The 112719-nt window shown below is 65.7% G+C and carries 109 protein-coding genes and 4 tRNA genes (1 of these 113 running past the window's edge); 45 read left to right on the top strand and 68 right to left on the bottom strand.

All coding sequences use genetic code 11. The features are described from left to right. The 3 genes from J8I35_RS19040 to J8I35_RS19030 all read left to right on the top strand — a co-directional run. Positions 1 to 959, top strand: partial view of a glycosyltransferase family 4 protein gene (locus J8I35_RS19040; protein WP_209926559.1) — the 3' portion only. Its footprint begins 58 nt before the window's first position; only the last 959 of its 1017 coding nucleotides appear in the window; its start codon lies off the left edge, out of view; it ends in the stop codon at positions 957 to 959. Positions 960 to 971: 12 nt separating this feature from the next. Beyond that, positions 972 to 2852 carry a nucleoside-diphosphate sugar epimerase/dehydratase gene (locus J8I35_RS19035; RefSeq protein WP_209926557.1) on the top strand — a complete coding sequence of 627 codons (1881 nt, stop codon included), beginning with the start codon at positions 972 to 974 and terminating at the stop codon, positions 2850 to 2852. Positions 2853 to 3245: 393 nt separating this feature from the next. After that, complete coding sequence (locus tag J8I35_RS19030) at positions 3246 to 5567, top strand: protease pro-enzyme activation domain-containing protein (RefSeq protein WP_348522275.1); 2322 nt, start codon at positions 3246 to 3248, stop codon at positions 5565 to 5567. Between the two features lie 94 nt (positions 5568 to 5661). Here J8I35_RS19030 and J8I35_RS19025 read toward each other — a convergent pair whose 3' ends face one another. The 5 genes from J8I35_RS19025 to J8I35_RS19005 are packed head-to-tail and all read right to left on the bottom strand — an operon-like array spanning position 5662 to position 11098. Beyond that, positions 5662 to 6768, bottom strand: coding sequence for a glycosyltransferase (locus J8I35_RS19025; RefSeq protein ID WP_050011658.1), 1107 nt, complete (start codon positions 6766 to 6768; stop codon positions 5662 to 5664). Positions 6769 to 6795: 27 nt separating this feature from the next. Then, positions 6796 to 7818 carry a UDP-glucose 4-epimerase GalE gene (galE, locus tag J8I35_RS19020; RefSeq protein ID WP_209926553.1) on the bottom strand — a complete coding sequence of 341 codons (1023 nt, stop codon included), beginning with the start codon at positions 7816 to 7818 and terminating at the stop codon, positions 6796 to 6798. Positions 7819 to 7832: 14 nt separating this feature from the next. After that, positions 7833 to 8969, bottom strand: coding sequence for a glycosyltransferase family 4 protein (locus tag J8I35_RS19015; RefSeq protein WP_209926551.1), 1137 nt, complete (start codon positions 8967 to 8969; stop codon positions 7833 to 7835). A gap of 51 nt (positions 8970 to 9020) precedes the next feature. Next, complete coding sequence (locus tag J8I35_RS19010; protein ID WP_089488215.1) at positions 9021 to 9845, bottom strand: glycosyltransferase; 825 nt, start codon at positions 9843 to 9845, stop codon at positions 9021 to 9023. Then, positions 9842 to 11098 (bottom strand): oligosaccharide flippase family protein, encoded by a 1257-nt coding sequence (locus J8I35_RS19005; protein ID WP_209926549.1) that lies wholly within the window; start codon positions 11096 to 11098, stop codon positions 9842 to 9844. Before J8I35_RS19005 ends, J8I35_RS19010 begins: the two co-directional genes overlap by 4 nt. A gap of 246 nt (positions 11099 to 11344) precedes the next feature. Between J8I35_RS19005 and J8I35_RS19000 the strand changes: the two genes are divergently transcribed. From J8I35_RS19000 to waaA, 4 genes are all read left to right on the top strand, one after another. Then, positions 11345 to 12739: a phosphomannomutase/phosphoglucomutase gene (locus J8I35_RS19000; RefSeq protein ID WP_089488217.1), complete on the top strand. Its 1395-nt coding sequence runs from the start codon at positions 11345 to 11347 to the stop codon at positions 12737 to 12739. A gap of 124 nt (positions 12740 to 12863) precedes the next feature. After that, positions 12864 to 13907, top strand: a complete 1044-nt coding sequence (waaC, locus tag J8I35_RS18995; RefSeq protein ID WP_310639816.1) for a lipopolysaccharide heptosyltransferase I — start codon at positions 12864 to 12866, stop codon at positions 13905 to 13907. Positions 13908 to 13930: 23 nt separating this feature from the next. Beyond that, a complete protein-coding gene (locus J8I35_RS18990) occupies positions 13931 to 14815 on the top strand; it encodes a Kdo hydroxylase family protein (RefSeq protein WP_006485119.1) in 885 nt (294 codons plus the stop codon). A gap of 37 nt (positions 14816 to 14852) precedes the next feature. Then, a complete protein-coding gene (waaA, locus tag J8I35_RS18985; protein ID WP_209926547.1) occupies positions 14853 to 16214 on the top strand; it encodes a lipid IV(A) 3-deoxy-D-manno-octulosonic acid transferase in 1362 nt (453 codons plus the stop codon). Positions 16215 to 16277: 63 nt separating this feature from the next. Here waaA and ureG read toward each other — a convergent pair whose 3' ends face one another. From ureG to hemN, 16 genes are all read right to left on the bottom strand, one after another. Then, on the bottom strand, positions 16278 to 16925 hold the full coding sequence (ureG, locus tag J8I35_RS18980; RefSeq protein WP_050011650.1) for an urease accessory protein UreG: 648 nt from the start codon (positions 16923 to 16925) through the stop codon (positions 16278 to 16280). A gap of 16 nt (positions 16926 to 16941) precedes the next feature. Beyond that, positions 16942 to 17622 (bottom strand): urease accessory UreF family protein, encoded by a 681-nt coding sequence (locus J8I35_RS18975; protein ID WP_209926546.1) that lies wholly within the window; start codon positions 17620 to 17622, stop codon positions 16942 to 16944. After that, positions 17609 to 18217, bottom strand: a complete 609-nt coding sequence (gene ureE, locus J8I35_RS18970; RefSeq protein WP_124714503.1) for an urease accessory protein UreE — start codon at positions 18215 to 18217, stop codon at positions 17609 to 17611. The genes J8I35_RS18975 and ureE overlap by 14 nt, the downstream gene beginning before the upstream one ends. Positions 18218 to 18235: 18 nt before the next feature. Beyond that, entirely contained in the window at positions 18236 to 19942 is a 1707-nt protein-coding gene (ureC, locus tag J8I35_RS18965; RefSeq protein ID WP_050011647.1) for an urease subunit alpha, read from the bottom strand. Positions 19943 to 19969: 27 nt separating this feature from the next. Then, the gene (locus tag J8I35_RS18960; RefSeq protein ID WP_124638652.1) at positions 19970 to 20275 is read right to left on the bottom strand and encodes an urease subunit beta; all 306 of its coding nucleotides are present in this window, start codon (positions 20273 to 20275) and stop codon (positions 19970 to 19972) included. Positions 20276 to 20283: 8 nt separating this feature from the next. After that, positions 20284 to 20586, bottom strand: a complete 303-nt coding sequence (gene ureA, locus J8I35_RS18955) for an urease subunit gamma (RefSeq protein WP_006406310.1) — start codon at positions 20584 to 20586, stop codon at positions 20284 to 20286. Between the two features lie 235 nt (positions 20587 to 20821). Next, positions 20822 to 21697, bottom strand: coding sequence for an urease accessory protein UreD (locus J8I35_RS18950; protein ID WP_209926544.1), 876 nt, complete (start codon positions 21695 to 21697; stop codon positions 20822 to 20824). 153 nt (positions 21698 to 21850) lie between these two features. Beyond that, positions 21851 to 22543 (bottom strand): urea ABC transporter ATP-binding subunit UrtE, encoded by a 693-nt coding sequence (urtE, locus tag J8I35_RS18945; protein WP_050011644.1) that lies wholly within the window; start codon positions 22541 to 22543, stop codon positions 21851 to 21853. Between the two features lie 4 nt (positions 22544 to 22547). Then, entirely contained in the window at positions 22548 to 23405 is an 858-nt protein-coding gene (gene urtD / locus J8I35_RS18940) for an urea ABC transporter ATP-binding protein UrtD (protein WP_209926538.1), read from the bottom strand. Beyond that, positions 23402 to 24589: an urea ABC transporter permease subunit UrtC gene (gene urtC, locus J8I35_RS18935; RefSeq protein ID WP_209926536.1), complete on the bottom strand. Its 1188-nt coding sequence runs from the start codon at positions 24587 to 24589 to the stop codon at positions 23402 to 23404. Before urtC ends, urtD begins: the two co-directional genes overlap by 4 nt. 1 nt (position 24590) lies before the next feature. Then, the gene (gene urtB, locus J8I35_RS18930; protein ID WP_209926535.1) at positions 24591 to 26210 is read right to left on the bottom strand and encodes an urea ABC transporter permease subunit UrtB; all 1620 of its coding nucleotides are present in this window, start codon (positions 26208 to 26210) and stop codon (positions 24591 to 24593) included. 148 nt (positions 26211 to 26358) lie between these two features. Then, entirely contained in the window at positions 26359 to 27666 is a 1308-nt protein-coding gene (urtA, locus tag J8I35_RS18925; protein WP_050011640.1) for an urea ABC transporter substrate-binding protein, read from the bottom strand. A 357-nt stretch (positions 27667 to 28023) separates the two neighbouring features. Next, positions 28024 to 28347, bottom strand: coding sequence for a rhodanese-like domain-containing protein (locus tag J8I35_RS18920; RefSeq protein ID WP_006476692.1), 324 nt, complete (start codon positions 28345 to 28347; stop codon positions 28024 to 28026). 14 nt (positions 28348 to 28361) lie between these two features. Continuing rightward, entirely contained in the window at positions 28362 to 29018 is a 657-nt protein-coding gene (locus tag J8I35_RS18915; protein WP_050011639.1) for a protein-L-isoaspartate O-methyltransferase, read from the bottom strand. Between the two features lie 104 nt (positions 29019 to 29122). Next, positions 29123 to 29380: a hypothetical protein gene (locus J8I35_RS18910; RefSeq protein ID WP_059557189.1), complete on the bottom strand. Its 258-nt coding sequence runs from the start codon at positions 29378 to 29380 to the stop codon at positions 29123 to 29125. Between the two features lie 83 nt (positions 29381 to 29463). Beyond that, a complete protein-coding gene (hemN, locus tag J8I35_RS18905) occupies positions 29464 to 30855 on the bottom strand; it encodes an oxygen-independent coproporphyrinogen III oxidase (protein ID WP_209926533.1) in 1392 nt (463 codons plus the stop codon). Positions 30856 to 31042: 187 nt separating this feature from the next. On the opposite strand from hemN, the gene J8I35_RS18900 reads away from it, so the two are divergent. The 3 genes from J8I35_RS18900 to J8I35_RS18890 all read left to right on the top strand — a co-directional run bounded on the left by J8I35_RS18900 (position 31043) and on the right by J8I35_RS18890 (position 32848). Continuing rightward, positions 31043 to 31360, top strand: coding sequence for a YkgJ family cysteine cluster protein (locus tag J8I35_RS18900; RefSeq protein WP_209926577.1), 318 nt, complete (start codon positions 31043 to 31045; stop codon positions 31358 to 31360). Then, positions 31357 to 31938: a DUF1439 domain-containing protein gene (locus J8I35_RS18895; protein WP_050011637.1), complete on the top strand. Its 582-nt coding sequence runs from the start codon at positions 31357 to 31359 to the stop codon at positions 31936 to 31938. Before J8I35_RS18900 ends, J8I35_RS18895 begins: the two co-directional genes overlap by 4 nt. Positions 31939 to 32017: 79 nt before the next feature. Continuing rightward, positions 32018 to 32848 (top strand): undecaprenyl-diphosphate phosphatase, encoded by an 831-nt coding sequence (locus J8I35_RS18890; protein WP_050011636.1) that lies wholly within the window; start codon positions 32018 to 32020, stop codon positions 32846 to 32848. A gap of 93 nt (positions 32849 to 32941) precedes the next feature. Here the strand turns inward: J8I35_RS18890 and trmB are convergent, their stop codons facing one another. From trmB to J8I35_RS18875, 3 genes are all read right to left on the bottom strand, one after another. Further along, entirely contained in the window at positions 32942 to 33718 is a 777-nt protein-coding gene (gene trmB, locus J8I35_RS18885) for a tRNA (guanosine(46)-N7)-methyltransferase TrmB (RefSeq protein ID WP_209926531.1), read from the bottom strand. Between the two features lie 138 nt (positions 33719 to 33856). Beyond that, positions 33857 to 33931: transfer RNA gene (locus tag J8I35_RS18880), tRNA-Gly, on the bottom strand. Positions 33932 to 34127: 196 nt separating this feature from the next. Next, positions 34128 to 36248 (bottom strand): hypothetical protein, encoded by a 2121-nt coding sequence (locus J8I35_RS18875; RefSeq protein ID WP_209926529.1) that lies wholly within the window; start codon positions 36246 to 36248, stop codon positions 34128 to 34130. Between the two features lie 195 nt (positions 36249 to 36443). Between J8I35_RS18875 and J8I35_RS18870 the strand changes: the two genes are divergently transcribed. After that, complete coding sequence (locus J8I35_RS18870; RefSeq protein ID WP_209926528.1) at positions 36444 to 36674, top strand: hypothetical protein; 231 nt, start codon at positions 36444 to 36446, stop codon at positions 36672 to 36674. A 5-nt stretch (positions 36675 to 36679) separates the two neighbouring features. Here J8I35_RS18870 and J8I35_RS34970 read toward each other — a convergent pair whose 3' ends face one another. Continuing rightward, complete coding sequence (locus tag J8I35_RS34970) at positions 36680 to 37900, bottom strand: HNH endonuclease signature motif containing protein (protein ID WP_348522272.1); 1221 nt, start codon at positions 37898 to 37900, stop codon at positions 36680 to 36682. 29 nt (positions 37901 to 37929) lie between these two features. Further along, on the bottom strand, positions 37930 to 38328 hold the full coding sequence (locus tag J8I35_RS18860; RefSeq protein ID WP_071810496.1) for a helix-turn-helix transcriptional regulator: 399 nt from the start codon (positions 38326 to 38328) through the stop codon (positions 37930 to 37932). 214 nt (positions 38329 to 38542) lie between these two features. Between J8I35_RS18860 and J8I35_RS18855 the strand changes: the two genes are divergently transcribed. The 3 genes from J8I35_RS18855 to J8I35_RS18845 are packed head-to-tail and all read left to right on the top strand — an operon-like array spanning position 38543 to position 39714. Further along, the gene (locus J8I35_RS18855) at positions 38543 to 38983 is read left to right on the top strand and encodes a MarR family transcriptional regulator (RefSeq protein WP_245170325.1); all 441 of its coding nucleotides are present in this window, start codon (positions 38543 to 38545) and stop codon (positions 38981 to 38983) included. 21 nt (positions 38984 to 39004) lie between these two features. Further along, entirely contained in the window at positions 39005 to 39355 is a 351-nt protein-coding gene (locus J8I35_RS18850) for a hypothetical protein (RefSeq protein WP_209926526.1), read from the top strand. Further along, positions 39355 to 39714 (top strand): hypothetical protein, encoded by a 360-nt coding sequence (locus J8I35_RS18845; protein ID WP_209926524.1) that lies wholly within the window; start codon positions 39355 to 39357, stop codon positions 39712 to 39714. Before J8I35_RS18850 ends, J8I35_RS18845 begins: the two co-directional genes overlap by 1 nt. Positions 39715 to 39829: 115 nt before the next feature. Here the strand turns inward: J8I35_RS18845 and J8I35_RS18840 are convergent, their stop codons facing one another. After that, positions 39830 to 40978 carry a site-specific integrase gene (locus J8I35_RS18840; protein WP_209926522.1) on the bottom strand — a complete coding sequence of 383 codons (1149 nt, stop codon included), beginning with the start codon at positions 40976 to 40978 and terminating at the stop codon, positions 39830 to 39832. Positions 40979 to 41740: 762 nt separating this feature from the next. Here J8I35_RS18840 and J8I35_RS18835 point away from each other — a divergent pair. Both J8I35_RS18835 and J8I35_RS18830 read left to right on the top strand, forming a co-directional pair. Continuing rightward, on the top strand, positions 41741 to 44962 hold the full coding sequence (locus J8I35_RS18835) for a plasmid replication protein, CyRepA1 family (protein ID WP_209926520.1): 3222 nt from the start codon (positions 41741 to 41743) through the stop codon (positions 44960 to 44962). Between the two features lie 334 nt (positions 44963 to 45296). Then, on the top strand, positions 45297 to 45611 hold the full coding sequence (locus J8I35_RS18830; RefSeq protein ID WP_209926518.1) for a hypothetical protein: 315 nt from the start codon (positions 45297 to 45299) through the stop codon (positions 45609 to 45611). Positions 45612 to 45671: 60 nt separating this feature from the next. Here the strand turns inward: J8I35_RS18830 and J8I35_RS34865 are convergent, their stop codons facing one another. Both J8I35_RS34865 and J8I35_RS18820 read right to left on the bottom strand, forming a co-directional pair. After that, entirely contained in the window at positions 45672 to 45806 is a 135-nt protein-coding gene (locus J8I35_RS34865; RefSeq protein ID WP_280884551.1) for a hypothetical protein, read from the bottom strand. Between the two features lie 238 nt (positions 45807 to 46044). Continuing rightward, positions 46045 to 46884, bottom strand: a complete 840-nt coding sequence (locus J8I35_RS18820) for a DUF5343 domain-containing protein (protein WP_245170324.1) — start codon at positions 46882 to 46884, stop codon at positions 46045 to 46047. Between the two features lie 781 nt (positions 46885 to 47665). On the opposite strand from J8I35_RS18820, the gene J8I35_RS18815 reads away from it, so the two are divergent. Further along, positions 47666 to 48010 (top strand): cupin domain-containing protein, encoded by a 345-nt coding sequence (locus J8I35_RS18815; protein WP_027783759.1) that lies wholly within the window; start codon positions 47666 to 47668, stop codon positions 48008 to 48010. Positions 48011 to 48349: 339 nt separating this feature from the next. Continuing rightward, complete coding sequence (locus J8I35_RS18810) at positions 48350 to 49531, top strand: enolase C-terminal domain-like protein (RefSeq protein ID WP_209926516.1); 1182 nt, start codon at positions 48350 to 48352, stop codon at positions 49529 to 49531. A 54-nt stretch (positions 49532 to 49585) separates the two neighbouring features. Here the strand turns inward: J8I35_RS18810 and J8I35_RS18805 are convergent, their stop codons facing one another. The 3 genes from J8I35_RS18805 to J8I35_RS18795 form a co-directional block, all read right to left on the bottom strand. Next, positions 49586 to 50128 carry a chromate transporter gene (locus J8I35_RS18805; protein ID WP_124556083.1) on the bottom strand — a complete coding sequence of 181 codons (543 nt, stop codon included), beginning with the start codon at positions 50126 to 50128 and terminating at the stop codon, positions 49586 to 49588. Next, positions 50125 to 50736: a chromate transporter gene (locus J8I35_RS18800; RefSeq protein ID WP_209926515.1), complete on the bottom strand. Its 612-nt coding sequence runs from the start codon at positions 50734 to 50736 to the stop codon at positions 50125 to 50127. The genes J8I35_RS18805 and J8I35_RS18800 overlap by 4 nt, the downstream gene beginning before the upstream one ends. 127 nt (positions 50737 to 50863) lie before the next feature. Continuing rightward, positions 50864 to 51619, bottom strand: a complete 756-nt coding sequence (locus J8I35_RS18795) for a DeoR/GlpR family DNA-binding transcription regulator (protein ID WP_209926514.1) — start codon at positions 51617 to 51619, stop codon at positions 50864 to 50866. Between the two features lie 81 nt (positions 51620 to 51700). Here J8I35_RS18795 and J8I35_RS18790 point away from each other — a divergent pair, with 81 nt between their 5' ends. From J8I35_RS18790 to J8I35_RS18780, 3 genes are all read left to right on the top strand, one after another. Beyond that, on the top strand, positions 51701 to 52300 hold the full coding sequence (locus J8I35_RS18790) for an NUDIX domain-containing protein (protein WP_089488230.1): 600 nt from the start codon (positions 51701 to 51703) through the stop codon (positions 52298 to 52300). Beyond that, positions 52297 to 52677, top strand: a complete 381-nt coding sequence (locus J8I35_RS18785; RefSeq protein WP_209926513.1) for a DUF4406 domain-containing protein — start codon at positions 52297 to 52299, stop codon at positions 52675 to 52677. Before J8I35_RS18790 ends, J8I35_RS18785 begins: the two co-directional genes overlap by 4 nt. A gap of 191 nt (positions 52678 to 52868) precedes the next feature. Beyond that, positions 52869 to 53738 carry a Sir2 family NAD-dependent protein deacetylase gene (locus J8I35_RS18780; RefSeq protein ID WP_124651155.1) on the top strand — a complete coding sequence of 290 codons (870 nt, stop codon included), beginning with the start codon at positions 52869 to 52871 and terminating at the stop codon, positions 53736 to 53738. Between the two features lie 43 nt (positions 53739 to 53781). Here the strand turns inward: J8I35_RS18780 and J8I35_RS18775 are convergent, their stop codons facing one another. Further along, complete coding sequence (locus J8I35_RS18775; protein ID WP_209926512.1) at positions 53782 to 54993, bottom strand: S53 family peptidase; 1212 nt, start codon at positions 54991 to 54993, stop codon at positions 53782 to 53784. A gap of 418 nt (positions 54994 to 55411) precedes the next feature. On the opposite strand from J8I35_RS18775, the gene crcB reads away from it, so the two are divergent. Both crcB and J8I35_RS18765 read left to right on the top strand, forming a co-directional pair. Then, on the top strand, positions 55412 to 55798 hold the full coding sequence (gene crcB, locus J8I35_RS18770; RefSeq protein WP_209926511.1) for a fluoride efflux transporter CrcB: 387 nt from the start codon (positions 55412 to 55414) through the stop codon (positions 55796 to 55798). A 23-nt stretch (positions 55799 to 55821) separates the two neighbouring features. Then, positions 55822 to 56172, top strand: a complete 351-nt coding sequence (locus tag J8I35_RS18765) for a DUF190 domain-containing protein (RefSeq protein WP_050011622.1) — start codon at positions 55822 to 55824, stop codon at positions 56170 to 56172. Between the two features lie 13 nt (positions 56173 to 56185). Here J8I35_RS18765 and J8I35_RS18760 read toward each other — a convergent pair whose 3' ends face one another. Both J8I35_RS18760 and J8I35_RS18755 read right to left on the bottom strand, forming a co-directional pair. Next, positions 56186 to 56749 (bottom strand): YggT family protein, encoded by a 564-nt coding sequence (locus J8I35_RS18760; RefSeq protein WP_006488584.1) that lies wholly within the window; start codon positions 56747 to 56749, stop codon positions 56186 to 56188. 75 nt (positions 56750 to 56824) lie between these two features. Further along, positions 56825 to 57766 (bottom strand): DUF2520 domain-containing protein, encoded by a 942-nt coding sequence (locus J8I35_RS18755; RefSeq protein WP_209926509.1) that lies wholly within the window; start codon positions 57764 to 57766, stop codon positions 56825 to 56827. 514 nt (positions 57767 to 58280) lie between these two features. Between J8I35_RS18755 and J8I35_RS18750 the strand changes: the two genes are divergently transcribed. Beyond that, positions 58281 to 58586 (top strand): hypothetical protein, encoded by a 306-nt coding sequence (locus tag J8I35_RS18750; protein ID WP_124680278.1) that lies wholly within the window; start codon positions 58281 to 58283, stop codon positions 58584 to 58586. A gap of 121 nt (positions 58587 to 58707) precedes the next feature. Here J8I35_RS18750 and J8I35_RS18745 read toward each other — a convergent pair whose 3' ends face one another. Further along, on the bottom strand, positions 58708 to 59376 hold the full coding sequence (locus J8I35_RS18745; protein WP_050011619.1) for a LysE family transporter: 669 nt from the start codon (positions 59374 to 59376) through the stop codon (positions 58708 to 58710). Positions 59377 to 59434: 58 nt separating this feature from the next. Next, the gene (locus J8I35_RS18740) at positions 59435 to 60991 is read right to left on the bottom strand and encodes a UbiD family decarboxylase (protein WP_050011618.1); all 1557 of its coding nucleotides are present in this window, start codon (positions 60989 to 60991) and stop codon (positions 59435 to 59437) included. A gap of 597 nt (positions 60992 to 61588) precedes the next feature. On the opposite strand from J8I35_RS18740, the gene J8I35_RS18735 reads away from it, so the two are divergent. Then, positions 61589 to 62722 (top strand): lytic transglycosylase domain-containing protein, encoded by a 1134-nt coding sequence (locus J8I35_RS18735; protein WP_089488237.1) that lies wholly within the window; start codon positions 61589 to 61591, stop codon positions 62720 to 62722. A gap of 120 nt (positions 62723 to 62842) precedes the next feature. Here the strand turns inward: J8I35_RS18735 and J8I35_RS18730 are convergent, their stop codons facing one another. The 9 genes from J8I35_RS18730 to J8I35_RS18690 form a co-directional block, all read right to left on the bottom strand. Beyond that, positions 62843 to 64039 (bottom strand): pyridoxal phosphate-dependent aminotransferase, encoded by a 1197-nt coding sequence (locus J8I35_RS18730; RefSeq protein WP_209926507.1) that lies wholly within the window; start codon positions 64037 to 64039, stop codon positions 62843 to 62845. Between the two features lie 69 nt (positions 64040 to 64108). After that, entirely contained in the window at positions 64109 to 64546 is a 438-nt protein-coding gene (gene nusB / locus J8I35_RS18725; protein ID WP_050011615.1) for a transcription antitermination factor NusB, read from the bottom strand. Beyond that, the gene (ribH, locus tag J8I35_RS18720; protein WP_006476661.1) at positions 64543 to 65058 is read right to left on the bottom strand and encodes a 6,7-dimethyl-8-ribityllumazine synthase; all 516 of its coding nucleotides are present in this window, start codon (positions 65056 to 65058) and stop codon (positions 64543 to 64545) included. The genes nusB and ribH overlap by 4 nt, the downstream gene beginning before the upstream one ends. A 53-nt stretch (positions 65059 to 65111) precedes the next feature. After that, positions 65112 to 66254 (bottom strand): bifunctional 3,4-dihydroxy-2-butanone-4-phosphate synthase/GTP cyclohydrolase II, encoded by a 1143-nt coding sequence (gene ribBA / locus J8I35_RS18715; protein ID WP_050011614.1) that lies wholly within the window; start codon positions 66252 to 66254, stop codon positions 65112 to 65114. Between the two features lie 157 nt (positions 66255 to 66411). Further along, complete coding sequence (locus J8I35_RS18710) at positions 66412 to 66930, bottom strand: DUF1993 domain-containing protein (RefSeq protein WP_050011613.1); 519 nt, start codon at positions 66928 to 66930, stop codon at positions 66412 to 66414. A 315-nt stretch (positions 66931 to 67245) separates the two neighbouring features. Further along, complete coding sequence (locus tag J8I35_RS18705; protein ID WP_209926506.1) at positions 67246 to 67875, bottom strand: riboflavin synthase; 630 nt, start codon at positions 67873 to 67875, stop codon at positions 67246 to 67248. 14 nt (positions 67876 to 67889) lie between these two features. Continuing rightward, a complete protein-coding gene (gene ribD, locus J8I35_RS18700) occupies positions 67890 to 69011 on the bottom strand; it encodes a bifunctional diaminohydroxyphosphoribosylaminopyrimidine deaminase/5-amino-6-(5-phosphoribosylamino)uracil reductase RibD (protein WP_209926504.1) in 1122 nt (373 codons plus the stop codon). A 15-nt stretch (positions 69012 to 69026) separates the two neighbouring features. After that, positions 69027 to 70310 (bottom strand): glutamate-1-semialdehyde 2,1-aminomutase, encoded by a 1284-nt coding sequence (gene hemL / locus J8I35_RS18695; RefSeq protein ID WP_209926503.1) that lies wholly within the window; start codon positions 70308 to 70310, stop codon positions 69027 to 69029. A gap of 181 nt (positions 70311 to 70491) precedes the next feature. Then, the gene (locus J8I35_RS18690) at positions 70492 to 70944 is read right to left on the bottom strand and encodes a hypothetical protein (protein WP_012328082.1); all 453 of its coding nucleotides are present in this window, start codon (positions 70942 to 70944) and stop codon (positions 70492 to 70494) included. Positions 70945 to 71191: 247 nt separating this feature from the next. On the opposite strand from J8I35_RS18690, the gene J8I35_RS18685 reads away from it, so the two are divergent. Further along, on the top strand, positions 71192 to 72409 hold the full coding sequence (locus J8I35_RS18685; protein WP_209926496.1) for a Bcr/CflA family multidrug efflux MFS transporter: 1218 nt from the start codon (positions 71192 to 71194) through the stop codon (positions 72407 to 72409). 58 nt (positions 72410 to 72467) lie between these two features. Here J8I35_RS18685 and J8I35_RS18680 read toward each other — a convergent pair whose 3' ends face one another. The 6 genes from J8I35_RS18680 to zwf all read right to left on the bottom strand — a co-directional run bounded on the left by J8I35_RS18680 (position 72468) and on the right by zwf (position 78511). Next, on the bottom strand, positions 72468 to 72899 hold the full coding sequence (locus tag J8I35_RS18680) for a type VI secretion system amidase immunity protein Tai4 (RefSeq protein ID WP_089488240.1): 432 nt from the start codon (positions 72897 to 72899) through the stop codon (positions 72468 to 72470). 103 nt (positions 72900 to 73002) lie between these two features. Further along, entirely contained in the window at positions 73003 to 73359 is a 357-nt protein-coding gene (locus J8I35_RS18675; protein ID WP_124556067.1) for a DUF1493 family protein, read from the bottom strand. Further along, positions 73359 to 73790: an STM2901 family protein gene (locus J8I35_RS18670; RefSeq protein WP_060313020.1), complete on the bottom strand. Its 432-nt coding sequence runs from the start codon at positions 73788 to 73790 to the stop codon at positions 73359 to 73361. The genes J8I35_RS18675 and J8I35_RS18670 overlap by 1 nt, the downstream gene beginning before the upstream one ends. Before the next feature lie 576 nt (positions 73791 to 74366). Further along, on the bottom strand, positions 74367 to 76295 hold the full coding sequence (locus tag J8I35_RS18665; protein WP_050011605.1) for a bifunctional transcriptional regulator/glucokinase: 1929 nt from the start codon (positions 76293 to 76295) through the stop codon (positions 74367 to 74369). After that, positions 76273 to 76953, bottom strand: coding sequence for a 6-phosphogluconolactonase (pgl, locus tag J8I35_RS18660; protein ID WP_050011604.1), 681 nt, complete (start codon positions 76951 to 76953; stop codon positions 76273 to 76275). The genes J8I35_RS18665 and pgl overlap by 23 nt, the downstream gene beginning before the upstream one ends. An 88-nt stretch (positions 76954 to 77041) precedes the next feature. Then, the gene (zwf, locus tag J8I35_RS18655) at positions 77042 to 78511 is read right to left on the bottom strand and encodes a glucose-6-phosphate dehydrogenase (protein ID WP_124651167.1); all 1470 of its coding nucleotides are present in this window, start codon (positions 78509 to 78511) and stop codon (positions 77042 to 77044) included. A 431-nt stretch (positions 78512 to 78942) separates the two neighbouring features. Between zwf and J8I35_RS18650 the strand changes: the two genes are divergently transcribed. The 4 genes from J8I35_RS18650 (at position 78943) to ugpC (ending at position 83345) form a co-directional block, all read left to right on the top strand. Beyond that, positions 78943 to 80190, top strand: coding sequence for an ABC transporter substrate-binding protein (locus tag J8I35_RS18650; RefSeq protein ID WP_124556064.1), 1248 nt, complete (start codon positions 78943 to 78945; stop codon positions 80188 to 80190). 138 nt (positions 80191 to 80328) lie between these two features. Next, complete coding sequence (locus tag J8I35_RS18645) at positions 80329 to 81267, top strand: sugar ABC transporter permease (protein WP_011544827.1); 939 nt, start codon at positions 80329 to 80331, stop codon at positions 81265 to 81267. Next, positions 81257 to 82114 carry a carbohydrate ABC transporter permease gene (locus J8I35_RS18640; RefSeq protein WP_011544828.1) on the top strand — a complete coding sequence of 286 codons (858 nt, stop codon included), beginning with the start codon at positions 81257 to 81259 and terminating at the stop codon, positions 82112 to 82114. Before J8I35_RS18645 ends, J8I35_RS18640 begins: the two co-directional genes overlap by 11 nt. A 112-nt stretch (positions 82115 to 82226) precedes the next feature. After that, on the top strand, positions 82227 to 83345 hold the full coding sequence (ugpC, locus tag J8I35_RS18635) for a sn-glycerol-3-phosphate ABC transporter ATP-binding protein UgpC (RefSeq protein ID WP_209926495.1): 1119 nt from the start codon (positions 82227 to 82229) through the stop codon (positions 83343 to 83345). 103 nt (positions 83346 to 83448) lie between these two features. On the opposite strand, the gene J8I35_RS18630 is transcribed toward ugpC, so the two are convergent. The 3 genes from J8I35_RS18630 to trxB all read right to left on the bottom strand — a co-directional run bounded on the left by J8I35_RS18630 (position 83449) and on the right by trxB (position 85936). Beyond that, positions 83449 to 84072, bottom strand: a complete 624-nt coding sequence (locus J8I35_RS18630; protein ID WP_089488245.1) for a trimeric intracellular cation channel family protein — start codon at positions 84070 to 84072, stop codon at positions 83449 to 83451. Continuing rightward, positions 84059 to 84838 (bottom strand): Smr/MutS family protein, encoded by a 780-nt coding sequence (locus J8I35_RS18625; protein ID WP_050011601.1) that lies wholly within the window; start codon positions 84836 to 84838, stop codon positions 84059 to 84061. Before J8I35_RS18625 ends, J8I35_RS18630 begins: the two co-directional genes overlap by 14 nt. A gap of 135 nt (positions 84839 to 84973) precedes the next feature. Further along, positions 84974 to 85936, bottom strand: coding sequence for a thioredoxin-disulfide reductase (gene trxB, locus J8I35_RS18620; RefSeq protein WP_050011600.1), 963 nt, complete (start codon positions 85934 to 85936; stop codon positions 84974 to 84976). 384 nt (positions 85937 to 86320) lie between these two features. Between trxB and J8I35_RS18615 the strand changes: the two genes are divergently transcribed. The 3 genes from J8I35_RS18615 to J8I35_RS18605 all read left to right on the top strand — a co-directional run bounded on the left by J8I35_RS18615 (position 86321) and on the right by J8I35_RS18605 (position 90912). Next, positions 86321 to 88630: a DNA translocase FtsK gene (locus tag J8I35_RS18615; RefSeq protein WP_069621126.1), complete on the top strand. Its 2310-nt coding sequence runs from the start codon at positions 86321 to 86323 to the stop codon at positions 88628 to 88630. 46 nt (positions 88631 to 88676) lie between these two features. Then, a complete protein-coding gene (gene lolA / locus J8I35_RS18610) occupies positions 88677 to 89366 on the top strand; it encodes an outer membrane lipoprotein chaperone LolA (protein ID WP_069621125.1) in 690 nt (229 codons plus the stop codon). A gap of 235 nt (positions 89367 to 89601) precedes the next feature. Continuing rightward, the gene (locus J8I35_RS18605; RefSeq protein ID WP_011544833.1) at positions 89602 to 90912 is read left to right on the top strand and encodes a replication-associated recombination protein A; all 1311 of its coding nucleotides are present in this window, start codon (positions 89602 to 89604) and stop codon (positions 90910 to 90912) included. Positions 90913 to 90955: 43 nt separating this feature from the next. On the opposite strand, the gene J8I35_RS18600 is transcribed toward J8I35_RS18605, so the two are convergent. Then, on the bottom strand, positions 90956 to 91225 hold the full coding sequence (locus J8I35_RS18600; protein ID WP_050011597.1) for a DUF2164 domain-containing protein: 270 nt from the start codon (positions 91223 to 91225) through the stop codon (positions 90956 to 90958). Between the two features lie 247 nt (positions 91226 to 91472). On the opposite strand from J8I35_RS18600, the gene serS reads away from it, so the two are divergent. Both serS and J8I35_RS18590 read left to right on the top strand, forming a co-directional pair. Further along, a complete protein-coding gene (gene serS, locus J8I35_RS18595) occupies positions 91473 to 92774 on the top strand; it encodes a serine--tRNA ligase (protein ID WP_050011596.1) in 1302 nt (433 codons plus the stop codon). Positions 92775 to 92889: 115 nt separating this feature from the next. Beyond that, positions 92890 to 92980, top strand: a tRNA-Ser gene (locus J8I35_RS18590). Positions 92981 to 93362: 382 nt separating this feature from the next. Here J8I35_RS18590 and J8I35_RS18585 read toward each other — a convergent pair. Continuing rightward, positions 93363 to 94523 (bottom strand): alkane 1-monooxygenase, encoded by a 1161-nt coding sequence (locus J8I35_RS18585; protein ID WP_209926494.1) that lies wholly within the window; start codon positions 94521 to 94523, stop codon positions 93363 to 93365. A gap of 557 nt (positions 94524 to 95080) precedes the next feature. Here J8I35_RS18585 and J8I35_RS18580 point away from each other — a divergent pair. The 5 genes from J8I35_RS18580 to J8I35_RS18560 all read left to right on the top strand — a co-directional run bounded on the left by J8I35_RS18580 (position 95081) and on the right by J8I35_RS18560 (position 98365). Next, entirely contained in the window at positions 95081 to 95704 is a 624-nt protein-coding gene (locus J8I35_RS18580; RefSeq protein WP_244140649.1) for a GNAT family N-acetyltransferase, read from the top strand. 170 nt (positions 95705 to 95874) lie between these two features. After that, positions 95875 to 96660 (top strand): septum site-determining protein MinC, encoded by a 786-nt coding sequence (minC, locus tag J8I35_RS18575; protein WP_046545139.1) that lies wholly within the window; start codon positions 95875 to 95877, stop codon positions 96658 to 96660. Between the two features lie 59 nt (positions 96661 to 96719). Then, on the top strand, positions 96720 to 97535 hold the full coding sequence (gene minD, locus J8I35_RS18570; RefSeq protein ID WP_006476635.1) for a septum site-determining protein MinD: 816 nt from the start codon (positions 96720 to 96722) through the stop codon (positions 97533 to 97535). A 12-nt stretch (positions 97536 to 97547) separates the two neighbouring features. After that, positions 97548 to 97802, top strand: coding sequence for a cell division topological specificity factor MinE (minE, locus tag J8I35_RS18565; RefSeq protein ID WP_006476634.1), 255 nt, complete (start codon positions 97548 to 97550; stop codon positions 97800 to 97802). A gap of 161 nt (positions 97803 to 97963) precedes the next feature. Continuing rightward, the gene (locus J8I35_RS18560) at positions 97964 to 98365 is read left to right on the top strand and encodes a YXWGXW repeat-containing protein (protein WP_124556061.1); all 402 of its coding nucleotides are present in this window, start codon (positions 97964 to 97966) and stop codon (positions 98363 to 98365) included. Between the two features lie 114 nt (positions 98366 to 98479). Here J8I35_RS18560 and J8I35_RS18555 read toward each other — a convergent pair whose 3' ends face one another. After that, complete coding sequence (locus J8I35_RS18555; protein WP_209926493.1) at positions 98480 to 100036, bottom strand: chloride channel protein; 1557 nt, start codon at positions 100034 to 100036, stop codon at positions 98480 to 98482. A 192-nt stretch (positions 100037 to 100228) separates the two neighbouring features. Between J8I35_RS18555 and waaC (J8I35_RS18550) the strand changes: the two genes are divergently transcribed. After that, the gene (waaC, locus tag J8I35_RS18550; protein ID WP_124595004.1) at positions 100229 to 101227 is read left to right on the top strand and encodes a lipopolysaccharide heptosyltransferase I; all 999 of its coding nucleotides are present in this window, start codon (positions 100229 to 100231) and stop codon (positions 101225 to 101227) included. A gap of 19 nt (positions 101228 to 101246) precedes the next feature. Here waaC (J8I35_RS18550) and J8I35_RS18545 read toward each other — a convergent pair whose 3' ends face one another. The 9 genes from J8I35_RS18545 to rph form a co-directional block, all read right to left on the bottom strand. Continuing rightward, positions 101247 to 101426, bottom strand: a complete 180-nt coding sequence (locus tag J8I35_RS18545) for a hypothetical protein (protein WP_006486620.1) — start codon at positions 101424 to 101426, stop codon at positions 101247 to 101249. 104 nt (positions 101427 to 101530) lie between these two features. Then, on the bottom strand, positions 101531 to 102841 hold the full coding sequence (locus J8I35_RS18540) for an MFS transporter (protein WP_209926492.1): 1311 nt from the start codon (positions 102839 to 102841) through the stop codon (positions 101531 to 101533). Positions 102842 to 103147: 306 nt separating this feature from the next. Continuing rightward, on the bottom strand, positions 103148 to 103639 hold the full coding sequence (locus tag J8I35_RS18535; RefSeq protein ID WP_050011589.1) for an energy transducer TonB: 492 nt from the start codon (positions 103637 to 103639) through the stop codon (positions 103148 to 103150). Between the two features lie 305 nt (positions 103640 to 103944). Next, positions 103945 to 104238 carry a hypothetical protein gene (locus tag J8I35_RS18530; RefSeq protein WP_050011588.1) on the bottom strand — a complete coding sequence of 98 codons (294 nt, stop codon included), beginning with the start codon at positions 104236 to 104238 and terminating at the stop codon, positions 103945 to 103947. A 243-nt stretch (positions 104239 to 104481) separates the two neighbouring features. Continuing rightward, positions 104482 to 104877, bottom strand: coding sequence for a hypothetical protein (locus tag J8I35_RS18525; protein WP_050011587.1), 396 nt, complete (start codon positions 104875 to 104877; stop codon positions 104482 to 104484). Positions 104878 to 105018: 141 nt separating this feature from the next. Then, positions 105019 to 105106: transfer RNA gene (locus J8I35_RS18520), tRNA-Ser, on the bottom strand. 44 nt (positions 105107 to 105150) lie between these two features. Then, positions 105151 to 106365, bottom strand: a complete 1215-nt coding sequence (gene hemW, locus J8I35_RS18515; protein ID WP_050011586.1) for a radical SAM family heme chaperone HemW — start codon at positions 106363 to 106365, stop codon at positions 105151 to 105153. Then, positions 106362 to 106988: an RdgB/HAM1 family non-canonical purine NTP pyrophosphatase gene (gene rdgB, locus J8I35_RS18510; protein WP_050011585.1), complete on the bottom strand. Its 627-nt coding sequence runs from the start codon at positions 106986 to 106988 to the stop codon at positions 106362 to 106364. The genes hemW and rdgB overlap by 4 nt, the downstream gene beginning before the upstream one ends. Next, positions 106981 to 107721 (bottom strand): ribonuclease PH, encoded by a 741-nt coding sequence (gene rph / locus J8I35_RS18505; RefSeq protein ID WP_050011584.1) that lies wholly within the window; start codon positions 107719 to 107721, stop codon positions 106981 to 106983. The genes rdgB and rph overlap by 8 nt, the downstream gene beginning before the upstream one ends. A gap of 172 nt (positions 107722 to 107893) precedes the next feature. On the opposite strand from rph, the gene J8I35_RS18500 reads away from it, so the two are divergent. The 4 genes from J8I35_RS18500 (at position 107894) to J8I35_RS18485 (ending at position 112301) form a co-directional block, all read left to right on the top strand. After that, positions 107894 to 108817 (top strand): YicC/YloC family endoribonuclease, encoded by a 924-nt coding sequence (locus J8I35_RS18500; RefSeq protein WP_050011583.1) that lies wholly within the window; start codon positions 107894 to 107896, stop codon positions 108815 to 108817. 108 nt (positions 108818 to 108925) lie between these two features. Beyond that, positions 108926 to 109609: a guanylate kinase gene (gene gmk, locus J8I35_RS18495; RefSeq protein WP_050011582.1), complete on the top strand. Its 684-nt coding sequence runs from the start codon at positions 108926 to 108928 to the stop codon at positions 109607 to 109609. 58 nt (positions 109610 to 109667) lie between these two features. Then, positions 109668 to 109871, top strand: a complete 204-nt coding sequence (gene rpoZ, locus J8I35_RS18490) for a DNA-directed RNA polymerase subunit omega (protein ID WP_006025620.1) — start codon at positions 109668 to 109670, stop codon at positions 109869 to 109871. A 63-nt stretch (positions 109872 to 109934) separates the two neighbouring features. After that, positions 109935 to 112301 (top strand): bifunctional (p)ppGpp synthetase/guanosine-3',5'-bis(diphosphate) 3'-pyrophosphohydrolase, encoded by a 2367-nt coding sequence (locus tag J8I35_RS18485; protein ID WP_006476619.1) that lies wholly within the window; start codon positions 109935 to 109937, stop codon positions 112299 to 112301. Positions 112302 to 112500: 199 nt separating this feature from the next. On the opposite strand, the gene J8I35_RS18480 is transcribed toward J8I35_RS18485, so the two are convergent. Next, a tRNA-Arg gene (locus tag J8I35_RS18480) sits at positions 112501 to 112577 on the bottom strand. Between the last annotated feature and the right edge of the window lie 142 nt (positions 112578 to 112719).

Below are 112719 nucleotides of genomic sequence, written 5' to 3'. Positions count from 1 at the left end.
TCGCATCGACGGCCATCCTGCGCGTGCTGCTCGCGACCGGCCTCGCTTGGCGCCTCGCCACCGACATCCCGAACGATCGTTCGCTCCATACGCTCCCGACGCCGCGCGTCGGCGGCTGGGGCATCGTGCCGGTTTGCACCGTCGCGCTGCTGGTGCTGGCGCCGCACCTGTGGCTGATCGCAGTCTCCGCCGCCGCGCTTGCCGCGATGTCGCAGATCGACGATCGACGCGGGCTACCGGCCCGCGTGCGGTTCTCGGTGCACCTGGCGGCCGTCGTCGCGCTGATCGCGGTCTATCCAGCCGATGCGCCGTGGTGGCTGCTCGTCGGCGTCGGCTTCGTGATGGTCTGGCTCACGAACCTGTACAACTTCATGGACGGCGCCGACGGCCTCGCGGGCGGCATGGCGCTGTTCGGCTTCGGCGCGTACGCGATCGCGGCAGCGACCGGCGCGCATCCGTCCCCCGATCTCGCCTTGACCGCCGCGGCGGTGGCGGGCGCGGCGTTCGGCTTCCTGCTACTCAACTTCCATCCGGCGAGGCTGTTTCTCGGCGATGCCGGCTCAATCCCGCTCGGTTTCCTGGCCGGCGCGCTCGGCTATTGGGGCTGGCGTACGAGCGTGTGGCCGATCTGGTTTCCAGCCCTAGTGTTCGCGCCCTTTATTGCTGACGCATCTGTAACACTTCTGAGACGTCTGTTACGCGGCGAAAAGTTCTGGCAAGCGCACCGGGAGCACTATTATCAAAGGATGGTCCGATCAGGCGTAGGTCACGGTCGGACCGCTCTTTATTGGTACCTCATCATGCTCGCAGGCATAATCGTCGCCGTGTGGGCAAAGGACCGCCCGGAATGGCAGCAATGGCTGTCGTTCTTCGCGTGGTACGCCGTCCTGGCATGGTTCGGATGGGTGATCGACGTGCGCTGGCGCCGGTTTCAGTCCGCCGCCGAAAATAACTCTTGAGGTTTCCCGCCGATGTTGCGATCCAAAGCATCATGGCTTTCGCTGAGCGCTTTCCTGTTTGACCTGACGGCGGTCACCGCCGCGTGGTTGTTCGCCTATCTCGTCCGATTCAACGGCAGCGTTCCGTCCGATTTCATGGGCGGCGCGCTGATGGCGCTCGTCTGGGTGTTGCCGGTCTACGCGCTGATGTTCCTCGTGTTTGGGCTGTACCGCGGGCTGTGGGTGTTTGCGAGCCTTCCCGATCTGATGCGGATTTCAAAGGCAGTCATCGGCGGCGGCGTGATCGTGATGATCGGCGCCGTGATGTTCCAGCCGCAGCCGATCATTCCACGTTCGGTGCTGCTCGTGTCACCGCTGATGCTGTTCCTGGTAATGGGCGGTGCCCGGGCGCTGTACCGCGCGACGAAGGAGTACTACCTGTATGGCGGGCTCGTCGGCAAGGGCAAGCCGGTGCTGGTGCTTGGCGCCGGCACGGCCGGCGCGAGCCTTGCGCGCGAGCTGTCGCGTTCCGGCGAATGGCGTCTGGTCGGCTTGCTCGACGATGACGTCACGAAGCAGGGCCGCGAAATCTACGGCTACAAGGTACTCGGCTCGTTCAACGACCTGAAGCACTGGACCGACGCGCTGAAGGTTGAATACGCGATCATCGCGATTCCGTCGGCGTCGGTCGAGACCCAGCGTCGCGTCGCGACGCTGTGTGTGCGCGCCGGCATCAAGGCGATGGTGCTGCCGTCGCTGACCGCGCTGATGCCGGGGCAGGGCTTCCTGTCGCAGGTACGGAACATCGATCTCGAGGATCTGCTCGGCCGCGACGCGGTGACGATCGACACACCGCACGTCGAGGCGTTGCTGCGCGGCCGCGTCGTGATGGTGACGGGAGCGGGCGGCTCGATCGGCTCCGAACTGTGCCGGCAGATCCTCCGCTTCAAGCCGGCGCAGCTCGTCGCGTTCGACCTGTCCGAATACGCGATGTATCGGCTGACCGAGGAACTGCGCGAGCGCTTTCCCGATCTGTCCGTCCTGCCGATCATCGGCGATGCGAAAGACTCGCTGCTGCTCGACCAGGTGATGTCGCGTCACGCACCGCACATCGTGTTCCACGCGGCTGCGTACAAGCACGTGCCGTTGATGGAAGAGCACAACGCGTGGCAGGCGCTGCGCAACAACGTGCTCGGCACCTATCGCGTGGCCCGCGCGGCGATTCGCCACGACGTGCGTCACTTCGTGCTGATCTCGACCGACAAGGCGGTCAATCCGACCAATGTGATGGGCGCGAGCAAGCGCCTCGCCGAGATGGCGTGCCAGGCGTTGCAGCAGACGAGCGACGGCACACAGTTCGAGACGGTGCGCTTCGGCAATGTGCTCGGCAGTGCCGGCAGCGTGATTCCGAAGTTCCAGCAGCAGATCGCGAAGGGCGGGCCGGTGACGGTCACGCATCCCGAGATCACGCGCTTTTTCATGACGATTCCGGAAGCGTCGCAACTCGTGCTGCAGGCGTCGAGCATGGGGCGCGGCGGAGAGATCTTCATCCTCGACATGGGCGAGCCGGTCAAGATCGTCGATCTCGCGCGTGACCTGATTCGTCTGTACGGTTTGTCTGAAGGGCAGATCCGGATCGAATTCACGGGGCTGCGGCCTGGCGAGAAGCTCTACGAGGAATTGCTCGCGGACGATGAGACGACCACACGCACGCCGCATCCGAAGCTGCGAATCGCGCGTGCGCGGGAAGTGCCGGACCATCTGCTCGATGAGCTATTGCCTTGGCTGATGCAGCACCGCGTGCTCAGCGACGACGAAGTGCGGCGCGATCTGCGGCGCTGGGTGCCGGAATATCAGACGACGGCGACTCCGGTGCTTCAGAGCGTGCCGAGACGGGCGATTGCCAGCGAGTGATCGCGCCGTAATAGATCGCGAAATAACAGGCGATCGCGGAATCGATGCCGTTCAGTAGCCAACTGAACGGCATTTTTATTGGTAGGTTCGCCGCAAGCACATCCGGATTGGCGCGGGACGCGTTGCGGAGGCGATGCATGCGGTCGAGCAACATCCGAGGCTCGTGCGACGTCTATTGGGGCGCGACCGCAGAGGCAAATTTCGCTGCCCGAACTTCGGGTTCGATACATCGGAGTATTTGACTACCCACCGATTCCTTCCTATGTTTTCCTCAAGGTAGCCGTGCGATTGCCGTAAAGAAAAAAGGCGAGAAGCCAAATACGAGGCTCTACGGTCCATACCAATTCGATGAAAACGGAACAACTTGTCAGGGGAATAGGGGCGGCACTCTTGGTGCTTGCGCTCGCAGGCTGCGGCGGCGACGACGCGGGTCCGACTGTGACTGCCGCGCAGGCGGGCAAACTGTCGGCGCTGCGGGCCACCGGTAACGCGGTTAGCGCGGCGCCTATGAGTGCGACGGCGCCCGTCCATGTTGCGCTGGTGCTCAAGCTCAATGACGAAGCCGGGCTGAACCGCTTCGTGCAGCAAGCGCGGACACCCGGCAGCGCCAACTTCGGGGCCGTGCTGACTTCTGCCCAGATTGCTGCGCGGTACGCACCCACCACGACCCAGGTTGCCACCGTGAAGGCCTACTTGGCAAGTAAAGGCTTCACGAACATCAGCGTCGCCGGCAACAACATGATCGTCGAAGCCGATGCCCCGGCCGGCGTGATATCGGGTGTGTTCCAGACGACGCTCGTACCGGTCGCGATGGCGGACGGCACCAGCACGCATATCAACACCGCCCCGGAGACGGTGCCCGATGCGATCGGCGGTGTCGTTCAAGGAGTTCTCGGGCTCGATACCGCGACTCGCCTGCGCCCGAATTTCGTACGCGCGTCCAATGCCGCCGCCGCGCCAACGGCGAACGCATCGCCGACGACTTCCGCCGTCACGGTGGGCCACAATCCGACGGATTTTCCCCGCATCTATTCCGTCGGCAGCGCCCCGACGGCGGCGAACATCACAGTCGGCATCATTGCCGAAGGCGACGTGACGCAGTCCGTCATCGATCTGGCGACGTTCGAAAGCAATAACCATCTGCCCGCCGTACCCGTTTCCGTGATTCATGCCGGACTGTCGAGCGGGGACACGAGCGCAACCATGGAATGGTCGCTCGATAGCCAGACCATCGTCGGGATGTCAGGCGGCCTCAAGCAACTCAATTTCTACGTTGCGCGGTCGTTCGCGTGGAGCGATATGGCGCTTGCAATCAATCGCGCCGTGACCGACAACACCGCCCGGGTCATCAACATGTCGATCGGCGGTTGCGAGAACTGGGCGCCGACGGCGGTCATCGACACGCTGTTCCAGCTCGCCGTCGCGCAGGGGCAGACTTTTTCGGTCAGTTCCGGCGATTCAGGCAGCGTGGCGTACGGCTGCTCTGGCACATCGGTGCAATACCCCGCGACGTCACCGTACGTGGTGGCTGTCGGCGGCACGACGCTCTATACGAACGGGAACGGCAGCTACGCAGGCGAGACGGCCTGGGATTCCAGTGGGGGCGGCATCAGTGGCATCGAGCCGATCCCGTCGTGGCAGTCGAATGTTCCGGCGCTCAAGGGCCGCGCTTTTCGGGGTATGCCGGACATTGCATTCGACGCCGATCCGAACAGCGGCGAAGCAGTCGTCGTGGGCGGACAACTCGTGACAATGGGTGGGACGAGCCTGTCCGCGCCGCTGTTTGCTGCGACCTGGGCCCGCATGCTGTCCGGGCCCTGCGCGACGAATCTCGGTTTTGCGGCGCCCACGCTGTACAGCGTCCAGGCCACGACGCCATCGATCCTTCGCGATATCACCTTCGGGTCGAACGGCGCATATAGTGCAGGCTCGGGATGGGATTTCGTGACCGGCTGGGGCACGCCGAACGTCAGCGCGATGTATTCCGCGATATGTGGTTCGACGGCGGCGATTTACGGCGGTGTGATCAACCAAGGTACGACGCTCAGGCCGGGGCAAATCCTGTATTCGGCTTCCCGAAGCCATCAGTTGGCGATGCAGAATGACGGCAACCTCGTGCTTTACAACACCGCCAATGGTGCTGCGGTGTGGAATTCAGGCACTTACGGAAATGCCGGAGCGTATGCCGTCTTCCAGGACGATGGCAACTTCGTGGTGTACGGCGCGAGCGGCAACGCGCTGTGGAACTCGACGACCAGCAGCACGTCCTACAGCCAGTTTCTCGTCGTGCAGGACGACGGCAACCTGGTGATATACCGATCGTTTGTTCCGGTGTTCGACACATCGACCGCTTCCAGCGTATACGCGAACTCCACGACCGGCCCGGCGGTCTGGAAGGGTGGCGTTACCCTCGGCAGTGGCCAGAGTTTTACTTCAGGCAATGGCGCGAACGTGCTGGTCATGCAGGGAGACGGAAATCTCGTGCTGCTTCGCCAAGGCGTTGTGCAATGGAATTCGGGTACTTATAGTCATCCGGGCGCATTCGCGGCGATGCAAACGGATGGCAATCTGGTCGTCTACAGTTCGACGGGTGTCCCGCTCTGGTATTCCGGCACGAGCGGCAATTCAGGCGCGGCGACTTATGTTCAGGACGACGGTAACGTCGTGATCTATGTGCCATTGCCGCGCTGGAGCACGAACACAGCAGGCGCCTAGCCGTTTCACTCGTCGCTTCGCGGCCGAATATCCGTACGGCCCCCGCCACCGGCGGCGGGCCGTGCGAGCCGGGCAACAGGCTGGCAGTGGCCCCTCAATGCCCCCGCTTCTCCTTCCTCACCACCATCCACCGCGGCGCCCTGAACCTGACGATGCTGAGATAAAGCCACACATACGTCAGCGCGAACACCACGACAAACACGAACAGATGCACGGTATGCCGCCAGAACAGCGTCGCCGGTATCACCGCGACGAGGCACAGCAACCACAGATAAGGTGACGTGAGCGAATTCCGCCGCGTCAGATCATGCGCGTGCTTCGTCCCGACGGCCCACCGCATCAGCCGTTTGTACACGAGCATATGCAGATGCACGCCGTCCGGAATCCCCGGCGACATCCCGCGGATGAACTTCTTCCGGTAGATCGAGAAGCAGGTCTCGAAGATCGGATACATGAACAACAGCACCGGATACCAAGCGGACACCTCGCGATTGCGCATCACCAGCATGATCGCAAGCTCGGCAAGCATGAACCCGATGAAATACGCGCCGCCGTCGCCAAGAAAGATCAGCCCCGCCGGGAAATTCCACAGGAAGAAGCCGAGCACCGCGCCCATCATGATGATCGACGCGGACATCACGACCGGGTCGTTCACATGGAACGCGACATACGCGAGCGACGCGAACATCATGAAGCTGACCATCGACGCGAGCCCGTTGAACCCGTCGATGATGTTGATCGCGTTCGCGAGCGCCGCGACCGCGAGCACCGTGATGAACGCCGAGATGGCCACGTAGCCGAGCAGGAAATCGAGCGGCGGCACGCTGATGCGCTTGACCGCGATGCCCAGCAGCCAGAACGCCAGCGCGGCCGCGCCCATCGTGCAGAGCAGCCGTGCGCGCGGCGACACGCGCTTGGTCAGGTCTTCGACGAGGCCCGACAGGAACGCCGGCATCCCGCAGGCGACGATCCCGAGAATGCTGCCGGCGATCGTCGGATAGCGCCGCGACACGAGCAGCGCGGCCACGACGACCCCGGCGAGGATCCCGATGCCCCCGACGCGCGGCACGGGCCGCACGTGGAATTTCTGCACGCCGGCCAGGTCGCTGTCGATCGAGAATTTCTCGTGAAGGTGCGCGTAGCGCACGATGAACAGCGTGACGAGCAAGGAGACGATGAAGCCGGACGCGAAGCTGAGCATGGGATCGCTCGAAAAATGGACAGCGGATTATACAAAACCGCGCGGGTTCCCCTCCTGCCATCGCCAGTGGTCGGCACACATTTCCTCGATGCCGAGCGTCGCACGCCAGCCGATGATGTCGGCCGCGGCCTGCGGGTTCGCATAGCACTCGGCGATGTCGCCCGGGCGGCGCGCGACGAGTTCGTACGGCACCGGACGGCCCGACGCCTTCTCGAACGCGCGCACCACTTCCAGCACGCTGTAGCCTTTCCCGGTGCCGAGGTTCACGACGAAGCTCGCGTCGCGCTTGGCCAGTGCGTCGAGCGCGGCGATGTGCCCCTTCGCGAGATCGACGACGTGGATGTAGTCGCGCACACCGGTGCCATCCGGCGTCGGGTAGTCGGAGCCGAACACGCGCAGCTTTTCCAGCTTGCCGACCGCGACCTGCGCGACGTACGGCATCAGGTTGTTCGGGATGCCGGCCGGATCCTCGCCGATCAGCCCGCTCGCGTGCGCGCCGACCGGGTTGAAGTAGCGCAGCGTCGCGATCCGCCACGACGGGTCCGAGACTTCGAGATCGCGCAGGATCTGCTCGGCGATCAGCTTCGACTGGCCGTACGGGTTCGTCGCGGACAGCGGGAACGATTCGTCGATCGGCGAGCGTTCGGGCACGCCGTACACGGTCGCGGACGAGCTGAACACGAACTGCCTGACGTTGCGCTCGCGCATGACCTTGAGCACGGCGAGCAGGCCGCCGATGTTGTTCTGGTAGTACTCGAGCGGCTTCGCGACCGATTCGCCGACGGCCTTGAGCGCCGCGAAGTGAATCGTGCCGGTGATCGGGTGCGCGTCGAATACCTTCGCGAGCGCGGCTTCGTCGCACACGTCGACCTGGTGGAACGCGGGCGTCTTGCCCGTGATCCGCTCGATGCGGCGCACGGATTCGGCCTTGCTGTTCACGAGGTTGTCGACGATCACGACGTCGTAGCCGTTGTCGAGCAGCTCGACGGCCGTGTGCGAGCCGATATAGCCCGCGCCGCCGGTAACGAGGATGGTGCCTTTAGCGGTCATGCTGATGCGCTCCTTCAGAGTGTGAATCCCGTCAACGAATGGATGGTCTCCCGGTAGCGTTCGACGACCTGCTGTTCGTCGAATTCCGCCGCGACCTTGTGCCGGCCGCTTGCGCCCATCGTCGCCCGGCCTTGCGGCCCGAGCGCGATCATGCGATTCATTTGCTCCGCGAGGCTCGCGCTGTCCCGCACGCGACACAGGAAGCCCGTTTCGCCGTCGGCGACGACGTCGCGGCAACCCGGCACGTCGGTCGCGACGATCGGGCGGCCCATCGCCGATGCTTCCATCAACGTGCGCGGCACGCCCTCTCGGTACGACGGCAGCACGACGCAATCGGCCGCCGCGATGTGCGGGCGCACGTCGTGCGCTTCGCCGAGATACTCGACGATGCCTTCGCCGACCCATGCGTCGACGTCCGCGCGACCGATCGCGCTCGGATTGTCGACGCCGAGCGGCCCGAGCAGCTGGAAGCGCGCGTTCGGAAAGCGCTCGCGCACGAGACGCGCGGCCTCGACGTATTCGCGTACGCCCTTGTCCCACAGCAGCCGGCCGATCAGGATGAAGACGGGCGCGTCGCCGCCCGGCAGCGGCACGGGCGAGAACTGTTCGAGATCGACGCCTTCGCCGTGCAGCAGCCGCGCGCGCTCGGGATGCGCGAGCAAGCGCTCGTCGGTGAAGGTCGCGAGATCGTCGCGATTGAGGAACCACACCTCGCGCGGGAAGCGGAACGCGAACCGGTACAGGCGCTTCGCGACGCTCGCCGCGCGGCTCTTCTGGATGAACACGTAGCCGAGGCCCGTCGTCACCGCGATCGACGGCACGCGCGCGAGCCACGCGGCCACCGAGCCGTAGATGTTCGGCTTGATCGTGTAATGGAACACGAGATCGGGCCGCAGCGCGCGGTAGTGGCGCGCGAGCGCGGCGAGCGTGCCGAGATCCTCGCGCGGGCTCGTGCCTTTCGACGCGACGGCAAGCGCGACGTAACGGCAGCCCATCTGCTCGAGCAGCGGCACCGTGCGGTCGTGCGGCGCGATCACGACGACCTCGGCGCCGCGCGCGACGAGCGCACGGATCAGCCCGTGGCGATACGTATGGATCGCCCAGGCCGTGTTGCAGACGAGCGCGATGCGCAGCGGGGACGTGGTGGACATGAAAAAAAGAAAAAATAAAGCGTCGTAATTGCCGGACGGGCCGGATGCGCGTCAGGCGGACGGCCGCGCGGCGAACAGCGTCTGCTTGATGCGCTGCAGCGTACGGTACGGCGTCACGAAATGCAGCAGGTTCTTGGCGAGGCCGGCCCAGTCGTACGGGTTCAGCACGTTGAAGTGGCGCAGCAGCAGCGTGAGCGTCGACACCAGCTGGCGCCGGCGTTTGGTCGCACTGATCCCGCCCTCGTTAAGCTCGTAATACAGGCCGAGTTCCGGCAGGTTCGCGCAATCGTAGCGTTGCATTAACCGTAAAAAAAGATCGAGATCCTCGGCCGCGCGGTACTTCGCCCGATAGTTGCCCACTTCGCGCACGGCGTCGATGCGCAACATGACCGACGGATGCACGAGCGGCGAGCGCAGGAAGCGCGTGCGGCGCAACGTGCGCGGGTCGGCGGGCGGCGTCAGCATGAAGCGCGGCTCGCCGGCGCGCGACACGACCTGCGTCCACATGCCGACGCAGGCCACGCGCGGGTGGGCGTCGAGATACGCGCGTTCTTTCGCCAGGCGCTGCGGCGTGGCGAGATCGCCCGCATCGATGCGGGCCGCATAGCGGAAGCCGCGCGCGGCGAGCGCGTCGATGCCGGCCGCCAGCGCGCGTTCGATGCCGCCGTTGCGCGGCATGCGCAGCACGTCGATCGACAGGCCTGGCAGGTCGGGCGCGACGATCGGCGGCGTGCTGCCGTCGTCGACGATCAGCACGTGCACGGGTGCGTCCTCGCGAAACGACGCGAGGGTCCGGGCGACGTCGTCGTGCCCGTTGTAGGCCGGCATCAGCACGGCCACGTCGTCGAGCGGGGGCGGGCAATCAGGGGACGTCATGTTCGCAGCTTGAAACGGATGTAATAAAAGTTGACGGCAGCAGCAGCCAGGTAGCCGGCCGCCAGCCCGACGAGCGCGCCGTACAGGCCAAGCCGCGGGATCGCGAACAGGTTGACGAGCACGGCGATCGCCAGCGCGAGCAGCCATTTCGACAGCAACACGAATTTTGCTTGATATTTGAGAACGATAAGATTGCCTATCGCCTCGATGCCGGCCGGCACGGACAGCCAGACGGCCCAGCGGAAGATGTCGACCGACGCCTCGTAGCCGCGGCCGAACACCTTGCCGACGATCAGCGGGGCGGCCGCGTCGAGCACGAGCGCGCCGGCCGTCATCAGGCCGGCCGTCATCGCGATCAGCCGGACGATGTTGCGGCGCAGCCGCGCGACGTCCTGCACGCGGTACACGAACGCGGGCGCGATGGTCTGCGCGAGCATCAGCGCGAGCGTGATCCAGTTCTCGTTGAGCTGCTGCGCGGCCGAATAGCGGCCGAGATCGGCGAACGACACGTGGCGCTCGAGCATCAGGCGGTCGAGTTTCAGGAACAGGTACATGCAGATGAGGCCGAGCCAGAACACGGTGCCGGCCGTTGCAAAGTGCCGGAACAGCGATGTGTCGAACCTCCAGCCGAGCGCGCCGCCGTTACGATGGCGGTAGTACAGCAGCAGCGCGAGGCCGATCGCGGCGGCTTCCAGCGCCCACAGCCACGCGAAGCGGGCGGGGCCGGCGGACGCGCGCACCAGCAGCCAGACGAGCAGCGCCTTCGCGAGCGCGGTGACCATGCTGGCGACGAGCTGCGGCTTGCTGTAGGTCATGCTCTGCAGCCACGCGTTGATCACGCCGACGAACGGCTCGCGAAACACCATCGTGACCGCGAGGCCCGCGAGCATCGCGCCGACCAGCGGGTCGAAGGCGCCCGCGGCGATCGCGATCCAGGTCGCGGCGAGCGCGGCGACCGACACGGCGATGCGCAGCACGAACGCGCTGCCGAGCACCGCGCCGAGCTGGGCGGGCGGGCGCTGGACGATGGTCGGGACGAGGATTTCCGCGCCGCACACCCAGGTGAGCGGCGCCAGTACCAGGAGAAGCGTATTCGCATACTGCCATTTGCCGAACACATCTGGCCCGAAATAACGGGCCAGCAGGCCGCTGATCGCGATCGCGACGCCGATCTGCGTGAGCCGTTCGAGGCCCAGCCAGACGAGGTTCGCGACGGCTTTCGCGACGTCCGGGTTGCCGAAGCGCTTCAGCATGCGCGGCAGCGACGGCGCGCGCGGGGGGCGGCCGAAAGCGGCGGGTGGGCGGCGGCGGGACGGCTAGGCATTAAAATAGGCGGTATGCGCGTCATCAAAACCCGCGATTATAAGTGGGATCGCGACCGCTCCAGCCGTTCCGTTCCTTGTTTTGCGGGGCCGCCTGTATCATGCGCGGCACCGGCGAGAGGCGGCCAGCCAAGCCAGACAATTTTCCATGCACGCAACTGAGAGAGAAGAGAATCGATGATCTCCCAATCCATCTTCAAGGCATATGACATCCGTGGCGTGGTCGGCAAGACACTCGACGTCGACACGGCGCGCGGGATCGGCCGCGCATTCGGCAGCGAAGTGCGTGCGCAGGGCGGCGATGCGGTCGTCGTCGCGCGCGACGGCCGCCTGTCCGGGCCGGAACTCGTCGGCGCGCTGGCCGACGGCCTGCGGGCGGCCGGTGTCGACGTCGTCGACGTCGGCATGGTGCCGACGCCGGTCGGCTATTTCGCGGCGAACGTGCCGCTCGCGCTGAAGGGCGGCGAGCGCCGCGTCGATTCGTGCATCGTCGTCACGGGCAGCCACAACCCGCCCGACTACAACGGCTTCAAGATGGTGCTGCGCGGCGCCGCGATCTACGGCGAGCAGATCCAGGCGCTGTATCGCCGCATCGTCGACGAGCGCTTCGAGACGGGCAGCGGCACCTATGAGGAAATCGACGTCGCCGATCAATACATCGCGCGCATCGTCGGCGACGTGAAGCTCGCGCGGCCGCTGAAGCTCGTGGTCGACGCCGGCAACGGCGTCGCCGGCCCGCTCGCGACGCGCCTGTTCAAGGCGCTCGGCTGCGAGCTCGTCGAGCGCTTCACCGACATCGACGGCACGTTCCCGAACCACCACCCCGATCCCGCCCACCCGGAAAACCTGCAGGACGTGATCCAGGCGCTGAAGGACACCGATGCGGAGCTCGGCTTCGCGTTCGACGGCGACGGCGACCGCCTGGGCGTCGTCACGAAGGACGGCCAGATCATCTATCCGGACCGCCAGCTGATGCTGTTCGCGGAAGAAGTGCTGTCGCGCAACCCGGGCGCCCAGATCATCTACGACGTGAAGTGCACGCGCCACCTCGCGCAGTGGGTGAAGTCGAAGGGCGGCGAGCCGCTGATGTGGAAGACGGGGCACTCGCTCGTGAAGGCGAAGCTGCGCGAGACGGGTGCGCCGCTCGCCGGCGAAATGAGCGGCCACGTGTTCTTCAAGGATCGCTGGTACGGCTTCGACGACGGCCTGTACACCGGCGCGCGCCTGCTCGAGATTCTCGCGAAGACGGCCGATCCGAGCGCGCTGCTCAACAGCCTGCCGGACGCGATGAGCACGCCCGAACTGCAGCTCTGGCTCGACGAAGGCGAGAATTTCCGCCTGATCGAGCAGTTGCAGAAAGAGGCGAAGTTCGACGGCGCCGACGAAGTCGTGACGATCGACGGCCTGCGCGTCGAGTACCCGGACGGCTTCGGCCTCGCGCGTTCGTCGAACACGACGCCGGTCGTCGTGATGCGCTTCGAAGCCGAGACGCAGGAAGGGCTCAAGCGTATCCAGGACGACTTCCGCCGCGTGCTGACGGCCGCGAAGCCGGACGTGAAGCTGCCGTTCTGAGCGCCGGCGGCTAGCGGGCCGCCCGTACGACGGCCCGTTCAGCGGCCGTGCTGGTCCCGAAAAGCGGCGCGCGCCCCAGGCGCGCGGCCGCTTTTTGTCTGTCCGGCCCTTCGGCCGGGATAAAATCCCCCCTTTATGTCTGTCGCCGGCTGTCAGCCGGCGTTTTTTCAGCGTGCAAAAGATCCTGATCGTGCGCGTGTCGTCGCTGGGCGACGTCGTGCACAACATGCCGGTGATCGCCGATATCCGGCGCCGCCACCCCGATGCGCAGATCGACTGGCTCGTCGAGGAAAGCTTCGTCGACCTCGTGCGGCTCGTCGACGGCGTGCGCAACGTGCTGCCGTTCTCGCTGCGCCGCTGGCGCAAGAAGCCGTTCTCGGGCGCGACGTGGCGCGAGATCCGCGCGTTTCGCCGGCGCCTCGCCGCCGAGCAGTACGACCTCGTGATCGACTGCCAGGGCCTCATCAAGACGGCGTGGGTCGCGAGCTGGGCGCGCGGCCCGCTCGTCGGGCTCGGCAACCGGACCGACGGCGCCGGCTACGAATGGCCGGTGCGCTTCTTCTACCGCAAGCGCGTGCCGATTGCGCCGCGCACGCACGTGGTCGAGCGCTCGCGTCAGCTCGTCGCGGCCGCGCTGGACGACCCGGCGCCGACCCCGGCCGATCCGGTCGAGTTCGGCCTCGACACGCGGGCGGCGGCGCTCGCGGTGGCCGCGCTCGGCCTGAACCTGCCGGTGCCGTACGTCGTGTTCGTCCACGCGACGTCGCGCGCCGACAAGCAGTGGCCGGACGCCGCATGGATCGAGCTCGGCCAGGCGCTCGTGCGGCGCGGCGCGTCGCTCGTGCTGCCGTGGGGCAACGACGCGGAACGCGCGACCAGCGAGCGGCTCGCGAAGGAATTCGGCGCGGCGGCGATCGTGCCGCCGAAGCTGTCGCTGCCGGCCGTGGTCGGGCTGATCGACGGCGCGGCCGCGACGGTCGGGGTTGATACAGGTCTGGTTCACATCGCGGCCGCGCTGAAGCGTCCGACGGTCGAACTGTACAATTTCGCGACGGCCTGGCGGACCGGCGGCTACTGGTCGCCGAACGTCGTCAATCTCGGCACGGCGGGGCAGCCCCCGTCGATCGCGCAGGTGAAGTCGGCGCTCGCGGGCTTCGGTCTCCTGTAATGCTGTCCACACGCGAACCGATCATGAGCGAATCCCAGATCATCGAAGTCCCGTCCGCCGACTGGAGCGGACACAACCTGTCGGCGCCGCGCGAGCAGTTGCTCGCCGCGGTCGAGGAAGGCAAGGTGCTGTATTTCCCGCACCTGCGCTTCGCGATCGAAGGCGGCGAGGAAGCGCTGCTCGATCCGGCGCTCGCCGATCCGAAACGCAAGAACATCAGCCTCGCGCCGAACGGCGGCGCGCTCGCCGGCGTGCTCGGCGACAGCGTCACGCAGTCGGCCGTGCGCGCGCTCGTCGCGCGCTTCCAGCAGCAGGCCGGCACGCTCGTCGACGGCCTCTTTCCCGAATATCGCGGCAAGCTGCGCGTCGCGCCGACGAGCCTGCGGCTGATGCAGGTCGAAACGCGCCAGACGTCGTGGCGCAAGGACGACAGCCGCCTGCACGTCGACGCATTCCCGTCGCGGCCGAACTACGGCGAGCGGATCCTGCGCGTGTTCACGAACGTGAACCCGGCCGGCGCGCCGCGCGTGTGGCGCGTCGGCGAGCCGTTCGAGGACGTCGCGAAGCGCTTCCTGCCGAAGATCCGGCCGCAGTTCCCGGGCTCGGCGTGGTTGCTGAACCTGCTGCACGTGACGAAGTCGCCGCGCAGCGCATACGACCACCTGATGCTGAACCTGCACGACGGGATGAAGGCCGACCTCGATTACCAGAAGACGTGTCCACAGCAAACGATGCCGTTTCCGCCGGGCAGCGTGTGGATATGTTTCTCCGATCAGACTTCGCACGCTGTGATGTCCGGCCAGTTCATGCTCGAGCAGACCTTCTTCCTGCCGGTCGATGCGATGGTGCGCCGCGAGTGCGCGCCGCTCGGCATTCTCGAACGCCTGACGGGCAGGGCGCTGGTTTGAGCGCGCACCTGCTTCGACGTCACTCGAGGGCGGCCGCATGCTGAGGGCGATCTATCGCGCGCTGTGGTGGCTCGTCGCGCCGGCCGCCGTGATCCGGCTCTATGTGCGTTCGCGCAAGGAGCGCGGCTATCGCGAGCATATCGGCGAGCGCTTCGGCCACGTCGCGGGCCGTTCGCCGGACGATCGCGCGCCGCTGATCTGGGTGCATGCGGTGTCGGTCGGCGAGACGCGCGCCGCGCAGCCGCTGATCGATGCGCTGATGCACGCGCGCCCCGATGCGCGCATCCTGCTCACGCACATGACGCCGAGCGGCCGGGCGACGGGCGAACAGATCTTCGGCGATCGCGTGCTGCGCTGTTATCTGCCGTACGACATGCCGGGCGCGGTGCGGCGCTTCCTGCGCGCATGGCGGCCGACGCTCGGCCTCGTGATGGAAACCGAGGTGTGGCCGACGCTGATCGACGAGTGCCGCCGCGCGGACGTGCCGCTCGTGCTGACCAATGCGCGGATGTCCGCGCGTTCGTTCCGGCGCGCGGCGAAGTTCGGCACGGCGACGCGCGACGTGTTCGGCGGCTTCTCGCGCGTGCTCGCGCAGAGCCCGGCCGATGCGGAACGGCTGACGTCGCTCGGCGCCCGCAACGTGACCGTGCTCGGCAACCTGAAATTCGACATGACGACGCCGCCGGAACTCGCGGCGCGCGGCCATGCATGGCGCGACGCGATCGGCGCGCGGCCGGTGTGGGTCGCCGCCAGCACGCGCGAGAATGAAGAAGCGCTGGTGCTGCAGGCGTTCGCGGAAATGCGCACGCCCGGCGCGTTGCTGGTGCTCGTGCCGCGTCATCCGCAGCGTTTCGCCGAAGTCGAGGCGCTCGTCGCGCGCAGCGGGCTCAAGTGCGTGCGGCGCTCCGCCTGGGCGGCCGATGCGGCCGCGCTCGCGGCCGGCCGGCCGGCCGCCGAACCGTTGGCCGGCGACGTGACGGTGCTGCTCGGCGATTCGATGGGCGAGCTCGGCGCGTACTACGCGGCGGCCGACATCGCGTTCATCGGCGGCAGCCTGTTGCCGCTCGGCGGGCAGAACCTGATCGAGGCGTGTGCGGTCGGCGTGCCGGTGCTGATCGGGCCGCACGTGTTCAACTTCACGCAGGCGACCGCCGATGCGCTCGCGGCCGGTGCGGCGATGCAGGTCGCGGATCCGCTCGATCTCGCGCACGTGCTCGACGCGCTGTTCGCCGACAAGGCGCGGCGCATCGCGATGGGCGCGGCCGGCGCGGCGTTCGCGTCGCGTCACCGTGGCGCGACCGCGCGCACGGTCGACGTGCTCGCCGCGTTGCTGCCGGCCGGCGAAGCCGGTGCGCGTGCGCTGCCGGGTGGGCAGGACGCCTCTTCCGAAGACGAATAGACGAAGGGCGGCGCAAGGCCGCCCGCGCACGCATGGCGGCGACGTGAGCCGCCGCCATGCCGCTCACACCGTCAGCAAACCCTTCTTCTCGATGAACGCGATCACGTCCGCGACGCCGTCGAGCGCCTTCAGGTTCGTCATCACGTAAGGCCGCTCGCCGCGCATCTTCCGCGTGTCGGACGCCATCACGTCGAGATTCGCGCCGACCAGCGGCGCGAGGTCGGTCTTGTTGATCACGAGCAGGTCGGACTTCGTGATGCCGGGGCCGCCCTTGCGCGGAATCTTCTCGCCGCCGGCCACGTCGATCACGTAGATCGTCAGGTCCGACAGCTCGGGGCTGAAGGTCGCCGCGAGATTGTCGCCGCCGGACTCGATGAACACGATGTCGGCATCTGGGAAGCGCGACAGCATCCGGTCGACGGCTTCGAGGTTGATCGATGCATCCTCGCGGATCGCCGTGTGCGGGCAGCCGCCCGTCTCGACGCCCATGATGCGTTCCTCGGGCAGCGCGCCCGCGACCGTCAGCAGCCGCTGGTCTTCCTTCGTATAGATGTCGTTCGTGATCGCGACGAGGTCGTACTTGTCGCGCATCGCCTTGCACAGCATTTCGAGCAGCGTGGTCTTGCCGGAGCCGACGGGGCCGCCGATGCCGACGCGCAGCGGCGGCAGTTTCTTCGTGCGGCGGGCGGAGGAGGGAGCAGGTGCGTTCATGGTCGGGCGAAGAGGTTCAGGAGCGGAACAACCGCGAATACTGGGTTTCGTGCCGCGCGGACAGGATGCCAAGCTGCGGCGCGAACGTGTTGACGGCGTCGGGCGGCGTCGCGAGCGCACGGCGCACGGCCGCGTCGATCGCGCCGCGCAGCGCGACGATGATGCGTTGTCCGGCGAGCTGCCCGAGCGGCACGGCTTTCAGCGCGGCGGACGTCTGGTTCTCGACCCAGCCGAATGCATACGCGGCGAGCGTCGCGTCGGCACTGGCGTCGTGTGCGGCGGCCGCGTACGCGAACGCGGTCGGCAGCGCGATCGGCGACAGCGACGCGAGTGTCGCGCGGCGTGCGGCGTCGCCCCATTCGAGCGACGCGCACAGTTGCGCGAGCGACCAGCCCATCTGTTCGGTTTCGCGGCGCAGTTCGGCCGATTCGCGGCTCGCGACGAACCACGCGTTCTCGGCGGCGAGCGCGTGCGTGTCGTGCGCCTGCCAGCGGGCGAGCTGGTGCGCGAGGAATGGCAATTCGCCGTGCGCGAGCACGTCGGTCAGGCCGCTCGCGATCCAGTCGCGCGCGGAATCGGCGTCGCGGATCAGGTTCGCGTCGAGCGCGGCTTCAAGGCCCTGCGAATAGCTGTACGCGCCGATCGGTAGTGCGGGCGACGCGAGGTGCAGCAGCGCGACGAGTTCAGTGGTGGTCATGACCGTGGTGGCCGTGCGTGCAGCCGGGACCATGCTGATGGCCGTGATCGTGATCGTGATCGTGCGAATGCGAATGTCCATGGTGTTCGCCGAACACCTGCTGCGCCAGCGCATAGTCCTCGGCGAACGTCGCGTCGTGCCCGTGCTTGTGGCCGCCGCCGTACGCGCCGGCTTCCGGCTGGAACGGCGCGCGCGCCTCTTCGACCTGCGTGCCGAGCCGGCGCAGCATGTCCGCGAGCACCGGATCGGCTTCGAGCTTCAGGTAGCCGTCGCCGATCTCGACCGGCGTATGGCGGTTGCCGAGATGGTAGGCGGCGCGCATCAGCGTGAGCGGATCGGCGGCGCGCACGAGCAGCACCGTTTCGGATGCCGCGGCGATACGCACGAGCGCGCCGTCGTCGGCGACGAGTACGTCGCCGTCGCGCAGCACGGTGCCGCGCGGCAGCAGGACTGCGACGTCCTCGCCGGTGTCGAGCGTCGCCGCGAGGCGGCTCTTGCAGCGGGCGTCATAGGCGAGCGTGAGCGTCGGCGCGCGTGCGACGAGCGACGCGGCGAGTTTCACGTTCGGGGCAATGCGTTTGTCGAGGGTGCGCATGACACTGAGGATTCCGGATCAGAACAGGAAATAGCGCTGCGCCATCGGCAGCACCGTCGCCGGTTCGCAGGTGAGCAACTGGCCGTCGGCGATCACGTCGTAGGTTTCCGGATCGACGCTGATCGACGGACGCCATGCGTTGTGGATCATGTCGGCCTTCGTCACGTTGCGGCAATTGCGCACCGGCACGATCCGCTTCGCGAGGCCGTAGCGCTCCGCGATGCCCGCATCGGCCGCCATCTGCGACACGAAGGTCAGCGACGTGCGCGCGAGCGCGCCGCCGCGCGTCGCGAACATCTCGCGGTAGTGGACCGGCTGCGGCGTCGGGATCGACGCGTTCGGGTCGCCCATCTGCGCGAGCGCGATCATCCCGCCCTTCAGGATCATCGACGGCTTGATCCCGAAGAACGCGGGCTCCCACAGCACGAGGTCGGCCCACTTGCCGGGCTCGATCGAGCCGACTTCATGCGCGATCCCGTGCGTGAGCGCCGGGTTGATCGTGTACTTCGCGACGTAGCGTTTCGCGCGGAAGTTGTCGTTGCGCGCACCGTCTTCCGGCAGTGCGCCGCGCTGCACCTTCATCTTGTGCGCGGTCTGCCACGTGCGGATGATCACTTCGCCGACGCGGCCCATCGCCTGCGAATCGGACGACAGCATCGACAGCGCGCCGAGATCGTGCAGGATGTCCTCGGCCGCGATCGTCTCGCGGCGAATGCGCGATTCGGCGAACGCGAGATCCTCGGCGATCGACGGATCGAGGTGATGGCACACCATCAGCATGTCGAGATGCTCGTCGAGCGTGTTGATCGTGTACGGGCGCGTCGGATTGGTCGACGACGGCAGCACGTTCATCTCGCCGCACACCTTCAGGATGTCGGGCGCATGGCCGCCGCCCGCGCCTTCGGTGTGGTACGTGTGGATCGTACGGCCCTTGAACGCGGCGACCGTCGATTCGACGAAGCCGGCCTCGTTCAGCGTGTCGGTGTGGATCGCGACCTGCGTGTCGGTGTCGTCGGCGACCGACAGGCAGTTGTCGATCGCGGCGGGCGTCGTGCCCCAGTCCTCGTGCAGCTTCAGGCCGATCGCGCCGGCCGCGATCTGCTCGACGAGCGGCTGCGGCAGGCTCGCATTGCCCTTGCCGAGGAAGCCGAGATTGATCGGCCAGCCGTCGGCCGCCTGCAGCATCCGCTCCATGTGCCACGGGCCCGGCGTGCAGGTCGTCGCGTTGGTGCCGGTGGCCGGCCCCGTGCCGCCGCCGAGCATCGTCGTGACACCCGAGGCCAGCGCCTCGTCGATCTGCTGCGGGCTGATGAAGTGGATGTGCGTGTCGATGCCGCCCGCCGTCACGATCAGCCCTTCGCCGGCGATCACTTCGGTCGCGGCGCCGATCGCGATCGTCACGCCCGGCTGGATGTCGGGGTTGCCAGCCTTGCCGATCGCGGCGATGCGGCCGTGCTTGATCGCGATGTCGGCCTTCACGATGCCCCAGTGATCGAGGATCACCGCGTTCGTGATGACGGTATCGGGCACGTCGGCGGCCACGCGCTGCGACTGGCCCATCCCGTCGCGGATCACTTTCCCGCCGCCGAATTTCACTTCCTCGCCGTACGTGGTGAAGTCGCGTTCGATCTCGATCAGCAGTTCGGTATCCGCGAGCCGCACGCGGTCGCCCGTCGTCGGCCCGAACATTTCCGCGTACGCGCGGCGGCTCAAGCGTAGTGTCATGTTGCTGTTCCTGAAGAGCGGGGCGGCTTACAGCGGCCCCATCACCTTGCCCTGAAAACCGTAGACGGCGCGATCGCCCGCGAGTGCGACCAGCTCGACGGTGCGCGTCTGGCCCGGCTCGAAGCGCACGGCGGTGCCGGCCGCAATGTTCAGGCGAAAGCCGCGCGCGGCCACGCGATCGAACGACAGCGCGTCGTTGACTTCGAAGAAGTGGTAGTGCGAGCCGACCTGCACCGGGCGGTCGCCGGTGTTCGCGACGACGAGCGTCAGCGTCGCGCGGCCCGCGTTCAGTTCGTGTTCGCCGTCGTCGGTGAGGATTTCGCCGGGGATCATGCGGGGCCTCACGGAATCGGGTGGTGGACGGTCACGAGCTTCGTGCCGTCGGGGAAGGTCGCTTCGACCTGGATGTCGGGAATCATTTCGGGCACGCCGTCCATCACGTCGTCGCGCGTGAGCAGCGTCGTGCCGTAATGCATTACCTCGGCCACGGTCTTGCCGTCGCGCGCGGCTTCCATCAGCGCCGCAGTGATGAAGGCCACCGCCTCCGGATAGTTGAGCTTCAGGCCGCGTGCGCGACGGCGCTCGGCCAGCAGCGCCGCCGTGAAGATCAGCAGCTTGTCCTTCTCGCGGGGAGTCAGTTTCATGAAGGCAGACGTTCAGGAAAACGTAATTTTTATCGGTGCGCGCGCAACCGGGCAGGGGGCGGATCATCGTAGCACCGCGCTGTTTGGCGTGCGTCGTGTATCGACTATGTAAGCAGCAAGGTGCGTGCCATGTGCATCCGGCGTGCTGTCGTGCGCATTCGTGGTGCGCGATGCATGTACAGGGTGCGCGGTGTGGGGTGGCGTTGCGCCGAAACGGTGCGTGACGCGTGCGCGATCAGGTTTGCCAGAGACGCAGCGGCCGCGCGTCGACGCCGTGCACGATCGGTCGCAACTGCAGCCAGCAGTCGGTGAAGTGGCGCTGCAGCGCTTCCATCGACGTCGACAGCGCGCGGACCAGCACGACGCCGGGTGTCACGCAGGTCGCGCCCGCGCGCAGCGTCGCATCGAACGGCATCCGCGCGGCGAGCGATTCGGCGAGCGCGGCGTCGCACGCGGCGCCGGCGGCCCACAGCGTGCCGTACGCGGGAAAGCCGGCGAGGCCCTGCAGCGCGCCGCGCAGCGGGTCGCGCGCGTCGAGCAGCGCGCGCTCGGTCCACAGCGGTCGGCCGTCGGCATCGACGAGTGCCGAACCCGACGCGATGCGGCCCGCCGACCACGTTTCGCCGGCCGCCTGCCGGCCGAGCTGCGTCGCGTCCCAGCCGATCGCGCTCGCGCCCGCGCCGAGCGTCACCGTGAAGTCGAGCGCGGCGTGGGCCGCGTCGAAGAACAGGTTGTTCTGCGGCAGCCAGTCGAGCTTCGCGTGCGCGCCGACCGCGATGCCGATGCGCTGCGTCGCGTCGAGCCCGTTCGACTTGTACCACTTGGTCGCGCCGGGCGTCGTGAGCACCGCATGCGTGCCGTCGCCGAGCGCGATGTCGATGTCGAGCCGGTCGCCGCCCGCGACGCCGCCCGGTGGGTGCACGATCACCGCGTGGCAGACCGCGTCGCCTTCCGGGTACAGCGGCCGCTGCACGCGCAACGGGCCGTCGTGCAGCCGGTGCGCGAGCGTCGTGCGCGCACCGTGCCGCTCGAAGCCGAGTTCGAGGCGGCCGCACCACGACTTGGCGACGGCGGGGCGGGACAGCGTGGCGTGCGAATCGGGGGCGGACATCGGCGGCGAACGGGAAACGAGGAAGCGGGTGCGAAGAACGTGGATGCTACCGGAACAATAATGCAGATGCCGCGTTCGCAGGAAGTGCCGCGTGCGGGCGTCCCGCGAGTCGGCCGTACGTGTTCCCCGCCGTGCCTACCGCCGTGCCTACCGTCACACCGCGATCAACTCGCGCACGCCGTTCGTCTCCATGTCCCGCGCGTCACCCCCCGCGATGACCTCCCCGCGACTCATCACCCAATATCGATCCGCGATCGAGCGCGCGAAATCGTAATACTGTTCGACCAGCAGCACGGTCATCTTCGATTCGTCGACGAGCTGGCGCAGCGTGCGCCCGATGTCCTGGATGATCGACGGCTGGATGCCTTCGGTCGGCTCGTCGAGGATCAGCAGCTGCGGCTCGCTCATCAGCGCGCGGCCGATCGCGAGCTGTTGCTGCTGACCGCCCGACAGGTCGCCGCCGCGCCGCGCACGCATGTCCTTCAGCACCGGGAACAGGTCGTAGATGCGATCGGGCACTTTCGACGGCGCCTTGCGGCTCGCCGCGCCCACGAGCAGGTTCTCCTCGACGGTGAGTCGCGGAAAGATGTCGCGGCCCTGCGGCACGTACGCGAGCCCGGCCGCGACGCGCGCATACGGCGGCAGTGCGCCGAGCGCGGTGCCGCGCCACGACACGCTGCCGCTTTTCGCGGCGACGACCCCCATCAGGCAGCGCAGCAGCGTGCTCTTGCCGACGCCGTTGCGGCCGAGCAGCACGGTGAGCTTGCCGTCGTCGGCCGCGAGGTTCACGTTGCGCAGGATATGGCTGCCGCCGTAGTACTGGTTCAGCGCTTCGATTTTCAGCATCGCATCATCGTCCGAGGTAAGACTCGATCACCGCGTCGTCGCGCTTGACCTGGTCGAGCGTGCCGTGCGCGAGCACCGCGCCTTCGGCCATCACCGTCACGCGCCCCGTGTCGCCCGCGAGCGCCGCGACGAACTCCATGTCGTGCTCGACGACCATCATCGAGCAGGTGCCGCGCAGCGTGTTCAGCAGTTCGGCGAGTTCCATCGTCTCGTGGTCGGTCATCCCGGCCGCCGGCTCGTCGAGCAGCAGCAGCGCGGGACGCTGCATCAGCAGCATGCCGATTTCGAGCCGCTGCTTCTGCCCGTGCGACAGCTCGCCGGCCGCGCGATACGCTTGGCTTTCGAGGCCGATCAGCGCGAGCGTCTCCTCGATCTTCGCCTGCGCGGTACGGTCGAGCCGCGCGCGCAGCGACGCGAGCCAGCCCTTGTCGGTCTGCATCGCGAGTTCGAGGTTTTCCCACACCGGATGCTGTTCGAACACGGTCGGCTTCTGGAACTTGCGGCCGATGCCCGCCCGCGCGATCTCGGGTTCGTTCATCCGCGCGAGGTCGATCGTCTGGCCCAGAAACACCTTGCCCGCATCGGGCCGCGTCTTGCCGGTGATGACGTCCATCATCGTCGTCTTGCCCGCGCCGTTCGGTCCGATCACGCAGCGCAGCTCGCCCGCGTCGATCGCGAGCGACAATTTCTTGAGCGCACGAAACCCGTCGAAGCTCACCTCGATATCCTCGAGATAGAGGATCGTGCCGTGCGACGTGTCGATGCCGGCCGGCACGACGCGCCCCATCGACGCGCTGCCGCTGACGGCGAGCAGCTCGTCCTCGAGCGGCGGCGTGAACTGATAGAGAGCCGTTCCGTTCATGCGCGTTTCCCCTTCGCGAGCACGGTTTCGACGAGGCCCATGATCCCGTGCGGCAGCAAGAGCGGCACGAGCACGAAGATCAGGCCGAGGAAGAACAGCCAGTATTCGGCGAAGTACGCGGTGAAGAAACTTTTCGCGCCGTTCACTGCGAACGCGCCGACGATCGGCCCGATCAGCGTGCCGCGCCCGCCCACCGCGACCCAGATCGCCATCTCGATCGAGTTGCCGGGCGACATCTCGCCGGGATTGATGATGCCGACCTGCGGCACGTACAGCGCGCCGGCGATGCCGCACAGCACGGCCGACACGGTCCACACGAACAGCTTGTACGCGAGCGGGCTGTAGCCGAGGAACATCAGCCGCGTCTCGCCGTCGCGCACGGCGGTCACCACGCGTCCGAGCTTGCTCGTGACGATCGCGCGCGCGGCGACGAACGCGAGCACGAGCGTCGCGAAGGTCAGCAGCAACAGCACCGTGCGCGTGCCCGGCGACGTGATCGAGAAGCCGGCGATGCGCTTGAAATCGGTGAAGCCGTTGTTGCCGCCGAAGCCCGTCTCGTTGCGATAGAACAGCAGCATCGCGGCGAACGTCATGGCCTGCGTGATGATCGACAGGTACACGCCCTTCACGCGCGAGCGGAACGTGAAGAAGCCGAATACCCACGCGAGCACGGCCGGCACGAGCACGACGAGCGCGAGCGCCCACGCGAGATGCTGCGTGCCGCTCCAGTACCACGGCAACTGGTGCCAGTCGAGGAACACCATGAAGTCGGGCAGGTCGCTGCCGTACTTGCCTTCGCGGCCGATCTCGCGCATCAGGTACATGCCGATCGCATAGCCGCCGAGCGCGAAGAACAAGCCGTGGCCCAGGCTCAGGATCCCGCAGTAGCCCCACACGAGATCGAGCGCGAGCGCGGCGATCGCGTAGCACATCAGCTTGCCGGCGAGCGTCATCGTGTACGCGGACAGATGGAACGCGCTGGCTTCCGGCGCGACGAGCGCGGCGAGCGGCACGCCGACGCCGATCGCCACGCATAGCGCGACGAGCGCGAGCCACGCGCGACGCGAGAGCAGCGCGGGGCGGGGCGGCAGGCCGAGCGCGAAGCCGTCCGCCGCGCGCGCGCCGGCAGCGGGCTTCGACGTGTCGGCGACCGGGTTCGACATCGAATCGGTGTATGAAGTCACGTCAAGCCTCCGCGCTGCGGCCCTTCGGCGCGAACATGCCCTGCGGGCGTTTCTGGATGAACAGCACGATCATCACGAGCACCGCGATCTTCGCGAGCACGGCGCCCCAGAACGGTTCGATCGCCTTGCTCGCGAGGCCGAGCCCGAAACCGCCGAGCACGGTGCCGGCGATCTGCCCGACGCCGCCGAGCACGACGGCCATGAACGAATCGATGATGTAGTTCTGGCCGAGATCGGGGCCGACGTTGCCGATCTGCGACAGCGCGCAGCCGCCGAGGCCCGCGATGCCCGCGCCGAATGCGAACGCATATGCGTCGACGCGGGCGGTCTTCACGCCGACGCACGCGGCCATCCGGCGGTTCTGCGTGACCGCGCGCACGAACAGGCCGAGCCGCGTCTTCGTCAGCACGGCCCACGCGACGAACACCACCGCGAGCGCGAACGCGAGGATCGCGAGCCGGTTGTACGGCAGGATCAGGTTCTGCATCACCGTCACGCCGCCGCTCATCCACGACGGGTTCACGACCTGCACGTTCTGCGCGCCGAACAGCATGCGGGTGGCCTGGATCAGGATCAGGCTCACGCCGAAGGTCGCGAGCAGCGTTTCGAGCGGGCGACCGTACAGGTGCCGCAGCACGAGCCGCTCGAGCACGATGCCGACGAGCGCGGCCACCGCGAACGACACCGGCACGGCGACGAGCGGATACCAGTCGAATGCGCCGGGCGCGTAGCGCTGGATCAGCGTCTGCACGACATAGGTTGCGTACGCACCGATCATCAGGAATTCGCCGTGCGCCATGTTGATCACGCCGATCAGCCCGTACGTGATCGCGAGGCCGAGCGCGGCGAGCAGCAGCACGCTGCCGAGCGACAGGCCGGCGAACACCGTGCCGACGATCTCGCCGCGGCGCTGCAGCGCGTGCAACGTATCGAGCCCTTGTTGCGCGGCGTCGCGCACGCGCGCGTCGGGTTCGGCGAAGCTGCCGTCGGCGTTCTTCGCGACGAGCGGGCGCAGTTGTTCGATCATGTCGAGATCGCTGCGCGCGGCCACCACCTGCGCGGCTTCGAGGCGTTTCGCCGGATCGGCATCGTGCAGCGCGGCGATCGCCCACAGTGCATCGAGACGGCGCTTCAACGCCGGATCGGTTTCCTTTGCACGCGCGCGATCGATCATCGGCTTGAGTGCCGGGTCGGGCGACTTCAGCAGCGCGTCGATCGCGTCGCGGCGCGTGGCCACGTCGGGCGACGCGAGCGCGAGGCCCGACAGCGCGCCGGCGATCTTCGTGCGCAGCAGGTTGTTCAGCATCACCGGCTGCGCATCGCCGGCCGGCGTCGCGGCGTGCGTGAGCGCGTCGTGTGCGGTGTCGCCGGACTGGATCAGCAGGCGGCCGTCGCCGGTCGCGAGCGCATCGCCGCTCGACAGCGCGTTGAGCACCGCAACGGCGCGCGGATCGGTGTCGGCGGCGAGCCGTTCGATCGCGGCCGTCTTCGCGTCGAAGTCGTCGCCGGCGAGCGCGGCGGTGTCGGCCGCCGTCAGCGCGAACGCGGCGTGCGGCAGCAGGCCCGCGAGGGCGGCGCATGCCGCGATCGCGCGGGCGGCTCGGCGAAAGCGTGTAGGCATCGGGAAATCCTGTCGGGCGTGGGGGAGCGGAGCGGTGCGACGCTGCGTCGGCGCGGGCGATTCGTCACGGCAAGCGCGGCCGGCGCATCGGCAGCGGGCGGGCAAGCGTGCGGCACGTCGCACACGAAGCGCGACGCGCCGCACGGCATCACGCCAGCGCCGCGCGCTGCCGGCGCAGGAACGCCGGGATCGAGCTGACGACGTCCGGCTTGCCCTGGTTGCCCGCGATGAACGGGCTCCACGGCTGCGCGCGCACGGCCGTCTTCGTTTTCCACACGACGTTGAACTGTCCGTCGCCGCGGATCTCGCCGATCATCACCGGCTTGTGCAGGTGATGGTTGCCGTCCATCGCGAGCGTGAAGCCCGACGGCGCGGCCACCGTCTGGCCGATCATCGCGACGCGCACCTTGTCGACGTCGGTGCTCTTCGCCTTCTCGACGGCCTGCTTCCACATGTGGATGCCGACGTAGGTCGCTTCCATCGGATCGTTGGTCACGCGCTTCGCGCCGCCCGGCAGGTTGTTCGCCTTCACCCATGCGGCGAACTGGTCCTTGAACTTCGTGTTGGTCGGGTTCTTCACCGACATGAAGTAGTTCCACGCGGCGAGGTGGCCGACGAGCGGCTTCGTATCGATCCCGCGCAGCTCTTCCTCGCCGACCGAGAACGCGACGACCGGCACGTCGGTCGCCTTGATGCCCTGGTTGCCGAGTTCCTTGTAGAACGGCACGTTGGAATCGCCGTTGATCGTCGAGATCACGGTCGTCTTGCCGCCCTGCGCGAAGGTCTTGATGTTCGCGACGATGGTCTGGTAATCGCTGTGGCCGAACGGCGTGTAGACCTCCTGAATGTCGGCGTCCTTCACGCCCTTCGATTTCAGGAACGCGCGCAGGATCTTGTTGGTCGTGCGCGGATACACGTAGTCGGTGCCGAGCAGGAAGAAGCGCTTCGCGCCGCCGCCTTCCGCGCCCATCAGGTACTCGACGGCCGGAATCGCCTGCTGGTTCGGCGCGGCGCCCGTGTAGAACACGTTGCGCGACATTTCCTCGCCTTCATACTGCACCGGGTAGTAGAGCAGCCCGTTCAGCTCCTCGAACACCGGCAGCACGGACTTGCGCGACACCGACGTCCAGCAGCCGAACACGCAGGCGACCTTGTCCTGCGTGAGCAACTGGCGCGCCTTCTCGGCGAACAGCGGCCAGTTCGACGCCGGGTCGACCACCACCGGTTCGAGCTTGCGACCCATCACGCCGCCGCTCTTGTTGATGTCGGCGATCGTCATCAGCGCGGTGTCCTTCAGCGACGTCTCCGAGATCGCCATCGTGCCCGACAGCGAATGCAGGATGCCGACCTTGATCGGGCCGGTGCCCGCATCGGCCGCGTGCGCGAACGGGCTCTTGCCCGCCAGCGCGAGCGCGCCGGCCATCGAACCGAACTTCAACAGACTGCGACGTTTCATCGGGATCCCCTTGTCGTGTTGGATGCGCGTGCGCCGTGGCGGCGCCGGCCATCGTGTAACGCAAGGCATGTGCCAGTCGCGCGGATGCACGGCCGGCGTGCCTGCGCGGGGCACGGGCGGGCACCAGCGGGCATCGGCGCGGTGCGGATGACGCGCCGTGCAGCATGCGCGGTCCGTTGCGGTGCAGACGCACGGGCACAAATGGTGCACGACGGTGCGGCGGCGTCGAAACGCAGGGAACCCGGGGGAGGAAAAGAGAAACGGGCGCGCAGTGCGCGCCCGTTCGGCGGATCGGTGCGGCCGGCGGCGGGGTGCCGGGCGGCGCGGCGGCGCATGATGCGCCGCGGGAAGGATCGATCAGTAGCGCGGCACGGACGGATCGACGTCGCGCGACCACGCGTCGATCCCGCCTTGCAGGTTGTACAGCTTCGTGAAGCCGCGCGATTCGAGGAACATCGCGACCTGCGCGCTGCGCATCCCGTGATGGCACACGCAGACGATTTCCGCTTCGTCGTCGAGCTCTTCGCTGCGCGCGGGAATCTGCTGCATCGGAATCGCCACGCTGCCGGCGATCTGCGCGGTCGCGATTTCCCACGGCTCGCGCACGTCGAGCACGACCGGCGCGGGGCGCGCCGTGTCGCCGAGCCATTCCGCGAGCATCGCGGGCGTCAGGATCTGCATGGAGGCTCCGCCGCTCAGAACTTGAAGCGCGACGGCTCGATCGCGTTGACGAGATGGTCGATGTACGTTTCGAACACGTCGGCGACGCGGTACTGCTTGTCGTCGATGCGCGTGATGATCTGCGCCTTCATCACCGGACGGCCGCCGACGAACGCCGCCAGGCGGCCGCCGACCTTCAGCTGTTCGAGCATGTCCTGCGGCACGACCGGCAGGCCGCCCGCGACGCAGATCACGTCGTACGGCGCCTTGGCCGCCCAGCCGCGCGAGCCGTCGCCGAGCACGACTTCGGCGTTGGTCACGCCGTCGTTGCGCAGGTTGTCTTCCGCGAACTTCGCGATCGCCGGATCGATCTCGACGGCCGTCACGTGCTGCGCGCGATGCGCGAACAGCGCGGCCAGGTAGCCCGAGCCCGCGCCGATCACGAGCACGTTCTCGTGCTTCTTGACCGCCAGCTCCTGCAGCACGCGCGCTTCGACGCGCGGGAACAGCATCTTGCTCGCGCCGCCCGGCAGCGGCAGTTCGAGATCGGCGAACGCGAGATCGCGGTATTGGGCCGGCACGTAGTTTTCACGCTTGACGATCGACAGCAGGCCCAGGACATCCAGATCCAGCACGTCCCACGGACGGATCTGCTGTTCGATCATGTTGAAACGCGCGTTTTCGATATTCATGGTGTGGTCACGCAGCCAGGTCGGCCATCAGCGGGGATAGAGAAACTTCGTGATTGTACCAAACGGCACGGCCGCGAAGCCTTCAGGCGGCCTGCAACAGACCTTTACCCTTTGCTCTTCTTGATCTGCGCCTCGAACGCGAGGTCGAGCTTGCTCGCCTTGCGCGGTTTTTTGGGGCCAAATTCGTCGACGAACTTGACGAATTCGTCGAGCGGCAGCGGCTCGCAGCGCTTCTCGGCGGTGCCGCTCGAGCGGTCGACGAGATAGAACAGGCCGCCCGCCATCGCGACGGCCGCGAATTGCGGGTTGCCGGAGCGGGTCTTCAGGCGTTCGACCGCGTGGGTCGCTTTGGTGGTGCGCATCTTGGGGGCTGGCGAAGCGGATGGAAGCCTCACACTGTATCAAACCGGTCGCCCGCGTGCGGCCGGCGCCCGCGTGAACCGCCCTAAACCGTGCGCGAGTAGCGCTGCCGCGACGTCTGGCCGAGGTACGCGTCGAACGCCATCGCGATGTTGCGCACGACCATCCGGCCGGCCGGATGGATCGTCAACCGGTCGTGCGCGATCGTCAGCAGCCCGTCGCGCTCGAACGGGCGCAGCGCGTCGAGCTCGCGCGCGAAATGATCGGCGAAGCGGATGCCGTGCGCGGCCTCGACGTGCGAGAACGGCAGTTCGAGGTTGCACATCAGTTGCGTGATCACGTCGCGGCGCAGCCGGTCGTCCGGCGTGAGGCGGACGCCGCGCGCGATCGGCAGCCGGCCCGCGTCGAGTGCGGCGCCGTACGCGGGCAGGTCCTTCGCGTTCTGCGCGTAGACGTCGCCGACCTTGCCGATCGACGACACGCCGAAGCCGATCAGGTCGGTATCCGCGCGCGTGCTGTAGCCCTGGAAATTGCGCTGCAGCGTGCCGTTGCGCTGCGCATGCACGAGTTCGTCGGACGGCCGCGCGAAGTGGTCCATCCCGATGTACACGTAGCCGGCCGACGTCAGCATGTCGATCGCGAGGCCGAGCAGCGCGACGCGCGCTTCCGGCGGCGGCAGCGTCGCATCGTCGATCTGCCGCTGCATCTTGAACAGGTGCGGCATGTGCGCGTAACCGAACACCGACAGGCGATCGGGCGCGAGCTCGATGATCGTCTCCAGCGTGCGTGCGAACACGGCGACCGTCTGGTGCGGCAGCCCGTAGATCAGGTCGACGCTCACCGAATGGAAGCCCGTCGCGCGTGCGGCGGCGAGCAGGTCGGCCGTCATCGCGCGCGGCTGGATGCGGTTGATCGCCCGCTGCACGACCGGGTCGAAATCCTGCACGCCGAGGCTCAGCCGATTGAAGCCGATCGTGCGCAGATGGACGAGCGTCGCCGGCGTGACCGTGCGCGGATCGATCTCGATCGAGAACTCGGCGTCGGCGTCCGGCGCGAGCGCGAAATGCTCGCGCGTGGCCGCCATCAGCTCGGCCGTTTCGTCGTCGGACAGGAAGGTCGGCGTGCCGCCGCCCCAGTGCAGTTGCGTGACGGGGCGCGACGGATCGAACAGCGCGGCCTGCAGCGCCATTTCGCGCTTGAGCTGGTCGAGATACGGGCGCGCACGGCGGCGGTTGTTGGTCGCGATCTTGTTGCAGCCGCAGTAGAAGCACGCGGTGTTGCAGAACGGGATGTGGAAGTACAGCGACAGGTCGCTCGACGAGGCGCCGGGGTCGCCGGCCGCGCGGACGTAGTCGGCCGGATCGAAATCCTCGCGGAACTGCAGCGCGGTCGGGTACGACGTATAGCGCGGCCCGTTCACGCCGTATTTCGTGAGCAAATCGGGACGGAACACCGGGTCGGCAGATCCAGAACGCATGGCGGTCTCGCGCTTTTTTAGATGGTTTCGAGTATAGGAACACGCGGTCGGGCTGCATTGTGTAATAACGTCGCAGCCGGCGATGGCACAATGCGGGGTGGGGCTGCCGGACGCCGCGTCCGGTTGCCGCATCGTTTTTGGTTGTTCGTTGTTCGTTGTTCGTCGAGAGAGCCGAGTGTCCGTCGAAATGCCTGTCCGCGCGGCGCCCGCCGACGTCCCGCCGCCGCATGCGTGCCGCGAGGGCTGCGGCGCGTGCTGCATCGCGCCGTCGATTTCCAGCCCGATTCCGGGCATGCCCGACGGCAAGCCGGCGGGCGTGCGCTGCGTGCAGCTCGGCGACGACCTGCGCTGCATGATCTTCGGCCGGCCCGAGCGCCCCGCGTGCTGTTCCGGGCTGCAGCCGTCCGCCGACATGTGCGGCGCGTCGCGCGACGACGCGCTCGCGTGGCTCACGCGCCTCGAGGCCGCGACGCGGCCGGCGCATCCAGGAGAGAAATCAGCATGACCGTCCCTCACGCGCCCGGCCGGCGCCGTTTTCTCGCTGCCGCCATTGGCGCCGTCGGCGTGTGCGTATCGCTTGCCGCGTGCGCGTCGACGTTCCCGTTCATCCCCGATCACTACACGTTCTCGCGCGGCGACGTGCAGAAGGCCGTCGCGCGGAAGTTTCCTTACCAGAAGACGGTCGCCCAGGTCGTCGACGTGTCGCTCGCGAATCCGGCCGTCAACCTGCTGCCGGACCAGAACCGCGTCGCCGTGCAGCTCGACGCGAACTTCGTGAGCCCGTTCCTGCGCGGGCCCGTCAGCGGCAAGTTCACCGTGTCGGGCCAGCTCGCGTACGACGCGCCGAGCCGCTCGGTCGTGCTGAAGGCGCCGGCCGTCGACAGCCTCGCGCTCGACGGCGACGCGCAGATGTACGCGCAGCAGGTGGGCGCGGCCGCCGGCCTGCTCGCGACGCAGCTGCTGACCAACTATCCGATCTACACGTTCAAGCCGGAACAACTGCAATTTGCCGGAGTGAACTACGAACCCGGTACAATTACGATCCTTACAAACGGCATACGCGTGGCGATCGTCGAAAAGTGACGACGAGGCGCGCACGGCCGGGTGGGCCGCGCGCGCAAGAGTGGCCTTTTCTTTCGACCATTTCGGAGTTGGGCCACGGATGGACTGGATCCTGATCTGCAAGGCATTGATCCTCGGCGTCGTCGAGGGGCTGACGGAATTCCTGCCGGTGTCGAGCACCGGTCACCTGATCGTCGCGGGCAGCTTCCTGAATTTCAACGATTCGCACGCGAAGACGTTCGACGTCGTGATCCAGTTCGGCGCGATCCTCGCGGTCTGCTGGGAATACCGGCAGCGGATCGTGTCCGTCGTGTCCGGGCTGCCGAGCCGGCCCGATGCGCAGCGCTTCACGCTGAACGTCGTGATCGCGACGATTCCCGCGATCGCGCTCGGCCTCCTGTTCGAGAAGAAGATCAAGGCCGTGCTGTTCTCGCCGGTGCCCGTCGCGTTCGCGCTCGTCGTGGGCGGCGCGATCATCCTGTGGGCCGAGGCGCGGCAGCGCGAACGCGGCGAGCCGCCGCGCGTGATGTCGGTCGACGCGCTGACGCCGCTCGACGCGCTCAAGGTCGGACTCGCGCAGTGCTTCGCGCTGGTGCCCGGCATGTCGCGCTCGGGCTCGACGATCATCGGCGGGATGCTGTTCGGTCTCGACCGACGCGTGGCTACCGAATTCTCGTTCTTCCTCGCGATTCCGATCATCTTCGGCGCGACGCTCTACGAAACCGTGAAGGACTGGCAGGCGTTTACCGTCGATTCGCTCGGCCTGTTCGCGCTCGGGCTCGTGTCGGCGTTCGTCAGCGCGTTCGTGTGCGTGCGCTGGCTGTTGCGCTACGTCGCGACGCACGATTTCACGGTGTTCGCGTGGTACCGGATCGCGTTCGGGCTGTTCGTGTTGCTGGTGGGTTACAGCGGCTGGCTGAACTGGGCGTGAGGCTGGCGAGCGGTCGATGCGCCGCTCGATGAAAAAATCCCGACCGGCGCGAGACGCCGGTCGGGATTTTTTATGCTGCGCAGGGTGGGACGCTCAGCTTGCGCGCTTGCGGAACACCAGGTCCCACACGCCGTGGCCGAGCCGCAGCCCGCGCCGTTCGAACTTCGTCACCGGGCGGTAGTCGGGGCGCGGCGCGTAATCGGCGGCTGTGTTTTCGAGCGTCGGTTCCGCGCCGAGCACTTCCAGCATCTGCTCCGCGTAGTTCTGCCAGTCGGTCGCGCAGTGCAGGTACGCGCCGGGCTTCAGGCGCGACGCGAGATGCGCGACGAGCGGCGGCTGGATCAGCCGGCGCTTGTGGTGACGCGCCTTGTGCCACGGATCGGGAAAGAAGATGTGGACGCCGTCGAGGCTTTCCGGCGCGATCATGTGCTCGAGCACCTCGACCGCGTCGTGCTGGATGATGCGGATGTTCGATAGATCCTGCTCGCCGATCAGCTTCAGCAGCGCGCCGACGCCCGGCTCGTGTACCTCGACGCCGAGGAAATCGTCGCCCGGGCGGTGCGCGGCGATTTCCGCGGTTGAAGCGCCCATCCCGAAACCGATCTCGAGGATGCGCGGTGCACTGCGGCCGAAGATCGCGTTCCAGTCGGGCAGTTCCGGCGCATACGGGACGACGAAGCGCGGGCCGAATTCGTCGAGCGCGCGGCGCTGGCCGGTCGACACGCGGCCGGCGCGCGTCACGAAGCTGCGGATGCGGCGGCGGTGCAGCGGGTTGACTTCGTCGGCGCCTTCGGCGGCTTGATCGGCTTCGTCGGGAATGGCGTCGTCGTGCGGCGGCAGGCCGGCTTCGTTCGGATCGTCGTGCATCATCGGTACTGAGAAAGGCTCGGTTGCGGGCGAGGGCCCGTTGCGCGGCAGTGCGCCGGATGAACCGGCACATGGTACAAAAAAGCCGCCTTCGACGAGGGAAGAGGCGGCTCATGCGCAGGCTGCGATGCAGCCGGAAAGTGGAGCGGGCGATGGGAATCGAACCCACGTCATCAGCTTGGGAAGCTGAGGTAATGGCCATTATACGACGCCCGCAGAACGGGTGATTGTACAGGGTTTGACGTGGGGATGGCAAGCGGGCGGTTTTGGGCGGTGGCATCGAAACTGGCATGGCCGGATCGTGGGGCGGTGGCGTCGCTGGGGCGCGTTCATCGGGGTTCGGTCAAGGGCGGTGGTCTGAAGTCGATTGCTAAAGGGTACCAGCGGTACCCTTTAGCAAAAGGCGTCCGACTTACTTTGCGGCTTCTTTAATCACTGCTTGGACATACTCTCGGGTCTGAGCGCTGTAGTTTTTCATTTTTGCATCTTGAAACGAAAGCCCAACGATGCTCCCAAGTGCCTTGGGGTCAAGGAGATACATGGGCCCCTCCACGGTTAAAACCTGATCGTCGAGTAGCTTTTTTCGAAGCGCCTCACCAACGTCGCCCTTGCTCATCCGAGCGTGTTCGATCTTGTCCTTGAACCGTGCCAACTGTCCTTTGCTGTGGGATCGGAAAGCAATTACCAATCGGCGTAGTGCCCGCAACGCGTCAGCAGTCTCGGGGGCCTCTGCTTTCGGCTGGGGGATCGAGTAACCGTTCCATGGATACGCTTGTGAACCCGGCCAGGTGACCTTCAGGTCAGCGTTCGCACGAACCGTGACCAACGGCGCTGTTGGCTCTACGATACTGTCTTGCACCTCTAAGAGCACCAATGGCGTCTCACCTCCCGTGTCCGCGAGGTTCTCGCTGAAACCAGCGCTCTGCGGATCCGGCTTTATGATCAGTTCGGAGCAACGCAGCACGAGTGTCCGAGCTTGAATGGTTATTGGCGCAAGGAGTTCTAGCTGCCTACCGTCGCCCATTTCGACATCCAAGCAATTCGAGTCGACGAACACCCCTGACAACTTACGTCCTAGGCGTAGGGTTTCATCAGACCTCGTCTTCATGTCGATGCGAGTGACCTGTCCCGTTTCAGGCGTTGAGATGCTAATTTCGATATCAACCATCTTGGGCGTATTGCTGGGCTCAGATGAGTCGACATCGCCTTCAACGGCCAATCGAACTACTTCTCCCGGGCCGGCCTTTGCCTGAAGCGATTCGAAGAGCGCACCAAGGTGTCCCGCAGGAACGCCATCTTGCTGCCCGAGAGCGCGGTAAAAGTCAAAAAGAAATGGGTTGGGCGCGTGCCTGTCACCAGTCACGTAGCCTTCAGCTGCACGACTGAGCTTGATGTCGCTCGTTTTTAGCGCATGCGCCACAATGGCCGCGGAGAAAACTGCACCGGAGGGTGTACGGCCAGTACCATCAAGAAACGGGTGCTGTTCGATGAAACTCGTCACCGCCTTTTCGTAAGGCGCGACGCAGTGTGAAGGAAGGCTGATGTGATTGCCAGAATACTCAACCTGGAGGATCCGGCTGGCCAGGCGGGCTAACTGTTCCGTGGGTTCATAGGCTCCTCGTTCAGGAAAATCAGGAATCGTTTGGCGCATCTGGGTTACGAGCTTTCCAGACTCGCGGACAAGAATCTCCGTGGTCAGCTGTTTCAAAATCTGACCTTCGACGTCTGTCAATCGTTGAGACTGAATTTGCGCCGGGTTCGCTTGGCTCGCTATAACTTTGGCGACCGCTTCAAGAACTGGTGCGTACCCGGCGAAATGGTTTCCATCTTTCGAAGATGCCGCTATTAAGCGGTCTACGATCTCAGTTGCCACTCGGATGTACTCGCCCTCATGCGTTTTCAGCGGACCAGTCAGTTGTTGATGAGAAGTACGTGCGAGCCGATGGAGAGCGGCCAGAACAAAATTGATGGCGCGGTCCCTGCTAAAAAACTGAATATCGAAGATTGGGCAGCTGAGCGCGTCATTGACATTCAATTGCACCCAGCACTCATCCACAATTCCAACTCGTCCAAGTAGTATCAGTGGCAAAGATCCTGACTTTGCTACGTTCACTACGTCGTGAAGGAAATCCTCAAATGCCGACTGGGTAACTCGCAGTCGAGCTTCATCAAGGGCGTCAATGACCAACGTAACTCGCCCTGCCTTCCAATCGTCGAAGAGACCGTTGTTCACCAACCCCCCGACGACGTAACTTCCGCCAACGGCCTCCGCAACAGCCAAGTCGACATAGACGGCGCCCGTCGCCGCGCACAACTCTCGCGCGAAAGTTGACTTGCCGACTGCCCCTGGCGCTGCGACAAGCCAAACGGGGGCAGCGAGGTCGTCGAATCCACTTCGAAGCACAAGTCCTGCCTCGACGAACGATTCATCAGGGGCGCAGTCCGAAACCCATCCTGCCTTCGTCATTGATGCGGGGGTATGGCCTACGGTAGGCAGCCTCTTTTTCCAGAATTGCTCGATGCTGTAGCTCATTGGTTCTCTCTCGCTTGGGTGTAGTTGCATTAATTTCGAAAGCTTACGAGCCGCGGTAGATTCATGCACTGATCGACCACTGCTGACCACTGACTCCCCTGTTAATGGTCACTATGCGCCGGCTTGCGCCAATCGTAATACCCCAATGATGGCATCTCGTTGTGCTGATCGGCAATCTAGCTGGATAGTCGTCGCATGGACAATACCCTACACTTCGACGATCTCACACTGCTGACAATTGACCGGGTTTGCGATCTGACTACTGCAGTTCGAGAAGATTTCGGCGGCGACCTCTCGCGAGCAGCTTTCACGGAGAAACTGCTGTTGCTTCTCGAAGACGTTCCAGGGTTCGAGGCGGGCGAGGTGGATGCGAGGCTCATCGAATCTGCGTGGGCGATATACAGCGGTCGCCCGTCCGAACTCTGACGCTGCTACTCACGCACCAGTTCCGTTACCTTTTCATAGATGGTTTCCCGGTATGCGCGCGAGTCTTTGGAGAAGTGCAGTCGCCGATGGCAGTTCGGGCAAACTGCGACCGCATTCGTCACCGTATCCGACCCGCCATCCGCGAGCTTGCGGAGGTGATGAACTTCGAGAAACGGACCATTTGCCCCCGAAAATGGCGCGGGTTGGTCGCAAGCCTCACAATTGTCCTTCGCTCGCTTAAGCACCCATGCTTTGACCTTGAGGTCGCGCACGAAGCTGGTGGTCGTTGATGTTGCTGTGCCAGGAGCTTTATTGCCATCGGGCCGTTCCTTCAGCGTCTTGCGAATCTCTGCGATGGTTACCGCTTCGGCAGCCCGTGGCAATTCCTGTCGACCTTCCAACTTGCCGATGAGGGCTTCTATCTGCCCGGCGACCCGTACGCCAACATTTGTTGCCGGTGGGAGGCCCGGTATCCAATCGCGTCCCATGAGTTCAAGAACGTAGGAAATGTTCCGCATCCTGTATTCGCAGGATTTTTCGGATCGACCAATTTGCGCGGCGAGATCTCGATAGACCTGTCGTTTCACAACCGGACGAGCGTCTCGGAAGCGACGGGCCATGTCCAAGTAGGCTGCTACCGAGGCTTCCAATTCTGACTCGGACCAGCCGCCTTCTGGCGGTTCGCCCGACGCCGCACCTCCATTCATATCAAGAGGGCCATGACTGGGCTTGGCTAGTTGATCAATGTCGATTTCTTTTGTTTCGCACGCGATCCCGTTGTGTGGCACCAGGCGAAGCCATATCGATTTTCCGTCTACGGACTCCCTGATTTCGGGGCAGTCAAACAGCTGAGAGCTTGCACATCTTCCCGAGTCGACATCCTTCAAGATTCCGACAACGGGCACATGTTGCTCGAAGGCGAGATCTATCCGCCGCATGTGAGCGACATGCGTTGGCCTAGAGATTTTCGATGGCGCGTTGGGCATGCAATACCAATAGGTACCGGTAGCCCGATCCTTACAGACCGCAACATCGCCCTTGATGCGCTTACCTTGGCGATCCTTTTCGCTGTGGTAGTTCCATATGGTCGTCAGGAGACGTGAAGCCTTCCCTTTTGCAGCTTCTTCGGCTGAAACATCGAACTTGGACCACTGGTATCCAGGTCGTTGTGCTCCAAGTTCGATAAATGCTTCGTCATGTGATTTGTCGAAGAGGGTTGACGTCACGCTGCTGTCTCCAGTTGCAGATAGTTCGGCTACTTGACTCGTTTGTTCTTTGCCGGACGTTTGGCCTTTAGCATGTCGGTGAACTGCCGAACGAAATTCACGACGAGTTCCCGCTCGGCGCTATCCAATCCATCGAGCGCATCCGCGATCATCGCCAGTTGGTCGTCCGGCCGTTTCGATCCGCGCTGCAATAGCTGATCTACTGAGCAGTCTAACGCGTCACTAAGCTGCTGGAGCCGATGCAAGGTCGGCATCCTCGTGCCGCGCTCCCATCGGCTGATCGCCTCCTGTTCCAGATCGATCATCTCCGCGAGCTTGGCCTGAGTCAGACCGCGGGCGCGTCGTTGTTCGGCAATAGCGGTCCCGACACGAGCAGCAAGCAGCGCGTCTTGGGCATCGTCGGGGGGTGAGGTAGGGCGGGTAGTCATAGGACGATATGGTCGTCTTCATTCCGATTGTGATGAACAACCAAAATGGAATTGTATATTCCAATATGGTTGAATTTGTTGAGCGGTTGACGTATCGTGCAGTGGATGCCTGAGCGGTCGGGGATGACAACGAACGCCGTCAGGCAAGCGATCAATCCAGAAAAATCAACGAACTATGACCACAAACAATTCGCTTTCTCGGTTTCACGCCTTCATGGCAGCCTATGACGGTTGCCGTGCTTCGGCACTCGCAAGTGCGTTGCAGATAACACCGATGGCCGCGCGAGCACTCGGCCTGATCAATACATTTCCCGGCATGACCCTGCACGAACTGAGTTGTGTTCTTGGCGGCAGCCAAGGGCAAGTAATCGGCGCGGCATTCGACCTCAAGCACTTCGGCTACATCGACATCACCGAGGAGCAAAATGACAATCGGCGGTGTGTTCTCCGACCTATCCGGGACAGGATGTTCGGCTTCGACGGGTATCAGCGGCTCGTGAATAATCTTGCGAGCGACGCAGGAATCGCCGAACGCTTGGAGGCGTTGCTACCGCTGTATCAGGACGTTTTGATGAAAGCTTTGGAAGAGTTGCAGGGTGATGCGCAGAGCGTCCAATATCAGGCGCAACGGCGGATACTGGCGCGGGTCGCGTAATCGCGTGCTGAGATTTCGAACATGGAATTCGAGAGATTGTTCGAAGGGAAGCCGTGGCCTGCGACGACGGAGCGAGTTGGCATCATGTCGGTCGACTCGCTCGGCCGGCAATGGGTGCTTGTTGCCGAAGAATGCGGCTATCTCATCGCGAAGTCGAGGGACGGCAAGGCAGGGTTGCTCGGTCGCATGTGCGAGCGCGAAGACGGAAAGTCTTGCATTGAAGTCCTCGTGCGCGCCGAGATCGAAAACAGTGAGCTTCGTCACTGTGAGTTCTGGTATGTCGATGCGGCTGACGAGCTACGTTACGCCCGGCGCCTCCGCGAGTTGATTTCCGGAAACATTCGCGACCTCCAGCGGGACGGCGACCGATAATGCTTCGACCGACGAAGGAAGACTTTCAACGATGGAGCGCGACCGGGTTTGCGTTCTTCGGAACCTACCTGTATCCGAATCCGCGCTGGTACAAATACGTCTGGCAGATATGGACGCCGGACTCGCCGCTCGAAGGTGCGGAATTCTTCCAGCATGGCCCGCGCCACTGCACAGCGCAGTTTCATGAGACAGAGAAACGACTGTTCGAGGCAGGTGTATCGGGGTTCATCTATAACCGACAGTTACCGCGTCGCGGGCTCGGCAAACCGTTCGATCTGACGCATCCCCGATGGGCAAACCGGGAATGGGCACCAGCATGGGAAGATGATCCCGATCCCGAGTGGAATGGCCACAAGTAATCGGATGCCGGCTTCCGGGATCCTCGGCCTCGAGAATCCCGGTTTTGTACGCCTTTAATAAGACATGGAAAGTGCCCTAAATTCGGAGCACGTTGAGGGCGGCACACCCCACGATTCACGCGGGATTGAGCAGTAGCGAGTCGATGACTTTTACGGCCTTCCGGCTCGCGTCGTTCGGGCTCAGGTGGGCATAGCGCTGCGTCATCTTCGGATCGCTGTGACCGAGCAGCACCGACACCTCATAGAGACTGACGCCCGCTTTGACCAGCTTGCTCGCGAACGTATGACGGAGCGTGTGCAGCGTAACGCGCCCGCCGCGTTCTTTGACGAGAGTGGGATCATTGAGTCCGGCCCGCTCGATTGCCTTCTTGATCGATTTCGTGCTGTAGCCGCGCTCATTGCCCGTGCGGTCTTCGAAGACGTATCGCTGCCCAGTCCGGCGTTCTTCCCACCGACGACGAAGGATCCCTTCGAGTCGCGATGTCATGTGCAGCACATCCTCGTTCCGAACCTTGCTCCGATAGAGGCTGATCGTGCTGGCGTCGATGTTGATCGCCGACCACGGAATATTCGCGACCTCCGAGTAGCGACATCCCGTATCGAGCAGGAAAACCGTGATATCGTAGTTATCCTGCATATTCCGCGTCATTTCGGATGTTAGCGGTTTAGACGCGTTTATACGCGCTCTAAGCCGTTCCGGATCGAGTTCGCGCAATAACGCCGACTCGTCGTTAGAATCCAGATATCGAAGCCTATACGAAGTCCTAAGCTCGGGAAAAACGATCTCTCGACTGACTTTGAATCCGAGCTTCGCCATCTCGTTGATCGTTGCGCGAAGCAGTCCGATCTCATGTTTGATTGTCGCCGGCTTATCGCCTTCGGCCTTGCGCTTCGCGACGAGAAGATCGAAATCGCGCGTCGTTAGTTCATGCAGCAGCGTATCAGGCGATATGCCGAAGCAGGGCAGCTTGGCCTTCGTCCGAGGATGGAGCTTGTAGCCGAGCGTCTTCCGAACGATCGAGCACATGTTCCTGTGATAGGACGTTTCGCTTCGTGCCTCGACATACTGTTCCAGTGCATCTTTGAGCGCGATGGGCTGCGCATCCCCGAGGTACTGTTCGGCGTGGGCGCGATTGCGCATTTCGCGTTCGACTTGGGCGGCCTTCGTCTTGTTCGGCGTCCCGGTTGAGCCGAAGAACTTCTTGCCCTGAATCTGGAACTGGTAGTACCAGTTCTTGCTGTTGTTGCGACGGATGAGTGTCATGCGTGTTGCTCCTTACGGAATGTAATTGATGAGCAACACCATCCGGTCAGAGAAGGGGCATGACAACAGCTTTCGCCCATGCCACCGAACATATTTCCGGGATGGGGGCAGCCAACGACCGACGCCGAGTGCATCGATCATCGGTCGTCGCAGATAAGACGCCCCTTTATCAACACAAAAAATGACTTATCCATATTCAATGAACACCCCGCGCATTGGTCGAATAGGATGGTCGCGCCGATTGGGTGAGATGAAAGGCAAATGAAATTATTGGGCGGAACCATCGTCGTTGGTGACGTTGATTCTCGGTCGTCGCAGATAAGTCGCCGCTTTAACAACACAGAGAAAACACTGATCTACAAATCATTGAACATCCGGCGCGCTTGTCTGACGGGGCGGTCCAGACCAGTGATTTGACAATCAGGGGCTGGATCATGTAGTCTGCGCCCTTGGCTCGAGGAGTGAGCAAGCGGCGGACATTTCGCGCTTCGGTTGTGGAAACAGACACGATACGGACGCGGGATCCATTACCCATCCAGCAACGGGAAAGACTAGAACCGTACGTTGCTCTAGGTTCTCTCAGGAACCTGGCCCAGTGAGAAACTGGGCGGTTGGGAAAGATAGTGCACTCGGACCAGTTGCACCGAACGATTTCCAGATCGTGCGGCGTAGCTGGTCGGTGGTTCCTATCTCACGTTTGCTCCTCTGCCTGAAGCCGGGAACCATTAGCCAAATCTTTCATTTTCATTATGGAGATTTGTAATGGTTCGAAAAGAAGTCCGTTCTGCGTCCCAGCCGCGTCAAATTGCCGTCGAAACAAGCGACGCGCATGATTCCAGTTCGCCCATCTCCGTATCCAGCATTGCGACGCTGAAGGTCGCGATCAATCGGCACGTCAAGAACAAGATTGTTCCCGGTCATGACATAGGCTGGTCGCACGCCACCTATAAGTTCGTGAATCGCGAGCTTGCCCCCGAGGAATTCATTGGCGAGGTGATGTCGGGATTCGCTTTCTGTGCTTGGCTGAAGGGGCCTCGGAAGTCCAAGAACTTCGAGTGCATGCAGGTGCTGGCGGTCGATATCGATTGCGGGTTGACCATCGACGAAGTGCTCGCGCATCCGTTCTTCCAGAAATTCGGCTGGTTCATCTATACGACGCCGAGCCATCGCCCGGACGCGCACCGGTTCCGGATTGTGTTCTTGATGGAGAAGCCCGTCGAGACTGAGCAGCGGATGAAGCTGGCCTATACCGGCATCGTTCGTATGTTCGGGGGCGACCGTTCCTGCACGGACGCGAGTCGTTTGTTCTACGGATCGGAAAACTGCGAGGTCCATCGCGTTGATCGCATGCTCCCGTTGGAGCAGGTCGAGTATGTCATTGAGCTGGGTGAGAACGAGATTCACAATGACGGGCGTGCGATCTCTGCGAATGGTCTTGCCAATAGCCGGTCATCGGTCGCACTCGATAGCAATGAGATGATCACTACCGATGGCGACGGAACCTATCTGCTTCGTGAATTGACGAGAGGAGTGCGTGTCTTTTGTCCGCGCCACGTAGACAAGCATGCAAGCGCATTCGTCGTGACTTCGAGGGCCGGACAGAACGGCGTGTACTGCAGCGCCTGTGCGCAAACCTTCTGGCCGCAGTGGAATCGCCGGTCGCATCTCCACGAGTATGATTTTTATTCGTTCGAAGACGGACTGATTGAGATCGATTACGAGGAGCAGCAGCATCCGTCGGAATTGCTCGACGACGGCGCCCCCGCCGAATATCGCGAAATGACGGACGAGAAATCGGTCTTCACGCGCGATACACGTTTTCTGAATCAGGCCGGACTTCCGGATCTTTCTGATGGTGTGAATTGCGTTCGGAGCCCAAAAGGAACGGGAAAGACTCAATGGCTGGAGGATGTCGTTCCGCGGTATAAGGCGGAAGGAAAGTCGGTCCTGTTGATCGTGCACCGCCAGGCCTTGGCGGAATCACTCGCAGACCGGTTGAAGATGCATTGCTATCTGAAAAAGCTGGATTACTTCCAGGACCGGACTGCAATCCTCAGATACTGCGTGGTGTGTCTGGACAGCCTAAGCCATTATCTGAACGCTAGTCGTAACAAGTACGACGTAGTGCTCATTGACGAGAGCGAGCAGGTCTTTTCGCATGTGTTGTCGAGCACGTTGGCGGGCAAGCGTAAGCCATGCTTCGAGATGCTGCATCTCTATATTCGCCGGGCGAAACAGGTAGTGTTGTGTGATGCCGATTTGGGTTGGTTGACCTTCAATGTCACAGCACTGCTTCGGGACGATAAGGGTCCTGTGCGTTTTTACGTCAATCGCTTCCGTAAGAATCTGGACCCGGCGCAGCCGAGGTATGTTGTGCATCTCTACAACAGCGATGCGACATTGACCGACTATACGATTTCGGTCGTTGGGGGCGGCGGGAAGCAATTCATCGCGTGCAATTCTAAGGATCGGGCGAAGGCGCTCAAGAGGCTGCTGCACCAGCGTTTTGGGGATCAGATCAGGATCGTGATCATTACGTCGGATAACTCGACCACAGAAGAGGGGCGCAATTTCATCGCGACGATCAAGGAGACGTCGGCTAGGTACGACGTGCTGATTGTGTCTCCATCGGTCGGTACAGGCGTGGACATCAATATTCCCGACGAGCTGCCTCAATTTACCCACGTGATCGGCTTCTTTGAAGCAGCTGTCACGACGCATTTCGAAATGGACCAGCAACTCGCACGGGTGCGCAACATGCATGAACAGCATGTGTGGATTTCCTCTGCCCGCCTGTATCTGGAATACGAAGTCGATGCGATCCGGCAGAGCATTTTGTCGAGGGGGGAATTGCCCGAAGTTCTGAAGGGGTTTGACTGGCATGGGCGTCCGGAATATCACGAGAATGACAAGTTGATCGAGGTCTACGCCCAGGTGAAGTCCATGCGCCATGCTTCGCTGAATAATGTACGCGAGCACTTCATCGAATTGAAGAAGCGCGAAGGATGGGAGATTCGTGAAGCCGAGCACGAACTTACACTTGATCCCAAGAAGTTGCAGAAGGAGTACTACGGGGCGAAGAAGCTGGTCGTAGTCGAGGAGTTCATGGCGATCGCGTCAGCTGGCAGTATCTCCCGCAAGCGCTACCATGAACTGTGCGATAAGCAGACCGTGACCATCAACGAGAAGGCACAGATCGCTCGGCACCAGATCGAGCAGTTCTATGGTGTGAAGGAGGTTACGGTCGATCTGGCGCGGCTGGATAACCGTGGGCGTTTTCGTGAATGCGTGTGGTTCTATTCGGTATTCTTTGCCAACAAGTACCAACGGAACCAGTTTGCCTTGTATGAGCAAGGTGTGTCGGTAACGGAGCGCGATGATTACGTCAGGAAGTGCAAGCTGCTGAAGACGCTGCTTCGTGCTGCTGGGGTGCTGGACGAGAATGGGCAATTGGATACGTTTGCCGAGTTCGAATCGAGGACGCTCGGCGCATTCATCGATGCCGTTGAATTGCACGTCCAGCAAATTGGGTTGGTACTTCAGGCACGTGTTCGCGATGATTTGCGGGACAAGCCAATGCTCCAGCTGAAGGGCTTCCTGAAGATGCTTGGTCTCGATACCACGAAGACGAGCAAGTACGAAGGAGTGAAGAAGATTTACAAGTACATGCTCGATCTGGAGTCGATTGAGTTGATGGAAGGGTATCGGAAGAGCTTCGTGAAAAGGATGACCGAGGTTCGGGTCCAGCAAAATCTGCTCGATGGCGGAAATATGATGGTCGTGACCGAGACGCCCGAAAAGCCGAGGCGGATGAAGTTTGTGCACGTCGATGCGAAGCCAGCGAAGAAGTGGGAAGAGCTCACTCCTCGTCAGCGTCGTCAAGAATTGCTTAAGACGCCGAGGACGCCCAAGCCTCAGCCGATCGAACCGAATCCGTTCGATAGGGACGAGGGCATCATCCCGCTCAAACCCATCGACGACTGATCAGTGATTCGGATAACGCGCCGCGATGTTCAATGATTTGTAGATCAGTGTTTTTTCTGTGTTGATAAAGCGGCGACTTATCTGCTAGAAGGACAGGGCCGACCACGAGTCGGCCCTACGGCAGAATCTAGGAAAGCTGATGATCTGGCTCGGAAATCCCCGTTAGATCAAGGGGATAGAAACGAGGCGGGGAAGAGTGACGTGAAAACTGTCACTGTTGCTCGTCGGATTTCAGGCTGGCCGCCGTCGTATCGGTCGTGGTTGCTTGCTCGCCGTTGCCCTGGAAGGTAGTCTGCTGGACCCTGAACGCACTTTCAACGAACGGAGTGCGATCATGGTCGATCAGAAGCAAGGTGCAACGGGCAAGGACGAGAAAGCTGGCAAGCCGATTGTTGTTGAGCAGAAGCAGGACGCGGCCTCGAACTCGACGGGGAACAATACCGCAGCGAATGCGGCACAGGCGACGGCGGCCGCGCCGACGAAGATGGAACTGGCAACCGAAATCTACAAGCGGATGCGGACCGTCAAGGATGTGACCCGGAAGGACATCATCGAAAAGTTCGTCGCCGAGGTGAAACTGACGAAGGCCGGTGCGAGCACCTACTATCAGATGATCAAGGACAAGCACGAGCCGCAGGGTAAGAAGTGATGCCCTTCCGGCAGCACAAAGAAAGGGCTCCCTTAGGAGCCCGAATCGTTTCGTTGTTGATCAGTCGAACATGAAACTCAACTGACCGGGTGCGGACCGCCAGTGCGAGCACACATGCTCCAGATTGCCGAAGCGAACCCGGGTGTAGTTACGCACGAAGACGGTCTTTGCCTGCTCGCGAGCGAGGTTGGGCATAAACCCCTCCATGTAAGGAGGTTGAAAGCGATTCTTGCCCTCAGCTCCCTTGTCGCGTAGACTACAAGGGTTATCGGCACGATAACTGTGGGTGACAGGGGCACGCCTTAACGCGCTGTCTTCTGCTCGCCGGCGCCCCCAACGTTTCGATCTCCTGGCCGAGATCAAGGTGTTGGGGGCGTTGTTTTTCCGGCCCGGCTACTGCGAGCTATGTAACCGGGGCCGCATCATCTTCTTTTCATTCCTTCCCTTCGGGCGTGAAGCCCTTCCACCGCTTGATATATGCTGCGAGCATTGTTTGCAGCATCACCCAGTCGTCTGCATCGAGGCCTTTCGGAACAATGATCTTTGCGCCTTGCTGCTTCCCCGGAAGAGGGATTTCAAATCGTTCGACGTCTTGATCGTCGTCCTCCTGGGGCACTCTTCCCCCAGTCTCACTCGGTCGTTGTTCGTCTTCTGTGGTTTTAGGCGATTTCCTGCTGCCGTTGCTTTTGGGGGCTGCCGGCGCTTTGACGTGCGGCGATACCTCGATTCCACATTCTTTCGCGGCGGGGATGAAGAACGCGATGGTCTTCGTCAGCGTACTGCCGCTAATCCCCAGTTCGCGAAACTTCTCGGTCATTTGGCCGGTACTTGCGTGGCTCAGGTCAAATTCAGAGTCGTTGAAGAGGAAGGCGTATGACTCGCGCAGGATGGGGCCGAGCGTAGATTTCCGGGCATCGTCATCAGAGAGGACAAACGGCTTGAAGTGATCCTTGGGTTTGCCGGTGTCATCGATGAAGCCCAGAAAGCGGAGCGCAGCGATGATTCCCGATTGTTGCGATCCCGAAGCTTTGGGCATCACCGTTTTGTCGATGCGTGCCGGCACCGTGCCTGCATCCCGAAGCTTGTTCAAGAACGCGATGAATGAACCGTAGGAGATGACGGGCGGTGTTGCGAGCTTCTCTTTGCTGCTAGCCATGTGATCTACCAGAGCGGAGTGATCGATGGCGCCAAATCTACCATTGGTTTTTGGCGTTTGCAAACAAATTTCATCGCGGCGCGCCGAGATCTGTCCCGGGTTGTTTACGGAAATCATGCGTTATCAGAGCGATCATTCTGGCGTATCGGATTTCATTTGTTCATAAGTCGTTGATTATTAACGACTATTATAATTTTGATGTTTCTTTGGGGACTTCGATCTGATCTCGCTTGTGGTCGTGAGACGTCGTGAGGTGCCGTGAGGTGCCGTGAGATATCGCGAAGTGTAGTGAGGTGTTGCGGAACGTACCAATAAGCACCGACGTGTGCCGGTGTGTTCCGAGATGCGCCGGAGGCGGGGACTCCTGGATGAGTGGGCGGGAAACTTCGAATGCTCGTGGACTAGCGCGCAAAGTAGGTTTGGCCGGCCGGCTTAGCTGGCTTCCGATCGACGTGTGCCCCCGCGTGTACCAAGCTGGTGCAATTGGCCGCTGCCATGTCGGCGTCCGTGCCAGCTATGTCGTCAGCTTCTTGATGTCGGTGCTGGCGTGAAAACTGGCATCGCAGTGAATCCCGCATGAGCAGCGGTTCTTCGTGGAGCCGGGAGAAATCGTGACGTGAGAACGCGTGTGATTAGTAGTTCTGATTAACGCGCTGGGGCTTGGGAAGCTGAGGTAATGGCCATTATACGACGCCCGCAGAACTGGCGATTCTACAGGGGTTCGGGTGGGGATGGCAAGCGGGGCGTCTGGGCCGCCGGTATCGAAACTGCTGCGGCCCGACTGGCCTGCCAGCCAATGTCGAAAATGGACGAGTCGGTGTCGGAAGCGTACAAGCCCTGGTAAAGCTTTCGAACTAACGTGACAGGCCTCTCATACGATCGTCAGTCTGGAGCCGACATGTCCGATTTCATCACCGTTCTGCGCAAAACCTGCCCGACGCCTGTTCTCGATGCGACCAAGTGGAAGCGCATCGGCGGCGATCCGCATACCGTGAACCTCAACGCGTACGTCTCGAAGGACGGCAGCAAGATCATGGGCACCTGGATCTGCACGCCGGGCAAGTTCGAGGTGAACTACGAAAAATGGGAGTACTGCCACTTCCTCGATGGCTACTGCATCATCACGCCGGAAGGCGAGGAGCCGGTGCATCTGAAGGCCGGCGACGTGTTCGTGATCGAGCCCGGCATGAAAGGGACGTGGGAAGTGGTCGAGACGGTGCGCAAGTACTTCGTCTTCGCCTGAGCGGGCGGTCGATTCTATCCAACCCCTGCATACCGTCATCGCTCCACCTCTTCGCGGTTCACGAAGCCGGGAGGGGCGAGCGAGGATTCCGGTTCAATAAAAGTCGTCCCGGGTTCGGAAACAGCGCGCTGAGGGCAGCCACAGGCTTGGCGCGCTTCGTTATCCAGCCGCAATCCATGACGAATTGAACGCACGGTTGTCCGGCGACGACACGATGACGCTCGCCACCGGTCCTGCACACCGTCACGCAAACCCCTAAGATGCAGCGATCCGCCCACCGCTTCCGCTGCAGCGCATGAACCTTCCGCCTGCGCCGGACGCCCCTCCGGAGCCCCGACCATGCGCATCACCGCGATCCACGAACGCGCGATTCCCGTATCCCGCTATGCCGATCCGGCGATTCCGTCCGGCGGCCTGACGACGAGCGTTGTCGCGGTCGTGACCGACGTCGTGCGCGACGGCCGCCCGGTGACGGGCTACGGCTACGCGTCGATCGGCCGCTTCGCGCAGGGCGGCCTGATCCGCGAACGGTTCGCGCCGCGCCTGCTGGCTGCCGCCGACTCACTCGCCGACGAAGCCGGCACGAACCTCGACCCGTTCCGCGCATGGCGCGCGATGATGGCCGGCGAGAAGCCGGGCGGGCACGGCGAACGCTGCGTCGCGGTCGGCACGCTGGACATGGCGATCTGGGACGCCGCCGCGAAGATCGCAGACCTGCCGCTGCATCGCTTCCTCGCCGATCGTCTCGGACGCACGCCGCAGTCGCGCGTGCGCGTCTACGCGGGTGGCGGCTACCGCTATCCACATGACGATCTCGCGCGCCTGTCGGACGAGATGCGCCGGATCGTCGATCTCGGCTACACGCACGCGAAGATCAAGATCGGCGGCGCGGATTTCGAGCAGGACCGGCGCCGCATCGACGCCGCGGCCGCACAGCTCGCCAGCCCTTCGCATCTCGCAGTCGACGCGATGAACACGTACGACGCGACGACGGCCTACGAGGCGGCGAACATGCTTGCGCCGTTCGATCTCTGGTGGTTCGAGGACATCTGCGATCCGCTCGACCTGCCGCTCCAGGCAGACGTCGCCACGCGATACGCATCGCCGATCGCGGCAGGCGAAGCGCTGTTCTCGCTCGCGGAAGCGAAGCTGCTCGACCGTTACGGCGGCCTGCGTGCCGACCGCGACGTGCTGGTGTTCGATCCCGTGCACAGCTACGGGCTGTCGGGCTATCTGCAGATCGTCGATCACTTCGTGTCGCGCGGCTGGCGGCGCGACGCGTTCTGGCCGCACGCCGGTCATCTGTTCTCGCTGCACGTCGTCGCGGCGCTCGGGCTCGGCGGGGCGGAAGTCAGCCCGTTCGCATTCCATCCGTTCAGCGGACTGGCCGATGGCGAAAACGTTGACGCGGGATACGCACGCGTGCCGCAGGCGCCGGGTATCGGGTTCGAGCTGCATGCCCATGCGTACGACGTATTTCACGCGGTATCGGAATCGGTGCCGGTGTTCCACGGTGTCTAGGCGTCAGGCCGTACAGGCGCCCAGGCAACGTCGCGCGGTGGCGGCGGCGCCGCGCTACACGCCGCCGAGCGCGTGCACGCCGACGAGCAGCAGCGCGCCGATCGCGATCAGCACCAGCGCATGAACGCGCGTGTACATCACGCACAGCGTCGACGCCGCCGCGATCGCGCGAGCGGCCCAGCCGCCGTCGAGCGCCTGCACCAGCACCCACGCCGACGCGACGATCATGCCGGCCGCGACCGGGCGCAGGCCGGTTTCGAGCGCGATTTGCCAGCGCGCGCCCCGGTGTCGCCGCCATAGATGCGCGACGCCGTAGATCAGGAGCGCGGTCGGGCCGAACAGCGCGAGCGTCGCGATCACCGCACCCCAGAAACCGGCCACCTGCCAGCCGATCAGCGTCGCCAGCAGCGAGCCGGGGCCCGGCGCCATCCGTGCGATCGCGAAGTCGTTCAAGAATTGCGTGGCGCTCATCCAGTGATGCACGTCGACGACTTGCCGCTGGATATCCGCGATGACCGCCTGCCCGCCGCCGATCGTCGCGATCGACAGCGGCGCGAACACGCCGAACAGCGCTGTGTAACGCGCGGACGCGTTCATCGTGCATCGCTCCCGGCCGGCGCGGCGGCTGCACGGCGGTATTCGAGCGCGACGCTCAGCGTGCCGCCGATCAGCACGGTCCACACGAGCGGCCAGTGCAGCACCGTCACCGACACGAACGTGAGCGTCGCCACTGCGAACGGCAGCACGCGGCGCGGCAGTCGGCGCACGGCGGTGATCGCCATCGAGATCGACAGCCCGATCGCTGCGGCCGCCGCGCCGGCGAGCGCGACATGCGTGAGCGGAAAGCGCGTGAGCGTCGAGAACGCGACGCCGAACAGCACGATCAGCACGGCCGGCGGCGCGATGATGCCGGTGAAGCCGGCCACCGCGCCGCGCCATCCGGCGAGCCGGTAGCCGATCCAGATCGCGAGATTCTTCACGTTGACGCCCGGTAACGCCTGCGACAGCGAGAGACCGTTGAGGAACGCTTCTTCATCGAGCCAGCGTCGCTCGTGGACGAAATCGCGCATCATCCGCCCGCTGAGCCCGCCGCCGAAGCTGGTCAGGCCGATCTCCGCGAACGCGATGAACAGCGCGAGGACGTCCGGCGGCGGTGCGTCGCCTGCGGGCGGTGTCGTGGGAGTCGTGGCGGGGGATGAGGGCATCGGGGGGCACGTGGCGATCGGGCGATCGCCCATGTTAGCAAGCGGTGCCTGTCAGCACGCTGACATGGGCGCGACGACGCACCATCCCCTCCCCACAACCGATTCGACGCAGCCGGGCCACCGTGCACTACGCGCGCACCACCGTCACACCCGCGGCCTCGATCGGCTTCGTCAGCGCGGCGTCGGTTTCCTTTTCGACGACGATCGTCTGCGCCAGCGTGAGGTCGCCGATCACGAATTGCGATGCCGCACGCAGTTTCGACTGCGACGCGAGCACGACCGTCTCGGCCGCGCGTTCGGCCAGCGCGCGCTTGATCGCCGCTTCCTCGAAATCGCCGGTACTCAGGCCGGCGACCGGATGCACGCCCGTGACGCCCATGAAATACAGATCCGCATGAATGCGCGCGATGCCTTCCATCGCGGCCGCGCCGACCGCGACGATCGAATGCTTGTAGAGCCGCCCGCCGATCAGGATCACGTCGATCGACGGATGCGCGGCCAGCGCGACCGCCACGCTCGGGCTGTGCGTGACGATCGTCGCGCGCAGGTCGGCCGGCAACTGGCTGACGAGGAGCGCCGAGGTCGTGCCGCCATCGACGATCGCCACCTGCCCGGACGCGATCATCTGCGCGGCCCGCCGTGCGATGCGCCGCTTCTCCGTGGTTTCGAGCGCCTCGCGCTGCGCGAACGGCGCGACGGCCGGCGACGCCGGCAGCGCGCCGCCATGCACGCGCTGCAACAGCCCCTCGGCCGCGAGTTCCCGCAGGTCGCGGCGCACCGTGTCTTCGGACACGCCGAATTGCACGCTCAGCTCGGCGGCCAGCACCTGGCCGTCGCGCGCGAGCGCGTCGAGGATCGCCTTCTTGCGTTGCGTCGTCAGCATCGTGTTTGCACGAAAATTCTTGAAATTGCACGAATATGCACGTTACCATGGGCGCCGTCCTTTGTCGAACCGGAGGCTGCAATGGCTGCAACGCGGGAGCGGGTGCGCATCGTCGATACGACGGTGCTGTCCGACGACTGGTATGTGCTGCGCAAGGTGACGTTCGATTTCCTGCGCCGCGACGGCACGTGGCAGCGCCTGAGCCGCGAGACCTACGACCGCGGCAACGGCGCGACGATCCTGCTGCGTCATGCCGAAACGGGCGACGTGCTGCTGACGCGCCAGTTCCGGATGCCGGCGTTCGTGAGCGGACACGACGGCATGCTGCTCGAAGCGGCCGCCGGCCTGCTCGACGACGAAACGCCCGAGGCGCGCATCCGCGCGGAGGCCGAGGAGGAGACCGGCTATCGCGTGCGCGGCGTGCGCAAGGTGTTCGAGGCGTTCATGAGCCCGGGTTCCGTGACGGAGAAGCTGCATTTCTTCGTCGGCGAATACGATGCGTCGCTGCGCACCGGCGCGGGCGGCGGCGTCGCGGAAGAGGGCGAGGATCTGGAGGTCGTCGAGATGCCGCTGCGGGCGGCGCTGGACGCGGTCGAGCGCGGCGAGATCGTCGACGCGAAGACGATTATGCTGCTGCAGTACGTCGCGCTGCGGGAAACCGCCGGCGCACGCGCCGCATGACGCCGCGGCTCGTGCTGATCGCCGGCCCGTATCGCAGCGGCACGGACGGCGACCCCGCGCGCATCGCCGCGAACCTGCACCGGCTGGAAGCGGCGGCGCTCGCCGTGTATCGCCGCGGGCACGTGCCGATGATCGGCGAATGGGTGTCGCTGCCGCTCGCGGCCGCGGCCGGGTCGACGCAACTGGGCGACGCGATCGGCGAAACGTTCCTGTATCCGGCCGCGCACCGGCTGCTGCGACGCTGCGATGCGGTACTGCGCATCGATGGCGCGTCGCGCGGGGCGGATGCGGACGTCGCGCTCGCGCGGCAACTCGGCAAGCCGGTCTATTTCGCGGTCGACGAGATCCCGGTTGCACACGACGAATCGGCTCGCTGAGCAAGCGTGGGCGCCGCGTCGCGGTATCGCCGGTGCGGCGTTTGCGGACGGCGGGCCATTGCATTGCCGGTCGCCGCACGTGCGCAGCGCTACACAGTTGCGTCGCCGATGCGGCGCGACGCCCGAACCGGCGTATGAGCGTATGATCGCCACGCCACTCGCGCAACGTTCGACGCCACCGCTTTCCCATCATGCCGCTTTCCGGTCCCGCAGATCTCGCCGACTCCGCCGCCGCGCCGCTTCCCGCCGAGCTCGTCGCGTCCGCCGTCGCCGCACTCGCGCGCGCCGACGCATTGCTCGTCACGGCTGGCGCGGGCATCGGCGTCGATTCCGGGCTGCCCGATTTTCGCGGCACGGACGGTTTCTGGCGCGCGTATCCGGCGCTGCGCCACGAGCGTTTCGAATTCCACGAGATCGCGTCGCCGCACGCGTTTCGTGCGCGTGCGGCGCTCGCGTGGGGCTTCTACGGGCACCGTCTCGCGCTCTACCGCGCGACGGCGCCGCATGCGGGCTTCGCGATCCTGCGCCGCTGGATCGACGCGATGCCGAACGGCGGCTTCGTGCTGACGAGCAACGTCGACGGCCAGTTCCAGAAGGCCGGCTTCGATCCGGCGCGCATCGTCGAGATCCACGGCTCGATTCATGCGATGCAGTGCCTGCGCCCGTGCACGGACGCCACGTGGGACGCGGCGCCGTTCGTGCCGGAGGTCGACGAAGCGACGTGCCGCCTCGTGGGCGACATGCCGCGCTGCCCGCACTGCGGCGGTCTCGCGCGGCCCAACATCCTGATGTTCGGCGACACCGGCTGGCTCGGTGCGCGCTACGACGCGCAGGAACGCGCGCTCGAAGAGTGGATTGCGCAGGCCGGGCGCGTCGCTGTGGTGGAGATCGGCGCGGGCACCGCGATTCCGACCGTGCGCTTGCTGAGCGAACGGCTCGGCGCCGACATGATCCGCATCAACGCGCGCGACGCGCATGCGCGCCGGGCGGACGTGATCGGGCTGAAGGGCGGTGCGCTGGCGACGCTGAACGCGCTCGACCGCGCGTGGCGCGGCGGCTGAGCCGCGCGCCGCGTACCCTGGGCGGATCGGCCGAAGCGCGCGATTACGGCCGCGCGACGAGCGCCTGCACGAGCGCTGGCGCGATCGGCGAACCGAGGCCCGTCACGTAGTCGTAGCCGCCCGCCGCGCTGCAGACGCTGCCGCAATTGCCGTTGGACCCGGTCGTCACGTCGTGGAAGTCGCTGCCGTACGCGGTTTTGCCGACCGCATAGAGCGTGTCGTAGGCGCCGCTCAACGATGTCTTGCCGGCCGCCGTGCGCAGCGAATTCGCGATCGCGACGAGCGCCGCCCATTGCGGCGCGCCCGCGCTCGTGCCGCCGACCTGGAACCAGCCGGCCTGCCCCTGATAGGTGACCGAGTCGTATACCGCGAAGCCGCTGGACGGATTCGCGTCGTAACTGACATCCGGCACGCCGCGCTTGCCGGCCACCGGAATCGGCCACGCGGTCTGGCCGGCCGGCTCGGCCTCGACGCTGCTCACACCGCCGCCGCTGCCGCTCCACGCCGTCTCGCCGATGTAATTGCCGGCCGTATCGGACGACAGCGTCGTGCCGCCGACGGACACCACGTAAGGCGACGCGGCCGGGTATTCGGTGCCGGTGCCGCTGTCGCCGGACGACGCGACGAACGTCACGCCCGGTACGTTGAAGTGGCTGTCGAAGCCGGTCTCGCTGCTGAATTCGTTGCCGCCGAAACTCATCGACACGACCGACGCACCGCGCTTGACCGCGACGTCGACCGCGGCCATCAGGTCGCTGAAGCTGGCCGATGCCGCCTCGACGAGCACGATCTTCGCCTTCGGCGCGATCGCATGCACCCATTCGACGTCGAGCGAGATCTCGAGCGACCAGCCTGCATTGGGCTTGGGCCGCGCACCGTGGGCATACACCTTGGTGAAACAGCCGTTCGACGACGTGCACGCCGGCAGCGAGAACGCAGTGCTGAACACGCCGAGATCGGCTTCGATCTTCGGGTCGTCGTACGCGTCGACGATCGCGACGACCATCCCGTCGCCCTGGTTCGCGATCGCGTCGAATCCGTAGGCATGTCGCGCGAGCGCCGGCGTGAGGCCTGCGATCGTGGCCGTGCTCGCGCGCGGCTTCGTGTGGAACGGCGGGCGCGCGAATCCTTTCGGCGCGCGGTTGCCTTCGACGTAGGACGGCGGCCCGTTGCCGTCGGCGAGCGCGACGCCCGACGCGAGCAGCGATGCGCACAGCGCCGGGATCAACATGGATGACAGGCGGATATTGTTCATTTTTCGAGTCTCCATGTCGATGGAGTAGGGTGGCGAAACAATTCTACGAAATCGACGACGGTAACTACATCGAATATCGACTGGATACGGGAATGTCTGATAAGGGAAAGTACGTGGAACCTCGACGGGAAAAGCGTTGTGCAGAGTTAACCTGCGCGCACGATCGAACTGATTTATCGGTTTTTAAAAAGCTGATAAATAATCGGCCGATTAAAAATCGGTTTGTAATGTCGGATGTAATTGTCGGGTAAATATCCACGGCGGCAGCGCGCAGGGGAAATCGCGAAACGCGTCATGCGATCGCGGCACGATCCGCTGCCTGCCTGCACGGCCCGCCGGCATTGCCGGCGCGGCGCGATTCCGCATACAGTTCAGCGTAGCCGCGTGCGCCGCGCGGCGTCATCGGTGAGGGGTGCCCTTGTTCTATTCGATCGTCGCGATCTTCGTCGGCGCCGGCCTCGGCGCGTTGCTGCGCTGGTTCCTGAGTCTCGCGCTCAACGCGGTCTTTCCCGCGGTGCCGCTCGGCACGCTCGCGTCGAACCTGCTCGGCGGCTACGTGATCGGCGTGGCCGCCGTCGTATTCACCGTTCGCGTCGGGTTGCCGCCCGAATGGCGGCTATTCGTGATCACGGGCTTTCTCGGCGGCCTCACGACGTTCTCGACCTATTCGGTCGAAGTGATGACGCACGCGCTCGACGGCGAATTCGGATGGGCGTTGGCGGTGGCTGTCCTACACTTGACTGGATCGTTCGCGCTGACGGCGCTCGGCATGTGGACCGCGCGCGCGTGGCTCGCGGCGGCCTGAGCGGGCCGCCATCGGAGGGAGCGATGGACAGGGTCTTTTTGCGCTTCTACGTGCACGAGCAGCACCGGCTGCACTGGAAGCCGCTGTGGGAATGGCTGCTGGAAGAGGCGAACCGGATGGGCGTCGCGGGCGGTTCCGCGTTTCGCGCGATGGCAGGTTTCGGCCAGCATCGCGTGCTGCACGAGGATCGCTTCTTCGAACTGCAGGGTTCGCTCGCGATCGAGGTCGAATTCGTCGTCACCGAGGACGAGGCGCAGCGGCTGCTCGAGCGGCTGTCGCACGAGAAAGTGCGCGTGTGCTACGCGATGATGCCCGCGCAGTTCGGCGTGATCGACACGCTCGGCGCACCGCCGGCGCAGGGGCCGGCAGCGTAGGTGTCGCGCCGGATCAGATGCCGAACATCGTCAGCGACACGGCGGCGCGCGTGACGATCATCAGCAGCACCTGCACGATCACGAACAGCAGGATCGGCGACAGGTCGATGCCGCCCAGGTTCGGGATCACGCGGCGCAGCGGGTTCAGGAACGGCGCGGTGAGCTGGTAGAGGATCGGCATTGCCGGCGAGCGCGGGTTGAGCCACGACAGCAGCGCCATCAGGATCGTCATCCAGATCACGAGGTTGAGCGCCCACTTCACGACGGTGAGCAGCGCGACCACGACGAGCGTCGCGATCACGGCGGCCGGATCGAAGCCGGCCATCACGACCATCAGCACGACATAGACGAGCGCGGTGAGCAGTGCGGCGACGACGCTGGCCCAGTCGATGCCGCGTACGCCCGCGATCACGCGGCGCAGCGGCAGCACGAGCCAGTTGGTCGCCTGCAGCACGGCTTGCGTGACGGGGTTGTACGGCGGCACGCGGACGGCCTGCATCCAGACGCGCAGAATCAGCGCGGCGCCGAATAGCGTGAAGACGGTATTGAGCAGAAAACGGGCGATCTCGCCGAACATCGTTGGCATCCTTTTTATACAGTCAGTAGCGTGCGGCCGCCAACGCCGGTTGGCGGCGCATCGGCCGACACCTTATCACGCCTCGTCGCGCGACGGGGAGGGGGGCGCGGCGGGGTGGGCGGCCATCCGCGCCAGCGAGGTTTCGACGGCTTCGGCCAGCGCCGGCAGCGATGCCGGCGGCGGCGCGCGCTTCGCCGCGAGCGCGACCGCGCGGCGCGTCAGCAGCGCATACAGCGCCGCGTGATCGCCGCCGCGCGCTTCGAGCAGCGCGAGCTGGCGCTCGACGATGGCCGTGTCGCCGCGCGATACCGGCCCGGCCAGCGCATTCGCGAGCCCCTTGTCGCGCGCGGTCTCGATCGTGCCGGCGAGCATCGGCAACAGCGCGCGCAGCGCGGCGTCCTCGTCGAAACCGAGGCCGCGCCACAGCTCGACCGCTTCCGACAGCCCGCACAGCGCGAAGCTCGCCGCGTAGTGGGCGGCCGCGTGATACAGCATCCGGCCGCCGGCCGGAATCGACAGCGGATGACAGCCGAGTGCGGCGGCAAGTCGCAGCAGCGTCGCGTGCAGCGCACCGTCCGCTTCGATCGTGACCGAGCAGCCGTCGATGCGTGCGAGGTCGGCGTCGGTGCCGCCGAACAGATAGAGCGGATGGAAGCCGCCGGTGGTCGCGCCTTGCTGCTTCGCCGGATCGAGCAGCGCGACCGGCGATGCGCCGCTGCAATGGACGACCGCCTGGCCGGCCGCGCGCGATGCGTCGAAGCGCAGCGCCGCGGCGCTCGACGCGAGATGATCGTCGGGCGTGGTCAGGAAGATCAGCTCGGCGGCGTCGACCACCTGCTGCGGGGTATCGACCGCGCGGCAACCGGCGATGCGCGCGGCGAGGCCGGCGGCCGACGCGGGCGTGCGGCTCGCGATCGCGACGACGGGGAAGCCGGCCTGCGCGAAACGCTGCGCGACACACCGCGCGAGGCGGCCGGCGCCGATGAAGCCGAGGCGGGGTGTGTCGGGAAGCGGCATGGCGGCGGATGTCAGCAAAAACGAAGCAACCGCCAGTATCGCAGGAATGACGGCCATTTCGCGGAAGGCCGGTTGCAGGGTGGTCGCGCGTATGAATTACCGGTACGCGGGGCGGTCGATGTGTGTCTGGTGTCTGGTAGCGTGGCCGAATCAGGATCGGGGAATCCGACCCCGAAACGCTGCGCCGCCGCATCCCGCTTGAAATGTCGGCATGTTGTCTCGAATTTGTAATCGTTCATTACGTACGCGTGCCCGCTGCGCCCGCCGGATCCGGTAAGACTGACCGGTCGGCGTGCCGCGACCCGATCCCTCGGACGGAATCGCGCGACCGGCAAGGAACGCGGCCCATGTCGGGCGCCGCGCCGGACGGCCGCTGCGGCCGCGTGCAATTGCAATTTGCAACAAATGGACGATACGCGCGGGGCGGGTTTTCGCTACATTGCTTCCATGCGACGTGCATGCCCGCCGTTGCCGACAGGAGCGCCTAAAATACCGCTCCAGCAGGAGAATCGAAGTGAAAAAGCTCATTCCGTTCATCGCCGCCGCCGCGCTGGGCCTGGGTGCCGCGAGCGCCGCGCAGGCTCACGTGTCGATCGGGGTCGGCATCGGCATCCCGGTCGCACCCGCTTACCCCGTCTACGCACCGCCGCCGCCCGTGTACTACGCGCCGCCGCCGCCCGTGTACTACGCGCCGGCGCCGGCCTACTACGCGCCGCCGCCCGCGGTGGTCGTCGGCGGCTACGGTGGTGGCTACTACGGTCGCCCGTACTGGCGGCATGGTTACGGCGGCTGGGGCCATCACGGCTACTGGCGTCGCTGATTCGTCCCGCGCGGCCTGACCGCGCGCGGCAAAACGGCGCAACGTCCCGCGAGGGGCGCTGCGCCGTTTTTCATTGGGGCTCGCATGTGGCGCGGTGGCCGGCGCGGCAGCGCGACCGCGATTACGCCGCGTGTACGATCAGGTCGCGGTAGCCGCCGACGATCACGCTGTACGAGAAGTACGCGAACAGCAGCGCCGATGCGACGTGGCACGCACGCATCAGCCCGGCGCCCGCGCGCTTGCGGCCCTGGCTCGCGAGCGTGCACATGAACAGCGTCCACGCGAGGCCGCCGAGGAAAAAGCCCGACAGGAACACCGACGCGGTGGCCGGCGTGGTCGCACCGGCTTTCGCGATCAGCGCGCCGCCGACCGCCGCGAACCACAGGATCGCGCTGGGCGACGACATCGCGAGCAGCATCCCGCGCAGAAAGCTGCGTCGTGCGCTCGCTCGCGGCGGAGGTGCATCGTCCGCGTCGTCGTCGGCCGACTTCGCGGGCGTCAACGCTTCGCGCGCCATCTTCCACGTGAGGAACAGCAGCACCGCGCCGCCGCCGATCCACACGATCCAGCGCACCGGTTCGAACTGCAGCAGCACGGCCATCCCCGCGAGCGCGAGCGCCGCGTAGACGAGATCGCCGACGCACGACCCGACGCCGAGCCAGAAGCCCGGCCGGAAGCCGTGCGACAGCGTGAGCGACAGCATCGCGACGTTCACGAGGCCGATGTCGAGACACAACGACAGCGACAGAAAGAATCCGTCGGACAGCATGGAGGCGGGCGGAAAGCTCATCTTCTGGGTGCGTGCGGCAAGTGCGATGCGCGGGCCGGCGCGCGCCGGCCGCGTGGCGTCAGAGGCCGATCTCCTGCCATAGCCGGTCGACGCGCGCCTTCACGGCCGCGTCCATCTCGATCGGGCGACCCCATTCGCGGCTCGTTTCGCCCGGCCACTTGTTGGTCGCGTCGAGCCCCATCTTCGAGCCGAGTCCGGCCACCGGCGACGCGAAGTCGAGATAGTCGATCGGCGTGCTGTCGACCATCACCGTGTCGCGCACGGGGTCGACGCGCGTCGTGATCGCCCAGATCACTTCCTTCCAGTCGCGGATGTTCACGTCCTCGTCGACGACCACGATGAACTTCGTATACATGAACTGCCGCAGGAAGCTCCACACGCCGAACATCACGCGCTTCGCATGGCCCGCGTAGCTCTTCTTCATCTGGACGATGGCCATCCGGTAGCTGCAGCCTTCGGGCGGCAGGTAGAAGTCGGTGATTTCCGTGAACTGCTTCTGCAGCAGCGGCACGAACACCTCGTTCAGCGCGACGCCGAGCACCGCGGGCTCGTCGGGCGGCTTGCCCGTGTAGGTCGAATGGTAGATCGCGTCGCGGCGCATCGTGATGCGCTCGACGGTGAACACCGGAAACCACTCCTGCTCGTTGTAATAGCCGGTATGGTCGCCGTACGGCCCTTCGAGCGCGTGCTCGTATGCGGCCGCCGCATGGCCGGCCGGGCGCGGCGGCGCGCCGGCCGGAGCGGGGCCGGGTGCGCCTTCCTGCGGATGAATGAAGCCTTCGAGCACGATCTCCGCGCGCGCGGGCACCTGCAGCGTGTCGACGCCGGGCGTCAGGCACTTCGCGAGCTCCGTGCGGCTGCCGCGCAGCAGGCCGGCGAACTGATATTCGGACAGCGAATCGGGCACCGGCGTCACCGCGCCGAGCGTCGTGGCCGGATCGGCGCCGAGCACGACCGCGACCGGATACGGCTTGCCCGGGTTCTGCAGCGCGAATTCGCGGAAGTCGAGCGCGCCGCCGCGATGCGCGAGCCAGCGCATGATCAGCTTGTTGCGGCCGATCAACTGCTGACGGTAGATGCCGAGGTTCTGGCGGGACTTGTTCGGCCCGCGCGTGACCGTCAGGCCCCACGTGACGAGCGGCCCCGCATCGCCGGGCCAGCAGGTCTGGATCGGCAGCTTGTTCAGATCGACGTCGGCGCCTTCCCAGACGATCTCCTGGCACGGCGGCGACGACACCGACTTCGGCGCCATGTCCCACACCGCCTTCGCGAGCGACAGCAGCTTGCCGGCGTCCTTCAGGCTCTTCGGCGGATCGGGTTCCTTCAGCGCGGACAGCAGGCGCCCGAGGTCGCGCAGCGAGCCGAGCGCGGCATCGTCGCCCGCATCGACGCCCATCCCGAGCGCGACGCGGCGCGGCGTGCCGAACAGGTTGCCGAGCACCGGGAACGCATGGCCGGGCGGCGCGTTGAACAGCAGCGCGGGTCCGCCGGCGCGCAGCACGCGGTCGCACAGCTCGGTCATTTCGAGCACGGGCGACACGGGCTGCGTGACGCGCCGCAGCTCGCCGAGCGCCTCGAGGCGCTGAATGAAATCGCGTAAGTCTTTGTATTTCATGAAGAAGGTCCGAGCCACCCGCAGGGACGGGCAGCGATGGGCGGGGCAGCGGCTGGCTACGACCCCGAATCGACCGACGATTTTACCCCGGGCAGCCGCGCGACCGCCCCGGCGGAGAAAAAGTCGACCGCGCGCAAACCCCCTACGGCACGGGGATTGCGTTCTGAAGAGGGGTTTTAAATTACTTTTTGTTATAGATTTTAGTTTTTATAGTGTTGACGATCTATAAAACCCTGCTAGAATCCGCTCACATTGGCTGCAGGGTAAAAGGCTTCGAGCCGCCAATCACCGATCTTTGACGCAGCGCGTCACCGTCCGCCGAATCCTGCACGGCGTCTTCGACGGCTTATGTCGTAGTCCCAGCCAGCGCCACCAGACGCTGGTTTTTTGCGTGGGTGCCACCGCGTATGCCCGCCTCGCCCAGTGTGCGAAGGCGCCGGCCTTCTTACACCGTGGCCTCGAACGGTACTTATACCGTTTCCCCGATGCTTGCGCGTCCCAACCAAGGCGTGCGGCGTCGTGATTCCGCGGCGCGTTTTCTGTCTCGCCATCGAGCTGAGCGAGCCGCACGAGTCATGTTCATGGGAGATGATCTGAATGAACGCTTGGTTATCGTGGCGTCCCACTGAGCAGCATGCGCAAATCGTGCGCAACTTGCTGCGTCGCGGGACGCGTGTCAGTCACCATCTATTCAGCGTTGTCGGCTGTTTCGCTGTCGCGGTTGCGCTTGCACTGTGGCTGCTGCCAACCGTCCGCGGCACGCTCGCCGCGAAGCTGATGCCGGTCGTGTCCGCGGCCGTGCAGGCCGGTCCGGCCCGTCTGCTGTCCGGCCATCCGCTGCCGAACTTCGCGCCCGCTGGCGCGCAGCCGCAGCAGGAAGACACGCCCGAAACGGATGCGCTTGCGGTCGGCCTCGATGTCGCGCCGGAAACCGCCGCTCAGGGCGCTCAAGGCGCCCAGAGCGATGCGTCCGACCCGGCCCGCAACGGCCCGTCGCCGGTCGCACTGGCCAAGCTGATTCCGATTCAGCGCGTGGCGGCCGATGCCCGCGACGATCGCGCGCTCGCGTCGAACCGCGAACAGGCGCTCGTCGCGACCTATCTGTCGCGCCGTTACCGCGTCGCGCAGGAGCCGCTCGGCCAGCTCGTCAAGGCCGCGTTCCAGACCGGTCGCGACGTCGGCCTCGATCCGCTGCTGCTGCTGTCCGTGATGGCGATCGAATCGGGCTTCAACCCGTACGCCGAGAGCGGCGTCGGCGCGAAGGGGCTGATGCAGGTGATGTCGAAGGTTCACTCCGACAAGTTCGAGTATTTCGGCGGCACCGACACCGCGCTGCAACCGCTCGCGAACCTGCAGGTCGGCGCCCTGGTGCTGAAGGACTGCATCGCGCGCGGCGGCTCGCTCGCGAGCGGCCTGCGCCTGTACAACGGCTCGACGAACCCCGACGACAACGGCTACGGCTCGAAGGTGATGGCCGAACGCGGCCGCCTGCGCGACGTCGCGCGTGGCCGCAGCGTGCCGATCAACGCGCCGCAGGCGCCCGCGCAACCCGCGAAGCCGATCGTCACCGCAGCCGTGACGGCCGCGGCAGGCGGCGCGAAGCGCGTGCATGCGACGCTCGACGGCACGACGTCGGTCAAGGCGGCGCCGAAGGAAGCGGCGTCGCAGGACGATGCGAGCGTCGATACCGCGAAGCAGTCGCACGGCGATCGTTCGGAGCTCGGCGCGTAACGCGTCACGCGCTCCGTGCGGCTCCGGCCGGCAGGACATGAAAAAGGCACCCGATTCGGGTGCCTTTTTCTATTGGCGGTGCCTGAAGCGGCCGGTGCGCCGGCCGTGGCGTCAGTCAGATCAGTGCTGGCCGAACAGCGTCGCGAGCCGGTCGACGGCCTCTTCGAGCCGCGAGTAGGCGGTCGCATAGGACAGGCGGATATAGTCGCGCGGCGCATGGACACCGAAGTCCATGCCCGGCACCAGCACCACGCCCGCGTCGTGCAGCATCGCCTGCGTGAGCGCGGCGCTGTCGCCGGCCGCCGGGTGGGCGACGCCGCCGCAATGCGCATACACGTAGAACGCACCGTCCGGCATCACCGGCACCGTGAAGCCGAGCCGCTCGAGCGCCGGTGCGATGAAATCGCGGCGGCGCTTGAATTCGTGCCGGCGTGTTTCGTAGATGTCGAGTGTCGTGGGTTCGAAACAAGCAAGTGCCGCATGTTGCGCGAGCGCGGACGGGCAGATGAACAGGTTCTGCGACAGCTTCTCGAACGTGCCGACGAGCGCGGGCGGTACGACGAGCCAGCCGAGCCGCCAGCCCGTCATGCTGAAATACTTCGAGAAGCTGTTCACGGTGATCACGTCGTCGCCGAACGACAGCGCCGACACGGGCGCGGCGTCATAGCTGAGCCCCTGGTAGATTTCGTCGACGATCGTGAAGCCGCCGCGTGCGCGCACGGCTTCGACGATCCGCTTCAGTTCGTCCGGTTCGAGCGACGTGCCGGTCGGGTTCGACGGCGACGCGAGCAGCACGCCGCGCGTGCGGTCGTTCCAGTGCGTGCGGACGTCGTTTTCGGTGAGCTGGAAGCGCGCGTCCGGGCCGCTCGGCACGAGCACCGGGCGACCTTCGGCCGCCGCGACGAAGTGCCGGTTGCACGGGTACGACGGGTCGGGCATCAGCACTTCGTCGTCGCGGCCGACCAGCGCGAGGCACGCGAGCAGCAGCGCGGCCGATGCGCCGGCCGTGACGACGATCCGCTCGGGGGCGATCGCGAGGCCGTACGCGCGCGCGTAGTGCGCGGCGATCGCCTCGCGCAGCGGCGCGATGCCGAGCGCGCTCGTGTACTGCGTAACGCCACGGCGCAGCGCGGCCGCGGCGGCCTCGACGACCGGCTCCGGCGCGGTGAAATCCGGCTCGCCGATGCCCATGTGGATAACATCGCGCCCCAAGGACTCGAGCCGCTGTGCCTCCTTCATCAGTTCCATCACGTAGAAGGGCTGGATCGCGTCGACGCGTGCGGCGAGCGTGACGAGCGAATCGGCGGTGGTATTCATCGGCGGGCAGGGCGGAGGGGAAAAGAATGAAAAACGGGCGCTTGCGCGCCCGTGGACAAGCAAACGGTATCAGCCGTTGCGACGCGCCTGCGTTTCGGCGGGGCGCAGCTTCGCGGCCAGCTTGTCGAGCACGCCGTTCACGTACTTGTAGCCGTCGGAGCCGCCGAACGTCTTCGCGAGTTCGACGGCTTCGTTGATGATCACGCGGTACGGCGTTTCGACATGGTGCGTGAGTTCGAACGTCGCGATCAGCAGCACCGCGCGTTCGACCGGCGACAGCTGATCGATCGGACGGTCCAGCGACGGCGTCAGCGCTTCGACGAGCGTCGCATGCTCGCGGATCACGCCGTGCAGGATCGCTTCGAGCAGTTCCTTGTCAGCCTTGTCGTAACCGAGCGCGCCGCGCAGTTGCGCGTCGATCTCGCCGGAGGGCGCGTTCGACAGCAGCCACTGATACAGGCCCTGCGTCGCCAGCTCGCGCGATTGTCGGCGGGCGCTCTTCTTCATGCGCGCTCCTCTTCGTCGTCTTCGTCTTCTTCTTCGTCCTCGTCGTCGCCGAGCTGGTCGAGCGCCATCGTCAGGTTCGCCATCTCGACGGCGACGCGCGCGGCGTCGCGACCCTTTTCGGTCATGCGCGCGACGGCCTGCTCGTCGTTTTCGGTCGTCAGGACCGCGTTCGCGATCGGCAGGTTGAAGTCGAGGCCGATGCGGGTGATGCCCGCGCCGCTCTCGTTCGACACGAGTTCGAAATGGTAGGTCTCGCCGCGGATCACCGCGCCGAGCGCGATCAATGCGTCGAACTGGCCGCTTTCGGCGAGCTTCTGCAGCGCGAGCGGGATTTCCAGCGCGCCGGGCACCGACACGAGCAGCACGTCTTCACCGGTGACGCCGAGGCGTTCCAGTTCCTCGACGCACGCGTCGGCGAGGCCGTTGCACACGGGTTCGTTGAAGCGCGATTGCACGATGCCGATACGCAGGCCGTCGCCTTCGAGATTCGGTTGGTATTGTCCGATTTCCATGATCTGGTCCGTGGTGTGGATGAACGGTTATAGGGCGAAAGCGCCGTGGCGGGTTACGCGTGGGACGCCGGGCAGGACGTGGCTTCGCCGCCGGGCATCGGAATGAAGCCCGTGACTTCGAGGCCGTAGCCGGACATGCTGCCCAGCTTGCGCGGATTCGACAGCACCTGCATCTTGCCGACGCCGACATCGCGCAGGATCTGCGCGCCGATGCCGAACGTCTTGAAATCGACCGGCCGGCGCTTGAGCGCAGCGGCCTTTTCTTCCTCGTCGAACGCCTTGAAGACGTCGATCAGGTGTTCCTTCGTATCGCCGCAGTTGAGCAGCACGATCACGCCGAGGTCGCGTGCCGCGATCTCGCGCATCGCCGCGTCGAGCGTCCACGAGTGGGTCGATACGCCCGTCTCGAGCAGGTCGAGCACCGACAGCGGCTCGTGCACGCGCGCCGGCGTATCGACGTCGGGCGACGGCGTGCCGCGCACCAGCGCGATGTGCGGCGAGCCGCTCGGCTGGTCGCGGTACAGCACCGCGCGGAACGTGCCGTGCGCCGTCTGCATCGTGCGCTCGGCGATCCGCTCGATGATCGATTCGGTGCGGCTGCGATACTGGATCAGATCGGCGATCGTGCCGATCTTCAGGTCGTGTTCCTTCGCGAACTCGAGCAGGTCCGGCAGGCGCGCCATCGTGCCGTCGTCCTTGATGACCTCGCAGATGACCGCGGCCGGCGTCAGCCCGGCGAGCGCGGTGAAGTCGCAGCCGGCCTCGGTATGGCCGGCGCGCACGAGCACGCCGCCCGGCTGCGCCATGATCGGGAACACGTGGCCCGGCTGCACGATGTGTTCGGGGCGCACGTCGTGCGCGACCGCCGTGGCGATCGTGTGCGCACGGTCGGCGGCCGAGATGCCGGTCGTCACGCCTTCGGCCGCTTCGATGCTGACCGTGAACGCGGTGCCGTACTGCGTGCCGTTGCGATAGGTCATCAGCGGCAGGTGAAGCTGCTTGCAGCGTTCCTGCGTCAACGTCAGACAAATCAGTCCGCGGCCGTACTTGGCCATGAAGTTGATCGCTTCCGGCGTGACGAATTCGGCGGCGATCACGAGGTCGCCCTCGTTTTCGCGGTCTTCTTCGTCGACCAGGATCACCATCCGGCCGGCTTTCAGCTCGGCGATGATGTCGAGCGTGGAGGCGAGCGTCATAAGGGGGCGAGAAAGAGGAAAGTGCGTATTTTACGCCAGCCGGACGGCGTTTCGGCCGGCGCGGGCCGCGCGGGGCCGGCGAGCACTCCGGAAAGCGCCGCGGACGGCCTGCGCGCGGGTGCGGACGGTTGCGGGCCGGGCATGGCCCGGCCGCACGTCACGCGTGCTCGTTGCGCCCGCCGAGGTAGTCGAGCTTGCCGAGTTCGACGCCGCTGTGGCGCAGGATGTCGTACGCGGTCGTCACGTGGAAGAAGAAATTGGGCAGCACGAAGTTCAGCAAATACGACTGGCCGGTGAACTCGATCGGGCCGACGCGCATCTTCAGCACGATCTGGCGCGCCTCGCTGCCGTCGATCTGCGCGGCGTCGAAGCTCTTCAGGTAGTCGATCGTCTTCTGGATGCGCGCATGCAGTTCGTCGAAGGTCTGCTCGACATCCGGGTAGCTCGGGATCTCGGCGCCGGCGAGCCGCGCGGCGCAGCCCTTGGCCGTGTCGGTCGCGATGTAGACCTGGCGGACGAGCGGGAGCATGTCCGGGTAGAGGCGTGCGCCGATGAATACCGACGGATCGATCTGCTTTTCGGCCGCATGGGCCTGCGCCTTGCCGAGGATGTGCTGCAGGTTGGTGAGGCCGCGGATCAGGACGGGCAGCGAAGCCTGGTACATCGAGATGGACATGGGGACGACTCCAATGGGAAGAGTGGCGGCCGCGACGCGGCGCGTCGTACGTGGCGGCATGGAAACCGCTGTCGACGCATCTTAGCGCGGCGGCATGACCCGTGCGCGTCGTTGGCTGTTCGGCCAGGTGTCGGCCGGCCGGACGGGCATCGAGCGAACGCGATCACGATGCTGTCGCTTCGGACGGCCGACGGGGTGGCCCGGCACGAAGCAGGGCGGGAGCAACGCTCGGCGGAGCGACGGGGCTGCGGCGACGCCTAGGCAACGAGGCCGAACCGTCAGCCGTCATTTCATATATGGGACGGCGTTGCCCGATCAGTCCTGATGCACGCCCTGCGACGCCGACAGCATCCGCTCCACATACCGCGCGATCATGTCGACTTCAAGATTGACCTTGTCGCCAACCTTCACGTGACGCAGCGTCGTGACCTCGACCGTATGCGGAATGAGATTGATCGAGAATTCGCACCCGTCCGCGCGGTCGTCGACCGTATTGACGGTCAGGCTCACGCCGTTCACCGTGATCGAGCCCTTGTACGCGAGATAGCGGTCGAGTTCGCGTGGCGCGACGATCCGCAGTTCATGCGACTCGCCGACCGGCGCGAAGCGCGTGACGGTACCGAGGCCGTCCACATGGCCCGACATGATATGCCCGCCGAGGCGATCGTGCGCGCGCAGCGCCTTCTCGAGGTTCACTTCGCCGGGTTGCGCGAGGCCGACCGTCCGGTTCAGGCTTTCGCGCGACACGTCGACGTCGAAGGTGGCGTCGGTCTTTTCGATCACCGTCATGCACGCGCCCTGGATCGCGATGCTGTCGCCGAGCGCGACATCGGCCAGGTCGAGCCCGCCGGCCTGCACGGTCAGGCGCACGCCGGCATCGGCCGACGTGCCGAGCGGGGCGATCGTTTCGATGCGGCCGACGGCCGCGACAATTCCGGTAAACATCGTGACGATTCCGTTCAGTGAGAGGCGTCGGGCGGCGCGACGCGCGCGAGGATCCGCAGGTCGTCGCCGATCCGCTCGATACCGTGGAACGACAGCCGCGTGCGCGCATCGAGGCTGGCCGGCGCGGCGAGATCGAACATGCCGGCCGCGTCGGCGCCCAGCAGGCTCGGCGCCAGATATACCAGCAATTCGTCGACGCAGTGCTCGCGCAGCAGCGAACCGTTCAGCTTGTGGCCGGCCTCGACGTGCAACTCGTTGACGCCGCGCGCGCCGAGCGCCGCCAGCATCGCGGGCAGGTCGACCTTGCCGTGCGCATTCGCGAGCGGCACGATTTCCGCGCCGCGCGACTTCAGCACGTTCGCGCGGACTTCGCCGGCGGCGTCGAGCCGGCCGCAGAAGATCAGCAGCGGCGCGCCTTCCAGCAGCCGCGCGTCGAGCGGCAGGTCGAGGCGGCTGTCCACGAGGATGCGTTGCGGCTGGCGCGGCGTGTCGATGCCGCGCACGGTCAGCAGCGGATTGTCCTCGCGCACTGTGCCGATGCCGGTGAGGATCGCGCACGCGCGTGCGCGCCATGCGTGGCCGTCGAGGCGCGCGGCCTCGCCGGTGATCCACTGGCTTTCGCCGGACGGCAGCGCGGTGCGGCCGTCGAGCGACGCGGCGGTCTTCATCCGCACCCACGGCCGGCCGCGCGTCATCCGCGACACGAAGCCGATGTTCAGTTCGCCCGCTTCATGCGCGAGCAGCCCGCAGCGCACGTCGATGCCCGCGTCGCGCAGCATCCCGAGGCCGCGGCCCGACACCTGCGGATTCGGGTCTTCCATCGCCGCGACCACCTTCGCGACGCGCGCGTCGATCAGCGCGTTCGCGCACGGCGGCGTGCGGCCGAAATGGCTGCACGGTTCGAGCGTCACGTAGACGGTCGAGCCCGCGACGTCGTAGCCGCGCGAACGCGCATCCTTCAGCGCCTGCACTTCCGCGTGGTCCTGGCCGGCCGGCTGCGTGAAGCCTTCGCCGATCACGTCGCCGTCCTTGACGATCACGCAGCCGACGCGCGGATTCGGTGCGGTCGTGTACATGCCGCGCGCGGCGAGCGCAAGCGCGCGCTGCATGTGGGCGAAATCGGTATCCGAGAACATGCGCGCGCCCCCGGGTCAGGCGGCGAGTGCCGCGAACGCGCGGCGTGCGGCCGCGAGCGTCGCGTCGATCACCGCGTCGTCGTGCGTGCTCGACACGAAGCCGGCTTCGTACGCGGACGGCGCGAAGTACACGCCCTCGTCGAGCATCAGGTGGAAGAAGCGGTTGAAGCGCTCGGTGTCGCTCTTCGTGACTTCCGCGAAGCTGGTCGGCACGCGCTCGGCGAAGTACAGGCCGAACATCGCGCCGATCGAGTCGGCCGCGAACGGCACGCCGGCCGCGCGCGCTTCGGCCGCGAGGCCGTCGGCGAGCCGCTTCGTCTGCGCGGTGAGCGCGTCGTAGAAGCCGGGCGCCTGGATCAGTTGCAGCGTCTTCAGGCCCGCGGCGACCGCGATCGGGTTGCCCGACAGCGTGCCGGCCTGGTAGACGCCGCCGAGCGGCGCGAGGTGGGCCATGATGTCGCGGCGGCCCCCGAACGCGGCAGCCGGCATCCCGCCGCCGATCACCTTGCCGAGGCAGGTGAGGTCGGCCGCGATGCCGTAGTGCGCCTGCGCGCCGCCGAGCGCGACGCGGAACCCGCACATCACCTCGTCGAAGATCAGCACGGCGCCGTGCTTCGTGCACAGCGCGCGCAGCGCGTTCAGGAATTCGGGCGTGCCGCGTACGAGGTTCATGTTGCCGGCGACCGGCTCGACGATCGCCGCGGCGATTTCGTCGCCGAACGCGCCGAATGCTTCTTCCAGCGCGGCGACGTTGTTGTATTCGAGGACGGTCGTGTGCTTCGCGATGTCGGCGGGCACGCCGGCCGACGTCGGGTTGCCGAACGTCAGCAGGCCCGAGCCGGCTTTGACCAGCAGGCTGTCCGCGTGGCCGTGGTAGCAGCCCTCGAACTTCACGATGCGGCTGCGGCCCGTGAAGCCGCGCGCGAGACGCAGCGCGCTCATCGTGGCCTCGGTGCCGCTCGACACCATCCGCACCTGTTCGATCGACGGCACGAGCTTGCAGATTTCCTCGGCGATCTCGATCTCGGCTTCGGTCGGCGCGCCGAACGAGAAGCCGTCGGCGAGCACGTTTTGCACGGCCGACAGCACTTCGGGATGGACGTGGCCGACGATCATCGGGCCCCACGAGCCGATGTAGTCGATGTACTGCTTGCCGTCGGCATCCCAGAAATACGGGCCTTGCGCGCGCGCGACGAAACGCGGCGTGCCGCCGACCGAACGGAACGCGCGCACCGGCGAGTTGACGCCGCCGGGAATGGTCTTCTGGGCGCGTTCGAAGAGGATCTGATTGTTGGACATGAGCGAAACCTGCGAGAGAAGGGCGCGGGGGCCTGTGCACGGGCCGCGGCGCCTGGGCGGAACGATCGTCTGATTGTACCGGAGACGCGCGCGGCAGGCCCGCCGGGCGGTCTGCGGCCTTTCGGCGCGCGAAGGGGGGCGTCTAAGCGGGAAGGCGGCCCCGATTCGAGCCGGTTTCCGCCTATCGCGGCGGCTTGCGCTTGCCGGTCAGTTCGGCCCAGCGCTTTTCGAGCGGACCTTCGACCATCGGCTTGATCGACGTGCCGGAACTCTGCGCGTCCCACGTCTGTACCGAGTACGGATGCACGCGCAGCGCATCACGCGGAATCACGACGTCCTGATGCGCGTCGACGAGCCAGTCGTACACGAAGTCGATGCACAGCCGGTAGCCGCGCTTGGTCGACGGATCGGGCACCTCGTACGGCGCGCGCGTCACGTAGCCGGAGCCGAACACACCTTTCGGTTCCTTCGCGACGCGGTGCAGGAATACGCGGTCGCCCGGCAGGATGCCGCGCGCGAAGCCGCAGCCCCACACGTCATGCACGGCCTCGCCGGCCTTCACGCGCGCGGCGACGTCGGGCAGTTCGGGCCATGGCCATTTCTTGGGGCTCCAGATCAGCAGGAAAGCGGTCATCGGTTCGGTCGTACGTCGAATGGGTCAGACAAGAGAGGCAAGCAGCAAGCTTAATCGAATCCACCCGCGCGCTCGTTCGGCGGGCGACGAGCGCGGGCGTGTTCCTGGCCGCCGCCGCATGCAGCCCCGGGGCAGGCAAAAAAGTTGCGCGTACAATCATGGGCCTGAGCGCGCCGCTTGCGGCGCGGCCTCCCGTCTTCACCGCCACGCGCGCCCCGATGCGCGCGGGCTCCCATTCCGGATACCCATGTCTCACGTCGTCCGGCGCCGGCCCGATGCCCGGCTGATCCTGTTGCTCGGTGCGCTCGCGGCCTGCGGGCCGATCGCCACCGACATGTACCTGCCAAGCCTGCCGTCGATTGCCGCCGGCTTCTCCGTGAGCCCCGGCGCCGCGCAACGCACGCTGACGAGCTTCATGGCCGGCTTCTCGATCGGCATGCTGCTGTACGGCCCGCTGTCCGACACGTGGGGCCGCCGCCCCGTGCTGCTCGGCGGAATCGCGCTGTTCACGCTCGCGAGCATCGGCTGCTTCGTGTCGGGCTCGATCGACATGCTGATCGTCGTGCGCTTCCTGCAGGCGCTCGGCGCCGGCGCCGCGTCGGTGCTCGCGCGGGCGATCGCGCGCGACGCGCACGAGCCGAGCGACGCGGCGAAGGTGCTGTCGATGGTCGCGATCGTCACCGCGGTCGGGCCGCTGCTCGCGCCGCTGATCGGCGGCCAGATCCTGCGTTTCTCCGGCTGGCGCGGCGTGTTCGTCGTGCTGGCCGTGTTCGGCGCGCTATGCGCGACGACCGCGTACCTGCGCGTGCCTGAAACCTGGCCGAAGGAGCGGCGCAAGAGCGCGGCCGTGCTCGCGTCGTTCGCCTCGTACGGGCGCATCCTGTCCGACCCCGTCGCATGGGGGCACATGCTGTGCGGCGGGATGGCGTTCGCGTCGATGTTCTCGTACATCACCGCGACGCCGTTCGTGTACATCGAGTATTTCCACGTGTCGCCGCAGCACTACGGGCTGCTGTTCGGGCTGAACGTCGTCGGGATCATGATCGGCAACTTCGCGAACACGCGGCTCGTCGGCCGCATCGGTTCGCTGCGCATCATCGCGGCCGCGTCGCTCGTGAGCTGCATCGCGTCGCTCGCGGTCGCGTTCGTCGCGCTGACGGGGTTGGGCGGGCTGTGGTCGATCGTCGTGTGCCTGTTCTTCGTCGTCGGCGTGGTCGGGATCCTGTCCGCGAACTGCACGACCGACCTGATGCACCGCTATCCGCACAACGCGGGCGCGTCGGCGGCCGTGTTCGGCGCGATGCAGCTCGCGCTTGGCGCACTCGCGAGCGTCGCGATCGGCGCACTCGCGGACGGCACGCCGTTCGCGATGGGCGTGACGATCGGCGTCACCGGCGTGCTGTGCTTCGTCGGGCGCTATCTGGTGCTGCGCTGGCATGGACGGCCTGTGCGGGCCGGGGCTTGAGCAGCGCGGCGAAACTGGCGGAGGAGGGCGGTCGACGGGTTTGAACTTCCCCTCTGCATCACTTTGAACGGCCTGACGAGCGATTGTCGAGTCGATAGCTGCGCTTCGGGTTGATCACGAATCGCCTGACTTCGGTCTCGAGTTCCTGGCTGTGATACAGATCCAGGCATTTCAAAAAATCAAACCTCACGCCCTTGATTTCGGACTCGACGACCGGATTGCGATAGTCGCGTGCAAGAAAACGATTGACCAGCGATTTGCCCGTGTCGGGGTTCCGTTCCAGATCGAAGTCGGTCCAATCCATTAGTGCACTGGCGCTGCTTCCCGCGTCCATCGCAGCGGACGGTTCATTCCGATAAGCGGTCGCGACGCATTCGGCGAGCACCATGTCCTTGTAGTTCTGCGCGTAGGTTCGGGCGCCGGCTTGTGGCGACGACGACGTATCCGTGGCGTGGCTGGGTTGTGCCGCGAACATCAGGGCCCAGAACATCACACACCGGAGCAGTGGATTTTGTCTGATGGCAGACTCCAGAGGTATGCACAGATCCAACACATCGCCTAAAAGATGAACCGGTCTATGTGGCTAGGAGCAATCAGCGCGGTAGGCTTTCCAAGCGCTGATTGCTCCACTCTCCATCCAAAATAGCCTGATAGAGCATGCCTAGAGTCAGTGGTACTTTGTCATATTTTTCTCGGCGTTTTCTGGAGAAAGCCATCCGCGCCACTTCAATCAAGCTAAAGCCCTCTCCTGAGAAGTAGCGATTGAACTCAAAATCTCCAACTTGCACTGGAAATTTATCGAAGAAGCGCTCCATAAACTCGACCGCATCGTCGCCAGTGATATCCAAATCACCCTCGACGGCATGATCTTTTGTGAGAATTTTTTTGGGGCTGACACCGGCCTCCTTTCTCACGAAATCCTCAAACTCGTCCCACGTAAACTGGCTCATCAGAACACCTTGTCCTCAGGCTTAACAAGCGCGTTATAGCGCGACACGGAACGAATGCTGATCATCGTGACATCCTTGGCAGCAATGACCCACCCAACGACAGGAACTGCGCGCCCAACGAAAACCCCAATGTTTCTTACCAGAATGAACTTCAAGCGCTTGACGCTGGCATTGGTCAACGTTGGGAGGATTTTCTTCTTCAAATCGTAGTCCAGATACTTGCGACTCAATATCGACGCAACAGAAGTCCCCGGCGTGGTACCAAAGGGCTTTGCTCGTGTTGGCATCCAATTTTGACCGGCCACAATGGCAACCACTGCTGCTACATCGTCAACACCAAGTTCCTTGCATGTCTCATCGATAAAGATAAGGAAAAACAGTTCCATTGGCGTGAGATCTCGATGTGTACCAAAGGCATAGGTATTGTTCATTATAGTATTCCTCTCTCAGGCTATCGACGAGGCTGAAACCTCGAAGAGAACGATCCCGTGCCTATTGTCCAGGGTGCTGCCTCCCAGCGAAGGCGGGAATTTGATCACTTCTGCTTTGTCACATCGCTGGATATTGGTGGCCACGTTGCCACCAATCGTCAAGGCAACTTTCTCCGCGGAATTTATCGGCGCGTAAATGCGCATTGCTGCTGCCCATGCGGCTGAAAAACGTGGTCTAGGCATATCCCTCTCCGCAAACTGGATGAACGTGATGCTGTCGATGCCAATCGGGGTTCTGTGAGAAACGTGTCATTTCTCGCGTCGGACCGGGATGGCTGCATCACGCGGAGTGAAGGAAGTTACCGAGCCTGGGCAACTGCAGACAATTGGATTTGTTCGAAAATGGGGGCGTGTACGAACGTATGACGTCACGCACAGCCATAGGTAGAAGGCATCGTCAATACCTGCCGAGCCGCTGTTGTTCGCGCCGATGCCGATCATGCAAAACACCCCGAACGCCGGGCCTGAATCCAGCATTCGGGGTGTCGTTCACCGAGGCGTTTTTTTACCGCTGCGTCAATCCCGCGCGACGTCCTTCGCCGCCGGCGAAGCCCCATGGCTGAGCCAATCGAGCACGTCGGCCGTTTCGTCGTCGCTGGCGCGTGCCCGCGCCTGCGCGACGGCCTCCGGCAGCTCGCCGTTGGTCGATGCGCGACGAATCGCAACGCCGACCGCGAGGATGTCGATCATCAGCAGATGCAGGACCCGCGAGATCATCGACAGCTGCGACTCGCGCATCTCGATGTGGTCGGTCTCGAGCGCGACGGTCGCGCGCTTCGCGAGCGGCGTGTTGCTCGACGTGATCGCGATCACCTTCGCGCCGGCCTGCATCGCGACGTCGAGCACGCGCAGCAGTTCGGGCGCGCGCCCCGACTTCGACACCGCGACGATCACGTCGCCCTTGCCGAGCAGCGCGGCCGACGCGGCCTGCATGTACAGGTCGCCGTACGCGATCGTCGGGATCCCGAAGCGGAAGAACTTGTAGTGCGCGTCCTGCGCGACGATGTTCGAGTTGCCGAGCCCGTAGAACTCGATGCGGCGCGCGCCGTTCAGGATCTCGATCGCGTTCTCGACGTGCTCGAAATTCAGGTGCTCGCGCAGTTGCAGGATCGCGGACACCGTGTTGTCGAGCACCTTCGCGCCGAAGTCGGTGGCCGTATCGCCGAGATGCACCTGGCTGTGGCTCATCGGAATCGTGCCGGTGAGGCCGGTCGCGAGCTTCAGCTTGAAATCCGACAGCCCCTGGCAGCCGAGCGAGCGGCAGAAGCGGATCACGGTCGGCTGGCTCACGTCGGCCTTGCGCGCGATGTCGACGATCGGATCGTTGATGATCGAGCGCGGATGGTTCAGCGCGAGATCGGCGACGCGGCGCTCGGCCGGCGTCAGCGCGTCGCGCATCTGGCGGATCCGCTCGAACACGGCCGACGACGCACCGCCCGAACGGTTCGACAACTGTTCCGCGAGGATCGCCGATACGCCGAGGAACGCCGGGTATTCGGCGGTGATCAGGTAGGTCGGGATGTTCTCGAGGTAGTGCGTGAAGCGGCCCTTCGCCTCGAAGCGCGCGCGGAACGACGAGCGCGTGAACAGCTCGCCCAGCTTCAGCGCGACGCCGCCGCCGATGTACACGCCGCCGAGCGCGCCGAGCGTCAGCGCGACGCTGCCCGCGAACGCGCCGAGAATCCCGCAGAAGCATTCGACCGTCTCGAGCGCGAGTGCGTCGCCCGCATGTGCGCGCTCGACGATCTCGACCGTGTCGACGGATGCGGCCACCCGCTTCTTGTCGCGCGCGGCGAGCGCACGATAGATGATCTCCATGCCGGGGCCCGCGCACACGCGCTCGAACGACACGTGCGGAAACTTCTTGCGCGCGTATTGCAGCACGAGATCCTCGCGCTCGTCCTGCGGCGCGAACGACGCATGGCCGCCTTCGCTGCCGAGCGCGATCCAGCGGTCGTCGGCCGGAATCAGGCCCGACACGCCGAGCCCGGTACCGGGCCCGAGCAGCCCGATCACGCTGTTCTGGCGGCGCGCGCCGCCGCCGACCTGCACGCGCTGCGCATCGGTCAGGCCCGGCAGCGCCATCGCGAGCGCGGTGAAGTCGTTGACGACGAGCAGCGTGTCGAAGCCGAGCGCGCGGCGCGTCGCCTCGATCGAGAAGCTCCAGTCGTGATTGGTCATCGTGACCTGGTCGCCGTCGACCGGGTTCGCGATCGCGATCGCCGCGTGGTTCACGCGGCTGATCTTCACGTCCTTCAGATACTTGCGGATCGCGTCGGTGATCGTCGGATAGTCGGCGCCGGGATAGACGCGAATCTGCGTGATCTCGCCCGGGCCGGTTTCCAGCGCGAAGCGCGCGTTGGTGCCGCCGACGTCCGCGAGCAGGCGCGGGCCGTCGGCATGCTGACCCGCGACGACCGCCTTACTTTGCGCACCAGTAGACATCGAGCTGGGTCCCCTTGTCGTTGGCCAGTTGGGAAATCGCGTTCTTCTGCAGCGACGCGGCCGCGGCGTCGAGCACGTCGCGTTTGCGCTCGCCCGCGATCAGCAGGAACAGCCGGTCGACACGCTTCAGCGCATCGAGCGAATAGCTCACGCGTGCGTGGGGTGCCGCGCCCGGATGCACGGCGACGAACCGCTCGGGCGTCGTGATCGCGTGGTCCCATTCGGGCGCGTCGGCGAAGATCGACGCGGTGTGGCCGTCCTCGCCCATGCCGAGCACGGCGACGGTCGGCACGCGGTAGTCGGCGTTCGCGTTGAGCGCGGCGACGTGCGCATCGAGCGTGGTGCGCGTGTCGACGAGCGGCAGGAAGCGGGCAGGGGCCGCCGCGTGTTGCAGCAGCGTGTCGCGCACGAGTTGCGCGTTGCTGGCCGCGTCGTCGTCCGGCACCCAGCGGTCGTCGACCAGCGTGACGTCGACGCTGGCCCAGTCGAGCGTCGCGTGCGACAGCGTATGCAGGAACGGGCGCGGGCTGGTGCCGCCGGACACCGCGAGCGTCGGGCGCGCGGGGCGGGCGAGCGCCGCGCGCAGCGCTTCGCCGACGGCGCGCGCGAGCGCTTCGCTTTGCGCTTCCTGGGTGTCGAAAGCGTGGATCTCGATCACATCTCCTCCGGACTGCTTTGTCTGTTCAAATCGTACGAATCGTGATGCACGTTGCCGCGTACGGTGGCGTACGCGGCAACGGTTTGGTTCAGTTTTCTTCTTCGAGCCAGCAGGTGTCGTGCTGCGCGAGCATCGCGCTCGACGCGGCCGGCCCCCACGTGCCCGCCGCATACGGCTTCGGCGGCTTCAGCGTGCGCGTCCATTCGTTCAGGATCGGCTCGACCCACTGCCATGCGGCTTCCTGTTCGTCGCGACGCACGAACAGCGCGAGCCGGCCGTTGATCACGTCGAGCAGCAGGCGCTGGTACGCCTCCATCTGCCCTTCCTTGAAGAACTGGTCGAACGCGAGGTCGAGGTGCACGCTCGCGAGGTTCATCCCTTCGCCCGGCTGCTTCGCGAGGCAGTACAGGCGGATCGTCTCGTTCGGCTGCAGCCGGATCACGAGACGATTCGAACCGGGGCGCAGCGCGGTCGGCCCCAGCGCCGAATGCGGTACCGGGCGGAAGTTGACGACGATCTCCGCGACGCGGTCGGCCAGACGCTTGCCGGTGCGCAGGAAGAACGGCACGCCGGCCCAGCGCCAGTTCTCGATCTCGACCTTCAGCGCGACGAAGGTTTCGGTCTGGCTGTCGGGCTTCACGCCCGGCTCGGTCGCATAGGCCGGCACCTGCGCGCCCTTGATCACGCCCGCATGATACTGGCCGCGCACGGCAACCTTGCCGATGTCGCGCGGGTCGACCGGCTTCAGCGCGCGCAGCACGCGCAGCTTTTCGTCGCGCACCGAGTCGGAATCCATCGAGTGCGGCGGCTCCATCGCGACGATCGACAGCAGCTGCAGCAGGTGGTTCTGCACCATGTCGCGCAGCGCGCCCGTATTGTCGTAGAAATCGCCACGCGCCTCGACGCCGAGCTCTTCCGCGATCGTGATCTGGATGCTCTCGACCCATTCGCGGCGCCACAGCGGCTCGAACAGCGCATTGCCGAAGCGCAGCGCGAGCAGGTTCTGTACCGGCTCCTTGCCGAGGTAGTGGTCGATCCGGTAGATCTGGCCTTCCGCGAAGATCTCGCCGACCGCGTCGTTGATCGCGTTCGACGATTTCAGGTCGTAGCCGAGCGGCTTCTCGAGCACGATGCGCGCGCCTTCGTTCAGGCCGACCGCCGCGAGCGCCTTGCAGATCGGCACGAACAGCGACGGGCCCGTCGCGAGATAGAACACGCGGATGCCGGGCAGCGAGGCGACCGCGTCGCGCAGCACGACGTAGTCCTCCGCGCGGCCGAGATCGAGGTTCACGTACTCGATGCGGTCGAGAAACGACTGCCATGCCGCGTCGTCGAATGCATTGCCGGCCGCTTTCGCCGCATGCGGCTTCACGTGCGTGTCGACCCATTCGAGATAGGCCGCCCGATCCGATTCGTGTCGCGCCACGGCGACGATCCGGCCGCCCGTCGCCAGCATGTTCGCGCGATGCGCTTCGAACAGCGCGGGCAGGATCTTGCGCATCGACAAATCGCCGGTGCCGCCGAAAAGTACGAAGGTAAAGCTGGAATCGGTATGCATGTGTCTCCGCCGTGTTGGGGGTGCCCGGAAGCGATCCGTAGTGCGATAAAAATATTTTTGACACTGAATTGTAGTTTAACTACAATCCGCCGCAAGGGGTAGCACCTGGGTGAAGAAAAAAAGAAGTGCGGTCGATGAACTGCGCGAGCTTCGCCTTCGGGAGCGCCTTGTGCCGAATGTTATCGGACATTGGCGGCGCGCACCGTTGGCGCGCCGTCGGCCCCGGGCTCGCGTCGCATCATCGCGGCGGGCCAGAAACACAAAGAGGAGACACGCCGTTGAATCTCGATTCACGCTTTCTGTAAGAGCCCGGCCGGTCATCGGCCCCGTACGCTGCATGCGTCCCGCGGCTCGATTTCCCCGTCGTTATCAAGAAGCCGGTTCCCGGTCAGGGAACCTCACGAGTTGATTCAGTCTGGAGGAGATAAGTAATGAAAGTTCGCTCGATCATGGGCGCGCTCTGCGCCGCAGGCCTGATGGCTGGCGCCGTGGCGGCGCAGGCAGCCGAGAACGTAACCGTGCTGCACTGGTGGACCTCGGGCGGCGAGTCGAAGGCCGTCGGCGTGCTGAAGGACGACCTGCAGAAGCAGGGCTACGTGTGGAAGGACTTCGCGGTCGCGGGCGGCGCCGGCGCCGCGGCGATGACCGCGCTGAAGACCAAGGTGATCAGCGGCGATTCTCCGTCGGCCGCGCAGATCAAGGGCCCGCTGATCCAGGACTGGGCCGACCAGGGCGTGCTCGTCAACATCGATTCGGCCGCCGGCGACTGGAAACAGAACCTGCCGCCGGAAATCGACAAGATCATCAAGTACAAGGGCCATACCGTCGCCGCGCCGTTCTCGGTGCACCGCGTCAACTGGCTGTACATCAACAAGGCCGCGCTCGACAAGGTCGGCGCGAAGGTGCCGACCACCTGGCCTGAATTCTTCGCGGTGGCCGACAAGCTGAAGGCCGCAGGCATCCAGCCGGTCGCGATGGGCGGCCAGCCGTGGCAGGACCTGACGCTGTGGGAAGACGTCGTGCTGTCGCAGGGCCCGGCGTTCTACAAGAAGGCGCTGGTCGACCTTGACCAGGCGACGCTGACGTCGCCGCAGATGCTGTCGGTGTTCGACACGGTGCGCAAGATCCAGGGCTACTTCGACACCGGCCGTAACGGCCGCGACTGGAACCTGGCGACCGCGATGGTCATCAACGGCAAGGCCGGCATGCAGTTCATGGGCGACTGGGCGAAGGGCGAGTTCGAGAACGCCGGCAAGAAGGCGGGCAAGGACTACGTCTGCGCGCCGGTGCCGGGCACCGCGAATTCGTACACGTTCAACGTCGACTCGTTCGTGTTCTTCCAGCAGAAGGGCGAGAAGAACGCGACGCCGGGCCAGCTCGCGCTCGCGAAGACGATCATGACGCCGGACTTCCAGGAGCAGTTCAGCCTGCTGAAGGGCTCGGTGCCCGTGCGTCTCGGCGTGAAGATGGACAAGTTCGACGATTGCGCGAAGAAGTCGTACGCCGACGAGCAGACCGCGATCAAGTCGGGCGGCTTCGTGCCGTCGCTCGCGCACGGCATGGCGCAAAGCGACGCGACCGCCGGCGCGATCACGGACGTCGTGACGAAGTTCATGAACTCGCAGCAGGATTCGAAGAGCGCGGTCGCCGCGCTCGCGAAGGCCGCGAAGGTCAAGTAACGCGCGCCAGGCGCCCGGCCGGACACGCTTCATCGGCCGGGCGTTTTTGCATGTGCAGCAAACGGGCTCGCCCGCGGGTCCGTGCCGTACCCGGCGCCGGCCCGGCCTGCGTCGCCCTCGTTCCAGGAGTCGAATCAAGTGGCTGCCCCTCTTAGCGGAAACGGATCCGGCGCTGCCGCCGCACGGCGTACGTCGCCGATGTCGGCCTTCGCCGATCGCTGGATCCCGAAGCTCGTGCTCGCGCCGAGCGTCGCGATCGCCGTGGTGTTCATCTACGGCTTCATCCTGATTACCGGCTATCTGTCGCTGACCCGCTCGCGGCTGTTGCCCAACTACGAATTCGACGGCTTCGGCCGTTACACGGACCTGTTCCAGAACGACGTGTGGTGGACCTCCGCCGCGAACCTCGGCTGGTTCGGGATCCCGTTCATCGCGATCTGCGTCGGGCTCGGGCTGTTCCTCGCGATCCTGCTCGACCAGCGGATCCGCAACGAAGGCGCGCTGCGCGCGATCTTCCTGTACCCGATGGCGCTGTCGTTCATCGTGACCGGCACCGCATGGCAGTGGATCCTGAACCCGGGCCTCGGCCTCGAGAAGGTGATGCACGACTGGGGCTGGACCAGCTTCTCGTTCGGCTGGCTCGACGATCCGGACAAGGCGATCTTCTGCGTGGTGATCGCGGCCGTGTGGCAGTCGACCGGCTTCGTGATGGCGCTGTTCCTCGCGGGGCTGCGCGGCGTCGACGGCGAGATCTTCAAGGCCGCGCAGGTCGACGGCGCGACGCTGCCGACCATCTACCGCAAGATCGTGATCCCGAGCATGCGCCCGGTGTTCTTCTCGGTGCTGCTGATCCTCTGCCACATCACGATCAAGACCTTCGACCTCGTCGTCGCGCTGACGGCGGGCGGCCCGGGCACGTCGTCGTCGCTGCCGGCCATGTTCATGTACACGTTTTCGTTCAACCGCGGCCAGCTCGGGCTCGGCGCGGCGTCCTCGGTGATGATGCTCGCGACCGTCGTCGCGGTGCTGGTGCCGCTGATGTATATGGAATCGAGGAGCACCCGCAATGCAGCCTAAGATGACGATCAGCCGGGCAGTGATCTATGCGGCACTGATCCTGTTCGCGCTGTATTTCCTGTTCCCGATCTACGTGATGCTGTCGACGTCGTTCAAGGACCTCGACCAGTTGCGCACCGGCAACCTGCTGACGCCGCCCACCACGTGGACCGTCGACCCGTGGGTGAAGGCATGGAGCGGCGCCTGTACCGGCGTGCGCTGCGACGGCATGAAGCCGTTCTTCCTGAACTCGCTGCAGATGGTGATTCCGGCCGTGCTGATCTCTTCGCTGATCGGCGCGTTCAACGGCTACGTGCTCACGCACTGGCGCTTTCGCGGCGCCGACGCGCTGTTCACGATGATGCTGGTCGGCTGCTTCATCCCGTTCCAGGTGATCCTGCTGCCGATGGCGCGCCTGCAGGGGATGCTCGGCCTCGCGAACACGATTCCGGGCCTCGTGTTCGTGCACGTCGTGTACGGGATCGCGTTCACGACGATGTTCTTCCGCAACTTCTACGTGAGCGTGCCGGCCGAACTCGTGAAGGCTGCCCGCATCGACGGCGCCGGCTTCTTCACGATCTTCACGAAGATCCTGCTGCCGGTGTCGCTGCCGATCTTCATGGTGTGCCTGATCTGGCAATTCACGCAGATCTGGAACGACTTCCTGTTCGGGATCGTGTTCTCCGGCGTCGATTCGATGCCGATCACGGTCGCGCTGAACAACCTCGTCAACACGTCGACGGGCGTGAAGGAATACAACGTCGACATGGCCGGCGCGATCATCGCCGCGCTGCCGACGCTGCTCGTCTACATCGTCGCCGGCCGCTACTTCGTGCGCGGGCTGACGGCGGGCGCGGTGAAGGGGTAGGCGCGGCGTTATCCGATACGACGAACCGGCCGCGCACCACGCGCGGCGCATCGAAACGAACCCGACGCGGCGCCCGAGTGCGCCGCGCGAGACGAGACAGAGGATTCACAGCATGGCAAGCCTTTCCATCCGTGACGTGTACAAGACCTACCCGAACGGGGTGCCGGTCCTGAAGGGTGTCGACATCGAGATCGAGGACGGACAGTTCCTGATCCTGGTCGGCGGCTCGGGCTGCGGGAAATCGACGTTGCTCAACATGATCGCCGGGCTCGAGACCGTCACGAGCGGCGAGATCTGCATCGACGGCAAGGTCGTCAACGACCTGTCGCCGAAGGATCGCGACATCGCGATGGTGTTCCAGTCGTACGCGCTGTATCCGTCGATGACGGTGCGCGAGAACATCTCGTTCGGCCTGAACATCCGCAAGGTGCCGAAGAGCGAGCAGCAGCAGATCGTCGACCGCGTGTCGGCGATGCTGCAGATCCAGCATCTGCTCGACCGCAAGCCGGGCCAACTGTCGGGCGGCCAGCGCCAGCGCGTCGCGATGGGCCGCGCGCTCGCGCGCGATCCGTCGCTGTTCCTGTTCGACGAACCGTTGTCGAACCTCGACGCGAAGCTGCGCATCGAGATGCGCGCGGAAATCAAGCTGCTGCACCAGCGTCTCGGCACGACGATCGTCTACGTGACGCACGACCAGATCGAGGCGATGACGCTCGGCGACCGGATCGCGGTGATGAAGGACGGCGTGGTCCAGCAGTTCGGTGCGCCGCAGGAGATCTACGATTCGCCGTCGAACCTGTTCGTTGCGGGGTTCATCGGCGCGCCGCCGATGAACTTCATCAACGGCAAGCTGGTCGAGCAGGGCAGCGGGATCGCGCTCGAGATCGACACGGGCCTCGCGCGCAGCGCGCTGATCCTGCCGTTCGACGCGGCGAAACTGAAGTCGCACGTCGGCCGCGAGGTGATCCTCGGCCTGCGTCCGGAGCGTATCACCGACGCGCGCAACGCACATCACGGCGAGACGTCGAAGCTGCAGCCGATCGACGTGCGCGTCGACGTGACGGAGCCGACCGGTCCGGACACGCACGTGTTCGCGCAGGTGAACGGCAAGCGGATCGTGAGCCGCGTGCATCCGGCCGCGAACCCGCAGCCGGGGCAGACGCAGTCGCTGCTGTTCGACGTGTCGAAGGCCGTGCTGTTCGATCCGGCGTCGGAAGAGCGGATCGCGTGACGCGACGCTTGCGCTGAACGAAAGACAAAGGGGCCGTTTCGATGAACGGCCCCTTTTTCGTTTCCGCGATGCGGACGATTCGTCCGCGGATGCGTCGGTCAGGTCAATGCGGCAACCGCACGTCGAACTTGAACGTCGCGAGCCGCGCGACGAGGATGAAGCCGGTCGCGAGCAGCACGCTGTACACCGAGTCGACCTGCAGCCACACGAGCAGCAGGTAGAACCAGCAGCCGACGAACGCGCAGGTCGCGTACGGCCGCGAATCGCGCAGGATCAGCGGGATGTCGTTGCACAGCACGTCGCGGACGATCCCGCCGACCACGCCGGTGATCACGCCCATCATCACCGCGATGAAGCGCGGCATCTCGGCGTCGAGCGCGATCGACGTGCCCGAGATGCTGAAGATGCCGAGCCCGATCGCGTCGGCGATCAGCAGCAGCCGTTCGGCCGACAGCCGCGACAGCATGCGCAGCACGAACGGCGCGAACAGCGCGAGCACGAAGATCGCGATCACGTAGTCGTCGTGCACGACCCAGTAGAACGGCCGGCGCTCGAGCAGGATGTCGCGCAGCGTGCCGCCGCCGAAGGCGGTCGCGAGCGCGACGACGAACGTGCCGACCGAGTCGAGGCGGTTCTTGCGCGCCTCGATGAACCCCGAAATCGCGAAAGCCAGCGTAGCGATCGCCTCCAGTATCGCGATCGCGAGCGTCAGCCTAGGATGCGGCACGCGGCCCCCGGTCGGCCGGCGCCGCGTGCGGCTGCAGCAGCACCAGCACCGCGCCCGCGCCGCCGTCGTGGCCGCGCGCCTCGCAGAATGCGATCACTTCTTCCTTCTGCACGAGCCACGCGCGCACCTTGCCTTTCAGCACCGGCTCCTTGCCGATCGAGCCGAGCCCCTTGCCGTGGATCACGCGCAGGCAGCGCAGCCCTTTCTTGCCGGCTTCGCGGATGAATTCGGCGAGCGCATCGCGCGCTTCGTCGCGCCGCATCCCGTGCAGATCGATCTGCGCCTGCACGATCCATGCGCCGCTTCTCAGCTTGCGCACGACGTCGCGGCTGATGCCGGGGCGGTGGTAATACAGCGAGTCGTCGCTGTCGAGCAGCGTCTCGGGATCGAATTCGTCGGACAGCGTTGCGTTCAGCACGGCTTCCTCGTCGCGCTGCGTCTGTTTCGGCACCGGGTCGGGCGGCATGCGGCCCGACGACGCGCGCGGCGGCGCGTTCAGCGGCCGGATCGTGCCGATTTCGTTGCGGAACAGGTTCGCGTCGGCTTCCGCCTTGCGCTCGGCCTGCACGGTTTCGATGCGCGCGCGCTCGCGCCGATCGGCTTCGCCTTGCAGCGACTTGCGCAATGCGCCGAGGCCCGCGAGGCCCTGGCCGCGCAACGCGGCCGCATCGGGCGCGGGCGGCGGCGCGGCGGGCGCCGCGGTCACGGGACGGGCAGCGATCTTCCGCTTCGCGGGATCGCTCGGATGGGGCTGGTTCTTCGCCATGATTCGGTAACGGGGCAGGCGCGTTCGGGCGCGCGGGCAGAAAAAAGCCGCTGCGCGGCGGCAGCGGCTTTCCGGTCGAGCCCGCTTCGCGGCAGCGGACGCCATTGTAGCGCCCGCCGCGGCAAGGCTCCCCGCTTACTTCTTGTCGTGCAGGCTTTCGAGGTAGCGCTGCGCGTCGAGCGCGGCCATGCAGCCCGTGCCCGCACTGGTGATCGCCTGGCGGTACACGTTGTCCTGCACGTCGCCCGCGGCGAACACGCCCGGCACGCTCGTCGACGTCGCGTTGCCTTGCAGGCCGCTCTTCGTCAGGATGTAGCCGTCCTTCATCTCCAGCTGGCCCTGGAACAGGTCGGTGTTCGGCTTGTGGCCGATCGCGACGAACACGCCCTGCACGTGCAGGTCTTCCGTCGCGCCGGTCTTCACGTTCTTGATACGCAGGCCCGTGACGCCCGATTCCTCGCCCGTCACTTCGTCGAGCACGTGATCCCACTTGATGTCGACGACGCCTTCCTTTTGCTTCTCCAGCAGGCGGTCGATCAGGATCGGCTCCGCGCGGAACTTGTCGCGGCGGTGGATCACCGTGACCTTCTTCGCGATGCCGGTCAGGTAGAGCGCTTCCTCGACGGCCGTGTTGCCGCCGCCGATCACCGCGACTTCCTGGTTGCGATAGAAGAAGCCGTCGCAGGTCGCGCAGGCCGACACGCCCTTGCCCATGAACGCTTCCTCGGAGGCCAGGCCGAGATACTGCGCGGACGCGCCGGTCGCGATGATCAGCGAATCGCACGTGTATTCGCCCGAGTCGCCGATCAGCCGGATCGGCTTTTCGTGCAGCTTCGCGGTGTGGATGTGGTCGAAGACGATTTCGGTGTTGAAGCGCTCCGCGTGCTCCTGGAAGCGCGCCATCAGTTCCGGGCCTTGCACGCCCTTCGCGTCCGCCGGCCAGTTTTCGACATCGGTCGTGGTCATCAGCTGGCCGCCCTGCGCGATGCCGGTGATCAGCACCGGGGACAGGTTGGCGCGTGCCGCGTAGACGGCAGCCGTGTAGCCGGCGGGGCCGGAACCGAGAATCAGGACTTTGGCGTGTTTGGGCGTGGACATGTGCGAATCCGTAAAAGGCGGCTGCGGCGGGCGGGATAAGGCTCGCCGGACGGTCCGGGTTGACCGGGATGCCGTCATAGATGGGTATCAGACGCGCATTATAAAGGCCCCGTTGCTGCGCTGCCGAACGAGAGTTTCAATCGTGGCGATAGCGTTTCGCGGCGTGCCGTCCGTACCGGGGCAACGGGCCGGGCGGCAGCCTGCCATGCGGCGGCGCGTTGTCGCAAGGGCGGGCATCCGGCCCGGTGGCGGCCGGCCGCGCCGGTTCGGCATGCCGTCCCCGTTATGTAACCGTCATTTACACTTGGCGGCCCGGTGCAGCGTTTACAATAAGCGCGATCGAACGACAGGCGGGCGCACGGCCCGTCCTCTTTATACGGATTCATGGCAAAAGCTCCTTATTCCGCCCAGGCACAGGCGTTGCCGCACCGGATGTCGAAGCTCCTCACGGAGATCCGCTGGATTCTCCAGGTCGCGCTCTGCGCCTTTCTGGTAATGGCCCTGCTGAGCTACAGCCGGCGCGATCCGAGCTGGACGCACGCCGCCCAGGTCGATCACATCTCGAACTGGGCCGGCCGCGTCGGCGCATGGACGGCCGACATCATCCTGCTGCTGTTCGGCCTGTCGGCCTACTGGCTGATCGTGCCGCTCGGGCGGCGCATCGCCGTCAACTACCGCCGCATCACGCGCCACGACGCGATTCCCGACGAACCGGAGCGGCCGATCGGCTGGCTCACCGAGATCTTCGCGTTCGTGCTGGTCGTGCTCGCGTGCGACGGCATCGAGGCGCTGCGCATGTGGTCGCTGAAGGTGCAGTTGCCGCGCGCGCCGGGCGGCGTCGTCGGCGAGGCCGTCGCCGGTGCGATGTCGCATGCGTTCGGCTTCACGGGCGGCACGCTGCTGCTGCTGATCGCGCTCGCGATCGGCCTGTCGCTGTATTTCCGTTTCTCGTGGCTGTCGGTCGCCGAGCGCGTCGGCGGTGCGATCCTGTCCGCGGTCAACGTCGCGAAGCTGCGCCGCGAGGCCGAGCGCGACCGCAAGCTCGGCGAGGCCGCGGCGGTGCGCCGCGAAGGCAAGGTCGAGGAAGAGCGCGTACGTATCGAGGATCACGAGCCGGTGACGATCGTGCCGCCGGTCGTCACGCCGGCGAAGTCCGAGCGCGTCGAGCGCGAGCGCCAGGTGCCGCTCTTTACCGACTTGCCGGGCGATTCGACGCTGCCGCCGGTGTCGCTGCTCGACCCGGCACCGAAGACGCAGGAAGCGATTTCCGCCGATACGCTCGAATTCACGTCGCGCCTGATCGAGAAGAAGCTGAAGGACTTCGGCGTCGAGGCGAGCGTCGTCGCCGCGTATCCGGGCCCGGTCGTCACGCGCTACGAGATCGAGCCGGCCACCGGCGTGAAGGGCAGCCAGATCGTCAACCTCGCGAAGGATCTCGCGCGTTCGCTGTCGCTCGTGTCGATCCGCGTGGTCGAGACGATTCCCGGCAAGAACTACATGGCGCTCGAGCTGCCGAACCAGCGCCGGCAGACGGTGCACCTGTCGGAGATCATCGGCTCCGAGGTGTATGCGGCCGCGTCGTCGGCGCTGACGCTGAGCCTCGGCAAGGACATCGGCGGCAAGCCGGTGTGCGCGGATCTCGCGAAGATGCCGCACCTGCTGGTGGCCGGTACGACCGGTTCGGGCAAGTCGGTCGGGATCAACGCGATGATCCTGTCGCTGCTGTACAAGGCCACCGCCGAGCAGGTGCGCCTGATCCTGATCGATCCGAAGATGCTCGAAATGAGCGTCTACGAAGGCATTCCGCACCTGCTGTGCCCGGTCGTCACCGACATGCGCCAGGCCGGCCATGCGCTGAACTGGACGGTCGCGGAGATGGAGCGCCGCTACAAGCTGATGAGCAAGCTCGGCGTGCGCAATCTCGCCGGCTACAACAACAAGATCGACGAGGCGGCGAAGCGCGAGGAGAAGATCCCGAACCCGTTCAGCCTGACGCCGGAAGATCCCGAGCCGCTCGGCCGCCTGCCGAACATCGTCGTCGTGATCGACGAGCTGGCCGACCTGATGATGGTCGTCGGCAAGAAGGTCGAGGAGCTGATCGCGCGGATCGCGCAGAAGGCGCGTGCGGCCGGCATCCACCTGATCCTCGCGACGCAGCGTCCGTCGGTCGACGTGATCACCGGCCTGATCAAGGCGAACGTGCCGACGCGGATCGCGTTCCAGGTGTCGTCGAAGATCGACTCGCGCACGATTCTCGACCAGATGGGCGCCGAGTCGCTGCTCGGGATGGGCGACATGCTGTACCTGCCGCCGGGCTCGGGGCTGCCCGTGCGCGTGCACGGCGCGTTCGTCGCCGACGATGAAGTGCATCGCGTCGTCGAGAAGCTCAAGGAGCAGGGCGAGCCGAACTACGTCGAGGGTCTGCTCGAAGGCGGCACCGCCGACGGCGACGAGGGCTCGGCCGGCGCGGGAACCGGCGAAGGCGGCGGCGAGTCTGATCCGCTGTACGACCAGGCGGTCGAGATCGTCATCAAGAACCGCCGCGCGTCGATCTCGCTCGTGCAACGCCATCTGCGAATCGGCTACAACCGCGCGGCGCGGCTGCTCGAGCAGATGGAGCAGTCGGGGCTCGTGTCGGCGATGTCGTCGAGCGGCAACCGCGAAATTCTTGTGCCGGCGCGCGACGCGGAATGAGTCCGCGGCGCCCGCCGCGCCGGCCACCCAGGGAGAAAACCGCAATATGCAGCAACTTTCGTTCGCCCCTTCCCTTCGTTCGACGCGGCGCTGGCTCGGCGCGGCGCTCGCCGGCGCATCGCTGATGCTCGCGGCGACGCACGCGTTCGCGGGCGGCACCGAGCAACTGAAGGCCTTCGTGTCGCAGGTGCGTTCGGCGAAGGGCGATTTCACGCAGCAGATCGTCAAGGCGCCGGCCAAGGGCGCGAGCGCCGCGCAAGCCGCGCCGAAGCCCACCGACAATTCGAGCGGCACGTTCGTGTTCGCGCGGCCGGGCAAGTTCATCTGGACGTACCAGAAGCCGTACCAGCAGGTGCTGCAGGCCGACGGCGACAAGCTCTACGTGTACGACCGCGACCTGAACCAGGTTACCGAGCGCAAGCTGAACGGCGCGCTGGGCGCAAGCCCCGCGGCGATCCTGTTCGGCAGCAACGATCTCGACAAGAACTACACGCTGCGCGATGCCGGCGAGAAGGGCGGCATCGAGTGGCTCGAGATGCTGCCGAAGGCGCAGGACACGCAGTTCCAGCGGATCGGCATCGGTTTCCGCAACGGCACGCTCGCCGCGATGGAGCTGCACGACGTGTTCGGCAACGTGACGCTGCTGACCTTCACGAACATCCAGACGAACCCGTCGCTGAAGGGCGATACGTTCAAGTTCGTCGTGCCGAAGGGCGCGGACGTGATCAACGGCTGACCTTCGCTGCGCCGTTTTCCCGACACGGGCCTGCCGGCGACGGCAGGCCCGTGTTGTTTTGGGGCGCGTGCAACGGACGCGTGTAACGGGCGCGTGCAACAGACGCGGGTACCAGGCGCGTGCAACAGGCGCGGGGCAAGCGCGGGCGCCGCGCGGCGGTGCCGTCGCGCGGCTGTCATAATGTCAGGTCCGGCGGCCGGTTCGGCCGCGACCGTTTGATGTGGAGCGAGGGTTCATGTCCGACCTGTTTCAAGTCGAGCCGCGCCGCCCGCTCGCCGAGGCGCTGCGGCCGAAGACGCTCGCCGAGGTGATCGGCCAGACGCATTTGCTGGGCGAAGGCAAGCCGCTGCGGCTCGCGTTCGAATCGGGCAAGCCGCATTCGATGATCCTGTGGGGGCCGCCCGGCGTCGGCAAGACGACGCTCGCGCGGCTCACCGCGCTCGCGTTCGACTGCGAGTTCATCGCGCTGTCCGCGGTGCTCGGCGGCGTGAAGGACATCCGCGAGTCGATGGAGCAGGCGAAGGACACGCTGAACCGTACCGGCCGCCACACGATCCTGTTCGTCGACGAGATCCACCGTTTCAACAAGGGGCAGCAGGATGCGCTGCTGCCGTTCGTCGAATCGGGCCTCGTGACCTTCATCGGCGCGACGACCGAAAACCCGAGTTTCGAGGTCAATTCGGCATTGCTGTCGCGGGCGCAGGTGTACGTGCTGAAGTCGCTGAACGATGACGAGATGCGCCAGTTGCTGAAGCGTGCGCAGGAAATCGCGCTCGACGGCCTCGCGTTCGACGACAAGGCGATCGATACGCTGGTCGGCTACGCGGACGGCGACGCGCGCCGCTTCCTGAACCTGCTCGAACAGGCGCAGACGGCGGCGACGTCGGCCGGGGTCGCGACGATCGATGCCGATTTCGTCAGCAACGCGATGACGCTGAACGCGCGGCGCTTCGACAAGGGCGGCGACAACTTCTACGACCAGATTTCGGCGCTGCACAAGTCGGTGCGCGGGTCGAGCCCGGACGGCGCGCTGTACTGGTTCTGCCGGATGATCGACGGCGGCGCGGATCCGAAGTATCTCGCGCGGCGCATCGTGCGGATGGCGTGGGAAGACATCGGCCTGGCCGACCCGCGCGCGTTGCAGGTGGCGAACGACGCGGCCGAAACCTACGAGCGGCTCGGCTCGCCGGAAGGCGAACTCGCGCTCGGGCAGGCGGTGATCTATCTCGCGTGCGCGGCGAAGAGCAACGCCGGCTACAACGCGTTCAACCAGGCGATGGCGTTCGTGAAGCAGGACAAGTCGCGCGAGGTGCCCGTGCACCTGCGCAACGCGCCGACCAGGCTGATGAAGGAGCTCGGCTACGGCCACGCTTATCGTTACGCGCACGACGAGCCGAACGCGTACGCAGCCGGCGAGACGTACCTGCCGGACGGGATGCGCGAGCCGCGCTGGTATCAGCCGGTGCCGCGCGGGCTCGAGTCGAAGATCGCCGAGAAGCTCGCCTGGCTGCGCGAGCTCGATCGCGAGGCCGGCAAGAAGGATTGACGGCGCCGCGCGCGCCGGTTCGATCCGCGCCGCCGCTCAGGCGTCAGCGCTTGCGGGCGGGCTGCTGTTTCTTCCAGTATTCGAACGGCTCTTCGTGGCATTCGATGTCGAGTTCGGCGACCCGTGCATGCAGGCGTTCCTGCGCGTCGGCGATCGCGAGGTTGTAGATCGCCGGCGCGACTTCCTGAATGAAGAAATGCAGCAGCGCGCCGGCCTGGATGTTGCCGATCGGCTCGTCCATGTTTTCTGTGAAATAACGTTGCAGCGACGCGATCGCGCGGTCGCGGACATCCTTGTCGAGTTCGATGGTCATCGGATTCCTTGGGAGCTGTGACGCGGAGCCGGCGCTCCGCCCGATTCGGTTGCCGCCGGCCGGCGCGGGCGTGGTGCGATCCGTCATGGCCACGCGCGCAGCAATTCGCCGGCTGCCGATGCGGCGGACCGCGAATGCGATACTGCCATGGCTGCCCATTTGCGGCATTGTCCGTCCGGCCGACGCCGTGGCGGCCGCGCGGTGCGTTAGAATTCCCGTCTTACACAACGATTTTCCAAGTCCTCCCATGCTCGACATCCAGTTGCTGCGCAAAGACCTCGACGGCGTCGCCAAGCGCCTCGCCGATCGCGGCTACACCCTCGACGTCGCCGCGTTCTCCGCACTCGAAGCGGAACGCCGCGCGATCCAGACCCACACCGAAGAGCTCCAGGCGCGCCGCAACAGCCTGTCGAAGCAGATCGGCGCGATGAAGGGCAAGGGCGAGGACACGTCGGCCGTGATGGCCGAGGTCAGCGGGATCGGCGATGACATGAAGGCGTCGGAAGCCAAGCTCGGCGAGATCCAGGCGCGCCTGTCCGACCTGATGCTGGGCATGCCGAACGTCGCGCACGACAGCGTGCCGGTCGGCAAGGACGAAGCCGACAACGTCGAGGCGCGCCGCTGGGGCACGCCGCGGCAGTTCGACTTCGCAGTGAAGGATCACGTCGACGTCGGCACCCCGCTCGGCCTCGATTTCGAGACGGGCGCGAAGCTCGCCGGGGCGCGCTTCACGATGCTGCGCGGCCCGATCGCGCGCCTGCACCGCGCGCTCGCGCAGTTCATGATCGACACGCACACGCAGCAGCACGGCTATACCGAAACGTATACGCCGTACATCGTGAACCCGGAGATCCTGTACGGCACGGGCCAGTTGCCGAAATTCGCGGACGACATGTTCCGCGTCGAGAAGGGCGGTGCGGAAAACACGGTCACGCAATACCTGATCTCCACGTCCGAGATTTCGCTGACGAACACCGTGCGCGAGTCGATCGTCGACGCATCGGCGCTGCCGATCAAGCTCACCGCGCATTCGCCGTGCTTCCGCTCGGAAGCCGGTTCGTACGGCCGCGACACGCGCGGGATGATCCGTCAGCACCAGTTCGACAAGGTCGAGATGGTGCAGGTCGTCGCGCCGGAAACGTCGTACGCGGCGCTCGACGAGATGGTCGGCCACGCGGAAGCGATCCTGCAGAAGCTCGGCCTGCCGTACCGCGTGATCACGCTGTGCACGGGCGACATGGGCTTCTCGGCCGCGAAGACGTTCGACCTCGAGGTATGGCTGCCCGCGCAGAACACCTATCGCGAGATCTCGAGCTGCTCGAACACCGAGGCGTTCCAGGCGCGCCGGATGCAGGCGCGGTTCCGCAACGCGCAGGGCAAGCCGGAGCTCGTGCATACGCTGAACGGTTCGGGCCTGGCGGTCGGCCGCACGCTCGTCGCGGTGCTGGAGAACTACCAGAACGCGGACGGCTCGGTCACGGTGCCGGAAGTGCTGCGTCCGTACATGGGCGGCATGGAGCGGATCGACGCGCCGGTGCAGGCGTCGTAACGCCGGTCTTTCGCGCCCTCGCAAAAAATTTGCAGAAAGGGCTTGTCAGCTGCGAATCGATCGTCTTATAATCTTTTTCTCGCGGAAACGACCAGCCGCGAAATGCAGTAAGGAAGGAGAGGTGGCAGAGTGGTCGAATGTACCTGACTCGAAATCAGGCGTACGGTTTCCCCGTACCGTGGGTTCGAATCCCACCCTCTCCGCCAAAATACGAAGCCCCTTGATCCGAAAGGATCAAGGGGTTTTTCGTTTTGGGTCGTCGGTGCAGTGCGTCGATTGCGGATGCGGTGACGACAGGCGGCTACGGGCGCATCGCGTCGTGCCGGACGATAGCGGCGCGATCGTGCCGCCTCATCGATGCAGGCTCGCTGCATGACGAATACGGTCGCCCGTGCGGCACTGACTGTCGGAAGTCCTGAAGGTTTTGCATTGCTGACCGGCCGATTGCCGTCGTCACCGGGCCATGTTCGCGTTGCCGGAAATCGGGTGACGGCGTCGCTGCCGCACCGTGCGCCTGCGAAACCGGATGCCGGCGCGCCGACCGTCTGAAGCAGCGCTCGCCGGCTTCTACACAGTGCTGCCGACCCATCAGCCCGCCGCCGGATACTGCGCCAGCACCCTGTCGCGGATCGCCGGCTTGATATTCGATTGCGCCATGTCGCCGCGATAGTGCGCGACGACCCGCGGGTTCATCACGCGATACCAGAGCGGCGGCACGTACGCGAACAGGATCATCGTCGCGTAGCCGGCCGGCAATTGCGGCGCATCGTCGAAGTGGCGCAGCGCCTGGTACGAGCGCGTCGGATTCGCGTGATGGTCGGCGTGCCGCTGCAACTGGTACAGGAACAGATTCGTGACGACGTGATTGCTGTTCCACGAATGCTGCGGCGTGCAGCGTTCGTAGCGCCCGTTCGGCAGCTTGCGGCGGCCGAGCCCGTAGTGCTCGACGTAGTTCACCACTTCGAGCAGCGACGCGCCGTAGACGGCCTGGATCACGAGGAACGGGATCACGACCTTGCCGGCCATCGCGATCGCGATGCCCCACACGACGGCGGTCATCGCCCATGCATGCAGTACTTCGTTGCGCCAGGTCCACGGCGAATGCCCGAGCCGTTCGAGGCGCGCCTGTTCGAGCCGCCACGCCGAGCGGATGCTGCCGGTCACCGTACGCGGCAGGAACGCCCAGAACGACTCGCCGTAGCGCGCGCTCGCCGGATCCTCGGCCGTCGCGACGCGCACGTGATGGCCGCGATTGTGCTCGACGTAGAAGTGGCCGTACGCGACCGGCGCGAGCGTGATCTTCGCGAGCCAGCGTTCGAAGCGGTCGGTCTTGTGCCCGAGCTCGTGCGCGGTGTTGATCGAGATGCCCGTTGCGGCGCCGAGCGACAGCGCGAAGCCGACGTAGTCGTACCACGCGAGCGCGTGCGTGCCGACGATCCACACGCACATGAAGAACGCAACGTATTCGACGAACGTCGCGAGATAGACGATGTATCGGTAATAGCGCTCGCGTTCGAGGTGCGGCACGACCGCTTCGGGCGGATTGTCGCGATCGTCGCCGATCAGCGTGTCGAGGATCGGGATCACGCCGAACGCGAACAGCGGGCCGAACCACCAGAACACGTGAAAGCCCGTCGCCAGCGCGAGCTGCGCGGCGAGGATCGGCAGCGTGATCGTCAGCGCGCCGAGCAGCCACAGGTAACGCTTGCCATCCGACCAGCCCGAGGCCGATCCGTCGGTCATTGTCATTGTCTCCCTCCAGTCGGCCGGCCCGCAGGTGACCGCATGCAAGATTGTTCGAATCCTCGTGGTCCGCGACGCGCGCGGCAGCGCCGGATCGTTGCCCGGTTCTGCCTGTTATACGACTGGTGCGCGCACTTGCCAAACCCCCGCGCTAGGCGTGGCGCTCCAAACGACGAGGTGCGCGGGCCGGAGGGCGGGAGGGGGCGCTACGCGCCGATTGAAACGTGCTGACGACGGCGCCTCGATCCGCGCGGCGGCGCCTTCGTCGGACGATTGGCTCGGCGTGCGGCGCGCACAGGCCGGTGTGACGGGGCTGCAACGAATGTTGCATCGCAATAACGAGGCCGCCGAAGCAGGGGCGCCGCGCGCTTTTCGTTGGCTTATATTACGTAGCATTACGGCCACGGCGACACGTTCCAACGCAGTGCCAAACCGGTCGGCCGCGCATCGCAAGGAGAACGACGCAAAGCGCCGGATCACGCGATCGCGCCCACCGTCCCGTCGTCGCGCGCGTCGATGCCCCGATGCTGCACCTGCACACCGGGCGCCGCGAGTCGTCGCTGATGACATCTGCCGCCTTTCGATCCGCGCTGCCATTTGAAAATTACGATTTGACTCATGCCCCGCTTTCGGTTGAAGCTACTAGCTTGCTGTCCGAAGGGGGCTGTGCCTGCATGAGTTCGACCTTGACCGTTCGTCGTATCGCTGCCGATCAGGGCGGCGTGTATCGCGAACTCCGCGCCGCATCGCTGCGTGAGCCCTATGCGCCCGGCGAAGCGCCGGAGGCCGAATTGCTGACCGTCGAAACGGACGCGGCGTCGGCGATCGCCGCGCAGCGCGCCGTGTCCGACGAGTCGACGACTTTCCTGCTGTACACCGAAGGCCACCCGGCCGGCATGATCGGCGCGTATTTCGACAACACGCCCGATCGGCGCGCGTTCGTCAGCGAACTGTGGGTCGCGCATGCGGTGCGTCATCTGCGCGGCGGCGTGCTGCTGCTGGAGACGGCCACCGCATGGCTCGCCGAGCGCGGCGCCACCGACGTCTACGCGTGGATCGCCGATGCGAACCGCAACGCGATCCGCTTCTACGAGCGTGCCGGTTTCGGCAACACCGGTGAACATGCGCCGATCGCGCGGATGCCCGGCGCGATGAAATCGCTGTTCGTGTCGCAGGTGAAGCACTGACCCGACCTCGAAATAGCCCGCCGCGCGGCGCGACGAAAGCCCGATCGCCCGCCGGCCTGCCCGCCTGCCGATTGCGCGTCCGCCCGGGCCGCCGCAATCCCGAGTCCCAAAAATAATGGCCGCTCGCGTGGACGCCTGTAAAATACGCAAAAAATTTTTGCAGAGTGTCCATGTCGCTTAAAAAATCGCCATTCTTCGAGCTGCGCAGCGGATCGGTCGATACGTTGCTGTTCACCGTGAAGACGACCGATCTCGACGCGTTGCGTACCGAACTGGTCAAGCGCTTCGAAGCGACTCCCGAGTTTTTCGCCGACGATGTCGTCGCAATCGACGTCCGCCGCCTGGCTGACGGCGAGCGCGTCGCGCTCGCGGACATCCGCCAGATGCTGAACGACGTGCGGATGCGTCCGGTGGGCGTCGTCGCACTGGCAACGCAGGGCTGGGCGGGGGAAGCCGGCCTGCCGTTGCTGGAGGCGCGCGATCGCCGCGCGCCGGCCGCGAAACCGGCCGACGAAGCGGAACCGGCGGCCGTGCCAGCCGTCGAGCCCGCCGCCGCTGCGGCAGCCGCAGCGGCGCCCGAACAGCCGTCGGAACCCGCGCCGACACTCGTGCAGGCCGGCGGCCAGACGCTGGTGATCGACCGGCCGTTGCGTTCGGGGCAGCAGATTTACGCGAAAGGAGACCTCGTGGTGCTCGCGCCGGTCAGTCACGGCGCGGAAATCATCGCGGAAGGCAATATCCACATCTACGCGCCGTTGCGCGGCCGCGCGCTCGCGGGCGTGCACGGCAATCACGACGCGCGCATTTTCTGCACGTGTCTCGAACCGGAACTGATTTCGATCGCGGGTATCTATCGAACGACCGAGAACCCGCTGCCCGCCGACGTACTGGGCAAATCGGTACAGATCCGGCTCGAAGAGGAAAAACTGATGATCGAACCGCTGCGCCTGACGTGATTCACGCGGTGCGCTCCGGATCGATCGGCTCTCATTGACGAACACAGGGTATTGGGTAAATGGCAAAAATCATCGTGGTGACCTCGGGCAAGGGCGGCGTGGGCAAGACGACGACGAGCGCGAGCTTCGCGTCGGGTCTCGCGCTGCGCGGCCACAAGACGGCCGTGATCGACTTCGACGTCGGCCTGCGCAACCTCGATCTCATCATGGGCTGCGAGCGTCGCGTCGTGTATGACCTCGTGAACGTGATCCAGGGCGAAGCGAACCTGAACCAGGCGCTGATCAAGGACAAGAAGTGCGAGAACCTGTTCATCCTGCCGGCGTCGCAGACGCGCGACAAGGATGCGCTGACGCGCGACGGCGTCGAGAAGGTGCTGAACGACCTCGTCGCGATGGACTTCGAATACATCGTCTGCGATTCGCCGGCCGGTATCGAGGCGGGTGCGCTGCACGCGATGTACTTCGCGGATGAAGCGCTGATCGTCACGAACCCGGAAGTGTCGTCGGTGCGCGACTCGGACCGCATTCTCGGCATCCTGTCGTCGAAGACGAAGCGCGCGACCGAAGGCAAGGAGCCGATCAAGGAACACCTGCTGATCACGCGTTACAGCCCGAAGCGCGTGAGCGAAGGCGAGATGCTGTCGCTCGAGGACATCAGCGAGATCCTGCGCATCAAGCTGATCGGCGTGGTGCCCGAATCGGAAGCCGTGCTGCATGCGTCGAACCAGGGTCTGCCGGCCGTGCATATCGACGGCACCGACGTCGCGGAAGCGTACAAGGACGTCGTCGCCCGCTTTCTCGGCGAGGACAAGCCGCTGCGCTTCACCGATTACCAGAAGCCGGGCCTGCTGCAGCGCCTCTTCGGCAGCAAGTAACGGAGGCCGCCCATGTCCATCCTTTCGTTTCTCCTCGGCGAGAAGAAGAAGTCCGCATCGGTCGCGAAGGAGCGCCTGCAGCTCATCATCGCGCACGAGCGGGTCGGCGGCCGGCCGCCGGCCGATTACCTGCCGGCGCTGCAGAAAGAGCTCGTCGCGGTCATCTCGAAGTACGTCCATATTTCGGACGATGACATCCGCGTGAGCCTCGAGCGCCAGGACGACCTCGAAGTCCTCGAAGTGAAGATCGAGATCCCGCAAGCCTGACGCTCAGCGTGTGTCCTTCCGCACGGCGGCGCCCGCCGCCGTGCGCGTCTTACGCCCTGTTGCACTTTCGGGCACGCCGTAACACGACGCCTGTCGGCCGTCATCGCCCCTCCCGCATTGAACGAATACGCTCACGTGTGTTGTTCAACCAGGAGGTTGTGATGGCTGTCTCTACCGTTTCACGTCGTATCGTTTCGCTCGCGCTGTTCGCCGCGGGCCTGTCAGCCGTCGTCGCACCGTTCGCCGTGCACGCGGACGAGATTCTCGTCGGCACGCCCGTGATCGCGCCGCAGGGGCGCATGGTCATCGCGGAGCCGGTCGCCGTGCGCACTGAGGAAATCGTCGTCGTCGCGCCGAATGCGCCGCCGCCCGTGCGCTACGAGGTCGTACCGGCCACGCGCGTCGGCTACGTGTGGGACCGCGGGCACTGGCACTGGGACCATGGCCGCTACGTGTGGATCGGCGGCCACTGGGAGGCCGAGCGCGTCGGCATGCAGTGGGTGCCCGGGCATTGGGACCAGCGCGGTCCGAACTGGTTCTGGACGCGCGGCCACTGGGCTTGAGGCAGGCGCGATGAAAAGAACCGCAATCGCCATCGCGCTCGTCGCGATCACGCTGGCCGGGTGCATCGTCGTGCCGGCGCGGCCGGTCTACTACCGGCCGGCGCCCGTCGTGATCTACTGAGCGTCGCGCGGGCCGTGCTGTTGCGTCGGGCCGTTTGCATCGGTTGCAGCCGGCCCGGCATCGTGCGGCGCCGCCGTGTCCGCGGCGCTGTCGCCCGGCGCCGCAGCGGCCGGCTCGTCGCCGCCTTCGTCGCGCAGCGTGTCGAGCGGATCGGCGGGGGCCGCGGTTGCATCCCGCGGTTCGGTCACGTCGGTCATGTTGCCGGCCGCGGCCGCAGTGGTTGCCGCGGCCGGCGCGGCGGCCGCGACGGGCGGCGCGAGATAGCGCTGCGCGAGCGTTTCGTACAGCGGCGGCGCAAAAAAGCGCGATACCCGGCTCGATACCAGTGCAGTCGCCATCAGCGAAATCACGAGCGCATGACCGTTGATCATTTCCATCACGATCACGAACGACGTGATCGGCGACTGCGTGACGGCGGCCAGGTAGCCGACCATTGCGAGCGCGATCAGCATCGGCAGGCTCATGTTGCTGAACACGGCATGCAGCACGTTGCCGAAGCCGGCGCCGATCGACAGCGACGGCGCGAAGATCCCGCCCGGGATGCCCGGCAGGTACGACGCGACCATCGACACCATCTTCAGGAGCGGATAGAACACCGACAGCTGCTGACTGCCATCGAGCAGGCCGCGCGCCTCCGCATAGCCGCTGCCGAACGTCGTGCCGCCGGACACGAGCCCGACGACGGCGATCGTGAAGCCGCACAGCGCGGCGAACGCGACCGGCCGCTCGCGATACAGGCCCAGCAGTCGCGCGGGCAGCCAGCGCCCCGTGTTCAGCAGCAACCAGCAGAACAGGCCGCCCGCGATGCCCGTCACGATCGCGGTGACCAGCACCGCGACCGCCAGCAGCTTCGGGAAATGGAGCCCGGCGTTGATCGTGCCGAAATACGTGTAGTTGCCGTTCAGCCCGAGCGCGACGACGCCGGCGAGGATGATCGCGGTAATCAGTACGCCGCTGGCGCGCGCGGAGAAGCTGCGGGTCAGTTCCTCGATCGCGAACACGATGCCTGCGAGCGGCGTATTGAATGCGGCCGACAGCCCGGCCGCCGCGCCGGCCAGCACGAGCTGGCGTTCGATCTGCGCGTTCGAGCGCGGGTAGAAGCGCCGCAGGTTGAACATCAGCGCCGCACCGACTTGCACGGTCGGCCCTTCGCGGCCGATCGTGAAGCCGCCGAGGATGCCGAGGAACGAGATCAGCACCTTGCCGAACAGGATGCGCAGCGTCAGCAGCCGGGCGCCGAATGCGCTCGGGCGCGCATGCAGCGTCGCGATCACCTGCGGGATGCCGCTGCCCTCGGCGCCGCGGAAAAAGCGGCGCGTGATCCATGCCGACAACGCGGCGATCGCCGGCGTCAGCAGCAGCGGCAGCCAGACGGCGTGATCGCGCATCGCGCGGAAAGTCTCGTAGCCCCAGTCGATCAATCGGGCATACAGGACGGCCGCGAGGCCGACGACGATCGCGCCGAGCCAGAAAACACCATACTGGCGCCAGATTCGCAGCGAGCGGCGGGTAAGGGCGGGAAACAGCGCGGGAAGGACGGGGCGCGGCATGGGCTCGGCCGGAGGGCAAAGAGTGGATTATAAAAAGGAACCGATGCCAGCGGGGCCGACGACGCGCCGCGCAGGACGACAAAAATTCACAAAAGAGATGCAATTTGTTGCAAATGTAATGTTCGCGTAATGTCTGGACATAGCAACCGTCGTTAGCATGCCAAGATGGCCAGTCGAGAATTCCCGCAAATCGTGAAACGAATCCTTATCGTGAAAGTGACGTCGCTCGGCGACGTCGTCCAGACGCTGCCTGTCGTCGCCGACCTGCATCGCGCGTTCCCCGGCGTGACGGTCGACTGGGCCGTCGACGAATCGTGCGCGGAGGTCGTACGCTGGCATCCGGGCGTGAGCGCCGTTCTGTGCGCGCCGCTGCGCCGCTTCAAAAAAATGCGCAACGCAGGCGACCTGAAGGCGATCTCGGCATCGATCGGCGCGCTGCGTGCGCACCGCTACGACGCGATCATCGATCTGCACGGCGTGTACAAGAGCGCGATCATTTCGTCGCTGGCGCGTGGCGCGCGTCGCTTCGGCTACCAGACGCAGGATCTCGGCGAAACGGGCGCGCGCTTCGCGTATTCGCACCGTTTCGGTCCGCGGCCGGACTGCGACGCATGGCACGGGATGCGGGTGAGTGCCGGCGAAGCGCTGGGCTACGTGCCGGAAGGGCCTGCCACGCACGGCATCGTCGCGCCGCAGGATGCGAGCCTGCCCGCCGCCGTGACCGACGGCGGGCCGTTCATGCTGCTGTTCCATGCGACGTCCAATCCCGACAAGAAGTGGCCGCCCGGACACTGGGCCGCCCTTGCGACGCAGATGATGGCGCGCGGCGTGCGCGTGCTGGTGCCGTGGGGATCGGCGGCCGAGCACGACGATGCACGGGATATCGCCGCGCGGGCGCCGGGCGCGATCGTGTTACCGGCGATGACGGTGCGTGAGCTCGGCGCGGCGCTGGGTCGGGCCGCGCTCGTGGTGGGCGTCGATACCGGGTTCGTGCACATGGCGCACGCACTGCAGCGGCCCACCGTGATGATTTTCGTCGCGACGTCGCGCCACCATTGCGGGATCGGCGGCGTGCCGAATGCGCTGTCGATCGGCGAGCCGGGCGCGATGCCGACCGTCGACGAGGCGCTGGAGGCGATCGATACGGTCTGCCCCGCCTACGGCACGGTGCGCGCGCGGCTGTCCGCCTGACGCGGCGCGGCGGCCGCGGTCAGGCGAGCAGCGCTTCGACCGTGACGACGGCGGCGATGGCCGCCAGATTCGCCAGCAGCGCCTCGAACACGAGGCCGCGCCAGGTTTTCGGCCGAAACCGCAGCGCGAGCAGCAGCGCGCCACCGAGCGCGAGCGCAAGGATCAGCACGAGATCGGCATTGGCAAGGCGGATATTCATGGCGGCGGCTCCTGTCGGGGCGGGATCTCCGGGCGCGCAACGACGCGCCCAGGATCGAGTATAGGCAGCGCCCGCCGTCGTACAACCCGGGTCGCCCCGAAGGGTCAGACGAGCGACGCGTCGCGCGTCTCGCGCATCAGCAGCACGCCGATCAGGCTGATCGCCGCCGCCACCGACACATAGCCGCCGACCCACGACAGCCCGCCGCGCGCAACCAGCAGTTGCGCGATATACGGCGCGATCGACGCGCCGAGGATTCCGCCGAGGTTGTACGCGACGCCCGCGCCCGTGTAGCGGACGTTGGTCGGGAACAATTCGGGCAGCAGCGCGCCCATCGGTGCGAACGTCACGCCCATCAGGAACAGCTCGATCGTCAGGAACAGCGCGACGAGCGGCATCGAGCCGCTGCCGAGCAGCGGTTCCATCGCGAACCCCGACAGCAGCGCGGCGATCGCGCCGACGACCAGCACCGGCTTGCGGCCGAAGCGGTCCGACGCCCATGCGGACAGCGGCGTCGCGACGCCCATGAAGACCACCGCGAAACACAGCAGGCCGAGGAAGCTCTGGCGCGGAATATGCAGCGCCGACACGCCGTACGACAGCGAGAACACCGTCGAGATGTAGAACAGCGTGTAACAGACGACCATCGCGAGCGCGCCGAGCAGCGTCGGCCGCCAGTGCAGCGTGACGAGCGTCGCGACCGGCACGCGCACGCGCTCGTTGCGGTCGAGCGCTGCCTGGAACGCGGGCGTTTCGGTGATCTTGAGCCGCACGTACAGGCCGAGCGCGACGAGCACCGCGCTGACGAGGAACGGGATGCGCCAGCCCCAACTGCGGAACTGCGCGTCGGACAGCGACAGCGCGAGCGCGAAGAACAGCCCGTTCGACATCAGGAAGCCGACCGACGGCCCCAGTTGCGGGAACATCCCGAACCAGCCGCGCTTGCCTTGCGGCGCGTGCTCGGTCGCGAGCAGCGCAGCGCCGCCCCATTCGCCGCCGAGGCCGATTCCCTGGCCGAAGCGCAGCACGCACAGCAGCACCGGCGCGAGCGCGCCGATCGCGTCGTAGCCGGGCACGAAGCCGATCGCGGTAGTGGACACGCCCATCACGAGCAGCGATGCGACGAGTGTCGACTTGCGGCCGATGCGGTCGCCGAAGTGCCCGAACAGGAACGAGCCGATCGGACGCGCGATGAACGCGATCCCGAACGTGACGAACGCGGACAGCGCTTGCGCCGTCGCGGAGCCGTGCGGGAAGAATACGGGGCCGATGACGAGCGCGGCGGCCGTCGCGTACACGTAGAAATCGTAGAACTCGATCGCGGTGCCGATGAAGCTCGCGAACACGATGCGCCGGTGGCTGACGGCGCCGGCCGAACCGGTTGCGTGTGCAACGGTTGCGGGGGATGCGGACATGGATGTCTCCGTTTTGTCGTTGGGGCAGCCGGCTGGGCGTGCGCTGGGGCAGGCGACTGCCTGCCGGGCGCAGCCGGGCAAATGATTGATGCGGATGACGCGGTGGCGGCGTGGACGCGCGCCGTGGCGCGGACGTCACCCGCCGGTCGACGATGGAGACGGATACGTCGCCGCCGCCCGGTGCCGGCGTGGTCGGCTCGCTTGCCGGGTGGGGCGCGCGAACGCGCGCGCGGCGTGATGGCCGCGCGAGTGCGGAAAATTATAGCCAGCGCTGCCGCCCCCCGGCAATCGGGCCGCGGCGGCGCGTCAGTCGATCGATTGCGCCTGCGCGGACGCGGTGCTTTGCAGCTGGAAGTGGCCGTCGTCGTTGAAGAGCCAGCCTTCCATCAGTTCGAGCCGACCGTTGCCGTCGAGCAGCCGCGACGGCGGCGCCGGCAGCGGTGCCGAGCGGCGCAGCGACGCGAGCGCGAGCGCTTCCGCCTCGCTGTCGCCGTTGCTGCGATAGACGGATGCGTTGATCACGCGGCCGTTGCCATCGACGGTGAAGGCCACGACGACGAGCGAACGCAGCATGGCCTGCGGTGTGCCGTGCAGCATGCCGGACGGATTGCGTTCGGCGACGCGGTGCGCGACCTCGACGCGATACTGGTCGAGATTGCCGCTGCGTATGACCGACGGAATCGTCACGACCGAGCGTAACGACGAAGGCGGCGTGATCGTGCACGCGGCGAGCAGGGCGACGACGGCCAGCGCGGCAACACGCAGCCGGGCGACGCACGGACGGGGAAGGGGGCGCATGACGTGATGGCCGGGAGGGACGATAAAAAAATGATAGGCGTACCGACGCGAGGCGATATGGGGGGAAACGCATAGCGCACGGGACCGGTCGTTGCGCTCGCAGATGATACCGGCCGGACGCCCCGTCGAGCCACGCGCGTCGTGCACCGCGATGTGACGCGACATGTGGCGGCGTCCGCAGCGGACGCGTGCTGGAAGGTTGAAAGTCGCGGCACGCTGCAATCGTCCGGCCGCGCGGCGCGGTCAGCCGATGCGGCCACCTCGGCAGCCTTCCGGGGAATCGTCGGCGATGCGTTCCGGCCGCGTCAGAAGCCGTGCGTCACGAGCGACAGGACCGACAGGTCGGGGTGCGTGCCGTCGATGATGCTCTTGCCGATGTGCACGGCTTCGTGGGTCGCCTCGTCGACGCTCGCGAAGCTTTCTTCGCCATCCGCGTGGAACGGCACCGCGTGGCCGGGCAGCGCGGGATTCACGCCCGGATGGCACACGTAGCCGGTGTAGGTATAGCGCGTGTCGCTGCCGGGCATCGCGGCCGGCACGACATGGATCTCGAAGCCTTCGTAATCGACGTGGTCCGTCGCGGTCGACAGGTCGGTCATGGCGATCTCCGTGTGCCGCGCGCAGGGGTGGCGCGTGCGGCATCGAATACATCGAATACGCGGCGGCGTTCGTGTCGCCGTGTTGAACGAATTCTAGGCGATGACGGGGCGGGCCGGGAGGCGTCAGGCGGTGTGCGACGGCAGGCGTCCGGGACGCTCGCACCCTGTCGCTTCGACGCGTCGACGATCCGGCGCCGATTCCATCAGCGGGCGACGGAAACGGGGATCATCGTATTTTTCGCATCATTGCTTGCAGCGCGCGTCCTTGCGCTGCACGACGACGATCACCGGATACTTCTGGCCATGATCGAGTTCCACACGCGCGACGACGGTCAGCGTCGCCGGGTCGGAATCGTCGTACACGCTGACCTGTTCGTTGCGCAGGTAGGTCACGCCGGTGCAGTTCGACGTGCGTCCGTCGTCGCCCACCTTGCACTGAAGCTCGTTGTCCTTCAGGTAGTTGTATGGCGACGGGCTCGCGAGATACTCGCTCAGGCCGCGCGGCGAACCGCCGACGCCGGTCACGTACGCGATCGCGCACGACGCCTGTGCGTCGCTGCCGGAGGCGGTGTCGGCCGCCGCATGCGCGCTGACGGCGGCCAGCACGGCGACGAGCGACGAGACGAGGAAGGGCTTCATGACGTGGATTTCCCGTTTCGCGAATCGGAGCGCGGGATTGTAACGGCATCCGGCGCGATGCGTCGGAACGTGCGGGGCGCACGCGTGCGGACAAACAAAAACCCCGTCATTCTGCGAATGGACGGGGTTCGGCGAACTTCCTGGCGGAAGCGGTGAGATTCGAACTCACGGACAGTTTCCCGTCGCTGGTTTTCAAGACCAGTGCCTTAAACCGCTCGGCCACGCTTCCACACGAGGCGGCATTGTAACCGAAATGCCGCCGCGTTCATCCGTTCAGTCGTCGCGCAGGAACAATTCCTGCAGGTCGTTGAGAAAACGCTGGCCGAGCGGCGTCGGCGCGATTTGCGTGAAATCGCGCGTGATCAGCCCACGCCGTTCCGCTTCCTTCAACGCCGGCTCGATCGTGCTCATCGGCAGGCCCGTCCGTTCGACGAAGCTGTGCACGGGAAAGCCCTCGACGAGCCGCAGCGTATTCAGCATGAATTCGAACGGCAGGTCGCGCGCGCCGACTTCACGCTCTTCCTGCACGGCCGTGCCGGCCTTCGCCTGTTCGATGAAGGTTGCCGGATGCTTGTAGCGCGCTTGCCGCAGGACCCGGTTCGGGAACGACAGCTTCGTGTGCGCGCCCGCGCCGATCCCGAGATAGTCGCCGAAGCGCCAGTAGTTCAGGTTGTGCTTGCACTGATGATTCGGCTTCGCGTACGCGGATACTTCGTAGCGCCCGTAGCCGGCGTCGGCCGTGCGCGCGTGGATCCATTCCTGCATGTCGGCCGACGCGTCGTCGTCGGGGACGACCGGCGGAAACTTCGCGAACAGCGTATTCGGCTCGAGCGTCAGGTGATACAGCGACAGGTGCGGCGGCGCGAACGACAGCGCGGTCTCGATGTCGGTGCGGCATTCGTCGAGCGTCTGGTTCGGCAGCGCGAACATCAGGTCGAGGTTGAAGTTGTCGAAGTTCTTCGCGGCGATCTCGACGGCCGCGCGGGCCTGCGCGGTGTCGTGAATCCGGCCGAGCGCCTTCAGGTGCGCTTCGTTGAAGCTCTGGATGCCGACCGACAGGCGGTTCACGCCGCTTGCGCGGAACTGCGCGAACTTCGCGGCTTCGAAGGTCCCCGGGTTCGCCTCGAGCGTGATCTCGGCATCGGCGTCGAGCGGCAGCAGCGCGCGCACGTCGGACAGCATCCGGTCGAGGCCGGCCGCCGACAGCAGGCTCGGCGTGCCGCCGCCGATGAACACGGTATGCACCTGCCGACCCCACACGAGCGGCAGCGCCTGCTCGAGGTCGGCGCGCAACGCGTCGAGATAGTCGGCTTCCGGAAACCGTTCGCCTTTCCATTCATGCGAGTTGAAATCGCAGTACGGGCACTTGCGCACGCACCACGGGAAATGCACGTACAGCGCGAGCGGCGGCAGCGACGTGAGGCGCACCTGGCCGGGCGACGTGAAGGTCGCGACGACGCGCGCACCGGTGTCCGAAGCCTGGCTCATGCTTCCTCCGCGAGCCGCGCGAGCAACGCCTTCAGCGCCAGCGCGCGATGGCTGTGCGTGTTCTTCACTGCAGGCTCGAGTTCGGCGGCCGTCGCGCCGAGCGACGGCAGGTAGAAATACGGGTCGTAGCCGAATCCGTGTTCGCCGCGCGGCGTATCGACGATCTCGCCGGCCCAGCGCCCTTCGGCGAATAGCGGTTCCGGATCGTCCGCATGGCGAACGAGCGCGAGCACGCAGCAGTAGTACGCACGCCGGTCGGCGACGCCGCGCAGCTGCTCGACGAGATACCCGTTGTTCGCCGCGTCGCCCTTGTCGCGGCCCGCGCGCTGTGCATAGCGCGCCGAATAGACGCCCGGCGCGCCGCGCAACACGCGCACGCACAGGCCGGAATCGTCGGCGATCGCCGGCAGTCCGGTGAGCCGCGACGCATGGCGCGCCTTGGTCAGCGCGTTCTCGATGAACGTACCGAACGGCTCTTCCGCCTCCGGCACCGCGAGGTCGCCCTGCGGGACGATCTCGATGCCGACCGTCGAGAACAGCGCGGTGAATTCGCGCAGCTTGCCCGCGTTGTTCGACGCGAGAACGATGCGCGACAGCGGCGCGACGGTGCGGTCGTCAGGCATGGCTCGCACCCAGGACCTCTTTCTGCAACCGCACGAGCTCGGCGATCCCGCCCTGCGCGAGGTCGAGCAGCGCGTTCATCTCGGCGCGCGAGAACGGCACGCCTTCGGCCGTGCCCTGGACTTCGACGAAGCCGCCCGCGCCGGTCATCACGACGTTCATGTCGGTGTCGCAGCGCGAATCTTCCGCGTAGTCGAGGTCGAGCACGGGGGCGCCTTCGTACACGCCGACCGAGATCGCGGCGACGTGGTCGGTGATCGGCGAGCGCGTGAGCTTGCCGGCCGCGATCAGCTTCGACACGGCGTCGTGCGCGGCGACGAACGCGCCGGTGATGCTGGCCGTGCGCGTGCCGCCGTCGGCCTGGATCACGTCGCAGTCGATGTGGATCGTGCGCGGGCCGAGCGCCTCGAGATCGAACACCGCGCGCAGCGCGCGGCCGATCAGGCGCTGAATTTCCTGCGTGCGGCCCGTCTGCTTGCCGCGCGCCGCTTCACGGTCGCTGCGCGTGTGGGTCGCGCGCGGCAGCATCCCGTATTCGGCGGTCAGCCAGCCTTGCCCGCGCTCGCGCAGGAACTCGGGCACGCGCTCGGCGACGCTGGCGGTGCACAGCACCTTGGTGTCGCCGAATTCGACCAGCACGGAGCCTTCGGCGTGTTTCGTGTAGTGGCGCGTGAGGGCGACCTTGCGCAGTTCGTCGGCGCGGCGGCCGCTCGGGCGGGAAACGGAAGACGTCATGGGGAAATCGCGGAAGGAGAGGAAACCCCGATTTTAGCGCCGAACGGCGGGCGTCCCCGGCGGGGTGGTCCGCAAAAATGGGATAATGCGCGCTTCCCGCCCCGCGCTTTCCGATGCGCCGGGCGCCTCGATGTATTCCCGCCCGCGAGGGCACCAGACGGCGAGACGAACCATGATCTACAGCATGACGGGCTACGCGAGCGCGACGCGCGAACTCACGACGGCCGCCGGCAACGGCGGCACCAGCGTGTCGGTCGAACTGCGCACCGTGAACTCGCGCTTCCTCGATCTCAATTTCCGGATGCCGGACGACGTGCGCGCGTGCGAACCCGCGCTGCGCGAAATGCTGATGAACAAACTGTCGCGCGGCAAGGTCGACGTGCGCATCAACCTGCAGCGCGGCGAGCAAAGCATCGGCGCGGGCGCGCTGAACCAGTCGGCGCTCGGCCAGCTTGCCGATCTCGAACGCGCGGTGCTCGATTCGTTCCCGGGCGTCGGCCGTCTGCGCGCGGGTGAAATCCTGCGCTGGCCCGGCGTGCTCGCCGAGGCCGGCGTGTCGGCCGACGCGATCCGCGACGCCGTGCTCGCCTGCGGCAAGGAAGCGATCGGCGAGCTCGTCGTCGTGCGTTCGCGCGAAGGCGCGCAACTGGCGACGATGCTGCTGTCGAACGTCACCGAGATGGAGGCGATCGTCGCGCGCATCACGCCGCTCGTACCGGAGCTGATCGCGAAGCACCAGCAGAAGATCGTCGAGCGGCTGCAGGAAGCGCTCGGCCTCGCGGCGCCCGAAGGCGGCTCGACGGTCGTCACGCGCGAGGAAGCCGCGGAGCGCATCCGTCAGGAAGTGACGATGTACGGGATCCGGATCGACATCGCGGAAGAACTGTCGCGGCTCACCGCGCACCTGAACGAAACGCGTCACGTGATCGAGAAGGGCGGCCGCGTCGGCAAGCGTCTCGATTTCATGATGCAGGAACTGAATCGCGAAGCGAACACGCTCGGCTCGAAGGCGGCGGCGAAGGAATTGGCCGACGCGTCGATGGCGCTGAAGCTGCTGATCGAGCAGATGCGCGAGCAAGTGCAAAACCTGGAGTAAAGAGATGAAACGACCCCCACGCTCACTACGTTCGCTTGGGGGGGCGCAGCCCCCCCATCCTTCGAAAGCCGATTCATGCGGATGTGGCCAGGCCCGGCGGAGGCTGTCATGACCGAATCCACCCGCGACGGCCACGCGTCGCATTCGCTGCACGGCGGCGTCTATCCCGGTAACCTGTTCATGGTCGTCGCGCCGTCGGGCGCCGGCAAGTCGACGCTCGTGAATGCGCTGCTGTCGAAGGACAGCGACATCTGCCTGTCGATCTCGTACACGACGCGCAAGCCGCGCCCGGGCGAGCAGGACGGCCAGCACTACCACTTCACGACCGTCGACGATTTCCGCGCGCGTCACGCGGCGCACGAATTTCTCGAGAGCGCGGAAGTGCACGGCAACTACTACGGCACGTCGCGCGTCTGGATCGAAGAGCAGATGAAGAACGGCCACGACGTGCTGCTCGAAATCGACTGGCAGGGTGCGTTGCAGGTGAAGAAGCAGTTCCGCAACGCGGTCGGCATCTTCATCCTGCCGCCGTCGCTCGACGCGCTCGAGGAACGCCTGAAGAAGCGCGGCCAGGACGAGCCGAACGTGATCACGCGACGCCTGCTGGCCGCCGGCAGCGAGATCGCGCACGCGTCGGAAGCGGAATACGTGGTGATCAACGAGAATTTCGAACGCGCGCTCGCGGAACTCGAATGCATCGTCGCGGCGACGCGCCTGCGTTTTGCTTCGCAGTACGCGCGACACGCGGAGCTGTTCATCGAGCTCGGCATCCATCTGCCCCACGCGGAATGACGCGGGGCACGAGGGACATAAGGTAGAATAAGGACTATATTCAGAAGGAATTACCAACATGGCTCGCATTACCGTCGAAGACTGCCTGAAGCAAATCCCGAATCGCTTCGAACTGGCGCTCGCCGCCACCTATCGCGCGCGGCAGCTCGCGCAAGGCCATACGCCGAAGATCGAAAGCCGCGACAAGCCGACCGTCGTCGCGCTGCGCGAAATCGCCGCCGGCCAGGTCGGCGTCGAGATGCTGAAGAAGGTGCCGGTGTAACGCGCATCCGGCCCGTTCCAGCCATGTAGTCCACGCGCGCAACGACTCGACCTGGAGGCGAATATGAGCACCACCCCATCGTCCGCCTCCGCGGATTCGACTACCGAAGCCACGGCCCAGTCGCCTGCGCGCCAGTACATCGACGCGGTCCTCGAACAGTCCTTCCGGCATCTGTTCGGGCCGACCGCCACGCCGGAGCAACCGCGCAAGCACGGCGTCGTTTCGATCGCGAAACTGACGGCCGCGCTTGCCGAGTATCTCGCTCCGGACGAAATCAAAGAGGTCAAGGCGGCGTTCCACTTCAGCGACGAAGCCCACCTCGGTCAATATCGCCAGAGCGGCGAACCCTACATCACCCATCCCGTCGCCGTTGCGGAAATCTGCGCCGGCTGGAAGCTCGACGCACAGGCCGTGATGGCCGCGTTGCTGCACGACGTGATGGAAGACCAGGGCGTGACCAAGAACGAGCTGGCCGAGCGGTTCGGCCCGAAGGTCGCCGAACTGGTCGACGGCCTGTCGAAGCTCGACAAGATGGAATTCCGCAGCCGCGAGGAAGCGCAGGCGGAAAACTTCCGCAAGATGCTGCTCGCGATGGCGCGCGACGTGCGCGTGATTCTCGTCAAGCTCGCCGACCGCCTGCACAACATGCGCACGCTCGGCGCGGTGCCGATGGAAAAGCGCCGCCGCGTCGCGCGCGAAACGCTCGACATCTACGCGCCGATCGCGCACCGGCTCGGGTTGAACAACACGTATCGCGAGCTGCAGGACATGAGCTTCGCGAACTTCAACCCGCATCGCTACGCGACGCTCGAGAAGGCCGTGAAGGCCGCGCGCGGCAACCGCCGCGAAGTGATCAGCAAGATCCTCGAGGCCGCGCAGCGCGCGATGGCCGACGCGAAGATCGACGCCGAGATCACCGGCCGCGAGAAGACCATCTACAGCGTCTACCGCAAGATGCGCGACAAGCAACTGTCGTTCTCGCAGGTGCTCGACGTGTACGGCTTTCGGGTCGTCGTCGACAGCCCGCTCGACTGCTACACGTGCATCGGCGCGCTGCACGCGCTGTACAAGCCCGTACCCGGCAAGTTCAAGGATTACATCGCGATCCCGAAGATCAACGGCTATCAGTCGCTGCACACGACGCTCGTCGGCCCGTTCGGCGCGCCGATCGAGTTCCAGGTACGCACGCGCAAGATGCACGAGATCGCCGAGGCAGGGGTCGCCGCGCACTGGCTGTACAAGAACGGCAGCGCCGATCTCAGCGACGTGCAGAAGCGCGCGCACCAGTGGCTGAAGTCGCTGCTCGACATCCAGAGCGAAGCGGGCGATTCGAGCGAATTCCTCGAGCACGTGAAAATCGACCTGTTCCCGGATGCGGTCTACGTGTTCACGCCGAAGTCGAAGATCATGGCGCTGCCGCGCGGCGCGACGGCGCTCGATTTCGCGTATTCGATCCACAGCGATCTCGGCAACCAGTGCGTGGCCGTGAAGATCAACAACGAGCTGCTGCCGCTGCGCACCGAGCTGAAAAGCGGCGACATCGTCGAGGTGATCACCGCGCCGTATTCGAAGCCGAACCCCGCGTGGCTCGGCTTCGTGCGTACCGGCAAGGCGCGCTCGGCGATCCGCCACTACCTGAAGACGATGCGCCTGAACGAGTCCGTGCAACTGGGCGAGCGGCTCGTCGACCAGAGCCTGAAGGGCTACGGTCTCGCGCTGGCCGACGTCGAGCCGGAGGTGTGGGAGAAGCTCGTGCAGTGGACGGGCAACAAGAGTCGTCAGGAAATTTTCGCGGATATCGGCCTCGGTCGTCGCGTCGCCGCGGTGATGGCCAAGCGCATCGAAGTGTTGATGAGCGGCCGCGACGCGGACGACGATCTGCCGAAGTCCGAGCGGCATCCCGCGCATCATGCGCCGCCGGTCGTGATTACCGGCACCGAAGGGATGTCCGTGCAGTTGTCAGCATGCTGCCGCCCGATCCCGGGCGATGCGATCATGGGTTACATCGGCATCGGTCTGGGCATGGCGATTCATACGACGGATTGCCGTGTCGCGCAGCGCATCCATCGCCGCGATCCAGGCCGCTGGATCGACGTCGAATGGGCGCCGCAGCCGGGCCGCCTGTTCGATGTCGCGGTGAAGGCGCTCGTGAAGAACACGAAGGGCATCTTCGCGCGCGTCGCGGCGGACATCACGTCGGCCGACGCGAACATCGTTCATATCGCGATGGACGAGGATCTGACGCACGAGTCGACGGTGCTGCGCTTCGTGATCCAGGTCAGCGACCGCGTGCATCTCGCGAACGTGATGCGGCGCGTGAGAACCAATCCGGACGTGATGCGGATCATGCGCGAGCGTTCGACCGACGACGGCGCGCATGCACGCCATGACGGCGGCATGCGTATCGAGCGCGAGCGGCAGGATTACTGACGTTGACGCGCGCGGCGGTGGGCGCGGGCGGATTCGATGATCGACGGACGGCGGCTTATGGCCGCCGTTTTCATTGGGGCTGTCGAAAGCGCGTGCGATGATGCCGGCGCTTTGCCGAGCGCGTGCGGGGTGAGGGTGCGAACGAGGGAGGCGGGCGCAAAAAGAAAAAGGGCTTTCCCGGAGGAAAGCCCTTTTAAGGTGGCGCGGCTGGCAGGATTCGAACCCACGACCCCTTGGTTCGTAGCCAAGTACTCTATCCAACTGAGCTACAGCCGCACGCAACAACAAACTTCTACTGCTTCGAACTGAAAGGGCCTTCGGTTCGGAAGGCCCTCGAAAAAGTGGCGCGGCTGGCAGGATTCGAACCCACGACCCCTTGGTTCGTAGCCAAGTACTCTATCCAACTGAGCTACAGCCG

This window comes from Burkholderia sp. CpTa8-5 (genome assembly GCF_017815045.1).
Taxonomy (GTDB): Bacteria; Pseudomonadota; Gammaproteobacteria; order Burkholderiales; family Burkholderiaceae; genus Burkholderia; species Burkholderia sola.
Note: the sequence above shows the minus strand (reverse complement) of the source record. Positions and strands in the feature narration are given on the sequence as shown.

Coding starts and splice junctions, on each gene's coding strand:
- J8I35_RS19035 (WP_209926557.1), top strand. CDS start 972: ATGTTGCGATCCAAAGCATCATGGCTTTCGCTGAGCGCTTTCCTGTTT.
- J8I35_RS19025 (WP_050011658.1), bottom strand. CDS start 6,768: ATGCTCAGCTTCGCGTCCGGCTTCATCGTCTCCTTGCTCGTCACGCTG.
- galE (WP_209926553.1), bottom strand. CDS start 7,818: ATGACCGCTAAAGGCACCATCCTCGTTACCGGCGGCGCGGGCTATATC.
- J8I35_RS19015 (WP_209926551.1), bottom strand. CDS start 8,969: ATGTCCACCACGTCCCCGCTGCGCATCGCGCTCGTCTGCAACACGGCC.
- J8I35_RS19010 (WP_089488215.1), bottom strand. CDS start 9,845: ATGACGTCCCCTGATTGCCCGCCCCCGCTCGACGACGTGGCCGTGCTG.
- J8I35_RS19005 (WP_209926549.1), bottom strand. CDS start 11,098: ATGCTGAAGCGCTTCGGCAACCCGGACGTCGCGAAAGCCGTCGCGAAC.
- J8I35_RS19000 (WP_089488217.1), top strand. CDS start 11,345: ATGATCTCCCAATCCATCTTCAAGGCATATGACATCCGTGGCGTGGTC.
- J8I35_RS18990 (WP_006485119.1), top strand. CDS start 13,931: ATGAGCGAATCCCAGATCATCGAAGTCCCGTCCGCCGACTGGAGCGGA.
- waaA (WP_209926547.1), top strand. CDS start 14,853: ATGCTGAGGGCGATCTATCGCGCGCTGTGGTGGCTCGTCGCGCCGGCC.
- ureG (WP_050011650.1), bottom strand. CDS start 16,925: ATGAACGCACCTGCTCCCTCCTCCGCCCGCCGCACGAAGAAACTGCCG.
- J8I35_RS18975 (WP_209926546.1), bottom strand. CDS start 17,622: ATGACCACCACTGAACTCGTCGCGCTGCTGCACCTCGCGTCGCCCGCA.
- ureE (WP_124714503.1), bottom strand. CDS start 18,217: ATGCGCACCCTCGACAAACGCATTGCCCCGAACGTGAAACTCGCCGCG.
- ureC (WP_050011647.1), bottom strand. CDS start 19,942: ATGACACTACGCTTGAGCCGCCGCGCGTACGCGGAAATGTTCGGGCCG.
- J8I35_RS18960 (WP_124638652.1), bottom strand. CDS start 20,275: ATGATCCCCGGCGAAATCCTCACCGACGACGGCGAACACGAACTGAAC.
- ureA (WP_006406310.1), bottom strand. CDS start 20,586: ATGAAACTGACTCCCCGCGAGAAGGACAAGCTGCTGATCTTCACGGCG.
- J8I35_RS18950 (WP_209926544.1), bottom strand. CDS start 21,697: ATGTCCGCCCCCGATTCGCACGCCACGCTGTCCCGCCCCGCCGTCGCC.
- urtE (WP_050011644.1), bottom strand. CDS start 22,543: ATGCTGAAAATCGAAGCGCTGAACCAGTACTACGGCGGCAGCCATATC.
- urtD (WP_209926538.1), bottom strand. CDS start 23,405: ATGAACGGAACGGCTCTCTATCAGTTCACGCCGCCGCTCGAGGACGAG.
- urtB (WP_209926535.1), bottom strand. CDS start 26,210: ATGCCTACACGCTTTCGCCGAGCCGCCCGCGCGATCGCGGCATGCGCC.
- urtA (WP_050011640.1), bottom strand. CDS start 27,666: ATGAAACGTCGCAGTCTGTTGAAGTTCGGTTCGATGGCCGGCGCGCTC.
- J8I35_RS18920 (WP_006476692.1), bottom strand. CDS start 28,347: ATGCAGATCCTGACGCCCGCGATGCTCGCGGAATGGCTCGGCGACACG.
- J8I35_RS18915 (WP_050011639.1), bottom strand. CDS start 29,018: ATGAATATCGAAAACGCGCGTTTCAACATGATCGAACAGCAGATCCGT.
- J8I35_RS18910 (WP_059557189.1), bottom strand. CDS start 29,380: ATGCGCACCACCAAAGCGACCCACGCGGTCGAACGCCTGAAGACCCGC.
- hemN (WP_209926533.1), bottom strand. CDS start 30,855: ATGCGTTCTGGATCTGCCGACCCGGTGTTCCGTCCCGATTTGCTCACG.
- J8I35_RS18900 (WP_209926577.1), top strand. CDS start 31,043: ATGCCTGTCCGCGCGGCGCCCGCCGACGTCCCGCCGCCGCATGCGTGC.
- J8I35_RS18895 (WP_050011637.1), top strand. CDS start 31,357: ATGACCGTCCCTCACGCGCCCGGCCGGCGCCGTTTTCTCGCTGCCGCC.
- J8I35_RS18890 (WP_050011636.1), top strand. CDS start 32,018: ATGGACTGGATCCTGATCTGCAAGGCATTGATCCTCGGCGTCGTCGAG.
- trmB (WP_209926531.1), bottom strand. CDS start 33,718: ATGATGCACGACGATCCGAACGAAGCCGGCCTGCCGCCGCACGACGAC.
- J8I35_RS18875 (WP_209926529.1), bottom strand. CDS start 36,248: ATGAGCTACAGCATCGAGCAATTCTGGAAAAAGAGGCTGCCTACCGTA.
- J8I35_RS18870 (WP_209926528.1), top strand. CDS start 36,444: ATGGACAATACCCTACACTTCGACGATCTCACACTGCTGACAATTGAC.
- J8I35_RS18860 (WP_071810496.1), bottom strand. CDS start 38,328: ATGACTACCCGCCCTACCTCACCCCCCGACGATGCCCAAGACGCGCTG.
- J8I35_RS18855 (WP_245170325.1), top strand. CDS start 38,543: ATGGCAGCCTATGACGGTTGCCGTGCTTCGGCACTCGCAAGTGCGTTG.
- J8I35_RS18850 (WP_209926526.1), top strand. CDS start 39,005: ATGGAATTCGAGAGATTGTTCGAAGGGAAGCCGTGGCCTGCGACGACG.
- J8I35_RS18845 (WP_209926524.1), top strand. CDS start 39,355: ATGCTTCGACCGACGAAGGAAGACTTTCAACGATGGAGCGCGACCGGG.
- J8I35_RS18840 (WP_209926522.1), bottom strand. CDS start 40,978: ATGACACTCATCCGTCGCAACAACAGCAAGAACTGGTACTACCAGTTC.
- J8I35_RS18835 (WP_209926520.1), top strand. CDS start 41,741: ATGGTTCGAAAAGAAGTCCGTTCTGCGTCCCAGCCGCGTCAAATTGCC.
- J8I35_RS18830 (WP_209926518.1), top strand. CDS start 45,297: ATGGTCGATCAGAAGCAAGGTGCAACGGGCAAGGACGAGAAAGCTGGC.
- J8I35_RS34865 (WP_280884551.1), bottom strand. CDS start 45,806: ATGCCCAACCTCGCTCGCGAGCAGGCAAAGACCGTCTTCGTGCGTAAC.
- J8I35_RS18820 (WP_245170324.1), bottom strand. CDS start 46,884: ATGATTTCCGTAAACAACCCGGGACAGATCTCGGCGCGCCGCGATGAA.
- J8I35_RS18815 (WP_027783759.1), top strand. CDS start 47,666: ATGTCCGATTTCATCACCGTTCTGCGCAAAACCTGCCCGACGCCTGTT.
- J8I35_RS18810 (WP_209926516.1), top strand. CDS start 48,350: ATGCGCATCACCGCGATCCACGAACGCGCGATTCCCGTATCCCGCTAT.
- J8I35_RS18805 (WP_124556083.1), bottom strand. CDS start 50,128: ATGAACGCGTCCGCGCGTTACACAGCGCTGTTCGGCGTGTTCGCGCCG.
- J8I35_RS18800 (WP_209926515.1), bottom strand. CDS start 50,736: ATGCCCTCATCCCCCGCCACGACTCCCACGACACCGCCCGCAGGCGAC.
- J8I35_RS18795 (WP_209926514.1), bottom strand. CDS start 51,619: ATGCTGACGACGCAACGCAAGAAGGCGATCCTCGACGCGCTCGCGCGC.
- J8I35_RS18790 (WP_089488230.1), top strand. CDS start 51,701: ATGGCTGCAACGCGGGAGCGGGTGCGCATCGTCGATACGACGGTGCTG.
- J8I35_RS18785 (WP_209926513.1), top strand. CDS start 52,297: ATGACGCCGCGGCTCGTGCTGATCGCCGGCCCGTATCGCAGCGGCACG.
- J8I35_RS18780 (WP_124651155.1), top strand. CDS start 52,869: ATGCCGCTTTCCGGTCCCGCAGATCTCGCCGACTCCGCCGCCGCGCCG.
- J8I35_RS18775 (WP_209926512.1), bottom strand. CDS start 54,993: ATGAACAATATCCGCCTGTCATCCATGTTGATCCCGGCGCTGTGCGCA.
- J8I35_RS18765 (WP_050011622.1), top strand. CDS start 55,822: ATGGACAGGGTCTTTTTGCGCTTCTACGTGCACGAGCAGCACCGGCTG.
- J8I35_RS18760 (WP_006488584.1), bottom strand. CDS start 56,749: ATGTTCGGCGAGATCGCCCGTTTTCTGCTCAATACCGTCTTCACGCTA.
- J8I35_RS18755 (WP_209926509.1), bottom strand. CDS start 57,766: ATGCCGCTTCCCGACACACCCCGCCTCGGCTTCATCGGCGCCGGCCGC.
- J8I35_RS18745 (WP_050011619.1), bottom strand. CDS start 59,376: ATGAGCTTTCCGCCCGCCTCCATGCTGTCCGACGGATTCTTTCTGTCG.
- J8I35_RS18740 (WP_050011618.1), bottom strand. CDS start 60,991: ATGAAATACAAAGACTTACGCGATTTCATTCAGCGCCTCGAGGCGCTC.
- J8I35_RS18735 (WP_089488237.1), top strand. CDS start 61,589: ATGAACGCTTGGTTATCGTGGCGTCCCACTGAGCAGCATGCGCAAATC.
- J8I35_RS18730 (WP_209926507.1), bottom strand. CDS start 64,039: ATGAATACCACCGCCGATTCGCTCGTCACGCTCGCCGCACGCGTCGAC.
- nusB (WP_050011615.1), bottom strand. CDS start 64,546: ATGAAGAAGAGCGCCCGCCGACAATCGCGCGAGCTGGCGACGCAGGGC.
- ribH (WP_006476661.1), bottom strand. CDS start 65,058: ATGGAAATCGGACAATACCAACCGAATCTCGAAGGCGACGGCCTGCGT.
- ribBA (WP_050011614.1), bottom strand. CDS start 66,254: ATGACGCTCGCCTCCACGCTCGACATCATCGCCGAGCTGAAAGCCGGC.
- J8I35_RS18710 (WP_050011613.1), bottom strand. CDS start 66,930: ATGTCCATCTCGATGTACCAGGCTTCGCTGCCCGTCCTGATCCGCGGC.
- J8I35_RS18705 (WP_209926506.1), bottom strand. CDS start 67,875: ATGTTTACCGGAATTGTCGCGGCCGTCGGCCGCATCGAAACGATCGCC.
- ribD (WP_209926504.1), bottom strand. CDS start 69,011: ATGTTCTCGGATACCGATTTCGCCCACATGCAGCGCGCGCTTGCGCTC.
- hemL (WP_209926503.1), bottom strand. CDS start 70,310: ATGTCCAACAATCAGATCCTCTTCGAACGCGCCCAGAAGACCATTCCC.
- J8I35_RS18690 (WP_012328082.1), bottom strand. CDS start 70,944: ATGACCGCTTTCCTGCTGATCTGGAGCCCCAAGAAATGGCCATGGCCC.
- J8I35_RS18685 (WP_209926496.1), top strand. CDS start 71,192: ATGTCTCACGTCGTCCGGCGCCGGCCCGATGCCCGGCTGATCCTGTTG.
- J8I35_RS18680 (WP_089488240.1), bottom strand. CDS start 72,899: ATGTTCTGGGCCCTGATGTTCGCGGCACAACCCAGCCACGCCACGGAT.
- J8I35_RS18675 (WP_124556067.1), bottom strand. CDS start 73,359: ATGAGCCAGTTTACGTGGGACGAGTTTGAGGATTTCGTGAGAAAGGAG.
- J8I35_RS18670 (WP_060313020.1), bottom strand. CDS start 73,790: ATGAACAATACCTATGCCTTTGGTACACATCGAGATCTCACGCCAATG.
- J8I35_RS18665 (WP_050011605.1), bottom strand. CDS start 76,295: ATGTCTACTGGTGCGCAAAGTAAGGCGGTCGTCGCGGGTCAGCATGCC.
- zwf (WP_124651167.1), bottom strand. CDS start 78,511: ATGCATACCGATTCCAGCTTTACCTTCGTACTTTTCGGCGGCACCGGC.
- J8I35_RS18650 (WP_124556064.1), top strand. CDS start 78,943: ATGAAAGTTCGCTCGATCATGGGCGCGCTCTGCGCCGCAGGCCTGATG.
- J8I35_RS18640 (WP_011544828.1), top strand. CDS start 81,257: ATGCAGCCTAAGATGACGATCAGCCGGGCAGTGATCTATGCGGCACTG.
- ugpC (WP_209926495.1), top strand. CDS start 82,227: ATGGCAAGCCTTTCCATCCGTGACGTGTACAAGACCTACCCGAACGGG.
- J8I35_RS18625 (WP_050011601.1), bottom strand. CDS start 84,838: ATGGCGAAGAACCAGCCCCATCCGAGCGATCCCGCGAAGCGGAAGATC.
- trxB (WP_050011600.1), bottom strand. CDS start 85,936: ATGTCCACGCCCAAACACGCCAAAGTCCTGATTCTCGGTTCCGGCCCC.
- J8I35_RS18615 (WP_069621126.1), top strand. CDS start 86,321: ATGGCAAAAGCTCCTTATTCCGCCCAGGCACAGGCGTTGCCGCACCGG.
- lolA (WP_069621125.1), top strand. CDS start 88,677: ATGCAGCAACTTTCGTTCGCCCCTTCCCTTCGTTCGACGCGGCGCTGG.
- J8I35_RS18605 (WP_011544833.1), top strand. CDS start 89,602: ATGTCCGACCTGTTTCAAGTCGAGCCGCGCCGCCCGCTCGCCGAGGCG.
- J8I35_RS18600 (WP_050011597.1), bottom strand. CDS start 91,225: ATGACCATCGAACTCGACAAGGATGTCCGCGACCGCGCGATCGCGTCG.
- serS (WP_050011596.1), top strand. CDS start 91,473: ATGCTCGACATCCAGTTGCTGCGCAAAGACCTCGACGGCGTCGCCAAG.
- J8I35_RS18585 (WP_209926494.1), bottom strand. CDS start 94,523: ATGACAATGACCGACGGATCGGCCTCGGGCTGGTCGGATGGCAAGCGT.
- J8I35_RS18580 (WP_244140649.1), top strand. CDS start 95,081: ATGACATCTGCCGCCTTTCGATCCGCGCTGCCATTTGAAAATTACGAT.
- minC (WP_046545139.1), top strand. CDS start 95,875: ATGTCGCTTAAAAAATCGCCATTCTTCGAGCTGCGCAGCGGATCGGTC.
- minD (WP_006476635.1), top strand. CDS start 96,720: ATGGCAAAAATCATCGTGGTGACCTCGGGCAAGGGCGGCGTGGGCAAG.
- minE (WP_006476634.1), top strand. CDS start 97,548: ATGTCCATCCTTTCGTTTCTCCTCGGCGAGAAGAAGAAGTCCGCATCG.
- J8I35_RS18560 (WP_124556061.1), top strand. CDS start 97,964: ATGGCTGTCTCTACCGTTTCACGTCGTATCGTTTCGCTCGCGCTGTTC.
- J8I35_RS18555 (WP_209926493.1), bottom strand. CDS start 100,036: ATGCCGCGCCCCGTCCTTCCCGCGCTGTTTCCCGCCCTTACCCGCCGC.
- J8I35_RS18545 (WP_006486620.1), bottom strand. CDS start 101,426: ATGAATATCCGCCTTGCCAATGCCGATCTCGTGCTGATCCTTGCGCTC.
- J8I35_RS18540 (WP_209926492.1), bottom strand. CDS start 102,841: ATGTCCGCATCCCCCGCAACCGTTGCACACGCAACCGGTTCGGCCGGC.
- J8I35_RS18535 (WP_050011589.1), bottom strand. CDS start 103,639: ATGCGCCCCCTTCCCCGTCCGTGCGTCGCCCGGCTGCGTGTTGCCGCG.
- J8I35_RS18530 (WP_050011588.1), bottom strand. CDS start 104,238: ATGACCGACCTGTCGACCGCGACGGACCACGTCGATTACGAAGGCTTC.
- J8I35_RS18525 (WP_050011587.1), bottom strand. CDS start 104,877: ATGAAGCCCTTCCTCGTCTCGTCGCTCGTCGCCGTGCTGGCCGCCGTC.
- hemW (WP_050011586.1), bottom strand. CDS start 106,365: ATGAGCCAGGCTTCGGACACCGGTGCGCGCGTCGTCGCGACCTTCACG.
- rdgB (WP_050011585.1), bottom strand. CDS start 106,988: ATGCCTGACGACCGCACCGTCGCGCCGCTGTCGCGCATCGTTCTCGCG.
- rph (WP_050011584.1), bottom strand. CDS start 107,721: ATGACGTCTTCCGTTTCCCGCCCGAGCGGCCGCCGCGCCGACGAACTG.
- J8I35_RS18500 (WP_050011583.1), top strand. CDS start 107,894: ATGATCTACAGCATGACGGGCTACGCGAGCGCGACGCGCGAACTCACG.
- gmk (WP_050011582.1), top strand. CDS start 108,926: ATGACCGAATCCACCCGCGACGGCCACGCGTCGCATTCGCTGCACGGC.
- rpoZ (WP_006025620.1), top strand. CDS start 109,668: ATGGCTCGCATTACCGTCGAAGACTGCCTGAAGCAAATCCCGAATCGC.
- J8I35_RS18485 (WP_006476619.1), top strand. CDS start 109,935: ATGAGCACCACCCCATCGTCCGCCTCCGCGGATTCGACTACCGAAGCC.